General features: G+C 43.7%; 106 protein-coding genes (1 of these 106 running past the window's edge). 33 read left to right on the top strand and 73 right to left on the bottom strand.

Going from position 1 to position 115343, the window contains the following annotated elements; genetic code table 11:
- Positions 1-677, top strand: partial view of a BamA/TamA family outer membrane protein gene (locus AB6E52_RS06250; protein ID WP_017069662.1) — the 3' portion only. It extends 475 nt beyond the left edge of the window; the window shows 677 of its 1152 coding nt (coding positions 476-1152); its start codon lies off the left edge, out of view; its stop codon occupies positions 675-677.
- 83 nt (positions 678-760) lie between these two features.
- On the opposite strand, the gene AB6E52_RS06245 is transcribed toward AB6E52_RS06250, so the two are convergent.
- The 3 genes from AB6E52_RS06245 to AB6E52_RS06235 all read right to left on the bottom strand — a co-directional run bounded on the left by AB6E52_RS06245 (position 761) and on the right by AB6E52_RS06235 (position 5229).
- Positions 761-1318, bottom strand: a complete 558-nt coding sequence (locus AB6E52_RS06245) for a PhnA domain-containing protein (protein ID WP_017060062.1) — start codon at positions 1316-1318, stop codon at positions 761-763.
- 228 nt (positions 1319-1546) lie between these two features.
- The gene (locus AB6E52_RS06240) at positions 1547-3967 is read right to left on the bottom strand and encodes a VolA/Pla-1 family phospholipase (RefSeq protein WP_102320826.1); all 2421 of its coding nucleotides are present in this window, start codon (positions 3965-3967) and stop codon (positions 1547-1549) included.
- Positions 3968-3981: 14 nt separating this feature from the next.
- The gene (locus AB6E52_RS06235; protein ID WP_102320825.1) at positions 3982-5229 is read right to left on the bottom strand and encodes a porin; all 1248 of its coding nucleotides are present in this window, start codon (positions 5227-5229) and stop codon (positions 3982-3984) included.
- 358 nt (positions 5230-5587) lie between these two features.
- Between AB6E52_RS06235 and AB6E52_RS06230 the strand changes: the two genes are divergently transcribed.
- Positions 5588-6670 carry a site-2 protease family protein gene (locus AB6E52_RS06230; RefSeq protein ID WP_017060065.1) on the top strand — a complete coding sequence of 361 codons (1083 nt, stop codon included), beginning with the start codon at positions 5588-5590 and terminating at the stop codon, positions 6668-6670.
- A gap of 136 nt (positions 6671-6806) precedes the next feature.
- Here AB6E52_RS06230 and AB6E52_RS06225 read toward each other — a convergent pair whose 3' ends face one another.
- Positions 6807-7595 (bottom strand): M48 family metallopeptidase, encoded by a 789-nt coding sequence (locus AB6E52_RS06225; protein ID WP_102320824.1) that lies wholly within the window; start codon positions 7593-7595, stop codon positions 6807-6809.
- 140 nt (positions 7596-7735) lie between these two features.
- Here AB6E52_RS06225 and AB6E52_RS06220 point away from each other — a divergent pair, with 140 nt between their 5' ends.
- The 5 genes from AB6E52_RS06220 to AB6E52_RS06200 all read left to right on the top strand — a co-directional run bounded on the left by AB6E52_RS06220 (position 7736) and on the right by AB6E52_RS06200 (position 11563).
- Entirely contained in the window at positions 7736-8161 is a 426-nt protein-coding gene (locus AB6E52_RS06220; protein WP_017060067.1) for a hotdog fold thioesterase, read from the top strand.
- A gap of 95 nt (positions 8162-8256) precedes the next feature.
- Positions 8257-8490, top strand: coding sequence for a DUF3389 domain-containing protein (locus AB6E52_RS06215; RefSeq protein ID WP_017064605.1), 234 nt, complete (start codon positions 8257-8259; stop codon positions 8488-8490).
- A gap of 154 nt (positions 8491-8644) precedes the next feature.
- The gene (locus tag AB6E52_RS06210; RefSeq protein WP_017069657.1) at positions 8645-10336 is read left to right on the top strand and encodes an SgrR family transcriptional regulator; all 1692 of its coding nucleotides are present in this window, start codon (positions 8645-8647) and stop codon (positions 10334-10336) included.
- 48 nt (positions 10337-10384) lie between these two features.
- Positions 10385-11290 (top strand): DMT family transporter, encoded by a 906-nt coding sequence (locus AB6E52_RS06205; RefSeq protein WP_102320823.1) that lies wholly within the window; start codon positions 10385-10387, stop codon positions 11288-11290.
- Between the two features lie 21 nt (positions 11291-11311).
- Complete coding sequence (locus AB6E52_RS06200) at positions 11312-11563, top strand: hypothetical protein (RefSeq protein WP_102320822.1); 252 nt, start codon at positions 11312-11314, stop codon at positions 11561-11563.
- Between the two features lie 82 nt (positions 11564-11645).
- Here AB6E52_RS06200 and AB6E52_RS06195 read toward each other — a convergent pair whose 3' ends face one another.
- The gene (locus AB6E52_RS06195) at positions 11646-12251 is read right to left on the bottom strand and encodes a DUF2238 domain-containing protein (RefSeq protein ID WP_102320821.1); all 606 of its coding nucleotides are present in this window, start codon (positions 12249-12251) and stop codon (positions 11646-11648) included.
- Positions 12252-12452: 201 nt separating this feature from the next.
- Here AB6E52_RS06195 and AB6E52_RS06190 point away from each other — a divergent pair, with 201 nt between their 5' ends.
- A complete protein-coding gene (locus AB6E52_RS06190; protein WP_102320820.1) occupies positions 12453-13292 on the top strand; it encodes an isopenicillin N synthase family oxygenase in 840 nt (279 codons plus the stop codon).
- A 589-nt stretch (positions 13293-13881) separates the two neighbouring features.
- Positions 13882-14502, top strand: a complete 621-nt coding sequence (locus tag AB6E52_RS06185) for a DNA-J related domain-containing protein (RefSeq protein ID WP_029235437.1) — start codon at positions 13882-13884, stop codon at positions 14500-14502.
- Between the two features lie 145 nt (positions 14503-14647).
- Here the strand turns inward: AB6E52_RS06185 and mrdA are convergent, their stop codons facing one another.
- From mrdA to AB6E52_RS06160, 5 genes are all read right to left on the bottom strand, one after another.
- Positions 14648-16546 (bottom strand): penicillin-binding protein 2, encoded by a 1899-nt coding sequence (mrdA, locus tag AB6E52_RS06180; protein WP_017060075.1) that lies wholly within the window; start codon positions 16544-16546, stop codon positions 14648-14650.
- A 376-nt stretch (positions 16547-16922) separates the two neighbouring features.
- A complete protein-coding gene (locus AB6E52_RS06175; RefSeq protein ID WP_102320819.1) occupies positions 16923-18578 on the bottom strand; it encodes an ABC-ATPase domain-containing protein in 1656 nt (551 codons plus the stop codon).
- Between the two features lie 120 nt (positions 18579-18698).
- Positions 18699-20606, bottom strand: coding sequence for a GGDEF and EAL domain-containing protein (locus AB6E52_RS06170; RefSeq protein WP_102320818.1), 1908 nt, complete (start codon positions 20604-20606; stop codon positions 18699-18701).
- 179 nt (positions 20607-20785) lie between these two features.
- Positions 20786-21985 carry an enoyl-ACP reductase FabV gene (gene fabV, locus AB6E52_RS06165; protein WP_102320817.1) on the bottom strand — a complete coding sequence of 400 codons (1200 nt, stop codon included), beginning with the start codon at positions 21983-21985 and terminating at the stop codon, positions 20786-20788.
- Between the two features lie 81 nt (positions 21986-22066).
- The gene (locus AB6E52_RS06160) at positions 22067-22684 is read right to left on the bottom strand and encodes an arylesterase (RefSeq protein ID WP_017060079.1); all 618 of its coding nucleotides are present in this window, start codon (positions 22682-22684) and stop codon (positions 22067-22069) included.
- Between AB6E52_RS06160 and AB6E52_RS06155 the strand changes: the two genes are divergently transcribed.
- The 3 genes from AB6E52_RS06155 to AB6E52_RS06145 all read left to right on the top strand — a co-directional run bounded on the left by AB6E52_RS06155 (position 22683) and on the right by AB6E52_RS06145 (position 27787).
- Positions 22683-23357, top strand: a complete 675-nt coding sequence (locus AB6E52_RS06155; RefSeq protein ID WP_004730959.1) for an ABC transporter ATP-binding protein — start codon at positions 22683-22685, stop codon at positions 23355-23357. The genes AB6E52_RS06160 and AB6E52_RS06155 overlap by 2 nt on opposite strands.
- A gap of 1 nt (position 23358) precedes the next feature.
- Positions 23359-25797: an ABC transporter permease gene (locus tag AB6E52_RS06150; protein WP_102320816.1), complete on the top strand. Its 2439-nt coding sequence runs from the start codon at positions 23359-23361 to the stop codon at positions 25795-25797.
- A 532-nt stretch (positions 25798-26329) separates the two neighbouring features.
- Positions 26330-27787 carry an FAD-dependent oxidoreductase gene (locus AB6E52_RS06145; protein WP_102320815.1) on the top strand — a complete coding sequence of 486 codons (1458 nt, stop codon included), beginning with the start codon at positions 26330-26332 and terminating at the stop codon, positions 27785-27787.
- Between the two features lie 159 nt (positions 27788-27946).
- Here AB6E52_RS06145 and AB6E52_RS06140 read toward each other — a convergent pair whose 3' ends face one another.
- The 3 genes from AB6E52_RS06140 to AB6E52_RS06130 form a co-directional block, all read right to left on the bottom strand.
- Entirely contained in the window at positions 27947-28897 is a 951-nt protein-coding gene (locus AB6E52_RS06140) for a biotin-dependent carboxyltransferase family protein (RefSeq protein ID WP_102320814.1), read from the bottom strand.
- Entirely contained in the window at positions 28890-29642 is a 753-nt protein-coding gene (locus tag AB6E52_RS06135) for an allophanate hydrolase subunit 1 (protein WP_102320813.1), read from the bottom strand. Before AB6E52_RS06135 ends, AB6E52_RS06140 begins: the two co-directional genes overlap by 8 nt.
- A 134-nt stretch (positions 29643-29776) precedes the next feature.
- Positions 29777-30520 carry a 5-oxoprolinase subunit PxpA gene (locus AB6E52_RS06130; protein ID WP_102320812.1) on the bottom strand — a complete coding sequence of 248 codons (744 nt, stop codon included), beginning with the start codon at positions 30518-30520 and terminating at the stop codon, positions 29777-29779.
- A gap of 375 nt (positions 30521-30895) precedes the next feature.
- Here AB6E52_RS06130 and AB6E52_RS06125 point away from each other — a divergent pair, with 375 nt between their 5' ends.
- The 3 genes from AB6E52_RS06125 (at position 30896) to galE (ending at position 34504) form a co-directional block, all read left to right on the top strand.
- On the top strand, positions 30896-31432 hold the full coding sequence (locus AB6E52_RS06125) for a YfiR family protein (RefSeq protein ID WP_102320810.1): 537 nt from the start codon (positions 30896-30898) through the stop codon (positions 31430-31432).
- Positions 31432-33408 carry a diguanylate cyclase domain-containing protein gene (locus tag AB6E52_RS06120; RefSeq protein WP_065584959.1) on the top strand — a complete coding sequence of 659 codons (1977 nt, stop codon included), beginning with the start codon at positions 31432-31434 and terminating at the stop codon, positions 33406-33408. Before AB6E52_RS06125 ends, AB6E52_RS06120 begins: the two co-directional genes overlap by 1 nt.
- A gap of 82 nt (positions 33409-33490) precedes the next feature.
- On the top strand, positions 33491-34504 hold the full coding sequence (gene galE / locus AB6E52_RS06115) for a UDP-glucose 4-epimerase GalE (RefSeq protein WP_017060088.1): 1014 nt from the start codon (positions 33491-33493) through the stop codon (positions 34502-34504).
- 340 nt (positions 34505-34844) lie between these two features.
- Here galE and AB6E52_RS06110 read toward each other — a convergent pair whose 3' ends face one another.
- Positions 34845-36992 carry a TonB-dependent hemoglobin/transferrin/lactoferrin family receptor gene (locus tag AB6E52_RS06110; protein WP_102320809.1) on the bottom strand — a complete coding sequence of 716 codons (2148 nt, stop codon included), beginning with the start codon at positions 36990-36992 and terminating at the stop codon, positions 34845-34847.
- Positions 36993-37217: 225 nt separating this feature from the next.
- Here AB6E52_RS06110 and AB6E52_RS06105 point away from each other — a divergent pair, with 225 nt between their 5' ends.
- The gene (locus AB6E52_RS06105) at positions 37218-38105 is read left to right on the top strand and encodes a LysR family transcriptional regulator (RefSeq protein ID WP_102320808.1); all 888 of its coding nucleotides are present in this window, start codon (positions 37218-37220) and stop codon (positions 38103-38105) included.
- Here the strand turns inward: AB6E52_RS06105 and AB6E52_RS06100 are convergent.
- The gene (locus tag AB6E52_RS06100) at positions 38097-40778 is read right to left on the bottom strand and encodes a bifunctional acetate--CoA ligase family protein/GNAT family N-acetyltransferase (protein WP_102320807.1); all 2682 of its coding nucleotides are present in this window, start codon (positions 40776-40778) and stop codon (positions 38097-38099) included. The two genes, AB6E52_RS06105 and AB6E52_RS06100, sit on opposite strands and share 9 nt — an antisense overlap.
- Before the next feature lie 216 nt (positions 40779-40994).
- Here AB6E52_RS06100 and AB6E52_RS06095 point away from each other — a divergent pair, with 216 nt between their 5' ends.
- Together AB6E52_RS06095 and AB6E52_RS06090 are read left to right on the top strand one after the other, a co-directional pair.
- Positions 40995-41558 (top strand): SPOR domain-containing protein, encoded by a 564-nt coding sequence (locus AB6E52_RS06095; protein WP_017069919.1) that lies wholly within the window; start codon positions 40995-40997, stop codon positions 41556-41558.
- Positions 41559-41737: 179 nt separating this feature from the next.
- Positions 41738-42733 carry a D-alanine--D-alanine ligase gene (locus AB6E52_RS06090; RefSeq protein WP_102320806.1) on the top strand — a complete coding sequence of 332 codons (996 nt, stop codon included), beginning with the start codon at positions 41738-41740 and terminating at the stop codon, positions 42731-42733.
- A 143-nt stretch (positions 42734-42876) separates the two neighbouring features.
- On the opposite strand, the gene AB6E52_RS06085 is transcribed toward AB6E52_RS06090, so the two are convergent.
- A complete protein-coding gene (locus AB6E52_RS06085; protein ID WP_102320805.1) occupies positions 42877-43845 on the bottom strand; it encodes a tyrosine-type recombinase/integrase in 969 nt (322 codons plus the stop codon).
- A 100-nt stretch (positions 43846-43945) separates the two neighbouring features.
- On the opposite strand from AB6E52_RS06085, the gene AB6E52_RS06080 reads away from it, so the two are divergent.
- Both AB6E52_RS06080 and yciH read left to right on the top strand, forming a co-directional pair.
- Positions 43946-44314, top strand: a complete 369-nt coding sequence (locus tag AB6E52_RS06080; protein ID WP_017060095.1) for a DUF3319 domain-containing protein — start codon at positions 43946-43948, stop codon at positions 44312-44314.
- A gap of 3 nt (positions 44315-44317) precedes the next feature.
- Positions 44318-44629, top strand: coding sequence for a stress response translation initiation inhibitor YciH (yciH, locus tag AB6E52_RS06075; protein ID WP_008221404.1), 312 nt, complete (start codon positions 44318-44320; stop codon positions 44627-44629).
- 229 nt (positions 44630-44858) lie between these two features.
- On the opposite strand, the gene AB6E52_RS06070 is transcribed toward yciH, so the two are convergent.
- The 12 genes from AB6E52_RS06070 to AB6E52_RS06015 all read right to left on the bottom strand — a co-directional run bounded on the left by AB6E52_RS06070 (position 44859) and on the right by AB6E52_RS06015 (position 56315).
- Positions 44859-45284 carry a hypothetical protein gene (locus tag AB6E52_RS06070; protein WP_240698184.1) on the bottom strand — a complete coding sequence of 142 codons (426 nt, stop codon included), beginning with the start codon at positions 45282-45284 and terminating at the stop codon, positions 44859-44861.
- Between the two features lie 14 nt (positions 45285-45298).
- On the bottom strand, positions 45299-45574 hold the full coding sequence (locus AB6E52_RS06065; RefSeq protein ID WP_016767415.1) for a G5P family DNA-binding protein: 276 nt from the start codon (positions 45572-45574) through the stop codon (positions 45299-45301).
- Between the two features lie 439 nt (positions 45575-46013).
- Positions 46014-46166: a YoaH family protein gene (locus AB6E52_RS06060; RefSeq protein ID WP_004731009.1), complete on the bottom strand. Its 153-nt coding sequence runs from the start codon at positions 46164-46166 to the stop codon at positions 46014-46016.
- Positions 46167-46207: 41 nt separating this feature from the next.
- Positions 46208-47362, bottom strand: a complete 1155-nt coding sequence (locus tag AB6E52_RS06055) for a conjugal transfer protein TraF (protein ID WP_102320803.1) — start codon at positions 47360-47362, stop codon at positions 46208-46210.
- Positions 47363-47412: 50 nt separating this feature from the next.
- Complete coding sequence (locus AB6E52_RS06050; RefSeq protein ID WP_102320802.1) at positions 47413-48300, bottom strand: DUF2861 family protein; 888 nt, start codon at positions 48298-48300, stop codon at positions 47413-47415.
- Complete coding sequence (vxrB, locus tag AB6E52_RS06045) at positions 48300-48959, bottom strand: response regulator transcription factor VxrB (protein WP_017060099.1); 660 nt, start codon at positions 48957-48959, stop codon at positions 48300-48302. The genes AB6E52_RS06050 and vxrB overlap by 1 nt, the downstream gene beginning before the upstream one ends.
- The gene (gene vxrA / locus AB6E52_RS06040; protein WP_102320830.1) at positions 48934-50406 is read right to left on the bottom strand and encodes a sensor histidine kinase VxrA; all 1473 of its coding nucleotides are present in this window, start codon (positions 50404-50406) and stop codon (positions 48934-48936) included. The genes vxrB and vxrA overlap by 26 nt, the downstream gene beginning before the upstream one ends.
- A gap of 363 nt (positions 50407-50769) precedes the next feature.
- Positions 50770-52167 (bottom strand): hypothetical protein, encoded by a 1398-nt coding sequence (locus tag AB6E52_RS06035; protein ID WP_017060101.1) that lies wholly within the window; start codon positions 52165-52167, stop codon positions 50770-50772.
- Positions 52168-52368: 201 nt separating this feature from the next.
- Positions 52369-53766 carry a Re/Si-specific NAD(P)(+) transhydrogenase subunit beta gene (gene pntB / locus AB6E52_RS06030; RefSeq protein WP_102320801.1) on the bottom strand — a complete coding sequence of 466 codons (1398 nt, stop codon included), beginning with the start codon at positions 53764-53766 and terminating at the stop codon, positions 52369-52371.
- A gap of 10 nt (positions 53767-53776) precedes the next feature.
- On the bottom strand, positions 53777-55324 hold the full coding sequence (gene pntA, locus AB6E52_RS06025; RefSeq protein WP_102320800.1) for a Re/Si-specific NAD(P)(+) transhydrogenase subunit alpha: 1548 nt from the start codon (positions 55322-55324) through the stop codon (positions 53777-53779).
- Positions 55325-55624: 300 nt separating this feature from the next.
- Positions 55625-55906 carry an HlyU family transcriptional regulator gene (locus tag AB6E52_RS06020; protein WP_004731023.1) on the bottom strand — a complete coding sequence of 94 codons (282 nt, stop codon included), beginning with the start codon at positions 55904-55906 and terminating at the stop codon, positions 55625-55627.
- A gap of 40 nt (positions 55907-55946) precedes the next feature.
- Positions 55947-56315 carry a late competence development ComFB family protein gene (locus AB6E52_RS06015; RefSeq protein WP_017060104.1) on the bottom strand — a complete coding sequence of 123 codons (369 nt, stop codon included), beginning with the start codon at positions 56313-56315 and terminating at the stop codon, positions 55947-55949.
- 476 nt (positions 56316-56791) lie between these two features.
- Here AB6E52_RS06015 and AB6E52_RS06010 point away from each other — a divergent pair, with 476 nt between their 5' ends.
- Positions 56792-58033, top strand: coding sequence for a GGDEF domain-containing protein (locus tag AB6E52_RS06010; protein WP_032545705.1), 1242 nt, complete (start codon positions 56792-56794; stop codon positions 58031-58033).
- Between the two features lie 144 nt (positions 58034-58177).
- Here AB6E52_RS06010 and AB6E52_RS06005 read toward each other — a convergent pair whose 3' ends face one another.
- Positions 58178-59188 carry a Solitary outer membrane autotransporter beta-barrel domain gene (locus tag AB6E52_RS06005; protein WP_102320799.1) on the bottom strand — a complete coding sequence of 337 codons (1011 nt, stop codon included), beginning with the start codon at positions 59186-59188 and terminating at the stop codon, positions 58178-58180.
- A 78-nt stretch (positions 59189-59266) separates the two neighbouring features.
- Positions 59267-60238, bottom strand: a complete 972-nt coding sequence (locus AB6E52_RS06000; protein WP_198594325.1) for a diguanylate cyclase — start codon at positions 60236-60238, stop codon at positions 59267-59269.
- A gap of 131 nt (positions 60239-60369) precedes the next feature.
- On the opposite strand from AB6E52_RS06000, the gene AB6E52_RS05995 reads away from it, so the two are divergent.
- Positions 60370-60807, top strand: a complete 438-nt coding sequence (locus tag AB6E52_RS05995) for a DUF3069 domain-containing protein (RefSeq protein ID WP_102320797.1) — start codon at positions 60370-60372, stop codon at positions 60805-60807.
- Between the two features lie 311 nt (positions 60808-61118).
- Here AB6E52_RS05995 and modC read toward each other — a convergent pair whose 3' ends face one another.
- From modC to AB6E52_RS05975, 4 genes are read right to left on the bottom strand one after another with little or no spacing between them, the layout of a single operon-like run.
- Positions 61119-62225 (bottom strand): molybdenum ABC transporter ATP-binding protein ModC, encoded by a 1107-nt coding sequence (gene modC / locus AB6E52_RS05990; protein WP_048613560.1) that lies wholly within the window; start codon positions 62223-62225, stop codon positions 61119-61121.
- Positions 62222-62920 carry a molybdate ABC transporter permease subunit gene (gene modB, locus AB6E52_RS05985; RefSeq protein ID WP_019822703.1) on the bottom strand — a complete coding sequence of 233 codons (699 nt, stop codon included), beginning with the start codon at positions 62918-62920 and terminating at the stop codon, positions 62222-62224. Before modB ends, modC begins: the two co-directional genes overlap by 4 nt.
- Positions 62921-63679, bottom strand: coding sequence for a molybdate ABC transporter substrate-binding protein (gene modA, locus AB6E52_RS05980; RefSeq protein WP_102320796.1), 759 nt, complete (start codon positions 63677-63679; stop codon positions 62921-62923).
- 56 nt (positions 63680-63735) lie between these two features.
- Positions 63736-65202, bottom strand: a complete 1467-nt coding sequence (locus AB6E52_RS05975; protein ID WP_017069093.1) for a cobyric acid synthase — start codon at positions 65200-65202, stop codon at positions 63736-63738.
- A 286-nt stretch (positions 65203-65488) separates the two neighbouring features.
- Between AB6E52_RS05975 and AB6E52_RS05970 the strand changes: the two genes are divergently transcribed.
- On the top strand, positions 65489-65866 hold the full coding sequence (locus AB6E52_RS05970) for a YgiW/YdeI family stress tolerance OB fold protein (RefSeq protein ID WP_048608277.1): 378 nt from the start codon (positions 65489-65491) through the stop codon (positions 65864-65866).
- A 98-nt stretch (positions 65867-65964) separates the two neighbouring features.
- Positions 65965-66489 (top strand): hypothetical protein, encoded by a 525-nt coding sequence (locus AB6E52_RS05965; RefSeq protein WP_017060115.1) that lies wholly within the window; start codon positions 65965-65967, stop codon positions 66487-66489.
- A gap of 137 nt (positions 66490-66626) precedes the next feature.
- Here the strand turns inward: AB6E52_RS05965 and AB6E52_RS05960 are convergent, their stop codons facing one another.
- The 5 genes from AB6E52_RS05960 to nrdD form a co-directional block, all read right to left on the bottom strand.
- Positions 66627-68234 (bottom strand): ABC-F family ATPase, encoded by a 1608-nt coding sequence (locus AB6E52_RS05960; RefSeq protein WP_102320795.1) that lies wholly within the window; start codon positions 68232-68234, stop codon positions 66627-66629.
- A 323-nt stretch (positions 68235-68557) separates the two neighbouring features.
- Positions 68558-69244 (bottom strand): ATP-dependent zinc protease, encoded by a 687-nt coding sequence (locus AB6E52_RS05955; RefSeq protein ID WP_017069095.1) that lies wholly within the window; start codon positions 69242-69244, stop codon positions 68558-68560.
- An 11-nt stretch (positions 69245-69255) separates the two neighbouring features.
- Positions 69256-70440, bottom strand: coding sequence for an amino acid aminotransferase (locus tag AB6E52_RS05950; protein ID WP_017064572.1), 1185 nt, complete (start codon positions 70438-70440; stop codon positions 69256-69258).
- 265 nt (positions 70441-70705) lie between these two features.
- Positions 70706-71173: an anaerobic ribonucleoside-triphosphate reductase-activating protein gene (nrdG, locus tag AB6E52_RS05945; protein ID WP_017064571.1), complete on the bottom strand. Its 468-nt coding sequence runs from the start codon at positions 71171-71173 to the stop codon at positions 70706-70708.
- Positions 71174-71328: 155 nt separating this feature from the next.
- The gene (gene nrdD / locus AB6E52_RS05940; RefSeq protein ID WP_102320794.1) at positions 71329-73449 is read right to left on the bottom strand and encodes an anaerobic ribonucleoside-triphosphate reductase; all 2121 of its coding nucleotides are present in this window, start codon (positions 73447-73449) and stop codon (positions 71329-71331) included.
- 303 nt (positions 73450-73752) lie between these two features.
- Here nrdD and AB6E52_RS05935 point away from each other — a divergent pair, with 303 nt between their 5' ends.
- Positions 73753-74628: an endonuclease/exonuclease/phosphatase family protein gene (locus AB6E52_RS05935; RefSeq protein ID WP_017064569.1), complete on the top strand. Its 876-nt coding sequence runs from the start codon at positions 73753-73755 to the stop codon at positions 74626-74628.
- A 163-nt stretch (positions 74629-74791) separates the two neighbouring features.
- On the opposite strand, the gene AB6E52_RS05930 is transcribed toward AB6E52_RS05935, so the two are convergent.
- The 5 genes from AB6E52_RS05930 to AB6E52_RS05910 form a co-directional block, all read right to left on the bottom strand.
- Complete coding sequence (locus AB6E52_RS05930) at positions 74792-75223, bottom strand: YeeE/YedE family protein (protein ID WP_016787649.1); 432 nt, start codon at positions 75221-75223, stop codon at positions 74792-74794.
- Positions 75223-75684, bottom strand: coding sequence for a YeeE/YedE family protein (locus tag AB6E52_RS05925; RefSeq protein ID WP_010429747.1), 462 nt, complete (start codon positions 75682-75684; stop codon positions 75223-75225). The genes AB6E52_RS05930 and AB6E52_RS05925 overlap by 1 nt, the downstream gene beginning before the upstream one ends.
- Before the next feature lie 202 nt (positions 75685-75886).
- Positions 75887-77119, bottom strand: coding sequence for a glycosyltransferase (locus AB6E52_RS05920; protein ID WP_102320793.1), 1233 nt, complete (start codon positions 77117-77119; stop codon positions 75887-75889).
- Between the two features lie 109 nt (positions 77120-77228).
- Positions 77229-77693: a GNAT family N-acetyltransferase gene (locus tag AB6E52_RS05915; RefSeq protein ID WP_102320829.1), complete on the bottom strand. Its 465-nt coding sequence runs from the start codon at positions 77691-77693 to the stop codon at positions 77229-77231.
- 22 nt (positions 77694-77715) lie between these two features.
- Complete coding sequence (locus tag AB6E52_RS05910; protein ID WP_017060124.1) at positions 77716-78813, bottom strand: ketoacyl-ACP synthase III; 1098 nt, start codon at positions 78811-78813, stop codon at positions 77716-77718.
- Positions 78814-78935: 122 nt separating this feature from the next.
- On the opposite strand from AB6E52_RS05910, the gene trxC reads away from it, so the two are divergent.
- Positions 78936-79370, top strand: a complete 435-nt coding sequence (trxC, locus tag AB6E52_RS05905) for a thioredoxin TrxC (RefSeq protein WP_017060125.1) — start codon at positions 78936-78938, stop codon at positions 79368-79370.
- A gap of 102 nt (positions 79371-79472) precedes the next feature.
- Here trxC and AB6E52_RS05900 read toward each other — a convergent pair whose 3' ends face one another.
- Positions 79473-81152, bottom strand: a complete 1680-nt coding sequence (locus AB6E52_RS05900; RefSeq protein ID WP_102320792.1) for a GMC family oxidoreductase — start codon at positions 81150-81152, stop codon at positions 79473-79475.
- Positions 81145-82749 (bottom strand): long-chain fatty acid--CoA ligase, encoded by a 1605-nt coding sequence (locus AB6E52_RS05895; RefSeq protein ID WP_065584942.1) that lies wholly within the window; start codon positions 82747-82749, stop codon positions 81145-81147. Before AB6E52_RS05895 ends, AB6E52_RS05900 begins: the two co-directional genes overlap by 8 nt.
- Positions 82750-83129: 380 nt before the next feature.
- Between AB6E52_RS05895 and AB6E52_RS05890 the strand changes: the two genes are divergently transcribed.
- Entirely contained in the window at positions 83130-84155 is a 1026-nt protein-coding gene (locus AB6E52_RS05890; protein ID WP_102320791.1) for an AraC family transcriptional regulator, read from the top strand.
- A gap of 57 nt (positions 84156-84212) precedes the next feature.
- On the opposite strand, the gene AB6E52_RS05885 is transcribed toward AB6E52_RS05890, so the two are convergent.
- On the bottom strand, positions 84213-84452 hold the full coding sequence (locus AB6E52_RS05885) for a hypothetical protein (protein ID WP_017060129.1): 240 nt from the start codon (positions 84450-84452) through the stop codon (positions 84213-84215).
- On the opposite strand from AB6E52_RS05885, the gene AB6E52_RS05880 reads away from it, so the two are divergent.
- Positions 84424-85575: an MFS transporter gene (locus tag AB6E52_RS05880; protein WP_102320790.1), complete on the top strand. Its 1152-nt coding sequence runs from the start codon at positions 84424-84426 to the stop codon at positions 85573-85575. The two genes, AB6E52_RS05885 and AB6E52_RS05880, sit on opposite strands and share 29 nt — an antisense overlap.
- Before the next feature lie 134 nt (positions 85576-85709).
- Here AB6E52_RS05880 and AB6E52_RS05875 read toward each other — a convergent pair whose 3' ends face one another.
- Positions 85710-86603 (bottom strand): AraC family transcriptional regulator, encoded by an 894-nt coding sequence (locus AB6E52_RS05875; RefSeq protein WP_017060977.1) that lies wholly within the window; start codon positions 86601-86603, stop codon positions 85710-85712.
- A 50-nt stretch (positions 86604-86653) separates the two neighbouring features.
- Here AB6E52_RS05875 and AB6E52_RS05870 point away from each other — a divergent pair, with 50 nt between their 5' ends.
- Positions 86654-88051 (top strand): MATE family efflux transporter, encoded by a 1398-nt coding sequence (locus AB6E52_RS05870; protein ID WP_102320789.1) that lies wholly within the window; start codon positions 86654-86656, stop codon positions 88049-88051.
- A 108-nt stretch (positions 88052-88159) separates the two neighbouring features.
- Here AB6E52_RS05870 and AB6E52_RS05865 read toward each other — a convergent pair whose 3' ends face one another.
- A complete protein-coding gene (locus tag AB6E52_RS05865) occupies positions 88160-88555 on the bottom strand; it encodes a nitrous oxide-stimulated promoter family protein (protein WP_017060975.1) in 396 nt (131 codons plus the stop codon).
- Between the two features lie 3 nt (positions 88556-88558).
- Entirely contained in the window at positions 88559-89074 is a 516-nt protein-coding gene (locus AB6E52_RS05860; RefSeq protein ID WP_017067858.1) for a GNAT family N-acetyltransferase, read from the bottom strand.
- A 97-nt stretch (positions 89075-89171) separates the two neighbouring features.
- Between AB6E52_RS05860 and AB6E52_RS05855 the strand changes: the two genes are divergently transcribed.
- Complete coding sequence (locus tag AB6E52_RS05855) at positions 89172-89381, top strand: DUF2986 domain-containing protein (RefSeq protein WP_017060973.1); 210 nt, start codon at positions 89172-89174, stop codon at positions 89379-89381.
- A 114-nt stretch (positions 89382-89495) separates the two neighbouring features.
- Here AB6E52_RS05855 and AB6E52_RS05850 read toward each other — a convergent pair whose 3' ends face one another.
- From AB6E52_RS05850 to AB6E52_RS05810, 9 genes are all read right to left on the bottom strand, one after another.
- Positions 89496-90419, bottom strand: coding sequence for an ABC transporter substrate-binding protein (locus AB6E52_RS05850; RefSeq protein WP_065584939.1), 924 nt, complete (start codon positions 90417-90419; stop codon positions 89496-89498).
- 2 nt (positions 90420-90421) lie between these two features.
- On the bottom strand, positions 90422-91297 hold the full coding sequence (locus AB6E52_RS05845; RefSeq protein WP_017070974.1) for a metal ABC transporter permease: 876 nt from the start codon (positions 91295-91297) through the stop codon (positions 90422-90424).
- Positions 91297-92031: a metal ABC transporter ATP-binding protein gene (locus AB6E52_RS05840; protein ID WP_017064556.1), complete on the bottom strand. Its 735-nt coding sequence runs from the start codon at positions 92029-92031 to the stop codon at positions 91297-91299. The genes AB6E52_RS05845 and AB6E52_RS05840 overlap by 1 nt, the downstream gene beginning before the upstream one ends.
- The gene (locus AB6E52_RS05835; RefSeq protein ID WP_017062541.1) at positions 92031-92966 is read right to left on the bottom strand and encodes a metal ABC transporter solute-binding protein, Zn/Mn family; all 936 of its coding nucleotides are present in this window, start codon (positions 92964-92966) and stop codon (positions 92031-92033) included. Before AB6E52_RS05835 ends, AB6E52_RS05840 begins: the two co-directional genes overlap by 1 nt.
- Positions 92967-92982: 16 nt before the next feature.
- Positions 92983-93579 (bottom strand): DUF6162 family protein, encoded by a 597-nt coding sequence (locus tag AB6E52_RS05830; protein ID WP_102320788.1) that lies wholly within the window; start codon positions 93577-93579, stop codon positions 92983-92985.
- Positions 93576-93911, bottom strand: coding sequence for a hypothetical protein (locus tag AB6E52_RS05825; RefSeq protein ID WP_102320787.1), 336 nt, complete (start codon positions 93909-93911; stop codon positions 93576-93578). The genes AB6E52_RS05830 and AB6E52_RS05825 overlap by 4 nt, the downstream gene beginning before the upstream one ends.
- 116 nt (positions 93912-94027) lie before the next feature.
- Positions 94028-94864 (bottom strand): DUF4198 domain-containing protein, encoded by an 837-nt coding sequence (locus tag AB6E52_RS05820; protein WP_017062544.1) that lies wholly within the window; start codon positions 94862-94864, stop codon positions 94028-94030.
- A 158-nt stretch (positions 94865-95022) separates the two neighbouring features.
- A complete protein-coding gene (locus AB6E52_RS05815; protein ID WP_017062545.1) occupies positions 95023-95541 on the bottom strand; it encodes a DUF2271 domain-containing protein in 519 nt (172 codons plus the stop codon).
- A 71-nt stretch (positions 95542-95612) separates the two neighbouring features.
- Positions 95613-96242, bottom strand: coding sequence for a PepSY-associated TM helix domain-containing protein (locus AB6E52_RS05810; RefSeq protein ID WP_017062546.1), 630 nt, complete (start codon positions 96240-96242; stop codon positions 95613-95615).
- Between the two features lie 343 nt (positions 96243-96585).
- Between AB6E52_RS05810 and AB6E52_RS05805 the strand changes: the two genes are divergently transcribed.
- Positions 96586-96906 carry a hypothetical protein gene (locus tag AB6E52_RS05805; RefSeq protein WP_017067850.1) on the top strand — a complete coding sequence of 107 codons (321 nt, stop codon included), beginning with the start codon at positions 96586-96588 and terminating at the stop codon, positions 96904-96906.
- Between the two features lie 129 nt (positions 96907-97035).
- On the opposite strand, the gene AB6E52_RS05800 is transcribed toward AB6E52_RS05805, so the two are convergent.
- From AB6E52_RS05800 to AB6E52_RS05770, 7 genes are all read right to left on the bottom strand, one after another.
- Positions 97036-98214, bottom strand: coding sequence for a lipopolysaccharide assembly protein LapB (locus tag AB6E52_RS05800; RefSeq protein WP_102320786.1), 1179 nt, complete (start codon positions 98212-98214; stop codon positions 97036-97038).
- On the bottom strand, positions 98211-98831 hold the full coding sequence (locus AB6E52_RS05795; protein ID WP_008219721.1) for an energy transducer TonB: 621 nt from the start codon (positions 98829-98831) through the stop codon (positions 98211-98213). Before AB6E52_RS05795 ends, AB6E52_RS05800 begins: the two co-directional genes overlap by 4 nt.
- Positions 98832-98850: 19 nt before the next feature.
- Positions 98851-99255, bottom strand: a complete 405-nt coding sequence (locus AB6E52_RS05790) for a biopolymer transporter ExbD (protein WP_004739212.1) — start codon at positions 99253-99255, stop codon at positions 98851-98853.
- On the bottom strand, positions 99252-99812 hold the full coding sequence (locus AB6E52_RS05785) for a MotA/TolQ/ExbB proton channel family protein (RefSeq protein WP_010429842.1): 561 nt from the start codon (positions 99810-99812) through the stop codon (positions 99252-99254). Before AB6E52_RS05785 ends, AB6E52_RS05790 begins: the two co-directional genes overlap by 4 nt.
- Complete coding sequence (locus tag AB6E52_RS05780; RefSeq protein WP_017062549.1) at positions 99812-101188, bottom strand: MotA/TolQ/ExbB proton channel family protein; 1377 nt, start codon at positions 101186-101188, stop codon at positions 99812-99814. The genes AB6E52_RS05785 and AB6E52_RS05780 overlap by 1 nt, the downstream gene beginning before the upstream one ends.
- Positions 101188-101955: a DUF3450 domain-containing protein gene (locus tag AB6E52_RS05775; RefSeq protein ID WP_017062550.1), complete on the bottom strand. Its 768-nt coding sequence runs from the start codon at positions 101953-101955 to the stop codon at positions 101188-101190. Before AB6E52_RS05775 ends, AB6E52_RS05780 begins: the two co-directional genes overlap by 1 nt.
- A gap of 193 nt (positions 101956-102148) precedes the next feature.
- Positions 102149-104245, bottom strand: coding sequence for a TonB-dependent siderophore receptor (locus tag AB6E52_RS05770; RefSeq protein WP_102320785.1), 2097 nt, complete (start codon positions 104243-104245; stop codon positions 102149-102151).
- Between the two features lie 559 nt (positions 104246-104804).
- Between AB6E52_RS05770 and AB6E52_RS05765 the strand changes: the two genes are divergently transcribed.
- Complete coding sequence (locus AB6E52_RS05765; RefSeq protein ID WP_017062553.1) at positions 104805-106109, top strand: dicarboxylate/amino acid:cation symporter; 1305 nt, start codon at positions 104805-104807, stop codon at positions 106107-106109.
- Between the two features lie 184 nt (positions 106110-106293).
- On the opposite strand, the gene AB6E52_RS05760 is transcribed toward AB6E52_RS05765, so the two are convergent.
- From AB6E52_RS05760 to AB6E52_RS05750, 3 genes are all read right to left on the bottom strand, one after another.
- Positions 106294-107679, bottom strand: coding sequence for a sensor histidine kinase (locus AB6E52_RS05760; RefSeq protein ID WP_017064547.1), 1386 nt, complete (start codon positions 107677-107679; stop codon positions 106294-106296).
- A complete protein-coding gene (locus tag AB6E52_RS05755; RefSeq protein WP_017062555.1) occupies positions 107676-108341 on the bottom strand; it encodes a response regulator transcription factor in 666 nt (221 codons plus the stop codon). The genes AB6E52_RS05760 and AB6E52_RS05755 overlap by 4 nt, the downstream gene beginning before the upstream one ends.
- A gap of 80 nt (positions 108342-108421) precedes the next feature.
- Positions 108422-108895, bottom strand: coding sequence for an NYN domain-containing protein (locus AB6E52_RS05750; protein ID WP_010429860.1), 474 nt, complete (start codon positions 108893-108895; stop codon positions 108422-108424).
- Between the two features lie 323 nt (positions 108896-109218).
- Between AB6E52_RS05750 and AB6E52_RS05745 the strand changes: the two genes are divergently transcribed.
- Positions 109219-109716 carry a DUF4174 domain-containing protein gene (locus tag AB6E52_RS05745; protein WP_050546503.1) on the top strand — a complete coding sequence of 166 codons (498 nt, stop codon included), beginning with the start codon at positions 109219-109221 and terminating at the stop codon, positions 109714-109716.
- Positions 109717-109767: 51 nt separating this feature from the next.
- Here AB6E52_RS05745 and cobA read toward each other — a convergent pair whose 3' ends face one another.
- The 4 genes from cobA to nirB all read right to left on the bottom strand — a co-directional run bounded on the left by cobA (position 109768) and on the right by nirB (position 114672).
- Entirely contained in the window at positions 109768-110544 is a 777-nt protein-coding gene (gene cobA / locus AB6E52_RS05740) for a uroporphyrinogen-III C-methyltransferase (protein ID WP_017071487.1), read from the bottom strand.
- 277 nt (positions 110545-110821) lie between these two features.
- Complete coding sequence (locus AB6E52_RS05735) at positions 110822-111637, bottom strand: formate/nitrite transporter family protein (protein ID WP_017062558.1); 816 nt, start codon at positions 111635-111637, stop codon at positions 110822-110824.
- Positions 111638-111760: 123 nt separating this feature from the next.
- A complete protein-coding gene (gene nirD, locus AB6E52_RS05730; protein WP_102320784.1) occupies positions 111761-112084 on the bottom strand; it encodes a nitrite reductase small subunit NirD in 324 nt (107 codons plus the stop codon).
- A gap of 14 nt (positions 112085-112098) precedes the next feature.
- Positions 112099-114672, bottom strand: a complete 2574-nt coding sequence (gene nirB, locus AB6E52_RS05725; protein ID WP_017062560.1) for a nitrite reductase large subunit NirB — start codon at positions 114670-114672, stop codon at positions 112099-112101.
- Between the last annotated feature and the right edge of the window lie 671 nt (positions 114673-115343).

The raw sequence follows: 115343 nt of genomic DNA, 5'->3' as shown, positions 1-115343 counted from the left end.
CGGTAGCCGTACTTTCACAAAAGGTGCAGTTCCGGATTGGGCATACGCCTTGGATGTTGGGAATAAAGCAGTTATTAGCTAAGTCTGAGATTGAATTTGATAACATGGTTTTAGACCGAATTTTGGGTAACGAATCGGTTACTTCTGGTTTAGGGTTGGAGGCTGAATATGACACAAGAGATAATTTATTTTATCCAACCAAAGGTTACAAATTGTCTGCAGATTACATGGTGTACGACGATGCGATTGGCAGTGATTACAATTACCGAAATTTGAACATAGATGGCGAAGCCTATATCCCAATTGCCAATAAATGGACGTTAGGCTTGGCTGCAAATTATCAAAGCTTCGAACAGCAAGACCTGTTTGTATCACCCACAGCGAAACCGTACGTGTCGTTACGCGGGGTGTCATCTTATCGGTACCAAGGAGATGAGATTGAAACAATTCAAGGCCAATTGACGTATAGCATCACTCATCGTTGGAAGGTGTCTGGGTTTTACGGTTCAGGGGTTGCAAAGCAAGATAACGGCATAAGCCACGACAGTACCGTCAATGCCGGAGGTGTCGGCTTTCGATACCAAATCGCGAGACGTTACGGTTTGCACCTTGGGATGGATTATGCGCAAAGCCATGAAGAACGCGCTATCTACTTTAACGTAGGCAGTGGTTTCTAGAACAACGGAATAGGTTAAATTTTTCCAAGAAAAAAGGCGCTAATTAGCGCCTTTTCGTTTTCTATCACTTTCTTACAGTAAGATTACTTCTTACGGCAGAACTCAGCGATTACGTACATTGATTGACCGCCGTTTGTTTTACCAGAAACAAGCTTAGGATCGTCACCAACGCTGATACCACGAATAACAGTACCTTGCTTAATCACTTGGTTAGTACCTTTGATTGGCAGGTCTTTGATTACTGTTACGTCGTCACCTTTCTTAAGTTCAACGCCATTCACATCAAGAGGCTTGTCATCAGCAGACATGCCGATTTGTGCCCAAACTGATGTTTCTTCTTCAAGGTACATCATGTCTAGCGCGTCCTGAGCCCAGCTTTCTGTGTTCAGACGAGTAAGTTGACGCCATGCCGTTACTTGAACTGGCGCTTCCTGGCTCCACATGCTGTCAGTCAGACAACGCCAGTGGTTGATATCTTTAGGATCGTCAATCTCACCAAGACATTTGTCACATACCATGATGCCGTGATCCACTGTTACGTGGCTGTGTGGCGGCACTGCGTATGCAGTAAGAGAAGAATCAGAACCACATAGTTCACATTTAGATTGGCAGCGTTCTAGCATAGTAGCTTCAGAAGACATAATGGACTCACATTTATTAGGTATTAAATTACGGGGCTATTATCCACTTTATTTACAATAAAGAAAGAGGTCGTACGGTATTCTGTCTTGATTAATTTTAGCTGAGATCAACCATTTGTGTTTTAAAGTTTTATGCAAACGGTCAACTAGGGGACTTGTTCGAACGACAGAGACAAAAATGCCAGCGGTTAGGCTGGCATTTGGTTTAGTGAAAAGCTTAAGTCTTAGTTATTCCAATAAAGCATCCGGTGCTGCTGCATCAAGGCTATCCGACTCTAAGAAATCAGCTACTTGAGCTCTCATTGATAGGGTATGAGTGGCATCAGAAAGGTCTGCTTGCGGTCCGATGATCGTTGAGTGTTTAGCTATTTCGTTATATTGAACAAACACACGATTCCCAGTTGAAGGGCTAGCTTTTGTTGAGTCAGTCAATCCTAACGTCGAATCTAACCCTTCAGAGCCAACAAATGAAGCCGTATATGATAACGGTGCACCATTATCATCATTGCCATTGTTTGGTACCGTTTCATCATTTTGCGACTGGATCAACAACGTTGGATAGCTAGAGCTAATTGATGACTGGTCCTCAGTGTTTGCTATTGAATGTGGATCGACCGTGTCAATAAGGGTTTGAGCGGCGACTTTAAATGCAACTAATTCAGTTTCAATTGCTGCGGCACTAGTTGGATTTTCCTTAGCAAAAGCGGTATAGCAATCGCCATCTTCAATGTCAGCCGCAGTACAAGCTGAAGCCACTGAATCCCGATACGTTGCATTTAACTGTTTAGCTAGATTGTGTTTAATTTCGGGGCCAAAGGTTTCCGATGCGAAGAGTAATTCAGCAATGTGCCCACCTGAATTAGCATATACCGCCGAGCTAAATTTATGTGTACCAGCAATTTCAGATGTAGCTACTGACGTAAATCCAGTAATACCGCCCAATGAGTGGCCCATAAATTTAACGGTTGTGTCTTTTACATCAACTCCGGCTAATGGTGTACCAGTAAAGTCATTCCCCACTTTTTCAAGTGCCATACGAAGACCTATTACATCAAGTGCACTTTGACGGATGTTGTCACGCGCAACGGGCAAAGCGCTTAGATTCAAGTAGTACAGAGCATTATCGTTAGTTGAAATAGCACCTCCGGCAAGTGAACGAGACCCATGAATAGGGTGGTCAATTGCAATGACAGCAAGACCTTCAGCCGTTAAGTTTGCCGCAAACGCATACGCATTCTCTTTTACAGAGGTAATACCGTGTTGGTAGATTACAACCCCGGTTATTGGGTCAGTTACAGGAGTAAACAAAAGCACATCAACAGCTTCAAGTGATTTAATTTGTGGTATTGGTGAATACTGAGTGACAATGCGATCACTATCTAGAGCTGTTCCACTTGCGTCCTTTGTGAGTGTTTTTCCCATTAAAGTCGTGACATCAGCTGCGCTAAGGTTTGTTGGGTCTAATCCTAATTTAACCAACTCTCCACCAACGAAAGAACTTGTAGAGTTATCCGTTAGTGCGCTTTTTATAACCGCTAAACTGTCCAATGCTGATGCAAATGGCGTTGTAGAGAACTTAGTTGGATCGGTTTCCAAGAAATATGGGAGTTGAACAGTACCTTTAGTCACGTTTACCGACGTAGTGCTGATACCAGCGTTAGAGTAAAGGAGATTTATCCCTCCAATCAAAGTGGCATTTTCTGTTGCATCGTCATCGGCAAGATATTTTTTAAAGTCAGCATCTGCAGCGATTGCTGTAGCAAATGGTGTTGTTGATGAGGAATCTAAACTAAGATTGTAAGCGTTTGTCAGATCGATATTATTTGGGTTTGCGCTGCCATTCCAATAAGTCGAAAGTGGGGCCCCAGCATCAATCATTCCGCCAATCAACGATGCTGTAGAGGCAAGAACATCACCAACAGAAGTTGTAGTAAACCAAGCTGAATACACAATCTTTTCCGCATCAATACCAACAGCGGCAGCTATAGCTTCTTGACCTTTAATTAAAGTTTGCGCACTAGCTAAGTCACCGGTTGAATAAGTTTTAGTGGCTGTTTTGAGAGCCGCATAGCTTTGCGATGTACCTACTGGGTTACCATTTACATCTGTAACGTCATCAGTAACAACAAGCAAATATTCAGACTTCTCATCAAAAGGAGTATTAGGTGTAATTGCTAGGTTTGAGCCTACTTTGTAAACTGTGTATTCAGAGCTAGCAACAGGTGTTGGTACTTGAGCCGCTGTGGATGTGTCTGTTAGCTTTTTAGAAAGCTTCAACAATGTCACTCCGGAAGTAACAACTCCAGGAGTATCACCAAAACCGTCGCCTTCAAACTCGATGTAAATTGGCATGCTGGTCGAAAAACCATCGGCATAATTTAATGCTGCTTTTGGGTTAGAAATGCTATCGTCGCCACCTGTTGGGATCGCTAACGTGCCATCTGTAGAGTCAAATAATAGGTTATTGCTTAAAGGAACTGATGCATTACTACCTTGCAAGAGCATTTTTTGAGTTGTCGCTCTTGCCAAAGACGTTTCTAGATAGGCTTCAAGTTGTTGGTTACTTGTTACCGAACTTTCGGTGTTGTCGCCACAACCTGCTAGCAGGATCGCTGAACATAGTAGAGAGATCTTAAAGTTACGTTTCATGATACGATCCTGATTTAGTTAAAAGTGTAGTTAAGCTGAACTGAAGAAAGGTAAGCGGTACCTTCTGCTTCGAAAGTCCTTTCTTGCTGAGCGCCATTTGTCTCAGTGAACTCACCGTCATCACTTACAACAAGTGCGAATCCTGCATCGACAGTCATATTTTCGCTCCAAACATAAGTGAAGCCAGCGCTATACCACATACGATCACTATCAGGAATGCTTAAAGTTGCTTCACCAGCTTGTTCGTCATAAGCGTAACCAGCTCTTAATGTCCACTTAGTGTTTAGTTGGTACGTTGCGCCTAGTGAATATCGATTGTTGTCTTCATATTTTTCAGGTTTGTAGAAGCACTGACCTGCTACACCGTTGTCATTACAATCTGGACTTGTTGCTTTTAACTCCTTAAAAGTACTCCAATCAGTTTGTTGCCAACCGTAGTGAATTGCCCATTTTTCGTTAAGTTGGTGAAATGCTGAAAGCTCCAGAATAGAAGGAAGCTCGATTTGAAGACGACCATCAACCTTGGGAGATGTTGCTCTACCTGAATCGTAGCTGGTAAATTCACCGTCATCGAAATCAAGATCAACAGAAGAGCGGTAAGCGATACTAAAGCGATTGTTTTCGTTCAGCTCATACATCGCGCCAACATTCCAACCATAGGCAAATGTTTCACCGGTCATGCCTATAAGTTTGTCAGATGGATTTCCACCAACAAAGTTAGCGAGCTCGCCTTTATGGCGAGTAAGTTCAGCTTCCGCATACACAAGGTTTAAACCTGCACCAACGCTAAATGATTCATTCACGCGATACGCAATATTTGGATTTAGATTTACAGATAAGAGCGACGTATCACCAGCCATATCACCTGCCGAGATGTCATCAGGGTAATCCGTAGCAACACCATAATTGGTGAACATACCGATACCCCAAGCCCATTTTTCGTTGATTGGGCTGATGTAATATGCGGCTGGCACGACTTGTAATGGAGCAACATCTTTTGAATGCTCGTTAGCGTCAACGTCGTAAACGTTAACCTCTGGATCAACGATAGAAACCGCGCCTGAAAATTGGGCTGTATCAAATAGGGTCATTGCGGCGGGGTTTCTCGCTAGTACACTCGCGTTATCAGCTACTGCACCTTCACCTGAAAAGGCACGACCAAGACCTGAGGCAGAATGCTCAGCAACTTGGAAACCAGCCGCAAGTGAGTTACATGCAAATAGTACTGAAAGTGAAACGAGAGAGCGTTGTATTGTTTTCATCCTTGACCCTCCTAGGGCATCGAATTTCGTTATTATGGTTTGAAAACACACTGAGCATTTTTGGTGTTGAAGCTCTAATGTAAATGGCATGTTAAATTCATGTTTTATATAAAGTCAAAGAAAGAGTTGTTATTTTGTGAGGTTATGTTTTGAAGGGGCGGCACTTTAACATCAATAATATAAGTATAATCAATAATTTATTCGTGGTTGGAGGTGTGACCAGAGTGTTTATGCATCGTTGCGGTATAAATAGTGTTCAATAGCTCAATATGTAACAACTTTGTTTCTGTTTACCACCATTCGCTAAATCGGCATAATATCGACACTCGTTAGAAGTCATTAAATTGGAATTTTAAGTTTGGAATTGCTCGCGATAGAGTTTCTTGGAAAACCGCTTCGTTTAGAAGGATCAATGGCAGGGTGGCAACAGTTGTATTGGGATAACACTTTGGTATCTCAATTAGATGCGACCACAGACCAAGAAGACGCCCGAAAACACGAATTTACACTACGCGCTGGCGAAGAAACGTTGCAGTGTCACGTTGAATCGACCGTTCAGTGGCAACCGTTTGAGATGACGTATAAAGCGTCGGTGAATGGGCAAACCATTACCGAAGGCAATCGAAACACCAAAGATATTGAACAACAAACTCCTGTTGTCGCTCCTAAACCAGAGAAGCGTTTTAGCTTAATTGGGTTGGTGTCGCTTGGTATGAAAGCGCTTAAAAGCGCCAAGCTAATCAAGGTCGTACTTGCTTCTGCGAGTTTAGCGGCCTATTCATGGTTGTTTTCAATTCAGTTCGCTTTGGCCTTAATCGCCTGTTTAATGTTCCATGAGTACGGTCATATTAGAGCGATGAAATACTTCGGCATGAAAACCAAAGGGATCTATTTGATACCATTTCTTGGTGGCTTGGCGTTATCCGATGAAAAGATTAATACGCGTTGGCAAGATGTGGTTATCTCAATCATGGGGCCATTGTTCGGCCTGATATTGTCGTTAGTATTTATGGTGCTGTATTGGGCGACTGGCGAAATGTTCTTTGCCGGCCTTGCAGTATTTAATGCTCTATTAAACCTGTTCAATCTATTGCCGATTTTGCCTCTCGATGGCGGACATGTTCTTAAAAGTATCAGTTTCTCGATGAACAGTGTGCTTGGCATTGTACTTTGTGTCGCGGCTGCCGTTGCTGGTGTGGTATTGAGTTATCAGTTGAATTTAACCCTGTTTGGTTTCTTATTGATCATGGGCAGTGTTGAAATACTGTTTGAATGGAAAGGACGTCATCACAGTCACTTGTTACCGTTAGACAAATACGGGCAAGTCGTGTCGTTCGTTTGGTATGTAGGTTTAGTGAGCAGTTTGATTGGTGTTATCTGGTATTTTGCATCTACTGGTGATCAGCTATTAAGCCTACCATTACAAATTCTTGGTACTTAACGAGTGAGTTTCTGTTGTTGGAATTATCCAGCTGCTTAGTGCACTTGAACTGTTAGCAAGCAAGAAACTGAAAATGCCCTAACCAATATGGATAGGGCATTTTGTATTTACACCAGCTAGGCGATTCTTACTTAGATTACGCTTTGCAATTTGGTCTTGGTGAACCTGATTGAGGAAGCGTTTTTATCGTTGCTTGTAGATCTTTAATACGCGTACTGTGGGAAGGGTGCGTAGAAAGCAACTCTGGCGGTTGATTACCCCCTGATGCTTTCGCCATGTTTTGCCACAAGTTGACACTTTGGTTTGGATCGAAACCTGCTTGAGCCATATACTCTAAACCAACAACATCGGCTTCAGACTCTTGAGTTCGCCCATACGGTAGAATAACGCCATATTGAACGCCTAACCCTAACGCGGCCATCGTCATACCTTGATACTGTTTGTATTCTGATGCACCTAACGCAACGTTAGTAATAGATAAGCCCGTATTAGCGATTTGAGACTGAGAAAGGCGCTCATTACTGTGGTCCGCTAAAACGTGTGCCACTTCGTGACCGATAACCGTCGCGAGTTGGTCTTGGTTTACTGCAACATTGAGTAACCCTGTGTATACACCGATTTTTCCGCCAGGTAGGGCGAATGCGTTCACTTGATCACTATCAAACACAACAACTTCCCATTCACTAAAACCTTGTTTAGGAATATATTGAGTGATGCTGTTCGCTACGCACTGTACATAAGCGTTAGTTTTGGCATCTTTGCTGATGGGTTGTTCTTTTTTCATTTGTTCAAAAGACTGTGCTCCAAGCTGAGACATGTCTTTATCTGAAAAAAGCAGCAATTGGTTTCTGCCTGTCGGAGAAGCGCTACACGCGGTTAGGCCTGCAAGTGTGAGAAGCGAGGCAAACTTCATCCATGACGTCATACAATATCCTCTGTGTATTCGGTTTTTATGCATGTTAACATCAACTTGCGTAATAACTAAGGGCTGTAAGATAACTAACAGCCAGTAATATAGAAAAAAGCTATGCACGCGATAACAAGATCAATAATTAAGGAACCCACATGAGTATTTGGAAAAAGCCCGTTGACCTAGATACCTTCAACGCGACCTCAAAAAATACCTTAATTGAACACCTCAACATTGTTTACACCGAAGTAAATGACAACTCTTTGGTGGCAACCATGCCGGTTTGTCATTTTACGCACCAACCACTGGGTATGCTTCATGGCGGCGCATCGGTTGTGCTAGCAGAAACGCTTGGCTCATTGGCTGCAAACTTCTGCGTACCAGAAGGCTATTATTGCGTTGGGCTCGATATCAATGCGAACCACGTAAGGTCAATGCGTGAAGGACACGTCATCGGTACTGCTGAGCCTATTCACTTGGGCGTCTCTACTCAAGTATGGCAGATCAATATCACTGATGATCGTCAACGCTTAGTTTGTACCAGCCGCTTAACTATTGCCGTGAAGAAACATAAAAGATAACAGACTAGGTAGTCGTACGCTGGTTTTGTCTTTAGAAGAAGTAATCAGTACTTAGAACAAGCAATTCGTATTTAAAGAAGTAACCCGAGAAGCCCATGGTCATAACGTTTAAAAGTGGAAAAGTCATCGCAACCGCACATGAGTTGGTTGTTCGTTTAGATGGTGAGCATAGAGTCACTTTGCAAGCTCAAGTTGACGCAATTCAACTGATTGGAAAAGGGGCAAATGTCATTTCAGCCAACGGTTCTGAGTGTAAATGGTCGATAAAACTAGACGATGAACAGCAGCTCCGTGAAATCGCCAATGAAATTGGCTGCGATGTGATGTAATCCTTTACTGTAAAAGCACTTAACCCTTCAAATTGAATAACACCTTAGGATGTCGTACTCAATAATTCACAATAAAATCGTGTCCGTAATATTGATTTTACGCCATAAAATAGGGAAACTGTTTTCAATGTCCTTTGAATAAGTTTTCCTCTTTATGAGCAGCCCAAGACTTCGCGTTCAATTTGAAACCCTGTTTGAATACTTCGATGGTAAAGATTCTGATGTTCAACTCGACGACATCACGGATGTGCTTTGTTGTACCCGTCGTAATGCCAGAATGGTACTCAACAAGCTTGAAGAAGAAGGGTGGGTAGAATGGTTACCTGCAGCAGGTCGAGGAAAGTTATCTCAACTTATCTTTAAACAGAATCGTTGTGATGTCAGCGAGAACTTAGCAAGACGCTACTTGCAGGAAGGAAAAATTGGACAGGCGCTGTCAGTGCTTGATCACAATGCTGCCAAACTCACGCAAGTTATTCAAAACTACTTGGGCGTACAGTATCAAGAAGGCGAACAAGTTATTCGTTTGCCTTATTACCGGCCGCTTTCAATGCTTAACCCAACCAAATCGATGCGTCGTTCAGAGCAACATATCGCTTGTCAGGTATTCAGTGGGTTGACTCGTCTAGATGAGAATGACCAACTTCAACCCGATCTTGCTCATTCATGGCAAAAAATCAGCGATTACCAATGGCGATTCTTCTTGAGACCCGGTGTTCGTTTCCATAACGGGGAACCTCTGTTAACCAATCATGTTGTGGATACACTGCTTGCACTCGAACCTCTCAACATGTTTTCGCATATCAAAGATGTCTCTTCACCTGCAAATTGTGTAGTAGATGTTTTTCTCACACGTCCAGACAAGTATTTTCCCCTCGCACTAACGGAATCGGTCGCTAAAGTCACATTACCGATCACTTTACGTGGTGAAGACTACGATATTCGACCGATTGGAACGGGACCTTATCGCATTGAAAAGAACGACGAGAAACAACTCGTGTTAACCGCTTTCAATGGGTACTTTGGTTTCAGACCGTTAATTGATCGCGTTGAAGTTTGGGTGGTGGATGAGGCTTATTCTTCAATGGTTTACCCAAGCCTATCTAAGCCTGTTATGGCCGACCGTGGCGATAGCGATGAAGTAGAACTCGATCCTGGTTGCACGTATTTACTGCTCAATAGAAAGAAGGGTATTGCACAAGATCCCGCATGGGCACAGTTTTTATCTAACGCGTTGAATGCGGCGGATCTGTTTGTTCATATTCCAAAAGAGACTGTTATCGATTTGGGCGTGTTACACGCTTATGGGATAAAACCCGGTTGGTATGACATAAAGTTAAAAGTGCCCGTTTGTCCACCAGCAGATTCGAAGCCTACCATAAGATTAGCGTATCAATGCCAACACCCAATGTTCCCAACGCTTGCAAAGGCGATTGTCACGGTGCTGAAGCAATACAACGTCGATGTTGATCTTTACGGTTACGAAACCGATCCTCCGCACGCCGATGATGTTGATGTTTGGATTAACCCTATGGGCATCGCCAATAACAGAGACGACGCCTTGGCTGGCTGGTTAATGGACTACAGTTTTCTTGATGAATCTAGCCCGGCAGAGGACTTCGACCAATGGTGTCACATGATTGACCGTTGGCGTTCTGGTGAATTCGAGCAATTCCCAGCAAGACAGTTAGGTAAACAACTGGTCCAAAGCAATCAATTGATCCCGATGTTCCATTGCTGGTTAGGCGTTAATAAAGATCAATGTGGTACGTTGCAAAACGCGAAATGTAATGCATTAGGTTGGTTCGACTTTAGCCAAGTTTGGGTGAAGCCTGACGTTGATTGAAATCCAAGAAAACTCAGTTAGGACCAAATAACTCATTTAGGAAAAACGATGCAAACTCTGATGGTTACATTTATTACGCTGGTGGCATTTGCTGCGAATTCAGTTTTGTGTCGCTGGGCCTTAATGGATCAAACGATCGATCCTTTGAGCTTTTCGATCGTTCGCATCTTATCTGGTGCGCTTACGCTTTTGATTTTATTAGCTTTATCTTCCCAATCTAAAGCTAAAAGTGAGTTAGCAAGTAACACATCGCTATACACAAAGCTCAAATCACAGTTTCAACTCACATCAATATTGTCACTGCTCGTGTATATGTTTGGTTTTTCGTTTGCTTACTTAGAGCTTGGCGCAGGTCTTGGTGCTCTGGTGTTGTTTGTCGCAGTGCAATTTACGATGATTGCCGCGCACCTGTTTTCTGGAAACAGAATGTCGCTCATTGAGTGGGGCGGGTGTTTGTTATCTGTGGCAGGGCTTGTTTATTTGTTAATGCCAACGGAATCGACTCAAGCACCCGACTTAGTTTCTATTATCTTGATGTCTCTGGCCGGAATTGGGTGGGGCATTTACACATTGGCAGGAAAGAAATCGTCAAACGCACTGCAATCGACCACCGCTAACTTTGGATTCAGCTCGCTAGTTATCCTTGTGGCATTGAGCTTATTAGTTTTAATACCTAATGCATTAACGCAAGTGTCTATCACTGAGCAAGGTTTGATTTACGCGGTTATATCGGGCTCTGTGGCTTCTGGTATCGGTTATAGTTTGTGGTATTACGTAGTGAAAAAACTGAATACCGTGGTTGCGTCTATTGCACAGCTTTCTGTTCCAGTTATCGCGACACTTGGTGGCGTATTACTGTTATCTGAACCTGTCACTATGCAATTTATAGTCTCATCAACCGTTATACTTCTTGGGATAAGCTTGGTTCTTGTCGCCCCTAAACTTAAGAAATAAAGAGTTCAATCATTAACTTCTATGGCTAAACCAAACAAGAAACAACCGACCAAGACGGTTCAGATTTTCTGTGCCAAATGTAAAACGCAGCTTTTTAAGTATCGGAAAGATGGCAAAGGTGCACTCGTGAAATGTTTTAAGGAGCGTATCGTTGAAGATTTAACGACAGAGCCATGTGTGTGCCCTGAATGCGGGATTGAATTTGCGCGTGACACTTTGGTTCGAGGTACGCCAGTCTACAAGTTTGTTGGTGGTAAGGTAACGATGAAATAACCCGCCACGGTGAAACAAAAAATGCCACAGCACAGTTTGTGTTTGGCATTTCAACGTTACTTTTGATACTCAGAATAAAGCTTTAAGCTCTGACACGCCCTTGAAGCTTAAGAAGTAATAGCGAAACAATTGCGCCTGTGGTATCACACAGCATATCTTTCTGTGCATCCCAAATATCACCTTGTGAGCCAAGGAACGCGATACCTTCATCACCACCTGCGATCTCCGCGTACCACCACTCGATAATTTCATAACCTGCAGCAACACTCATAATCGCAAATAGCGCAAAGAAACATGCCAGCACCGGTTGAGCCAGTTTTTTACGAATCAAGTACTCAGCGAGTGGGTAAGCATAAAGGCCAATAGAGAAATGCGCGACACGGTCAAAGTTATTCCGTTCTGAACCTATCATGTTATTGAACCAATCAAATGGCACTTCCGCGAAGGTATATTTTGCGCCTATCGTATGCAAAATCAGCCAGATAAACATCAAAACGTAAGCTGTCTTAGTGAAGGTGAGCTTTGTTGATAACCACCAAATACCCACCAATATCGCGAGCGCTGGGACAATTTCGGCAATCCACACCGCTCTTGAAGAGGGAGCGAACGCTGAAAATAGAAACACAGTCAGATACAGCGTCGTCAATGACAGCAATGGTCGATTTTGAGCAAGTGGCGTGATTGTCATATCAAGATCTCTCGTCGAAGTTTTTAATAGTGTTACACAATAATGAACAGTGTTCAATTGGGTCTTAATCACCAGATTTGTTGAAAAGTGGTGTTATCGCCCAGTATCTAGACAAACGGTTGCTAGAGTTTCACAAAAGTTTGATTTACAACAAAGCGATCCTTAAAATCGCTCTATTACTACATAACAAGAAAGAAAGTCATGAAACTGGAAACTGTCGATTACCTTGCTGACGACGCAGCAGAACAATTTGTTCGCTCTCTACGTGAAACTGGTTTTGGTGTTCTTAAGAACCACCCAATCCCGAAAGAGCTTGTTGAGTCAATTTACGAAAACTGGTACCAATTCTTCATCTCTGAAGAGAAAGAGAACTTCCACTTTAATGTTGAAACACAAGATGGATATTTTCCACCTTCAGTGTCTGAAGTTGCTAAAGGCCACACTGTAAAAGACATCAAAGAGTACTTTCACGTATACCCTTGGGGTCAAATCCCTCAGCAGCTGAAAGAACAGATTCTAGATTACTACCAACGTGCGAATGCTTTTGCTCAAGAGCTGCTAGGTTGGGTTGAAGCTCATGCTCCTAAAGAAGTACAAGATAAATTCTCTATAGCGTTATCAGAAATGATCAACGGCAGTGAACAGACTCTGCTTCGTGTTCTTCACTACCCACCAATGCAAGGTGATGAAGAGCCAGGTGCAATCCGCGCTGCGGCACACGAAGACATCAACTTACTGACGGTTCTTCCTGCTGCAAGCGAGCCGGGCCTTCAAGTTAAAGCTCAAAATGACGAGTGGCTAGATGTTCCATGTGACTTCGGTAACATGATCATCAACATCGGTGACATGCTTCAAGAAGCATCTGGTGGTTACTTCCCATCGACAACTCACCGTGTAATCAACCCATCAGGTGAACGCCAAGAGAAGTCTCGTATCTCTTTGCCTCTATTCCTTCACCCGAAACCAGAAGTAGTGCTATCTGAAAAGTACACAGCAAACGAATACCTAATGGAACGTCTAAGAGAGCTTGGCGTTATCTAGTCAGTTCAATGCTTCGTCCCTAAAATTGGGATAGATGTGAAAGGTCAGCTAAGTCGCTGACCTTTTTTGTATCCGTACCAAAGAATTGCGGCTTTATTACTAGGGCGTGTTGATCTTTCGAGCTGATTTTTGCAGCGAGTTGCTGGGTATTTATACAAGGCAGAGGCTTTGATGTGTAGCTAGCCTACATGAGAAGCCGATAACGTAGTAGAAATGACCAGCAAACGCTGCCCGAAGGGTTCGAGCTGGGCGCCCCCGCAAAAAGCGTTTTACTCTTTGTTGAGGGAGATTTGCTTAGAATGACTAGGCTACTTCTCCCTCGCCGCGATTAAAACGCTTTTATCTCGAACAAAATTTAACCGCGAAAGGTCAACACGCCCTAATGGTTGTATTCAACGAAGTGGTACTCAGTTTTGACGATAAAAGGTGCCTTTAAGCCAAACGTTAGAAAGTTGTTTGTCCTTAAGCTCGACAAATCTTAGAAAATCGCTTTCAATTAAAGAAGATACGCAACGGATGCGAAACAGGTTACTTATAGTATCCACAGTTCTAGAAATCCATTAATTCAGAGAAGCTAACTGAGTCAACTATGTCGAATTATCAAGATGTGAGAGCAAACTTTCATTGCCATATGGAAAACCCATTGCTTTGGCCGATAATGGAAGTGCTTAAGCAAAAGCCAAGCGGATGGAAAGTACACACATTGGCAGCTCATCTGAACGATCTTGGGTTTGTGCCAGTGTTGGATGCTGTGCCTGAGAAAGAGTTGTTTAAAAAGAACTTCCTTATCATGAATGCGCTTTATCAGCTTCAAGAAACCTTACACCCAGATGGTTGGCTCCAAGTCCAAGCGATGGACATCGAATTGATGAATGGTCGTTATCACGGAAGCAGTCACAGCATCGATCATCAAGACCCACTTCGAGAATACTACATTAATTGGGTTAACTATGAAGCGGATGAAGGTGAAGTCAAAAGGCTGTTGAACGAATTTTGGACTCGGTATAGAAAGTATGTGGGTGGTGATGAACTCGATATGGATCGAAGTCGAGCATTGAACCTGTTTGAGTTACCTTTAGACGCGACACACCATGAAATTAGAAAACGTTGGCGACAACTGGCATTGAGATGGCATCCGGACAGAGACGAAGGCAACACCGCAAAATTTCAGACGCTCTGTGAAGCATGGCATGTATTAAGAAGCTCATAATCGACAGGCATTTTTAGCAGTCTAATTGCTTAGAACCCTAAAACAGAAAGCCCCACATTGTGAGTGATACAAGTGGGGCTTTGTCGTCATTACGTTATGTTTTGGATAACTACGTTATGTGCTGTAGCGACTTAAGTTATTGGTGTTAGGAGTGATCTTTGCTCTCGCCACTTTTATGTTCAAAGGCATAGTCGAGTACTTTACGGATATAAGGCGCACCGACTTTTGAACCGCCGTTACCGTGTTCAATGACCACAGTTGCGACATATTCAGGGTGTTCATACGGTGCGAAAGCCGTGTAAAGCGCATGGTCAAGCAAGTGTCTAGCGAGTTTCTTCGAGTTGTAGACCTGGTCTTTCGCAAGATCAAAGACTTGTGCAGTTCCTGATTTACCGCCGCTCGTGTATTCAGTTCCCTTAAATGCACGTCTGCCGCTGCCTCGATTACCGTGGTTTACGAGTCGCATCGCATTGATTGGCACATCCCAAATTCTATCCGGTACTTCGGTGATTGAGGGCATTGGCTCCGGTTCGACAAGTTGTTGTGTACTGAAATCTTCACCATGATCTAAGGTGGCTCTTAAGATATGAGGTGGCATCACCTTACCATGATTAACCAATACTGACGTTGCTTTAGCAAGTTGCATAGGTGTCGATGTCCAATAACCTTGGCCAATACCAATCGGAACTGTGTCACCCTGATACCAAGGGGTGCGATAACGCATCATCTTCCATTCTCGAGTCGGCATGTTGGCGGTACTTTCTTCATAGATATCAATGCCTGTCGGTTCACCAAATCCAAATCGGTTCATCCAACTTGAAATTCGGTCAATACCCAAATCGAAAGCGGTTTGATAGAAGAATGAATCTACCGACTCTTCAATGGCTTGAGTGACATCGACAGGTCCGTGACCCCAACGTTTCCAGTCACGCCACGATTTAGAGTTTCGTTTAGAGCCAGGAATTCTCCAAACGCCATGGTCGTTACGGATGGTATCTTCAGAGATGACATGTTCTTGCAGTCCTGCCACAGCCATAAATGGTTTAACGGTTGAGGCAGGAGGATAAACGCCTAGAGTGGTGCGGTTAACCAACGGGTGAGCCGGATCATTCAATAAACGTTGGTAGTTCTTACTCGAAATGCCGTCGACAAATAGGTTAGGGTCGTAACTCGGGCTTGATGCCATCGCCAACACGCTGTTGTCTTTCGGATCGAGAATAACCGCGCTTCCAGTTCGGTGATCAAGTTGCTCAAAGACGTATTTTTGCAGCTCAAGGTCAATATTTAACACGATATCTTTACCAGCTACTGGCGGCACGTACTCAATGGTTCGGACTATTCGCCCACGGCTGTTTACTTCGACTTCTTGATAACCTTTGGTGCCGTGCAGAATATCTTCGTAATAACGTTCAACGCCCAGTTTTCCTATGATTGTTGTAGCTTGATAATTCGCTTCTATCCCTTGTTCTTCAAGCTTTCTGAGATCGCTATCATTGATGTGCGCCACGTAACCAAGAACATGGGTAAGCACCTCACCATTCGGGTAAAAACGCTTTAAGCTGGTATCGATAGATAAGCCGGGGAACTGGTACTGGTGCACGGAGAACTTGGCGATCTCTTCCTCCGTTAAGTTCTCTAGAATAGTCACAGATTTAAAACGGCGGGTGTTGTGATAGCGTTTTTTGAAACGAGCGATCTGCTCTGCATCACGGGGGACATATTTGTCTAGCTTGGTGAGCATTGCATCGACATCATCGGTTTGCTCAGGAATCATGGTTAGATCAAAGACAAGCTTGTTCTCTGCAAGCAACACGCCGTTACGGTCGTAAATAAGTCCACGAGTAGGGGCGATAGGTAATACTTTGATTCTGTTGCCATCGGCACGAGTTTGATAGCTTTTAAAATTTTCAACTTGAAGTCGGTATAGATTGCCGACTAAGACAAGAGTGAACATCAAGATCCCACAAAACGCGACGATTACGCGGTTTTTGAATAGGTTCACTTCGATTTTATGGTCACGCATCTTAACGCGTTTATGATTCATTGAAGCCTCAAGGGTCTGTTACATTTGGTTACACTTGTCGAATCGGGACTTTATCTGAATATCACTAGGGTTTTGTAAAAGCTGTGTCATGTTTTGAGGGATCGACAGCATTAGATGGTGGTAAACAGTGCCTTTAATTTTCTCATTACAAAAGATGATAAGTAATTGATGTAAAGATTGGTTTTATGAATTTATAAAGTTCAAGAGTTTTGACGACACTAGAGGTTAGGTCAAAAGAGGTTAGATAAATTTACGGCCCTCAGAATGAGAGCCGTAGAAGGTTAATTTGCTTATTTAGTGGCTTAGAAGCTTTAGTAAATTAGAAGATTAAAACTTCAAAAACCTAGAAGCACAATAAATCCGATATTTAACGAAATCAGTTCGAAGGCTTGAACTGAGATTTACGCATACGGTTCAGAGCAGCCATCACATCTAACGTTCTTGGTTTCGCTAGGTCACCGTAGTTAGGCATGTTAGCGTGCCATTCGTTTTCTAAAATAGCGTTAAACTCTTTAGCAGGGTTGTTTGACCAACCTGGAGTTTGTGCGAATTGGAACCAAGCCCAACCGATCGCATTCACTTCAGACGGTGATTCTAATTGCTCAAGCGCAGAAAGGTCTGCAAACTCTTTACCAAAACGCAGTGACTCTTTGCCTTTAGCATTAACACGGAATTTACCGTCAGTCAGAATGTTCATCAGTGAAGTACGGTTCAATGAACGCGGTACAAACGTTTCTAAAGCAGTTTCACATTCGTTAGTACGCTGAGTAGGGTGCTGAGCAATCACGTCTTTTGCTTTTTCAGTCACATCTACCGCTTGGTAGTCGTGCATTTGAATCACAGTGTTCGCGACATCTAGGTAATCACCAGAGCCACCCATTACAACAATGGTAGAGATATCCATCTCTTCACGAAGCTGACCAATGCGGTCGACAAGTGGTGTGATTGGCTCATCGCCTTTTGACACTAGCGCTTGCATACGCTCGTCACGAATCATGAAGTTAGTCGCTGACGTATCTTCATCGATAAGTAGAGTTTGAACGCCGGCTTCAATCGATTCTTGTAACCAAGCCGCTTGAGACGTAGAACCTGACGCATCTTGTGTGCTGAAGTCAGATGTGTCTTTCTGCATTGGTAAATGGTTGATGTAGTTTGACAGGTTCAAGCTGTGCACACATCGACCATCTTCAGCGCGGATCTTCATCGTATCAATCGCAGTTACAATGCCTTCGCGACCGTCACCAGGAATATGGTTGTAGATAGAACGTTCAACGGCGTTCAACAGTGTCGATTTACCATGGAAACCACCACCAACGATCAGCGTAATGCCTTTTGGAATGCCTAGGCCGGTCACGTCACCTTGGTTTGGAGTATTTAACGTAACACTCAATGATTCTGGAGCCGCGAAAGGTACCGCGTCTTTCATTGGAAGGTCGCAGTTACCCGCGATACGAGGTAACACACTGCCGTTTGCAACGAAAGCGGCTAGGTTGTTTTCATCCAATTGAGCACGCAGCGCTTCTTGGTCTTCAATCGTTTCACAATGTTTGATCATTGCATCGATGTTTAACTCACGCTCAAGCGTCGCGCGACGAATAAACTTCGGTAAGTAGAAAGTGATGATGTTGTTCGCTTTCTTAGCAAGAATGCTACGACCATCAGCTGGTAAATTAATACGGAAACGAATTTCGATGCCGTGGTCTGTGAATACAACAGCTGTGTTGTCTAATACGGTTTGACCCGTCAGCGCGATAGAAACGGTCGACTCTTGTTTCGCGAACTCAGAGAAGCTACGTGCGATAAAGTCACGAGCGGCTACTTGGTATTCGTAAGATTTTTCTTTCAGCCAATCTAACCCGGTCAAAGACCACGCGCGCGTTGCACGAAAACGAGAGGCTGACGCGTATGGGTCACCTTGGATGTGGTCGATGTGTAATTCAAAATCAGCAAAGTCGTATTGACCTTTAATTTGTTGATATGCACGGTAGTTTTGTTTTTCGAGCTTTTTAAGCTTTGCAGTCAACTGATCCATAACGAGGAATGCCTATATAAGGGGAAAGATAAAAACAGAAAGGCGGCGATTATAAAAATCACCACCTTTAGAGTAAAGAGAAAGTAGGCCTAAATCCAAAACTAACTGCTCTTTTTCGCTTTAAGCGTAACGAGTTGTCCCCAAATAGTTTTGATTGATTAAGCTGTGTTCGAATTCTTGGCTCGGCATTGGTCTTCCGTAAAGGTAACCTTGGCCCACATCGCAGCCTTCATTAATAATAAATTGCTCCTGAACCTCCGTTTCTATGCCTTCAATCGTCACTTTTAAGTCGAGCTTTTTGGCAATTTGGACAATAGAACGAACAATTTCCGAGTCTTCGTGTGAGTTGAGCATTTGGTCGATAAAGCTCTTATCAATCTTAATGGTGTCGAATGGGAACTTCTTCAGATAACTGAAGGAGGCGTAGCCCGTACCGAAGTCATCTAGTGACAATGTAACGCCAATATCGTGCAAAGATCCCAAGGTATTCTTGGCAACCACTTCATCTGCTATCAGTCCACTCTCCGTAACTTCAAGTTCTAAGAAACGAGGCTCTAAATGATAGGTTTCGAGTAGGTGAACCACTTGTTCCGCAAAGTGTACGTTCTTGAGTTGAATTGCAGACACATTCACAGCCATCTTGAAATCTTCAACGTATTCGGACCACTCTTTGGCTTTTTCAATCGCATTGCGTAAAACAAAGCTGCCCACTTCGAAAATCAAACCGTTTTGTTCAGCCATGTGGATCAGGGTTTCGTTAGAGATATCACCCAAAACAGGATGTCGCCAACGAAGCAAAGCTTCAGCACCGACCCAGCGATGCGTCAACGGGCTAACTTTGGGTTGAAAGTAGAGCATAAGGTCATCATTACGAACGGCTTGAAGCAAATAGCCTTCGATCTTATTAATGTGAGTTTGTTCTTCGGTATGGGATTGAGAGTAGTAAGCGAACTTTTGTCCTGAATCTTTGCAGGCTAACATCGCTTCAGAAGATTTCTGCAGAATGCTTTCCGCGTCATCTTCGTCGTTCGTAATTGCAATCCCAATAAACGCGTGCAAATGCACTTTGTCACTTTCGATGTCGAATTCTGAATGACCAACTTTAACGAGCGTCTGGCAAAGTTCTTCAAGGCGATGGTGTAAATCTTTAACGCTAAACGCCAATACGAGGTCAACCGAAGTAGGGCGTGCAGTTAATACATCGATATCAGAAATACAGTCGATGCGTTTTCGGTATTCAACAAGCACTTGGTCTAACGCGTTATAGCCGTAGCGTGCTTGTATGCGTCTACCGTTGGTAAAACCAATATGAACGACTGCAAATGAGCTGTCTGTCAGCCTTCTCTGTGACAGTAGCTTGTGGTTTAAGCGAGATTTAAATGCGTTTCGGTTTAAAAAGCCGGTGCCGAGGTCGTGATTCTTTTGGAAGTTAATCTTCTGTTCAGCCGCTTTTCGTTTATCAATTTCTTGATTCAACGAGTAATTAAGGCTCGCGAGATCTTTAGTGCGATTGTAAACGCGGTTTTTTAGGTCGCGATTCATTTGGGTAAGCTTGGCGTGTTGGAATAGGGTTTTAAGCTGAGATTCAATCGAAGTCCGAAAGCTCTCTAACAGTTTGATATAAGTAGGGGTGTAGTGATTCTCTTTCGAGTCCAAGATACAAATGGTGCCAAACAGTTCACCGTTAGGCCAAAGTAATGGAATACCACAATAGGAGACTAAGCCGAGTTTGATGTCTGGGTTGTTGTCCCACTTAGGATCGGCAAGCGCGTTAGGCACAAGAAGCTGTCGTTGAGTTTCCATCACTGTTTCGCAGTACAGCCCATTCCGCAGCGTTTCAGAATCACCTTTGTTGTATGGGTTGTTCTCGCTACGACTGGTTGAAAAAACTTCAATGTAATTGGCGTGAACACGCATGATTAGTGCTGCGGGCACTTGAGTAATTTGAGCTAAGAGGTCGACAATATTCTGCCAACCGTGCTCCATATCGTCTGGGATATCTAAATCGAGAGTTTTTATTTTCTTCATATGACTCCGAGTCAATTATGCTAAATGCATCAACACATCCTGTGTTAATTATGATGAACCAAAGAAAACTGTGAATCTTACGTTAACTAAGTATAAGAAATGTTGCACAAAAAAACCTCGGCAATTTTGCAGAGGTTTTCAAATGTGAATACGGGTCTCAGTAATGAGATAAATTTCGATTAGGGCTTTAATTTTATAAAGTCTTCGCTATTCAGTTTCTTACTGTAATCTACTGATGGCTGCGCGAACCCGTTGAGCTGCAAGAACTCGTCTTTGAACCCTTGGTAATCACCTAAAGTTTGGAAGTTGTTTTCATCCATCTTTTCTAGTAGTTCAGTTACGTGCGCTTGGGTTTCTGGATCTAATTCCCAATCATCCATACGGATCAATCGCTCACCATCAAGTGGTACTTTTGATTGACCATAGAGTTTACTGCTAAATAGACGCTGCATTTGTTGGATACAACCTTCGTGGGTCTCTTTCTCTTTCATCACTTTATACAAAGCAAGTAAGTAAGGGCTGAGTCCCGGGATGAAAACGCTCGCTTTAGTGACTAGTGCTTTACAGACAGTCGCGTAAGCGTTGCCATCAAAGTTAGCTAATTCTAGATTAAGAGCGTGGCTGGTTTGGTGAAGGTCGATCTTAGCGCGACCTAAAGTACCGTCTAAGTAGATAGGGTGCGTCACTTCAGGGCCAACATAGGAGAAGGCGATCGTCTTACAACCCGGAGCAATAGACTCAGCGTTGATCAGTTCGTCTATCCAGTTTTCCCAATCTTCACCACCCATCACTTTGAGTGTACTTTCGGCTTCTTCTTCCGTCGCGGCTTCAAGCGTGTTGGTGACCCAGTTGTCGTGTTCCAGAGAAATGGTTGCGCCAGTTACGCTTTCACCAATAGGTTTGATGGCAGAGCGCCAAAACTCATCGGAATCTGGTTTAGGACGAACGCCTGCAGCTAAGCTATAGATAATCAGATCCACTTCACCTTCGAAGTAGGTTTCAATGGCTTCGACAACTTGTGAGCGTGTTTCTTGCGAAAATGCGTCGCCAACGATGTTGATAGCAGTGCGTTGCTCTCGTTCGGCTTCTTTTTTGAAGTAGATGTTGTTGTACCAACCAGCACTACCTAGGGATTTTTCGTTTGGACCGCGCTCGAATGAGACGCCGATAGTGTCAGCTTTTGCGCCGCCAAAGGTAAGGGCAATACGAGCGGCAAGGCCAAAGCCTGAGGAAGCGCCGATAATCAGTACTCGTTTAGGGCCATCTTTGATTTGCGGCGCACTCTTAACAAACTTGATTTGTTGCTTTACGGCTTCTTGACAGCCAAGAGGGTGAGCGCTTTTGGCTACCACACCCTTGATAACAGGTTCGATCAGCATAAATAACCTTACAGTTAACGGTGATATGCACTCAGGCTAACGTAAAGCTGTGTAAAATTTATTGAGCTAGACCATTAAAACTTAAAGATACTGATATAATTCTTCGGCGACGAATTCAGCAATCCAAGGTTGAGCCTCTGGTTTTGGATGCAGTCCATCGTTCATCATCCACTCAGGTTTGAGGATGATATGCTCTAGGAAAAACGGCAAAAGTGGCACGTTTTGTTGATCAGCAAGCGCTGCAAAAACGTATTCAAACTGCTGGTTGTAACGCTTTCCGTAATTTGGTGGGATTTTAATCTGCATCATTATAGGTTTGGCGCCCGCAGCTTTTATCTGCTCAATGATCTGCTCAAGATTTGCAGACATCAGCTTAGGTGGGAAACCACGAAGTCCATCATTCGCACCAAGTTCGATAAGAACGGTGTCTGGAGCATGTTCTTCAAGCAATTGTGGTAGGCGGGCTAAACCATTGCCCGTTGTATCACCAGAAATACTCCCGTTAACCACGGTTACCGTTTTGTCATGCTTTGCTAACGCGTCTGGTAACAGGCTTGGCCAACTCTGTTTGATGTCCATGTTGTAACCAGCACTCAGGCTATCACCAAGGACCAGTAACTTAGAATCTAAGCGGGTATCTTGAGCCAAAGAAGCGGTTGAAAATAAAATAAAGAATAAAAAGGAAATTAGTCGAGTCATGCATACATCCATCATTAAAGCAGAAGCTGTTTCGAAGACAGTGTCTACTAATCAAGAACATTTAACAATCCTAGAGCACGTCGATATCGATATTCGTGAAGGCGAAACTGTCGCGATTGTCGGCACGTCTGGCGCGGGTAAATCGACCTTAATGACGCTGCTTGCTGGTCTTGATGTACCAACGAAAGGCGAAATCAGTTTATTAGGACAGCCACTTTCACAGCTTGATGACGAGGCAAGAGCGAAGATCCGCAGTGAATCGGTAGGGTTTGTATTTCAAAGCTTCTTGTTAATTCCAAGTCTTTCAGCGCTACAAAATGTCACGTTACCTTGTTTGTTAAAGGGAGAAGACGAAGACATCGAACGCGCGACTGCTCTGCTTGAATCAGTAGGCTTGAAAGACAGGCTTGATCACTTACCGTCGCAGCTATCGGGTGGTGAACAACAAAGGGTCGCGTTGGCGCGCGCATTTATGATTAAGCCAAAAATTCTTTTTGCCGATGAACCCACAGGCAACCTAGACCAACAAACGGCAGCCAAAATTGTTGAGTTGTTGTTTGAATTGAACTCATCCCACGGCACAACGTTAGTGTTGGTGACACACGATCCTAAGCTTGCACAACGTTGCCAAAGAACACTCAAGATGCATGTCGGTCAGATAGAGGAAGTCTAAATTGAATTCATCAAACGGACTGAATAAACGCCTGTTTTCATGGAGTATCGAAGAGATTCGACACGGTCAGCTTTGGCCAGTTTCAATCGCTTTAACGCTTATTATTGCTTGTGTATTTGCATTGTCGGCGTTGGCCGAACGTATGGAGCAGGTAATTGTTAAGCAGGGCAAAGATGCGCTTACTGCCGATATCGTGTTTATCTCAGCAAACCCAGTTCCACAATCCTTATTAGACCTCACTCAAGTTGAACAGTTAGAAAGCTCTCAGTTGACTCGTTTTTCAACCATGGCATTCAGTGATAACTCAATGCAGTTAGTGACGGTAAAAGCAGTTGAAAGTAATTACCCATTACGCGGTGAAATGATCTTAGAGGGCGCTGATAAAGCATCAAGTAACCATGTTGAGCCGGGTGAACTTTGGCTAGACGAGCGTATATTTGCACAGTTAGAGGTTGAAATTGGTGACAATGTCACTATTGGTGATGCCGATTTAGCGATAACTGGACGAATCACTCAAGAACCAGGCTTAAGCTTTAACCCATTCCAACAAATGCCAGCTGTGCTGATTCATACAAGTGATATCGATGCCACGGGAGCGATTCAACCGGGCAGTCGCGTTAGCTTTAGATTGTTTTTAAATGGTGATGAATCGAAACTCAAAGCCGCACAAGACAGTATCGAACTGACACCAAGTGACCGCTGGCGTACACAAGACTCAGCCAGTCGTACCAACGACATGTTCGAAAGCACCACTCAATACTTATCACTAACGGTAGCTATCGTAGTGATCATGGCTGCGACCACTTTGGTACTCACTTGCCAACATTATGTTGCGAGTCGTCGTAAAACCATCGCGATGCTTAAGAGTTTGGGTGCAAGCAAGCAGTGGATCGTTAAATGGTTGTCTGTACAGGTATCTTTATTAGTGGTTATCGGTGCAGTACTGGGAATAACTATCGGTATCGGCTTAGAGTTTTTGCTTCGTATACCTCTGGGTGACTTATTACCAACGCCACTTCCTAGCTATGGTATTGAACCTGCAATCTTGGCGATTTTATCAAGCATCTTAATTGGTGTTCCTGCTCTTGGTATCCCGTTAATTGGCTTGGTCAATACCTCGGCAATCAGCGTTATCCAATCAAGTCACCAGTCCAATGAAAGCTACAAGAAATATTTGTTGTTACTGGTACCGATTATTCCAATGATGCTGATGTATGGCGACAATCTATTGGTATGGATAGTTCTAGCGGGTATCGCTTGCCTGTTCTTAGTACTTGCGGTCGTTAGTACGCTTGTTCTGCGTTTGGTTGGCAAGTTACCGACATCTACGTCTATGCGTTTAGCATTGAGCAGAATTAATCGCACACCTTTAGCAACGGGGATTCAATTTGGCTCTTTAGCGCTTTCACTGATGTTGCTGTCTATCATCTGGTTGGTAAGAAGTGATTTACTGTCAGATTGGCAGCAAACCTTACCCGAGAACGCACCAAATGCGTTTGCACTTAACATTGCAAGCTATGAAAAAGACAGTTATCTCGAGACGATTGATGCAAACGAAGTAGAGCGTACTCAAGCGTTTCCAATTATCCGAGGACGACTGACGACGATAAACGGTGTCGAAGCATCGGAATACAGTGATACCTCTGGAGAAACAGACGCACTAAGCCGTGAGATCAACTTCACTTGGGGAGGTAGCTTACCTAAGTACAATGAAGTATTAGAAGGCAGCTGGACACAAGAGCATGGCGTATCTGTAGAATCGGATGTCGCGGAGCAACTGGATCTAAAGATTGGCGATGAGCTGTCATTCACAATCAACAGCCAGAATGTTTCTGCCAAGGTGAATAGCATCCGCAAAGTCGAGTGGCGAGAAATGAAGCCGAACTTCTACTTCATTTTTACTCCAGATGTCTTGAGTTCAATCCCTTCTACTTGGCTAGTGAGCTTCAGATTAGAAGAACAACACAATCAGATGCTCAACGAACTCTCTCGAAATCATCCAACCGTGAGTTTGATGGATATTCGTAAGATGGGTAGCAAGATCCAAGAGTTGCTTAAGCAGATTGTTTGGTCGATTACCGTACTTGCGGCGTTAGGTGTGGTGGCGGGGCTGTTGCTTATCTTCACTCTATTGCGATTGAGCTTATCTCAAAGACAACAAGAGATACGCTTGTATCGAACATTAGGCGCGAGTAAGAAGCGAATTCTCAATACTATTTGGTGTGAGTACGGTTTAATGGCGTTAGTCGCAGGCTCAATTGCAGCCCTTGGTTCTGAGCTCAGCGTGGCAGGAGTGATGAACTTTGGTTTTGAGTTACAACCTTCACTTCACCCGATGTTGTGGATAGCGCTACCGGTGCTAACGTTCATCACATTAGCCGCGGTAGTGAATAGCTTAATCAAACGTTTGTTGGCACCAGTAAACAAGGATTTTGGCTAGTCGTTAGCGAGATCTAGCCAAGCGCTTAAAACGGTCTAAAAGTGAGATTATTTATACTTAGTCATGCACTATTTATAATACGTCGCTTTAGACCGTTTTTTATTTAACCAACCGGTAGCATAAGTAAAAAATATCGCACCTTAGATTCCACTGTTTTTAGCATTTTTTAAAACTAATTACCCAATAATGCCGATTTAATGAACAGCGGTTAGTCCCTGTAAACAAAGGGTTTGCGCAACTTAGCAAGAACGTTATCAACAGTTATCCACAAAAACGGTGGATAACTTTAGGGATAAGTTAACCGCTATGTTTTAAGAGTACTGAGGCAGCCTTTATGTGGCGTCACTTAGGACAAATTTGACTGTTAGAATAACCTTTAAAACCCTATCTGGAGTTATTGAGTCAAGAGATTATTTATGTTTTTTACATAGATATTAAATCCCGCCTATCTAAGACCTTGATAAAAATGTGTTTTAATTCATCGCAGAACAAAAGTAGAATAGAGGCAGTTAATCTTATTCTACAGAACACGATGAACCACAACAAAACGGATACAAATCAACCTTCTATTGCCATTGTTGGTGGTGGTATTGCCGGAACAACGAGCGCGATTCACTTTAGTGAGTTGGGTTTTAAGGTCACTATCTTAGAAAAAGGGCCGAGTTTGGTTAATGGTCCACCAATTTGCCACCTGCACGCTGGCGGCAATTTGTATCGAGATATTTCTGTAGAGCAGTGTCTTCAATTGCTCACACAGTCAATTGATACCGTCCGCTTATTCCCTCATACGATCAATATTCGTCCGACAATCATCGCCGTTCCGCACAGTGATGGTGGAGAGCCGTTGGATCTGCTTCCTCGTCTCAAGATAATCAAAAGCGCTTATGCCGATCTTGTTAAACAAGATAAAAGCAACCAAGTGCTTGGTGACCCGGAAGAGTATTATAAGCTGTACAGCAAAGAAGATTTATTAGCACTTTCTGCAAAAACGCAGCCTCTGAAACCAACATCGCTTGATGATTGGTGTATTCCTTTCGCCAAGCATACGGATTTAGAGACTCTTAAGTATCCTGTTGCGATGGTTCAAGAGTACGGTTGGAGTGTATTCCGCTTATCTGCGACCGCTCAATTGTCTTTAGGGCAACAAGCTAACTGTACTGTGTTCACCAACAGCCGATTACAATCTGTTGAGTCGACAGGCCAAGGCTGGTCTTTGACTTATACCGATGCCGAAAACCAAAGCTGCCAACTAACGACCGATTACTTGATTAATGCGAGTGGGTTTGAAACGGGTATTGTGGACGACTTTGTTGGCTCTAAGCAGCAAAGACTTGTTGAATTTAAAGCTGCGTACGTTACCGAGTGGCCATATTCGCAAGAATGTAAGGAAGAATGGCCAGAGGTTATCTTCCATGGCCCGAGAGGCACACCGCAAGGCATGGCGCAATTGACGCCATATGCTGATGGTGTGTTCCAACTTCACGGTATGACAGAAGGGATTACTCTGTTCGAGGGAGGGCTTGTTTCATCGTCAACAGACTCGTCACAGCCACAGTTGCCTTCGAAGCTGCTTAAGAAAATCGTATCGGGTTGGAGTGAAGAGCAGCTTGAATTAAGAACTCGCGCTGCCATAACGCATATGTCTCAGTTTATCCCAAGTTTCAGCTCTGCATTGGTCGGTGGTAAACCTTTGTTTGGTGCACAACAGATTCCAGGAACCGATCCAAGCTTAAGAGCTTCAGACGTTTCATTCTGTGGTGAACGCTATGCTCGACTTGAAGTAGTGAAAGCTTCTTCAACATTAGAAGCGGCACAAAAGGTTGCTGAGCAATGGTTTGATGTATCAGAGGCGGCATCTATTGAAGATACGCACTCAGTGACAATGTCACTTAATCTAAATGATATTGAAAACAGAGCGATAGATTTGACGCAAGAACGTGGATATCCAGAAGCGCTTGCAAAAGTGTCGGGGCAAGATCACGCTAAATAGCCAATCATCATCGACTGCGCTTAACTTCTTCAATTCGGCTTACTGTAATAGGTAAGCCGAATCTTCATTTCAACATCGGCTTAGATACCGAAACTCATCCAAACGACATCTTCCTAGGTAATTATTCTTAGCTACATAGCAATTAGCACATAGCAAAAACTAGTAGCCGAAAAATTGAGCCCATTGGCACCAAACATCTTGTAAGCCTAAGCGATCCCCCTTGCTGAACGATATCGCATGTCCAGGTTTTGCTTGTGCCAAGCGCGGTAAATCGATTCTTGCGACACATCCAATCTTCGGATAACCACCTATGGTCTGTCTATCATTAAGCAGCACGATAGGCTGTCCATCTTGTGGAATTTGAATCGCACCTAGGGCAATGCCTTCTGACAACAGCGAAATGTCAGGCGAGTCTACGGGCTCGCCACTGAGTCGATAACCCATCCGATTTGAGTTTTGGTCAACGTGATATTCCACGTTATACAAAGTTTCTCTTGCTGACTTGGAGAATAGCTCGCTTTGATAGCCTTCAATCACTCGTAGGTTCACGGGTAGATTGTAATCAGGCGTGTATCGGAAGGTAACACTCAACGCTTTAAACGGGCGCGAGAGTTGATGTTGGGTAAAAGCGATTTGTTGCCCTTGCTGGCATGGATCTCCATCTTGCGTTAATCCACCAATCTTTTCACGAGTCACTGTAGAGCAGCTATCAAGAGTTGATGGAACATCGAAACCGCCCTTAATGGCTAAATACGCCCTTAGACCATTTTTAGGCAAACCAAATGAGAGAACTTGCCCTTTAAAAGCTTGAAAAGTGCGCCAGTTAGCCTGTGGTTTACCATCGAGCTTCGCTTGTAAATCACCCCCGCATAGCGCCATCTCACAATCAAAATCGATTCGTAACGCGCATTGCCCAAGCGTGATTTCCAACGCCGCTTGGTTGACTGGGTTGCCCAATAGATGATTGGCCCAGCTATAAGAGTAATCATCAACCGGTCCACCTTGCGTTAATCCAAGATGAGCAACACCAAATCGCCCAAAGTCTTGAATCAAACTCAACGGACCGGGCTTAATCACTGTCAGTGTTGGTTTAGCTTTTGTCTTAGCCATTTACGATGCCTCCACCCAACTCTACAAACTCTTGTTTTGAAATCGCGTTGAAACGGACTGTGTCACCAACATTAAGCAGAGACAGCGGTCTTTGCGTGATATCGGCGTTCTTCAATTGGCTATGATCGAACAACGGAAGCGGGCAATTGCCAATAATATTCCAGCCGCCCGGTGAATCCGAAGGGTACACAGCTGTTTTAGTATCCGCGATGGCGATACTGCCTTTGGGCACATTTAAGCGGGGTGTGGAGTGCCGGGGTAAGGCAAGCTCATTAACCACATCCGACATAAAGGCAAAGCCAGGCGTAAACCCAATAGCACTGACGCTGTATGTCTGTGAGGTGTGATATTGAATAATCTCGTCCAGAGACAGACCTTTGTCTTGATATCGGTCTAAATCGAGCGCCGTTTCTGGTGAGTAATAGGCAGGAAGCTCAATCGTATCGCGAGTTTTACTAATACTAGAAAAGGTCGATAGAGCGTGATTCAACAAATTATTGAGTTGTTCAATGAGCTGCTGTTCTGATATTCGATAAGGTAGGTAATCGACCAATATAGTTTGGTAAGCCGGCGTCACATTCATCAACACCGGTGCTAAATTTTGGCGAATGGCATCGGAAAAGTGAGCCATGTAATGCGCATATTCGGCGCTAGATTGATTATTTGAAGGCGATAGTGTCAAAGTCACTAAAACGCTGCATTCCGCGACTGGCGCTATATTGAATTCAATCTGATTCGTCGTCATTTCGTTTCCATACGTTTGTTATCTTGCCTTTTTTAGCTTACTTGGCGTGTCTCACTTCCGTGTCCAAGCCAATACAAATCAATTAGATCTCACGAGCGATTAGACCATGCGTCATACCAATCACACGCTTCATACTAATTAAAAGCGTTGAGGTCTTGTCTGATTTTTCTAATTAATGCGATGGATTGAGGGTTATCACCATGAACACAGATAGTATCAGCTTCAATAGGCAGTCTTTCGCCCTCTAAAGTCGTAACCGAGCCATAGTTAATGATTTGCATAACTTGGTTATAGATATCGTCTTGATTGACGTAAACCGAGCCTTTTTGAGTACGTGGCGCTAATTGTCCGTTATTTAAATAAGCACGGTCGGCAAACGCTTCAAACAAGAGAGGCAAGTCATGGTCGTCAGCAATATCCAAATACTGTTGATTGTCTGATGAAGAGAGAATCATCAACGGGATGTTAAACTCAGCGACGGATTGGGCTACCGCATTGAACACATCAATGTTTGCCATCATATCGTTATAAAGAGCGCCATGAGGTTTCACATAGCCAACAGTGGTATGGTGATAGCGGCAAAGGGCTTGTAATGCACCGACTTGATAACAAACCAGCTCACTGATTTCGTCCATGGTGTGCGGAATAGAACGGCGACCAAAACCAACGAGATCTTGATAACCGGGATGAGCACCAATTTGGGTGTGATAGTGCTGCGCCAGTTTTATCGTCTTGGACATAACGTGCGGATCAGACGCGTGGAAGCCACAAGCGATGTTTGCCATATCGACCCATTCCATGACCGACTCGTCATCGCCCATCTTCCAATTGCCGAAACTTTCTCCCATGTCGCAATTAAGCAAAATCTTCGTTGTCACGTGGTGCTAATCCTTTACGTTGAGGTAAGTAATGACGGTCTTATAAATACCATAAATAAACAGTGACCTAACTCAAACTTTCGACACCGTAGATTTACCAGTATGGCATTTCATATATAGTTGAACTATTGATTAAAGGATTAATATCTATCTGTATATTAGGTGAGCACATGATATCCCGCCAGGTTTGCTTAGGACTAGCATTAACGATACCTGTTTTTGTCTCTGCTCAAGTAAACTCTCTAGACCAGCTCATGTCGATGAGCCTTGAAGAGTTGTCTATGTTAGATGTCGAAATGGAAACGGCTTCGAAAGTGACACAAAAACTTACCGAGATTTGTGTCAACCAAGAGTCCGTATATGTGAGGATCTCTCATGAATTCTAAGTGGCTCAAGTACCGTATTAAGCTCGGTTTTACGAAACTCAGCCTTGCCACTATAGCTATGTTTATTGTGCCTTTGAATACATCGGCGGCTAGTTTCAAGCCTTATGAAGTGAAAGCGGTGTACCTTTTTAGAATTGCCAACTTTATTCGTTGGAACGACGAGAGCACCATGAATACGGTTAACTTCTGTGTGATTGGCGATGAGAAGGTAAGCAAAGCACTGACGTCGATTACACAAGGGAAATCTATTCGTTCTCTCGCTATTCAAGTACATCAATTGGTGACTCATAAGTGTGATATCACTTATCTATCTGATCTCGATAATGATGAATTTAGCCGTAAAGCCCACTCACCACATACTGTGACGATTAGCGATATCCCAAACTTTACGGACATGGGAGGAGTCATTGAGCTAACGCACATCGATAATAAGCTAAAGCCTAAGATCAACTTAGTGAATGCAAGGCGCGGTGACTACGTCATTGGCTCGAACCTGTTACGAATCGCTATAGTGGAGGGCCAATAATGTTGTCTTTCATTAATAACATATCGATTAAAAACAAGCTGATATTACCCATTATCATCTTCATCGCAGTCACTTTTGTAACGATCCAATCGGTAAATTACACTGTCACGTTTGAGAGAGAGAAAGAGAGTCTTATTCAGCGTGTTAAAGTGCTAGCACAAGGTGTTGCTTATAACTTGCAAGCCGCGATTTTATTTGAAGACAAGTCATCGGCTCAGGAAATATTGTCAGCTTTCGTCGCAGATAAAGATATTGTTAGAGTGAAGCTCTATGACATCAACGAACAGCTTTTTGCCAGCTATCAGGTGAGCAACACTCTGGTTCCAAGGCCAAACGCAGAAGAATTAGACGATATCGCCGATCATCAATTTGCCATCTCTGAGCATTTCATCTTCTTGCTCGTTCCAGTGACACTGGATGGCGCAGTGATCGCGAACTTGAGAGTAACAATATCGAAAGAGACGTTTAATTCGATCTTAACGAATATTTTCAAGGTTGCGGTCGTCTACCTGTTGTTTCTGGTGATGTTAGGCGGAGTAGTGGTCAAATTGGTGCAACGCTTGATTATCGAACCGATGTTTGACCTCAATGAGGCGATGCAAGCCTTTGTTGAGCGTCGTTCGAAGCAGCCTAAATTAGTCGTAACGAACCGCGATGAAATCGGCGATCTGGTTCGAGCTTTCAATACCATGTTAGAAAGGCTTCAACATCGCGATAACCAAATCAATTTTACGTTAGACAAGTTACAAGAAGAAAAATCATTCGCAAATGAGGTCATTGAAACCGTTCAGCACTCTTTGTTGGTGGTGGATGAAAAAGGGCTCATTCTTCATGCGAACGCAGCTACTCGGGATATTTTTAAATGCTCGGAAGCCTTTCTTGAGAATTTGTTGATCCAAGAGTTGATCGCGACCAAGCAAACGGGTTACTTACAAGATGTTATTGATGCCAATATTGAACTTAATGACGAATTGCTGGAAACCACCGATCTCTTTCAATCAAAACGCTGGCTTCGTGTGAGCAGTCGTTCTTTGACAAAACATGGTCGTATTCTTTATGCAATCCAAGATGTCACCGACATAGAAACGGCCATGAGTCGCCAACGTATTGCTGCGGGTGTTTTCGAAAACAGTAAAGACGGCTTAATCGTGCTCAACTCATCCAATGTGATAACCATGGTTAACCCGGCGATCACACAACTTCTCGGTTATCACTCTGATCTGCTGGTGGGCAAAACACCATTTGAAGTATTTTCGTGGCAGCAATTTTCATCATTGATGCCGACAATTCGCAGTTCGTTAGACAACTATGGTCAATGGCAAGGCGAAGTGTGGGAGAAAAGCGCGTCCGGCACGTTAGTTCCAATGTTTGTCAAAGTGAATCGAATTGCCTCAGACAACGAGAAAGACGAGTTTGATATGGTATTAACGCTGTCTGATTTATCCAACGTTAAAGAGATGGAAAGACTCGAACACTTGGCTCATCACGATGCATTAACCGGGTTAGCGAATAGAGCGCAGCTGTATAAGGTTATGGATGATGTTGTCACGTCGAGCCACTATTCAAATCAGCATTTTGCGGTTATTTACTTGGATTTGGATGGCTTCAAAGAAGTGAATGACAACTATGGTCACGATGCGGGTGACGAAATCCTTAAAGAAGTGTCAAACCGGTTATTATCTCAGGTAAGAGCGGGGGATTTGGTTGCACGTTTGTCGGGTGATGAATTTGTTCTTATTATTAAACAGACAAACAAAGTCTTATTAGCGAAGTTAGCCGAGCGATTGTTGGATCTGATCGGGCAAGAAGTGAATTATAAACAGCGTTCACTTCATGTTGGGGCGAGCTTAGGTATCAATTTAGTTGATGGCTCAGAGCGTGATATTGACGTGATTCTAAAGGTTGCTGATGAGGCTATGTACCAAGCGAAACGCAAAGGAAAAGGTCAGTTTGTGTTCGCTCGTGAGGGTAAATAGGCACCGGTGTTTGTGAGCTCACCCTAAGTTGTTGTATCATAAGTGATAGGTTGAATATTTTTAATTAAAAGGTCTGCTAAGCATGAATGTTTTAGTTACAGGTGGCATGGGTTACATTGGTAGCCATACAAGTATCCAGATGATCAACGCAGGTATGACACCTGTACTTTTTGATAGCTTATACAACAGCAAACCAAGCGTTCTAGAGCGCATCGAAAAAGTCTCGGGCGTTCGTCCCAACTTCATTGAAGGTGACGTTCGTGATAAAGCGCTTTTGACTGAAACTATGAAGCAACACAACATCGAAGCGGTTATCCATTTTGCTGGTCTGAAAGCCGTCGGAGAGTCTGTGGAAAAGCCTCTTGAATACTACGACAACAACGTAAACGGCACTTTAGTTCTTGTTGATGCAATGCGTGATGCGGGTGTAAAAACCTTGGTATTTAGCTCTTCAGCAACGGTATACGGTGATCCTGCAAGTGTGCCAATTACTGAAGACTTCCCAACAAGCGCTACCAACCCATATGGTCGTAGTAAACTAATGGTTGAAGAGTGTTTAACCGATTTCCAAAAAGCCAATCCTGATTGGAGCATTACACTGCTGCGTTACTTTAACCCTGTAGGTTCACATCCAAGTGGTGAGCTAGGTGAAGACCCGCAAGGTATCCCAAATAACCTAATGCCATTTGTCTCTCAAGTAGCAGTGGGCCGCCGTGAATTCCTATCTGTATTTGGTAGCGATTATCCAACAAAAGACGGGACTGGCGTTCGCGATTACATCCACGTAATGGATCTGTCTGATGGCCACATCGCAGCGCTTGAGAAAGTAGGGTGCAAAGACGGTCTTCATATCTACAACCTTGGTACGGGTAACGGTTCAAGTGTGTTAGACATGGTTAAAGCATTCGAACAAGCAAGCGGTAAAGAGATCCCTTACAAGCTAGTTGAACGCCGTCCTGGTGACATCGCAGAGTGTTGGGCAGATCCAGCTAAAGCTCAGAAAGAACTGGGCTGGAATGCAAGCCGCACATTGGCTGAAATGACCGAAGATACATGGCGCTGGCAGTCAACAAACCCGAATGGATTCCCTGGTTAACCTAGTGGTTTCGTGAATGATTCAAAAATTAAAAGATGCTTTCGGGCATCTTTTTTGATCTTAATCGAATAAAAAGTAAATTAGTGGTTAAAAAGTATCATTCTGTATCCGCTGTGTTATTATGCTCGCGAATTATATGTTTAATGTTAATTTTCTTTGGAGTTAATCATGGAACTAGGCCTAATCATCACTTTCATCGTTGCTGCTGCAATAATGGTTAAAAAAGAGATGGCAGAGAAGTAATTTCACTTATTACCTTTTTTATACAATTTTTTAGTGAAATAATAAAAGCCAGCATTTAGCTGGCTTTTTAGTATCTGCAATTCAGGTTTTTAACGAATTAGAATTCGTACTTAGCTGAAATACCGTAGTTTCTTTCTGCTTGAGAGTTCTCTTTGTAAAGCTCATCATCGCCGCGAATATCATTCCAACGGTAGTACTCTTCGTTAGTTAAGTTGAATACTCCACCACGAATAGTAAGATCTTTCATTGGCTTGTAGTAAGCCGTCAAGTCAACAACCGTTGCACTCGGAAGCTCAGCTTGACCAGCGTTACCGCCGCTTTCGTCATCGAAGTTGATGTCTGAACCAGACTTGTTAGCCGTGTAGTTTAACTTAAGGCTAGTACCCCAGTTTTGGTTTGGAGCGTCGTAGTTAAGACCTAATACAGCATTCCAAGGGTTGACACTATTTAGTGCATTACCGTTTCCATCTTCACCTTCTGTGTATGAAGCAACGAAGTGAGTTGAGATACCCTTAGGTGCACCAACCAAAACATCCCATAGTAACGTGTTAGAGAATTCAACACCCTTAATTGTTGCCGAATCTAGGTTAACGTTAGAGTAGTGTGTCGTTCCGCCAACTTTTTTCGTTACCACTGTTTCGATGAAATCATCGTAATCACTGTAGTAAGCCGCTATTTCAGACGATGAAGCCTGTGTATTATGACGGTAACCTAGCTCGTAAGAGATACTGGTTTCTGACTTAAGGTCCGGGTTTGGATCGTTTACGTAACCATGTCCTGGGTTGTCATACGTGTAGTACAGTTCATCGAAAGAAGGGGCTCTAAAGCCTTGGCTAATCTGGCCAAAAATGGTGCCTGTATCAGTAAGTTTGTATGTTGAGCCTAAACGTCCAGTTACCGCAGAATCAGAGAAGTCCGTAAGTGACTCACCCGTATTTTTACCAGGGTCTGTAGAGAAGTAATCGAAACGAACACCTGGAGTAACAACAAGTTTGTCGTTCATTAGGCTAATTTCGTCTTGTACAAACAGACCAAACTTCTGCTCTTTAGCATCAGGAGTGTATACATAAAGCTGATCATCAGTATCAGGATCAGAGTTGTACTCCATGTTTGTATTGCTAATATCACTATGTGTGTATGTTGCACCATAAACTAGGTAATGGTTGTTAATCTGTTTATCTAGCTGAGTTTCGATCTCAAGCTTATCTTCGGTGTATTCATAGTCTTTTGTTTGAAGATTGTCATTGTTAGCAGGAACATAAGGTGGGAAACCGGGACCTGCCGGTTTAAAGCGCTTCGTCACCCCATTTTCTTCTTTAGAGATGTATGACACTTTGCTCGTCACTGTGTCAGCGATAGCGCCATCAGCGAACCAAATGTGTTTAATCGCAAATCGATTTTGCTCTGTATCATCTGCACCCGTGTAGCTATCGTAGCTTGAGTGATAAATATCAGAGTCAGAAGTATCCTTAATTAGCTCAGCTAGAAACTCGATACGGTGGCTTTCGTTCAATTGGTATTGCAATTTTACCAATAGGTTATCTGCAGATGTATCTTGATCTTCTACTGCGTAATTCTCTAAGTTATTAGAGTCGCGGAAGTTTTGAAGCTCTTCACCATCACGGCGAGTGTAGGCAACCAATGTTTCCAAATCACCAAATCGATTAGCTAATGCAACGTGCTCACTGAAAGAGTTATCTTCTGAAGAGTAAGACAGTTTCGCTTGGCCACCGAAGTCTTCGCCATCTTTCAAGAAATCAGAAGGGTCTTTGGTTTCGAATGCAACAACACCACCAATAGCGTCGCTTCCGTGTAAACTTGAAGCTGCACCTTTGATGATTTCAACGCTTTTCAGCATATCTGGGTCGATTGAGATACCGCTAGAGTTAATAAATGCATAAGGGCCACCATCAAATGAACCTGGTTGCGATGAGTCATCTACTAAGATCTTAACGCGCTTACCTTCCATGCCACGAATATTGATAGTTTGTGCACCTTGACGAGAGCTTGAGTTCATCGTTACACCCGGAGTGTATTCGAAGATTTCATTAACATCTTTTGCCATGTTCTCTTCGATTTGCTCGTCAGAGATGACCGTCACAGAAGCTGCTGTATTGATAAGTGTTTGATTAGTACGAGTCGAAGATACAACAACCTCGTCAAATAGGGCATAATCTTCAGCAAAGGCTGATGTTGATGAAAGCGCTAAAACGATTGAAGCAGAGAGTAGGGATTGCTTATACATCTGATAGTTACCTTAATTCCATAGTATTATCTTGATTTGGGAAAGATAATATTGGATCTAAATGATAATTACTATTATTTGCATTTCAATTTATTTGTACTTTTGTCATTAAAAATACGCTTAAACCGTATAACTCATTGTATTAAAAGACCTTTAATGGTTCCATTTATCTGGTGAATGCTTCCATTTTTGTGATTAACCTCTCATTTATAAAGTAGGAAACTGATGCATAGTCCAATAACACTTGAAGCATTACACATATTAGATGCCATCGACCGACGTGGAAGTTTCGCCGCTGCAGCCAATGAAATGGACAGAGCACCTTCATCACTCAGTTATCAAATCCAGAAGCTTGAACAAGATCTGGACATCATGATTTTTGACCGTTCTGGACATCGTGCAAACTTCACAGAAGCGGGCCAGTTGATACTTGAGCAAGGTAGGGTAATTCTTGGAGCAACAGAACGCCTTGTTAATGAGGCAAGCATTCTAGCCAATGGTTGGGAGCTCGATTTGACCATCGCCTTTGATGGCATTATCCCGATTGCTAACTTTTTCCCACTGGTAGATGAACTAGGAAAAATCAGTAAAACACGCGTTCGTTTGCAAGAGGAAATCTTAGCGGGTTGTTGGGAATCTCTCACAGATGGTCGTGCTGACTTATTGATATGCCCTAAGCTCGATACAATTCCAAACGATATGAAAAGTGACGTAATTGGTAAAATGGAGATGGTGTGGGTCGCGGCATCAAGCCACTATGTTCACAATCGTTCTGGTGAATTCGATCAGAAGGCGAGAGAAAGTTACAGGGTTATTGCCATTGCAGACACCGCACGCGATCAGCCAGCACTAAGCATCAATATTCTAGAGAAACAGCCACGTTTAACCGTGACAAGCTTTCCTGCGAAAGTAGAGGCTTTGACATCAGGACTAGGGATTGGCACCTTACCGAATAGTGTCGCTAAACCTTTGATTGAATCTGGCGTACTACAGCAGATCTCCGGTACAGAACCACAACCGATCGATATTGTTATGGCTTGGCGACGCAACAAAATGGGCGACGCCAAGTCTTGGTGTATCCAACATCTTAAAAAGACATGGGCGTTAAAGTAACGGTAACACCATATCTGCAGTACCATCTTCAAAACTGATATCTAGCTTAAAACCGAGCTTTTGAGCTAGTGTCAGCATCCCTCTATTGGTTGGCATCGTCATACCCGACATCTGCTTGGTCTGCTTCGCACGGCAGTAATCGATAACCTTGGTCATAAGAATGCGACCTAGACCAACACCTTTAAGGTCAGAACGAATCAATATTGCGAATTCGGCGTCTGTGTTCTCAGGGTTAATCAGCGCACGGGACACGCCGATGATCGCTGGAACGCCTTGTTCCTCGCGAACGACCACAAAGGCGATTTCTCTATCGAAATCAATCTGAGTGAAATTCGCCAACGCCTCATGATTGAATTCACCGACATCACTAAAGAAACGCTTATAGAGATCTTCCTTAGACACACGGTTAATGAAGTCAGCATGAAGCGGTTCATCTTCGGGAAGAATAGGGCGTAACAACACTTCGGTTCCATCTTTTAGCTGGATACGTTCTTCAAGCTCGACCGGATAAGGGCGAATGGCCAACCTTTCTTGCGGGTCGCCTTCGTACGCTTTCAAGATGATATCGGCATCTAATATCGTGAACTTGTCACCATTGGCCAGTACTGGATGGATATCCAAATCATGTATTTCAGGGCAATCCACTACCATTTGCGATATACGTACCAATAACTCAGACAAACCTTCTATATCGATGGGGTTAGGGAGTTTTTGTAGACGAATCTTGCCGCTTTTTATCGCTCGAATAATCAAGTAACGCGCCAGTGTCATGTTGAGCGGTGGAAAAGCAGCTGCGGCATCAATCGACTCATCCCACTCCGAACCACCTTGTCCAAGTAATATGATTGGGCCGAAGGTTTCGTCTGTTGTAACCTTAATACGCAACTCTTGGCCGCCCGCGAGCTTAGCCATACCTTGAATTAACAAGCCGTGGATGTTTGCTGTAGGGAAGGATAATTGAGAACGATCGAGAATTGCCTGAGCCGCATTGGCAACTTCACTGCTGTTTCGCAAATTGAGCATCACGCCTTGTACGTCTGACTTATGTGCAATATCCGGCGAACGTAATTTTACTGCGACGGGATAACCGATCGTTTCAGCGATGTGTACCGCTTCACTTGGGTCAGAAGCGATCCAAGTTGGTAACACATCGAGGTTGAAGCTCTTGAAAAACTGACTGTTTTGGTGAGTATCAAGGTTAACTGTATCTTTATCCAGTAGTTTTCTTTCTATCCAACCTTTCGCATCTGCTAGATCTTCAATGTGTACTTTTTCTGCAGTGGTCGGCGTTTCCATTAACTGACGTTGGTTACGTCTGTACTCGACTAAGTGCATGAATGCGACCACAGAGCTTTCAGGGGTCCGATAAGTTGGGAAACCCGCTTCGGTAAACAGCTTTCGTGCGGGCCTTGCTGTTAGCTCACCAGACCAATTCGTCAGGATGTTAAAGCGCTTGTGGCGAGGGTGCTTCTTAATCGCTTCAATAATTCGTTCTGCCGTTTTAGCGGAATGTGCGACCGCTGAAGGGCTGTGCATGATAAGAATCGCGTCTGCTTCATCGCCATCGAGTAAGATGTTTATAGTGTCGATATAACGTTGATCACCAGCGTCGCCGACAATATCGATAGGATTGCTATGAGACCAACTCGATGGCAAAACCTTGTTCAACTTATCAAGTGTCTCTTCTGAAAACTCTGCGAGCTTACCACCGCGGTCAAATAGGGTGTCCACAGCCATAATCGCAGGGCCGCCACCATTAGTAACAATAGCCAAGCGCTCGCCTCGCAATGGTACTGAATGAGTCAGTGTTTCTACCGCAGCAAACAGTTCATGTAAGTTCTTAACTCGTAGCATGCCGCTGCGTCGGATTGCGGAATCATAAATAATATCTAATGTGTCGGCACCGCCAGTGTGAGCCATTGCTGCGGCTCTGCCTTTCGCCGTTCGACCGCCTTTCAACACCAAAATTCGTCGGTTACGCGAAGCCGCACGCGCTGCAGAAATAAAGCGCCTCGCATCAGTAATGCTGTCTACATAAAGCAATATCGCTTCGGTGTGAGAGTCGGTACTGAGATAATCCAATAACTCCGAGAATTCGATATCGCTACCATTGCCTATAGAGATAAACGCCGAAAAACCGATCTCTTTGTCATTAGCCCAATCGAGAATAGTGGTACACACAGCTGCCGACTGAGAAACAAAGGCGATCTTACCGGGTAATGCTGTCACTGGAGAGAATGAGGCGTTCAAATTTAACCAAGGAACAATCACCCCCAAACTATTGGAACCCAACACTCGAATGTTGTGCTTTTTGGCAATCGCTAGGCATCGTTCATCATACGTCTCACCATTATCGCTTTCTTGCTGCATGTCTGAAGAAAGCACAATGACAGAGGCTATACCTTTCTCAGCCAGTTCTTCAAAAATAGCGACATTACGGGTCGCATTGGTACACAAGATTGCGAGGTCAGGAACAATCGGTAACGACAAAATGTTCTTGTAAGAAAGCACACCGGCCACTGAATCATATTTCGGCGTAACCGGCATCACCGCACCTTTAAAATCCCCATGCAACAAATTGTTCATAACAATATATCCTGCGCGTGTTTCTCGTTGAGAAGCACCAACAACAGCGATTGAACGGGGTTTAAGTAGGGGATCAAGATGATTCATAGACATATCCTAGCAATGCACGTAAGTTCATCGTAACTTACTTTGCACTCACAGGTTGATGGCAAATTCACCGAATTCAGATGAATAAGCAAACCCTGCATAAAGTTTGTGAAATAGGTCACCCACTAATGGTATATAATCCCAAAGTTAACTTGATTCTAAACCGACGTATCGGCATGATTTATAGTAATTATTATTAAGGATATAGAGCTTTCCATGAAAAAATTTGCAATTGTGACTTTGCCACTGCTCTTGGCTGCATGTGTATCTGACGACTACGTTACCAATGTCACTTCAGATAGTTATCAAGAAGAGTACAAAACGGCAAAAGTTGAAGCTCCAGTTGTATCTCAATCTGAGCAAACAAGCGTTGTTGAAGAAAATGTTGTCAACGTTATCAGAACCGAACCTGTTGAACAGAAAGTCGCTCAAACGACTCAAGCTAAGCCAGTTGCAGTAGTGACAGGCCCAACCAAGAAACAACAAGACATGAACCAACGTTTTGGTTACACAGTTCAAGTTGTTGCTGTTGGCAGCCAAAGTAAAGTCGATTCTTTCGTGAAAATGCTACCTACGACTTCTCAACCAGTTTGGGAAAACTACAAAATGGTTAACGGCACTAAGTGGTTCACGGTACTTTATGGTGACTACGCAACACGCTTAGAAGCTAAAAAGGCAATCTCAACACTGCCGAACACTTTCCAAAACTTGAAGCCGTTCGTTAAGAGCATTGATGACATCAAGAACTCTGAATACCCAACGCTTAACAAGTTGAACTAAGTTTTGATTCATAAAGAAGGGGCAAATGCTCCTTCTTTTGTTTTAAGACTCGCTGTTTTGTTTAATAGTTAATCGCTCGATCTTTCGAACGCAATTTTAACAATCAAAACACTGTACCTATCTCGACTTTTGTTTATCATTGAAGTCAGTACTCCTAGTTTCAAGGACCGAATTTACCCATGAACACCACAAACATCCTTCTACTTTGCGGCGGTGGATCTTCAGAGCATGAAGTATCTTTAGTTTCAGCCAATTACCTTTTTGATCAACTTAATAGCGTTGCAGATTTTAACGTTGTAAGAGTTGAAATTAAGAACGAAGGCTGGTGTCTTGATTCAGGTGAATTGGTTTATCTTGATATTAACGACCAAACCTTACGCGGTGACAATTTAGCATCTAAAGTCGATTTCATTGTGCCTTGCATACACGGTTTCCCAGGTGAAACAGGTGACATTCAATCACTGTTTGAAATGGCTAAAATTCCATACCTAGGTTGTGGTCCAGAAGCAAGCAACAACAGCTTTAACAAAATCACGTCAAAGCTTTGGTACGACGCACTTGGTATTCCAAACACGCCGTACCTGTTCTTATCAGACAACAATGATCAAGCTCACTCACAAGCAACTCAAGCATTTGAAAACTGGGGTAAAGTGTTTGTGAAAGCGGCTCGTCAAGGTTCTTCTGTAGGTTGTTACCAAGTTAACCAAGTAGAAGATTTAAGCGAGGCTATCAACAAGGCGTTCACTTTCTCGGACCAAGTATTGGTTGAGAAATCAGTGGTGCCTAGAGAGCTAGAAATTGCTGCTTATGAAATCGATGGCGAGCTACACATCAGCAAGCCGGGTGAGGTGATTGCACCGAATGGCGCATTTTACTCTTACGAAGAGAAGTACAGTGCAGACAGCCACTCGATCACTGAAGTTGAAGCAAGTAATTTAACTGACGAACAGCGTGAATTGATTGCAGACAGCGCACGAAAAGTCTTCACCCAGATGAAGCTTCGTCACTTGTCTCGTATCGACTTCTTTTTAACGCAAGACAACGAGATCTACCTGAACGAAGTCAACACCTTCCCAGGTATGACGCCAATCTCCATGTTCCCTAAAATGGTTGAGCATGACGGCCACAAATTCAGCCAGTTCTTAGAAAACTGCGTGAGAACAAGCCTTTCTTAGGTTTCTAACTCGTTTTCGTTCACTTAGAGCTGAACCCAAAAGTGCCTTAAGCTTTCGCCAAGGCACTTTTTGTTTTTAAAGCTAGCCGTTTTTTACGAATCTATCATTTAGCCACAACTTATATCCAAGTAATTACGAACCGTTTATTGCCAAGGTATTAGCGCCTTAAACTTCATCTTCTCACTCTCAGCCGTTCCCGTGAAACCCACATATTGGGCTGGCATGGCAGGGCTAAGCCAGCGACCAAAGTCCTGAATCTCTCTAACCTTAAGACCTTGTTTCGACAACTCTTGTGCAGCACCAACACGAATCGAATTTCCAGAGAAATGGTGATTTTCTGGCAGTTGAAGTAAGTCGCTAGCTCTTCTCAATATCCTATAGATGGACGAATCATCTAAAGGCTGCAAACCAATATTCTCATGCTTGTCTATCGCACGAAATACTGGCAAGTCATCTTGTATACCAGTAAACGAAAGCCAACGTTGAAGTGCAACACTGGCTATTTGTGACAACTGATAAGCCGAATCTTTGACTGTTACTTGGTAATGATCTTCAACGTACTCAACATCACTCATCGATAACAACTTAAGCTCTGAGCGCTTTAAAGCACACTCGAACATCACGTTATAAATAGCAATGTCTCTGATCTCTTTCAGGTTTGCTTTCTCATGGGAGAGTAACGTATTCAAATCAGTGAGATGCACAGATGTCATAGCATTGGTTTGTTTAGCGTCACCGGCCATTTGAGATTGTAAGTGGAGTAGGGTAAAGCGAACTTGCCTGTGCTTGATCGGGTTAGCAAAGCTCAACACAGTATGTAACATGCTAAGCGTTGCAGTGTAACGTTTTAGCGATGCGTATTTTCTATCGTTAGACTCCGTTTCAAGAAAACGACGAACAGCGGTTATAGATGCGGGAAGTGTGTTAATACGATGTTTGGTACAGAACGCATGATAGCGATTCCAATCACTGTAAATGCCCAACAGTGAATTGCGAGAGTATTGAAATCCTGTCAACTCATCTATAATTTCTATTGTCGCGTTGCTGTTTAATTTTTCAACAAATGAATTAATTATCACAGAGTCAGTTAAAATAGGGACTTTTTTTCTCAAATTACCATACCTCGACAGGTGTTTTTACCATATTATGCTTGATATCATTATTAGTATACTTATGATTAATGCAGTGAAAACAGAAAGATGATTAATAGATATGGCTAATTCAATTTACCGAAGCGTCCATCTTCAATCGATAGATGCTAACAACACAGTTTGGCGTGCTAAGTTAAAAAACAACGTTATTCAGGGCAACCTAGCTGCCGTGAAAAAGAGTATTGATTGGTGGATTGATACCGCATCTATTATTGATCCAAAAGAATTCATGTCATTAAATAAGTCGAGAGGAACTGGTGGCTCGACTGAAAACTTCAACGGCTACCAAATCAAGAATGACACCGGTGAGCCTAATGCGTGGTATTGCATGTTTAACGGTCGCTTAATCAAAGGCGGCAAGGTTGCAATCCAACGCCATATAGAAGCTTACTTACTCGCAAAACAAAAAGCAGAGCAACAAAAGAAGTAAATTATGAGCCTAGTATATTCAACAGAAACAGGTCGCATTAAGCCTGAAGAAGAGAAAGTCCAACGTCCTAAAGGCGATGGTATCGTTCGAATCCAAAAAGAAACCAAAGGCCGTAAAGGCAAAGGCGTTTCTGTCGTAACTGGCTTAGACCTAGATGACGCACCATTAAAACTAATGGCAGCAGAACTCAAGAAAGTTTGCGGCTGCGGTGGCTCAGTAAAAGATGGAAACATCGAAATTCAAGGTGACGCGCGCGACAAGATCAAAGCGCACCTTGAAAAGAAAGGCTACAAAGTTAAATTTGCTGGCGGTTAATCTCTAACTAATACCAGGGTTAAAATCGAAGATTATTATCACTGGTTATTAGGTATTTTATGGTAAATAGCCAGTTTGGTTAAATACACAGTATAAATTAGAGAATATCGGCACAATACAAAGGCAGGGCATCACACAAAGATACCTGCCTTATAAACATCAAAATCCATTTAACATAACGTACATAATACGCACTTGGACCAGTTTGCTTTTGAGGGGCTTTCTGGGCTCATACAGAGATTCTGAACGTTGTTACTGACAAGGTTTTACGTGCATGCTCCATTGCTTGCTTGTCTGTCTCATATGGTCCATAGATTTTTACGTTGTGGTTTTCATCTCCATCAACGTTTGTAACTGACATGAACCAGTCACCAACCAAGAATATCTCATCAGCAAGTTCATTCACTTCTTGGAAGTTTAAGCCAACAACATTCGACACCATACATTGAACTTTGTTTGTATCATCTCGATAGCCAAGCATCTGTACATGGTTTTTGTTGGACTCACTCATGAGCAGCATTTCTTTTAATAGTTCTAAGCTGTCGAAGACTTTTTTGTACTGACGCTTGGCAACTACATCATTGGCATCATCAACAGCTTTATCTACATCGTTGTGTAACCAGTTAATGACTTCTTGGAGTTCATCAGATTTCATGACTTGATCTTCCATTATTTCATCGACCTCACGAGCTTAATGCCGAAGCGTTTTAATTCCAGTCCACCGAAGTTATTCACGGTAAAGCTTGAGCTATCAAGTTCGTAGTTTCCTGATTTATATGCTGATTGGTCGTCTTGTAATGAGAGCTTCATTTCGACTGGGAACTTACCACCCAGATATGCATATCCTATTTGTTCTCTTATCGTTCTGGCTTGTTTACCATCTTTGCCTGGTAATGTTCTTGTGATTGGTTGTTCGTGTTCTGGGAAGATTTCTACTTTCAACATATCTTTTCCTTAAGCTACGTAAGCTTTAAACGGCAGCACATTTGATTGCGCTACTTTCGGTAGTTGATACCAAGATGGTATCTGTAGGGGCTTCTGAACATTCATGGATTCTCATCCGTTCAAAATACAAGTCACAACGTCACTAGCCGTAAAAACACCATATATTTAGCCACTTAGGTGCGGCGACACAAATACTGACACCTAAAATGGCGATTGTTCCACTTTCAGAACTTGCTGTAATTTAATTACAACCCAAAGCCAAGAAATGCCTGAAAAGTGGATCACTCCGACATAACTTACTGAATAAAAGGAATTTAATGGTTTTGGATAGGTCGGGAATTTAGGGTAGCTAAAGAGTTGGTATGTACGAGATAATATACTAGAGGGTAATATATTTAGTTATAGTGCACTATCGTATTAAAAAAGAAGGGCTGATGCCCTACTCTTCTTTATTACTCATTTCTTCACGGATTTGCTCAGCAACGATTTTGATAGCTTGTGCTGTGCTGATGCCTTGGGTCATCATTTCTTGAATTCGTTCAACAGCTTTCTGTTGTTCTTCGTGAGAAAGGGTTGGTAAGTCGTTTAGCATGCTCTGCTCCTTTATTTAGGAGCAGAACTATATAAGGACTGTTAGTAACTAGCAAGGAAATTGATGGATGCACCCATTGCATTTTCATTCGTGTAGTTAGCACTTAGATCTAGCTGAAACAAGTTCAATGGCGAGATACCAACACCAGCTGTCACTGTTCCTTCTGAATCAGAGTAAGCCAGGTTCTTGTAATACCCTCCCCTTAGCTTAAGCTGACGTAACAGGTCGACTTCAGTACCAACACGAATCATCTGTTCGTTGTCTTCGAACGAAGTAAACTTCTCTGCTTCATTCAAATCATAATCAACACTCAACGTAAAGTAATCAGAAACGATCCCCGCACCAACAGTGTAGACAGGCCCCAGGTTATAAGAATGACTCGATGTTACTGTTCTTGTAGCCCCTGTGCTGCTTGTTAGCTGTTGGCTAACGGATTTAGTTTCAATCTCACGGTCTATAATATTCGTTGCAGAAAAACCCACTCTAAATGGGCCGTAAAACCAAAGCGCACCTGCATCAATATTAAATGTAGTTTCCGCGGTGTCGTTTTCTCGAACATCACTTAGATCGTAGTTTTGTGCCGAGGCAATGTAGTTATACGTATAGATTCTTTGGAGTTTTGGAGAAATACCAAACGACAAATGTTGTCCCATGAACGTTTGATATTTTGCTAATGATATACCAGCTTCCATAATGCCAATAGAAACAGCTTTAACAGCAGTTAACTCAGCATTAACCAAGTCACTATTAGCAGCGTCACTAGATGTATCAGGGGTTACAAATGATTCAGTGTATGCTTTTGCAAATACGTTTGCTGCAATATACTGATTTGGTAGAGCGAATGCTACAACACCACCTAAATCAACATTCAGGTTATCACCATTAAGAGCATCTAGATCAGAAGCAGTCACAGTACCTGACTCAATGCTGTCAACTAAATTATCGATATCATCAACTAAGTTATTAGGGTCATTATAATTACCGCCAAAACTTGGCGTGATCATTCCCATGTCATCATTACGACGATAAATCGCAACAAGTGCTGGGTTATAGAATGGAGCAGTTAGGAAGTTTGCTGAAACAACACCAACACCACCCATCGCATCACCACGCGCTTCAATGGCGTAGTTTGCTGCTGAAAGAGGAAGACTGGCGAATGCAATTGACGCTGCGAGTAGTTTTGTAGTTTTTTTCATGCCGTTTATCTTTGTTAGATCCCTTACATAGTTAACGGCACAATTTTAAATTACTTTAACTCTTCTTCGCTAGAAATATCATAAGTTTTACTGATAGTTTGTGCTTGTTCTATCGCTATGTCGCCTTGCCAGCGTGAATGCACCATTGAAACCGCTAAAACATAGCGATCATTAGGAAGTTCTTCACCAGTAAGGTTCATTGGATAATCAGATTCATAGCTCTTGCCCCACACCTGCTCATAGTGTTCATCGACATAATCGTACAAACCAATTTCGAGTTTAGGAAGAGGACAATAAGGGTTCAGAAGTTCTTTTTTATCGATTCGCCAGGTGTCTTTTGAAGACCAGCGAACTTGCTGACGCATTGCAACTTCACCAAGGATAATCCAAGTACTCCAAGAATTTCCACCATCGCCTTTCACACTTAAACGATACAAACCCGATTCAAGTTGAGAGGCTAAATTGTAACGCTTGCGGTATAGACTCACCGATTCGTTGTTAACCACTTCACTGTCTTTGGTTAACTCACTGTCCGAAGAAACGATCTTATCGACCCACTTCTCGAAGGTAATGTCTTGAATGTTGTTTTCGGATTCAACATTAATCGATACACGAAAGGTATCTCGGCCAGGGCTTTGAATGATGTGTCTTTTAACGACGACTGAACTAATCCAATCTGGGAGTGTTTTTCTGGTGAGAGTTTTACCACAATCTTTGTTCAATGCTTGATCGAACAGTTCATTGAGGTGATCTTCTCGTGATTGAGACGAGTTGATTTGCCAAACTTCCACTAATGAGTCAAACATCTGAGGTAAATCATTATCTAGCAGATGTTTATGAACTTGAGTCAGAGCATCGCTGCTCTTAAACCAATCCGTTGCTTGCGCGGTATTCGCTACGCAAGAAAACATTAATAGTGGAAGTAAGGCTATTCTCATTACGCTTTCATCTTGTAACCAACGCCACGCAGCGTTTCAATTTCTAGACCCGGCAGTTTCTGTCTTAGTTGCAGAACGTGCGTGTCTACCGTACGTGTTGTTGGGAAATGGTTGTAACCCCATACATGGTCAAGCAGTTCATCACGTGTAAACACACGTCCAAGGTTACTTGCCAAGAACAGTAGAAGGTCAAATTCAGTGCGCGTTAACGTTACTTCCTGTTCATTGAAAAACACTTCACGTGTCGCTTTATCGATAACAAGATTCTGAGCGATAACTTTTGATGCATCTTGTTCTTCAGAATCTGGCAGGCGAAGTTGAGCACGAATTCGAGCAAATAGCTCAGCCTCTGCGAATGGCTTTGTTAAGTAGTCGTTTGCACCTGAATCTAGGCCCGCTACTTTGTCTTTTACTGTCACGAGAGCCGTCAGCAAAATAACTGGGATATCTTTCTTTTTCTTCCAACCTGGAAGTGAATCTACTGAGTCGCCATCAGGAAGTTGACGGTCTAGAATCACTAGATCCGCTTGTTCCCAGTAGCCTTCAACTTCAGAGATCAGTTCTGCATGCAAACATTCATATCCAGCTTGCTCAAGGCTAACTAATAAACCGTCAGCTAAATTTTTATCATCTTCAACGAGAAGCAATGTCTGTTTCACAAGGTATCTCCAAAATAAATGTTGTTGGGGGGCCGATAAGCGTCATGTGACCGCCCATTTTTCCAACCATAGATTCCACTATCGTCAGACCTAAACCGAGTCCACTCTTACTTACGAATGGCTTTCTTAGTTGCCCCCAATCTTTGCGAGACAAGTCTCCATTATCTATAACTTTGAATGTCAGCTTCTTGTCAGAAGTATTCAGTTCTAGAATTACTGGAGCCACACCGTATTTCACGGCATTTCTGATTAGGTTATCGATGCACGTTCCCAACCAATATACGTTCACTTTTGCAGCTATATCTTTGTTTACACGGAGTTCAATCCCCGGCGCAAAGTCTTCTTCAACTTTGTATTGGAGCCACTCTTCAACACTTGGCACCCACTCTGTTGCGAGCGGTTGATTATCTGATTGCAGGTAATCTTTACTTGCTTCCGCCAACTGTCTTAAACGGCGTGTATCTTCACACAGCCTACGGAACTCATCATATACCGATTCTGGTAAGTGTTCGAACTCACGCCTGAACCCTTCCACCGTCAATGACAAACTCGCAATCGGCGTTCTTAATTCGTGCGTTAGGATTTGAAGAACCAGCATGCGACTCTTCATCTCTTGTTTCTTGCTGTTCCAGCGGTAAATCGCCCAACCTAAGACAAGCATGATGTTGGCAATAACCAAGATAAACATGGCGACTTGCAGAAGCTCTGAATGATCTTCTATTTCCCAACACACATTACCACGCTGGACAAAACAGCTTTTACCTTCTGAAGACAAGCTAAACGATAACCCAGCAAGCGTGGCATTTTCGTTCCAGACTGATTTTTTATACAGGTAATATCTGTCGCCGCGTTTTACCCACATCTCATCAAGCTCAACAAACATACTGGCACCCGCTAACAGCGCGGTGATTGCTTCGCTATCCATTTGTTGCAAGCGAGACAGTAGTTCATCGTGTTCGGTGTTTGGTCGCTCTTGAATATGCATAAAGCGCTTCAGAGAGTCGAATTTTTCTGGGTACTTCTCAACGTATCGTGCCGCATAAGAACCGCCGCCAGGGTGAATCAAACCACTACGGCTAAACCAACGGTCAGAAAGCTTGGTGCCTTTACACATTGCACGAGTAAAAACTAAAGGCTCAGTAATCAAAGGGCTTAACGGCAGTTTACCACTACAGGTTTTTGATAACTGGTACAAGCGCTGAATGTCTTTTAACGGGTACTCTGCTGTTTGTGGCAGCATAGAAGACGGCATGATCAAACCTGTTGGATAATCAGCCTGTAGCACTCGAATATCGTAAGATTCGATTGCCGTTTCATGATCAAAGAGTTTGGTGAAATTATCGATACGCTCAGGTAAAGAGTCAGCAAATGCGTTTGCAGACACAGACAACGTAGCGATAAGAAGAGTAAATGTTCTTTTGATGATCACAAACCAACGCAAATTCATATAGATCAACCAAATATATACCATTCGCTATCAAAGATAAATTTTTAACCGCATGAGAAACATTGAGAATGGCGAGCTACAGAGATAAAGGCCAATATATTACGGCCACATTGTACATACGTACTAGTAGGCTGATTGGCAAGCCAAACCTCAATTGCGACAAGTTTTGCATCAGGCTTCGTCAACTTCGTATCAACTGAGATCACACATAGAGTCGCTTTCGTAAGATAAAAAAAGGAGCTCAAATGAGCTCCTTATCGAGTTGTTACATATTGTTTAGAGGTGATCTCTATAGGTGTTCTAAGATACTTAGACAACTCTTTTTAGCATCACCAAACGACATTGTTGATTTTTGATTGAAAATTAACCAGCTTCTTTTTCTAAGTAAGAGAAAACCTTCAAAGACATGCGTTCACCGTTAAGCTCGATAACATACTCTTCGTTGGTATCTACATTATAATAAAACTCTTTAAACTCACTTTTTTGAGCACCTTGTGGCCTGTACTCTTGAACAATTTTAAATTCATTGTGTTGAGTAGCGACAACACCCGCTATGCCGAGGCCATCGTCCCAGTGGCCATGATAAAAATCCATGGAGAAGTGTTGTGATGACCCGTCTTTCGCGTCAATGAACACACCTTCTGTTGGTTTGCCATCTAACCAAATATTCAAGCAGATTAGATAATCCTGCGTAGCTACCGACTTTAGGTTATTGTAATAGCCATTCTCCCACCAACCATCGTCTCTAACCAACCGAAATTCATCTTGCTTTGTATCGAATGCTTTACAATTGTAATCCACGTAATAATTACCTCGCGAAATACCTCCATAGAAAGACACTAGGTTAATGTCATTATCTGGATTTAGAACAAGGTCTATTATTTCAACCGCGTCTTCTTGAAATTCAAACTTAAAATAATGGTCGTCAGCAGCATATCGATTGTGAGAAACAATACTGTTGTTCAATATGATGGGATAGTCAGAATCTAAAATCACATCCTCGCTTTGACCATTAGCCCATATATAAGTTAAATAGTTGCTCGTCACTTCCGGAGTTTGCCCCTCATGCACAACAATATTATTGTTTTCGTCTACAGCAAAGGCATAAATTTGCTCCCCTTGAGATACATCATGCACTCTATCGAATACAAACACTCCAGAATCGGCATCTAGGCTGTATCGGCCTATGTAGGTTCTATAGCCTGCCTCATCACCTTCTAATTCTACACCACGGTAATAGATAGCATTATCGTAAGCAACTTGATTAGAGCTGTTAACACTAGCAAACTCATGAGCCAGCCATAGGGTTTGCAACTCTCCATCCCTAAGCATTGGATAAAGCTCACCCGTTAACTTGTCTTGGATAAATGCGTATCGACCAACGTACTTGACATCTTCATAGTCGATAGTCGCATTATCAATCTGAACTAATGAATATTTTTTATTGATATCAAAGACTCGAAGAATATCAGGCTCTACGATATCGCATTCATTGATACCATCCTCATCTACTTTACAAGATGGGTTTACAGGGATGCCAACACCTGTATCTGGGTTTATGTGTTCGTACTGGTTAATATCACCGCTTGAATAAGCGGTTCTTGTGTTGCCTTGAACTCGGTCGAATGTTTGATATCCAACTTTCGGTGGTGTTAGGTACTTTAGTGAATCGTTCTCACCATTCCCGTTACTATTGTCACCATCGCTACCGCCACATGCCACCACAGACAGAGATAGTAAACTAGCTATCATTTTCTTCATTTTCTAAGCATCCATACATCTAGATTGGGTTTACATAGATTGATGCTAATTTTGTTGGATTTCGATAACCTATAAACACATGGTTACAATTTAAAATACTAACTCTTGTTATTGTTGACCACCTCACCAAATGCGCTAACTGTTAGATAGAAAAAAGCCCCGCAATAGCGAGGCTTCACATCAGTAGGTCAGCGTACCCACTTATAAGTGCTCTAAAATCTTAGAGCAACTCGACTTAGCATCGCCAAACAGCATCTGCGTGTTCTCTTTGAAGAACAGTGGGTTTTGCACACCGGCGTAACCTGTGTTCATCGAACGCTTGAATACGATAACATTCTGAGCGTTCCAAACTTCAAGTACTGGCATACCAGCAATTGGGCTGTTTGGATCTTCAAGTGCTGCAGGGTTTACGGTGTCATTCGCACCAATTACTAATACAGTATCTGTCTCATCGAAGTCATCGTTGATTTCGTCCATTTCTAGAACGATATCGTAAGGCACTTTCGCTTCAGCAAGCAGTACGTTCATGTGACCCGGTAACCTACCAGCAACTGGGTGGATACCAAATCGAACATTAATGCCCTGCGCTCGTAGCTTCTCAGTGATTTCATGCACTGGGTATTGTGCTTGAGCTACTGCCATGCCGTATCCAGGAGTGATGATTACTGACTTAGAGTTTTTCAGCATATCAGCCACATCTTCAGCTGATGTTTCGCGGTGTTCACCTTGCTCTTCATCGCCATCAGACACAACCACTTCTTGGCCGAATCCACCAGCAATAACGCTGATGAAAGAGCGGTTCATCGCCTTACACATAATGTAAGACAGAATCGCACCCGACGAACCAACCAATGCACCAGTTACGATAAGCAGATCGTTTGCAAGCATGAAACCTGCCGCTGCTGCTGCCCAACCAGAGTACGAGTTCAGCATAGAGACAACTACTGGCATATCTGCACCGCCAATCGATGCCACTAGGTGGTAACCGAATGCGAATGCGATAAGTGTCATCACCATTAGTGCGAACATGCTGCCGTCTGCTTTTACGAACATGATCATCAGCAGTGTAGAAACTACGATAGCCGCTAGATTCCACTTGTGCTTATGAGGGATGTTCAATGCAGACGAAGAGATAACGCCACGAAGCTTACCAAACGCAACAATAGAACCCGTGAACGTCACCGCACCGATAAACACGCCAAGGAACACTTCCACTAGATGGATAACGTGCTCTGCATGAATATCTGCAGGGTTGATAGAAACAGCAGCAGGTGGATCGATGTAGCTGTTGTAACCTACAAGTACTGCAGCCATACCTACGAAGCTGTGCAGAATTGCAACCAGCTCTGGCATTTCAGTCATTTCTACTTTTCTTGCGTAGTGGATACCAATACCACCACCGATCACCATAGCAATGATGATCCACACAATACCAGCAGAGTGAGGGCCAAAGATCGTTGCGATCAACGCGATTGCCATACCCGTGATACCGTAATAGTTACCTGCACGCGCAGATTCCTGTTTCGATAACCCAGCCAAGCTCATAATAAAAAATACAGCAGCAACAATATAAGCTGCTTGTACTAATCCTTCAGACATCTGTTACTCCTTAGTCTTTACGGAACATTTCAAGCATACGTTTGGTCACGGTAAAGCCACCAAAGATATTGATACTTGCAATTAATACGGCAATAAATGATAAGAACGTGACGACGCCACTTCCTTGCCCGATCTGTAACAGTGCACCTACTACAATGATGCCTGAAATAGCGTTAGTCACGGACATCAAAGGCGTATGCAGAGAATGGCTTACATTCCAAACTACGTAATAACCCACCACACAAGCGAGAACAAAAACGGTAAAGTGAGATAAGAACGCAGCTGGAGCAACCGAAGCTACCCAAGCGAATGCACCAACAGCTACCGCCATACCCGCCGCTTTCTTAATCGGAGAAACAGGTTCTTCAACTTTAGGCTCTGGTTTGACCGCTTTTGGCTTAGTTTGTTGTGGTTGAGCTGAAACTTGAATTGGTGGAGCTGGCCAAGTGACCTCGCCCTCTTTAACGACAGTAACACCACGCAGAACAACATCTTCAAAGTCGATATTGATGTTGCCATCTTTCTCTTTGCAAAGCAGTTTCAAAAGGTTAACTAGGTTCGTTGCATACAGTTGAGATGATTGAGTCGGCAGTCGACCAACCATATCAGTGTAACCAACCACCTTCACGCCATTAGCCGTTGTAATGACTTGATCCGCAACCGTGTATTCACAGTTACCGCCATTGGCCGCCGCAAGGTCTACAATCACACTACCTGCACTCATGCTGTCTACCATCTCTTTGGTAATCAGCTTCGGAGCCGGGCGACCTGGAATCAGCGCCGTAGTAATGATGATATCAACGTCTTTTGCTTGAGCTGCATAAAGCTCTTCCGCTTTCTTATTGAATGCTTCAGACATCTCTTTTGCGTAGCCGTCACCAGCACTGGTGTCTTCCTTGAAATCCACTTCCAAGAATTCAGCGCCCATCGACTCAACTTGTTCTTTAACTTCAGGACGAACATCGAATGAACGAACGATCGCACCTAAGCTACCCGCAGCGCCGATTGCCGCTAGTCCAGCAACACCAGCACCTGCAACCAGTACTTTTGCTGGTGGAACTTTACCCGCAGCCGTAATCTGGCCCGTGAAGAATCGACCAAACTCATGCGCCGCTTCAACAACAGCACGATAACCCGCGATGTTTGCCATAGAACTCAATGCATCTAACGCCTGAGCTCTTGAAATTCGTGGTACAGAATCCATCGCCATCACGTTGATGTTACGACTGGACAATTGTTCCATTAACTCTGGATTTTGAGCAGGCCAAATAAAGCTGACCAATGTTGCGCCATCTTTAAGAAGATCGATTTCATTTTTAGACTCGTCAACGATCGGAGCGTTAACTTTAAAGATAATATCGGATTTCCAAGCTTCATCTGCGGTGACAACTTTTGCTCCAGCTTGTTCATAAGCTGCATCTTCAAAACTTGCTAACGCACCTGCTTGTGATTCAACACAAACTTCAAATCCTAATTTTAGAAGCTGTTCTACCGATTTCGGCGAAGCAGCGACTCGCGTTTCACCTGCGAGCGTTTCTCTTGGTACACCAATTTGCATAGCTATTCCTTGACTATTGGCACGAATGACTTATTCGTTTGTATCTAACGACAACTAATACTTCAAGCGTTTTGTTCAAAGAACAGGAAAAGTTATTACTTATAACGATTTGGACGGAATTTGAGCGCTTCATTCGGATAAATGACGACCGTCTCGAACCAAGAGGTCAAACCACTTGCAAATAATCCTTTTAATAACAACTCACTAGCTGTTCTTTATCCATAAAACTAAAAAGAGCTTTCAGCATATACACTGAAAGCTCTCTAAATTATGACCAACATCAATTCTAACCCTAATTGGTTAGCTAAATATATTGTCGCCCATTTGGTCGATGAACATCTGCGATTTTTTGAGCATCAATTCATCGGCATCTTGTTTGTTTGAAACAACATCTGAACGAATAAAACGGTGAGTTTTGATTTCACCATCGAATTCTTTCTCGATTCGCCCAGCAACACGGTATTGACCAGATTCTGCAATGGCATCTTGATAGATATTGAAACCCTTATATTCGACTGGCTCAATCTCTACTTTTTGTTCGGTTTTTTCTTTGCCACCAAATAATCTAGAAAAGAATCCCACGTTTTTTTACTCCTTAAATGACCGTATTCACCCTAAACTATCATGACTGTTTACGGTTCAACAACGGCTTTTCATACCATTGCAATTCTACGTCATCGTCAAAATTGTGTTGACTAAATATAACAGGCACATTGTCGTCACGTTCACGTCTTCGATCGTCAATAATCATACTTTCTGCATTTTTGACCGCGATCTCACTATTGCGTTTATAGAGCACCAATTTGTCTTCTGGCAATGCTGACAGAAAATCGATATCAAAACGAATATAGATAGGTTTTAGCTGGCCCAAAGCCAAGCACGCGAGATCGGCCAACTGTTCGTTGGTATAACTAGACACATATTCCTCGGTAGCCAATACATGACCGACCAGAGTTTCCATATAGTTATGTACATCAACACTAATTTGCATACCACACCTCCATTTGTAGCGGTTTTTCTAGTCGCAGTCGTTTCTAAAGTCACTTGAAACCATGCAATTCCTAATAGCTTTCTATAACTCAGTTATAGGTTTTACTGTCCATAGTTGAAACTTAGGCATTATTTAATCTTACTCTGACTTCATTACAGATCTTCGTCGCTTAATGAAAAGGTCACTCAATGATAACTGATCATCAAGCCCTTTAAGTGACAGCGCCAACGTAAGAGCAGCAGAGCAGATTTTGTTAAGTATCTATAACGACTAATTAATTTCTCATATATACTGTGTAGTTCGTTCTAAGGTTAATAGCAACTCAAAATACATATAAAAATGATTGCACCAATAGCGACCTATGACTATGTTTTTGCTCTAATTTAGGCAAAAAGCTTGGCAATCGCTTGTTTAACCGTATCCTACGCATAGTATTAAATAATAAGATCATCAATATAGTTAGGCTCACCACATAAATGGCATCATCTTTTGTAACGTCGAGCATGTTTCGATTTTGCTTCCCTTTAGTCCTGTTAACAATTTTGCTCGTTGGTATGGACAACGTCATTCTCGTGACGGACTCAAATTTAGGGTTTGCTAGCAACCTCCCTTACATTTTATTGAGCGTTGCGGTTCTGCTATGCCATACGTTCAGACAAGGTCGAATGGCGATGGTATCGGTGACCATGCTTGTCGCTTATCTGATCATCCAAGTTCGCTTACAAACGCCTCTCAATACTGGCACAACGCTATTAGAGCTCTCGTTACTTGCGGCATTAGTACCTGTCACTTGCTTACTTGTTTATGCCTTCCCTGATAACGGCGTAAACTCAAAGTCGATGCTGCTCTACGCCATCGTTCTTGTTCTGTTTATGGTGTGGGCACAATTGATCGTCTCTCACTTCCATGCCGGCGGTTTTGAATCATGGAGTGATGGTCTTCTGTTTATTGTCAGAGACTTCTCCAAACTGCCTTTTGTTTTAGTGTTATATAGCCTTTGTTTGCTTGGCCTTACTGCCATTCTCGTGTTGGTGTATAACCGCTCTATCGATGTTGTGGTTTATAGCGCTATCCTGCTTTCTTCTTGTACGTTCATCTTCTTCGACGTTCAGTACATCTCCAGCACCATGTTCTCGTTATCAGGCACGTTGATCATCGTCTATGTGATGTCTGCTAGTCATGATATGGCCTTTAACGACCAACTGACTAACATTCCCGGTCGACACGCCTTAGAAGTCGATATGAAGCACTTGGGGCGTAAGTATTCGATGGCGATGGTCGATATCGATCACTTTAAGCAATTTAACGATACCTACGGACATGACATTGGCGACGATGTGTTAAAACTGGTGGCGCGCATTCTGAGGGAAACCACAGGCGGCGCTAAAGCTTATCGCTATGGTGGAGAAGAGTTCACGATTATCTTCAAAGGCAAACATTCGGAACAAGTTAAAGAGCACCTTCAAGCTCTGATTTCCGAAGTTCAAAACTACGACATGACGATTCGGAATAGCCATGAGCGCCCCGACGATCATGAAGTGGGTATGAAAAAGCGTGGCAAGAACGGTAAACCATCGGAAGTGGTGAATGTGACGGTGAGTATTGGACTTTCCGATAGCACAACCACCAGACATCCTGAAGAGGTGTTGAAGCTTGCTGACCAAGCGCTGTATAAAGCGAAAGAAACCGGTCGAAACAAACTATGTATTGACCGTTAACAATGGTTGATAGCGAAAGATATTGAGTGCTAGAGATCTAAATAGCTTAAGACGTTAATAGCACTCTGCTCCAATAAATATCTCTTTCAAGTACAACAAGCCTCATTGATTTGAGGCCGTATAGCTCAACTGGAAAAAGAGAGCTTAATCTTGGTTGAAGAAGATAACCAAGCTGCCACCTTTTAAACTACTTCCGTAGTTAATCGTAAAACCTATTCCCACATTATCGACCCACTCATTAAACAGGTTTGGGTTAAGCAACCAGCCAACACTGCCCTCGTAGTAAGATGTGGTGCCCATAGAGGCCACAGTGTCACCACCAATATCAATTCGTCTTATACTCGAGTACATCGATGTGATGTTCTTATCCCAACGTACGAGATCATAGAAAACCTTGGCTTCATTGGCAATATACCACCCTTCTGGGTGGCCGACATTGCCATTGTTCGCCTCGCCCCAGCCGATGCCATTAAAGTAATGCCAACTGGTGCTCAATTTGTACTTTCCCCAGTCATTCTTATCTTCGTACATCAGCTTGATTTTAGGCTCGATGATGTAAGCCCAAGCATCAGTATTGAGATATACGCCATCCAGTTGGTCTTGAATAGGCTTTAGCAACGAAGCGCGATATTCATAATCATTGCGGTAGTAAGAGATGTGGTTACCGATTGCAGAGCTGAAGCTCCAATATTCGTCTAACTGGGACACATTCGCGAATTCGACGTAGCCAGACACTACCGACTCTTTTTGAAAATCATTTTTGTTTGCTGCCGCGTACTCGACATCGTTCTCGATTCGCAATGCAGACAAGCGTAGCGTCACCTCTTGGTGGTTGTCTTCGATGTAACTTGGTAATTCAAATGTGTAAGGCAAACTCAGGGAGGTGATGTTTTGGCGACGACTTACCGAATCATTCGAACCGATGTCTTCATTGTCCAAACTAAATACTTTATTGGGATCAAAGTTGTTGATGCCAAAAGTGAAAACATCGGTGTCGTTGAGCAATACACTGGTGGCAAAGCTCTGCTCTAGATCCTTTCGGAAAAGATCAGATAGCGAATTGGCATTAACAGTGGTCGCCAAAGCGGTAAAAAATAGAGGAACCGCAAGCGTCCAAGATGTGTTAGTCATAGAAAATGACTTCGAATATGGCATTTCTTTTATCACTTAAAGCACTTCCTAGCTCAAACGCTATTAGAAGTATAAATTCAAATATCTAAAAGAGCTCGCCAACTAACGAGCAAGCTCCAAAATGTTGCGTTGTACAAATGTATTTCTACCACTTTGCTTCGCTTGATAAAGCGCTTGATCGACCTTTTCGTAAATAGACGCAATAGATTCGCCACCTTCTGGCACAAATGACAACACACCTTGTGACGCTGTCACTCTATCCGATACCGTTGAGTGTTCATGAGCGTAGTTCATCTCATGCAATGCCTCTTTAACTCGAGTCGCGTGTACCTTAGCGCCTTCACTGTCTGTATCGCTAAGAATCAGAACAAACTCTTCACCGCCATAACGACCGACAAATTCTCCCGCACGCACAAACAGCTGTTTCAAGGTATTAGCAAGCCCTTGTAAGCACTTATCCCCTTGAATATGACCATAATTATCGTTGTAAGGCTTAAAGAAGTCTACATCTAGAAGTATGACTGTCATGGATATATTACGTCTTCCGTGCCACGCTATGCTCTCTTCAAGCTTAGTATCCATATATCGACGGTTATACAATTTGGTCAGGCCATCTTCGTTGGCTTGTTGCTGCAGAAGGATGTTCAGTTCTTCGAGTTTGGCTGTGCTTTGTTTTAGCTCTCGTCTCATGTGTGCGATACGTTGCATCGCAATCAACTTAGAATTTAAAACGACCTTGTTTACCGGTTTGATCAGGTAATCGTCGCCACCAGCGTCAATCGCTTTTGCGATCATCTCAGGCTCTTCGTGACCACTAAGAAAGATGATGGGAACCCATTCTGGGAATCGGCTTCGAACCTCATTAGCCACTTCGAAACCATCCATCTCAGGCATGCTGATATCAAGTAACACGAGTTCAGGATCAAAATCAGAATAAACACTCAGGGCTTCTTTTCCGCTACCGACAGCTTCTACAATATGACCCAGTTGCTTGAGTCGGATAGCAAGTTGCATCCTATCTAGTTGAACGTCATCAACCAGCAATATGCGCATCGAAGATCCCTTTTCTATCATCACATCACCTTTATCTAGTGTTGAATATTCAAAGTAGCTCAAATTTAGGCTTAAATCATGCCCTAATCTCTATATTATATTGACTTTTTTACAGATCTTTTTAGCATTGTTTCTTTTTAAAGAGAAATACTATGTCAGACGCTACAAACAACGAACAACAAGAAGTCGATTTAACCACCATCTCACCAGAACTTCGTCAAGTTATTGAATTTGATGGCGTGCCAAAAGAGATGCACTTTATGGTTACTTCTATTCACGAAGTGTCTGAAGAAGCAGTACGCGAAGCTTGGGACAGCCTTCCAGCAAGCGCACAAAATGTTTTAGACAACTTCGAGCAGTTCCACGCTCTAATCTCAGTTAGCCAAGCTTTCGCTGGTGTTAACGTGATGGAAGAGTTCCCTACTCTTAAACTTCCAGAAGACATGTCTGACGAAGAAAAAGAAGAGTACCGTGCTCAACTGCTAGACCAAGTTCTACACAACTGTGTAAAAGACATGGTTAAACAAATCAAGAAAGCTCGTCGTGATGCAATCTTGAAGCGTGATTTCAAAGAAGTTTTTACTAAGTAAGTCGCTAGTCGCCTAAACTAGGCTAAGCGCTAACAGTACTACTTAGAATTAAGCCGCATGTTTCTTTAAACACGCGGCTTTTTTATATCCGCTATTTTCTGTTCGTCGATCGTTACGTCTGTATGTTCTTGTTGCTAATGTTCATATGATTCGACAAATCATATGCTTTAACACTCATATAGTGTGGCGCAAAACTGGCAGTTATACCGTATAAAAATGACGCATGTATCCATTCATGGAATCAAGACCGAATTTTCAGAACCTATAACAGGCAGTATCGCGGCAATATCGAAAAACTGACCTTGTCAGGTTTAATGCGTTACCGCGATATCTCTTTGAGCAACACTCACACCTTTAATTTGAGCGTAAACACGCTGCCCGATTTCTAGATTCAACTCATCCAGCGCCCACAATGTAATGGTTGCCCATAGGTAGCATCCAGACTCTAACTCTAGCTCGACAGCGACACTCTGCTTATTTGTGCCCTGTTGGTGCGTCTCTACGCTTTTAATGGTGACAGGAAGGATGTTACGTATCGAAGTTCCTTTCGGCTGTTCTAGCGTGATAGAGACGTCATTTGCCCTAACTTGTAGCCTCACTGTCGTACCCAGCTCACTCGACACTTTCTGAACCCACAATGACGTCGACTTTCCTAACATCAAGCGAGACAACGCATAATCGTCATTGTGTTCCGCTAATGTCGCTTCAAACAACGAGCTTTGCTCTGAGAAAGATTGCCAAGGTTGCATAGCTCTCGATGCCCAAACTTCTTCCGTCACGCCCGATGAAATCACTTTACCTTGGTCAATAATCACAAGGTGATTTGCCAAGCGTAAAATTTCATTGAGGCTATGAGTGACATAAATGATCGGTATCTGGACGGTTTCGGATAAGTTTTCCAGAAATGGCATCACTTCGCGCTTACGAGGCAAGTCGAGAGACGCTAAAGGCTCATCCATCAACAGAATGCTCGGCTTTGACAACAATGCACGGCCAATCGCCACACGCTGCTTCTCACCGCCAGACAAACGAGCTGGATAGCGATCAAGCAATGAACCCAAGGACAACAATGAGACAATTTGCTCAAAGTGTGCTTTATCGACGCTTTTCATTCCGTATTTAAGGTTCGCTGCCACCTTCATGTGTGGAAACAATCGCGACTCTTGGAACACATAACCGACGTTGCGTTTGTGAGTCGGCAAATTAATGCCATTTTCACTATCGAACAGTGTCGTGCCAGATACGCTGATCAAACCTTTATCGGGCTGTTTAAGGCCACTGATCGCATTGATAAGTGAGGTTTTACCCGCGCCAGAACGACCAAAAATTGCCGTAATGCCACTACTTGGTAATTCCAAGTCGATATCAAAGAAGGTTTCGCCAAGTTGTTGCTGATATTGGAGGATCAAAGCACTCATGCATTGCCTCCTAAGCGTTGCGCCGACTTTTTGTTGAGCCACTCGGATAGCATCAATGAACCCAGCGCTATCACAATAGAAATAACACACAAACGCGCCGCTTCCATTTCCGCACCAGGGGTTTCAATAAAGGTATACATAGCCAAAGGAATGGTTTGTGTTTCACCGGGAATATTTGAAACGAAGCTGATGGTCGCGCCAAACTCCCCTAGGCTTCTTGCGAATGAAAGCATGGTGCCGGTAATGATCCCTGGGATCATCAAGGGTAAAGTGATCGTGAAAAACACACGAAGAGGTGAAGCGCCTAATGTGGCAGCCGCCTCTTCAAGCTTACTGTCTACGGTTTCTAGGCTCAATCTAATAGAGCGAACCATCAGCGGCAACGCCACAACCACACAAGCGAGTGCCGCGCCCTTCCAACTAAAGCTGAATACAATACCAAACACGTCATTGAGCCACGAACCTATGATGCCTTGCCTGCCCATCATCACTAGCAGTAAATAGCCAATAACCACAGGTGGAAGTACCAAAGGTAAATGGACAATGCTCTCTACAATGCTTTTGCCTACAAATTGTTTCTTAGCAAGTAACCATGCTAAACCAATGCCGATTGGGATAAGCCACAAGATGGCAAACCCAGCGACTTTTAAGCTCAGCATTAAGGCTTGGTATTCGTATTCCGATAAATACATCATTTAACGCACTTCAAATCCAAAACTGTTCAAGGTGTCTTTCGCTTTTTCGCTCTTTAGGAAAGTATAGAACTCTTCTGCAACGATTTTATCGCTCAACTTCGCTACAGGGTAACGTATTGGTGTGTGCAGATCTGATGGGAAGGTCGACACTAGGTTTACTTCTTTAGAAAGCAACGCATCCGTTTTGTAGACAATGCCAAGCTTAGCTTCACTGCGCTCGACTAAGGCTAAGGCCATACGAACATTGTTACTTGGTGCCAATCGAGTTTTCACATCGTCCCATACACCTAACGTTTCTAACGCTTCTTTTGCATAGATACCAGCAGGAACCGACATGGTGTTACCCACTGCAAGCCTTTCATTAGTAAGCAGTTTAGCCCATTGTTCACCTTTTGATAGGTCTAACGTTACCGATGTCTCTTTAGGAGCAATCAGCACCAGTTCGTTTTCACATAGGTTTGTGACATTGTCACTATAAACCAATCTACGATCGACTAAATGCGTCATCCATTTCTCATTTGCCGAGATAAAAATGTCTGCTGGTGCTCCTCTTTCGATTTGTCGCACCAAAGACGACGTACTCGCGTACACAGGAATCACATCGACAGAATGGTCTTTCTCAAACTCTTCAACCAACAGATTAACCGCATTGGTCATCGACGATGCAGCGTAAACTCGTAGCTTTTCCGCAGCAAAAAGATGACTAGAACTCAATGCCGAAGTTAAAGCCATGGTTAAAAGGAAGACTCGCTTTTTCATTGTTATCACTTATCTATTGTTCGTTTAAGTTCTTTAGCTAACTTCTAAATGGCGGCTTAAGCTGTTAACTCTGGCCAAAGCAGATCAAGATTTAAGTACTCTTCGATGGCATCAGCGATTCGATTAATACCCAGCTCTTTAAGCTGTTCGTGGTCAATCGCGGTCACATCGTTGGCTCCTGCCCATTCGCAAATAAGCGACAACGCATCACTGTTGTCGAATACGCCATGCAAGTAAGTACCAAAAATCGAGTTATCTTGATTCACAGCGCCATCTAGGCTGCCAGATTCTAACTGAACCGGTAAGGCTGTTTCTTTGACATCAGTCCTACCTACGTGGATTTCATACCCTTTTACTTGTGCTGTTTTGCCATCCAGCGTCATGGTGCCGCGTACGTTGGTTAAGGTTTTCTGCTGTGTAAGGGTCGTTTCAGTATCCAGATACCCTAACCCTTCGCTGCTGCCGGGTTCCCCTTCAACGCCATCAGGATCGTGGATGATGTTACCTAACATTTGGTAGCCACCGCAGATACCCATCACTTTGCCGCCTAAGCGCAGGTGGCGTTGAATATCTTTATCCCAGCCTTGTTCTTTTAGGTAATCCAAATCTGCTCTTACCGACTTTGTACCCGGCAAGATAATTAAATCAGCATTGTTTACACGTTCGCCTTTACCGACATAACGTAAATCAATCGAAGGATTCAATCTTAACGCGTCAAAGTCTGTATGGTTGCTGATTCGGGTTAGCACTGGCACCGCCACCTTAAGCTTAGCTTCTCCGTAAGACTCTTGAGCAGAGGTAATGGCATCTTCCGCTTCTAAGTTAAAACCATGCAGATATGGCAACACACCAATCACAGGCTTGCCGGTTTTTTCCTCTAGCCAATCTAGGCCAGATTGAAGCAGTGCGATATCGCCTCTAAAACGATTTATCACAAAGCCTTTTACACGAGCTTGTTCAGATTCAGACAATAGAGCTAATGTCCCGTAGAGATGCGCAAAAACGCCACCACGGTCAATATCAGCAACGATGATCACAGGGATGTCCGCTTTCTCAGCAAATCCCATGTTAGCGATATCATTTTCACGAAGATTGATTTCGGCTGGGCTCCCCGCACCTTCAATCATCACGCTTTCATATTCTTCAGAAAGTCGGTCAAACGAGTCGATAACTGTATCCATCGCCACTTTCTTGTAATCATGATAACCCGTCGCTTCCATGTTGCTCAGCGCTCGGCCTTGCAGAATCACTTGCGCGCCGGTATCTGAATTAGGCTTTAACAATACAGGGTTCATGTGAACGGTTGGCTCTATATTGCAAGCTTGCGCCTGAACCGCTTGAGCGCGACCAATTTCGCCACCATCTTTTGTCACAGCACTGTTCAACGCCATGTTTTGTGGCTTAAAAGGTGCCACTTTGATTCCTTTCCTTGCCAAAACACGGCATAAACCTGCCACCAAAACACTTTTTCCGGCATCTGACGTTGTCCCTTGAACCATAAGGGCACTTAATGGTGCTCGCATTTGTACTTAAATCCTTAATTTCTTAATTTCTTAATTTTCAATTTATAGCTGTGGGCAATATTTCTCTGCGACCATCTTAACGTCATTGCCGAGTAGATGCTCAATAAAATGAATGGAAAATGAATGTGTTACTCACTCTGGATTCAACCCCAGTGTTGTTTAATAGCTCCATCGAAACGAAGCTTGTGAACGATAACAGGCGCTTCAACAAAAAACGTACTAACGAAAAGAAACGTTTCAAATTCAGAAAAACGTTTCTACTAAAAACAACATTAAGGGATTCACCATGAAAAAAACTGTATTAGCTATCGCATCTACTATTATCCTTGCTCCTACTTTCGCAATGGCTAGTGACCACAACAGCAACAAGCACGAAAGCGCTATTGCTTATACTGGCCCAATTGAAACCGTTTCTGTTGCGACACTACTTGCCGACACAAGCATGTTCGCAGAGCAAGAAGCAATTGTGGATGGCAAGATCGTTCGTCAACTTAAGAATGACACGTTTGTCTTCTCTGATGGCCAGAGTGAAATTCAAATCGAACTTGATGATGATATCCGCCTAGCACAACCACTGACCGCTGATACAAAAGTTCGTATCTTCGGTGAATATGAAGGTGGTAAGACACCTGAAATCGAAGTGGACCACATCCAGGTTCTATAAGCGATTAATATAAAAATACCGACTTCAAATAATTGGCCTGCATATTGCAGGCTTTTTTGTATTATACTGCCGCAAAATACAATTTATATGGAGTCACCATGCTAGGTTGCACGAATAAGACTGTCCTTTTAGGACTCGCTGCACTGTGTTCATTCTCTGCGTCTGCAAACAACTTTAACTACAACACATTCGAGCTGCGCATGGGTACTAGCCCAAGTACTTTCGGTGGTGAAGTCACAACAATGTTCACTCAGAACTCTCATTTTGTTGCTCGTATCGATTCAGAATTTGAAAGTGATTGGGATGCAGCGGTAGGTATGGGATTCAACGGCCCAATCAGTCAATTTGCTGACGTTACTGGCCAAATGTTACTGCACAACATTGAACGGAATGACGATAACCACATCAAAACAGAAATTAACCTTGGCTTGAGAGCTTGGTTAATGGCAAACGTTGAAGTTAACGCACGCCTTGGTCAACTGATCGACAACGATGACACTCGTTCAATTTTGGGTATCGGTGCTCGTTTCCATTCAACTGATCAACTGTCTGTTGGTCTTGATATGCGCAATAACGGCACATATGGCCACCAAATCTTAATGTCGGCTCGATTCGGATTCTAATCTAGATTTCAATTACTGAGTAATAAATAGCTAAACGTATTACATAGAAAAGCCCCGAACATATTAATGTTCGGGGCTTTTTTGTTTGTTAGTTTCGCTGGCTTTTAGTCGTTCTCGACCTGAGCCAGCGACTTGCTTTATAAGCTAACCATCAGCATCTTTTTCTGGTGACCTAAGTACTCTTCATAAGTACCTTGGAAGCTCACTAGCTGTTGATCTTTTACATCGATGATGTGTGTTGCTAATGAAGAAACGAACTCTCGGTCATGGCTTACGAAGATAAGCGTGCCAGTGTAAACCTTCAACGCGTCGTTCAGGGCTTGGATTGCTTCCATGTCCATGTGGTTGGTTGGTTCGTCCATTACAAGCACGTTGATGTCTTGCATCATTAGCTTGCCGAATAACAGACGGTTCTTCTCACCACCAGAACAGTTACGCGCTTTTTTGTTCGCATCGTCAGCAGTAAACAATAGGCGACCTAGAATGCCACGTACCATAAGGTCATCGTGCTTCACTGTGCGCCATTGTGAGATCCAATCGAAGATGCTCAGGTCGTTATCAAAGTCAGACGTACTATCTTGTGGGCAGTAGCCTACAGATGCGTTTTCAGACCATTTTACGATACCTTCGTTTTGCTCTAGCTCTTGAACTAGGCAACGTAGCAGCGTGGTTTTACCTACACCGTTCTCACCGATAACCGCAAGACGAGTACCCGCTTCAAGCAGCAAGTTACCACCGGCAAACAATGTTTCGCCATCGAAGCCGTGACCAAGGTCTTGAAGTTCAAGCGCTTGACGGTGTAGTTTCTTACCTTCGCCAAAATCAATAGATGGGCTCATACGGCTCGATGATTTCACTTCATCAAGCGTGATCTTATCCATTTTCTTGGCACGAGAGCTTGCTTGTTTTGCTTTAGATGCGTTAGCACCAAAACGGTTTACGAAATCTTGAAGCTCGCTGATTTCAGCCGCTTTCTTAGCGTTGCTTGCTAAAAGCTGTTCACGAATCAAGCCAGATGCTTCTAGGAAGTACTCGTAGTTACCAGGGTAGACACGTAGCTCACCGTAGTCGATGTCTGCCATGTGTGTACACACAGAGTTCAGGAAGTGTCTATCGTGCGAAATGATGATCATTGTACATTTACGCTGGTTTAGCTCTTCAGCAAGCCAGTTGATCGTGTGAATGTCCAAGTTGTTGGTTGGTTCATCAAGAAGCAGGATATCTGGGTTTGCAAACAGAGCTTGTGCCAATAGCACACGCAGTTTCCAACCTGGAGCTACTTGCTGCATCAAGCCGAAATGGAACTCTTCTTCAATACCTGCTTGAATTAGGATGTCGCCAGCACGGCTTTCTGCTGTGTAGCCATCCATTTCCGCGAATTCACTTTCAAGTTCTGCGACTTTCATGCCGTCGTCTTCGCTCATTTCTGGCAAAGAGTAAATGCGGTCACGTTCTTGTTTTACTTCCCAAAGTTTTCTGTCGCCCATGATCACAACGTCGATAACGCTGTACTGTTCGAAAGCGAACTGATCTTGGCTTAGCACACCCAGTTTTTCTCCTGGAGTGATAGAAACGTTGCCCGAGCTTGGCGTTAATGCGCCACTTAGGATTTTCATGAACGTTGATTTGCCGCAACCATTAGCGCCGATCAAACCATAACGGTTGCCGTTACCAAATTTAGCAGAGATGTTTTCAAACAGCGGCTCTGCGCCAAATTGCATTGTGATGTTCGCGGTAGATATCAAAGAACTAATTCCTAAGCGTGTACTGACAGATAATTATTAGGCTATTTCAAGAACCTAAATAAGAAGTACGAAAGTATGGATTAAACAAAAATCGAAGCGCGGATTATATAGAGATCTCGATCACGTTGTCGAGGCTAAACAGTAAACGAATAGTAAACATAGACCATTTAGATGCTTTTCATACGTTATGGGGTGTAAATAAAAAAATCCCCACCAGCAGAACTGGTAGGGATTTCATTTATCAACACTAAAAGTCTTTTAAGCTCGTCACCTTTGAAACTATAGCTCTTCAAACGAAAAGCTTTGATGACGAGCAGAACTTGTTATTTAGTAATTTTCTTCTGAACGTATTTTTTGCTCACGTCGACAACCGCAACATCTCTAAAGAAGCTTCTACCCAACAGAAGTGGGAAAGAAAGATGCGTTCGGTCGGCTAGCGTAAATTCAGTTTTGTCTTTTAGATCGCCAATTTGAATCGAAGCTACAACCACAGCGCGTCGTTGTGTGCCTTCTGCGCTTGATTGCTTGATCTTAACCCAGCGTTCTACTGGTAAGCTGATCTCTTCAGTTGTAATTCCGTCGTGTTCAATCTTGAACTTAACCCAGTCTTTGCCGTCACGTTCAAAATCAACAATATCAACTGCACTGATTGAAGAGGTTGTTGCACCGGTATCGACACGTGCTTTAAACGCTTCTTTTAAACCAGGAACAAACACCCACTCTTCTTCACCAAGAATCAGTTTGCCGTCACTTGTTTTTCTAACCTTCTCTACTGGTTTTTCAACAGGTGCAGGTTTTACTTCCGGCTCAGTTGGTTTTACTTCTTCAGGCTTCTCAGTAGGTTCCGTTACTTTCTCGCCTTCTGTTGCGTCAGTTTTTGAAGAGTCATCCACAACAGGTTGTTCGATTTGAGGCTTTTGCTCTGGCTCAACAGGAGCTTGAGTTGTAGCCGAACAAGCAAACAGGCCACCACTTAGCATTAAAACTACAATCGCTTTCCAATTATACATTCAGTCACCTTCTATTTTGAAACGTTTGCTATCGCTTTTGCTACATAAGGAATATGAGATTCGGAAAGGCCTGCGATATTGATGCGTCCATCACCAACACCATAGACTCCATATTCTTCACGTAATTGATTCATTTGAGTTTCTTTAAAGCCTAGTACACTAAACATGCCTTTATGGCTTTCAATGAAGTCAAATTGTGACGTGTTATAAGTATTTCGCAATTCATCACATAAACTTTGGCGCAGATTTAACAAACGTTGCTGCATTTCACTCAATTCTTGCTTCCAAATCGAGGTTAGCTCTTGATTCTGAAGAATTGTTTTAACCAAAGCTGCACCATGATCTGGCGGCATTGTGTAAGTTGAACGAGCAAGCGTTAGAAGCTTACCTTTAGCATTGCCAACGTGTTCGCTGTTTTTGCCAATCACGATAGCGGCACCCGTTCTTTCACGGTATAAACCGAAGTTCTTCGAGCAAGATGTCGTAATCAACATCTCTTCGACGTTGTTAGCCATGTGTTGAAGACCTTTTGCGTCTTCTTCTAAGCCATCACCAAAGCCTTGGTAAGCAATATCAACGAACGGCAAGAAGCCATTTTTCTGCGATAGTTTGGTAATTTCCTGCCACGCCTCAAAGTCGATATCCGCACCCGTTGGGTTATGACAGCAACCGTGCAGTAGTACCACATCTGATGGACCCGCTTTTGAAAGGTCATCCAACATTCTTGCAGTATCAACTTGCTTCGTTTCAGGACTGAAGTAATTGTAATATCGAACTTTTAAGCCTGCCGCTTCCATCACCGGTTTGTGGTTAACGTAGCTTGGGTTTGAAATCCAAACCGTGGTGTCTGGTTGAGAAACTTTCATTAAGTCACCCAACATGCGAAGTGCACCACTTGCACCCGGTGTTTGAATCGCAGCAACGCGATCCATTGCAGAAGTCCCTTTAAGCAGCAGATCAACCATGCTCTGGTTGAACTCTTCACAGCCTGCTAGGCCAACGTAAGCTTTGGTTTTCTGAGTCTCAACAACGATATCTTGAGCCTTAGAAACGGCTTTCATGATCGGAGTTTCGCCTTGGTCGTTTTTGTAAACGCCAATGCCTAAATCGACTTTATCAGTACGAGTATCGCCGCGGTAAGCAACAGAAAGAGATAGAATTGGATCTAAAGTTGGTTTTGGTAGATGTGAAAACATGAAAGTCACAACCCTTTGAAATTCAAGTAATGGCCTCCAAGTTATCATTTTATTTACAATTTAAGAAACAGAAATTCATCAAAGTTTTGATTTTTAGGAGATAACTCTAGTTGAGACTGGTGCAATCTAGTATTCCCTATTCCATATAGTTCAATATTCAATCAATTTACAAATTTAGAACGTCATAAAATAAAAAAGCCTCAACAGAGAAGCTGAGGCTACTAATTTGCACTAATGTAGGTTGACGTTAACTAACGAAAGTCTACTAGAGTCGGAACCGATGAATAATTTGGTTTGAACTACCACGCCAATCCAACATTGGATCCGCTTTATCTTGCTCAAAACGACCATCAATCAAAGTATCAACATATTCAAGTACTTGCCTCTGCTTTTCGTCGAGTTCGTCGAGCTCGTAGCCCGTCCACATCCAGATGTCTTTGCCTTCACATTCTGCTTTTACACGCTGAACAAGCTTAAGCACTTCAGATACATTTGCAGGATGAAGAGGATCGCCACCTGAAAGCGACAAGCCACGACGCTTGATTCGTGGATCATTGAGATCAGCGATAATGTGGTCTTGCAGCTCTTGAGTAAACAAATGCCCGGAGTCCAACCTTTGCGTTGATTGGTTATAACACCCGCGACACTGGTGTACACAACCCGACACAAACAAAGTGCAGCGTGTTCCAGGGCCATTTACAACGTCGATTGGGTGATATTGGTGATAATTCATAAGGCAGTATTGAAAACTCGTGATGGCTTAATGGTTTAACTCGAAAAGTAGCGAGAGTTGAAACAAATGAATTGGTATCGACATAGCGCCGATACCAAACATATTTCTTGAAACGTAGCTCTTCTAAGTAAGCTAGCTAATAATCTTAGAGCTTACTAAAGATGCTTCACGCGGCGTTTAACTTCTTCTTGCTTACCGAAGTTAAATGGTCGTGCATCTGGGCTACCAAGGTAACCACAAACACGGCGCGTCACCGATACTTTGGTTGAGTCATGGTTGCCACATTTAGGACACGTAAAGCCCTTACTTGTACAGTCGAACTCACCGTTGTAACCACATTCGTAACACTCATCAATCGGTGTGTTAGTGCCGTAGTAAGGAACACGTGTGTAGCTGTAATCCCATACGTTTTCTAGTGCTTCGATGTTCTTCTGCATGTTCGGGAATTCGCCGTAACAGATAAAACCACCGCTAGAAATTTCAGGATAAGGCATCTCGAAATCGATCTTGTCGTATGGGTTCACTGTCTTCTGCACATCTAAGTGGAAGCTGTTGGTGTAGTAACCACGGTCTGTCACACCATCAATCACACCAAATTCTTTGGTGTCGATGCTGCAGAAACGGCTACATAGGTTTTCACTTGGTGTGCCGTATAGGCTGAATGCGTAACCTGTCTCTTTCGTCCAAGATTCCACTTCACGCTTCATGTACTCCACCAACTCAAGCGCTTTAGCACGCATTTCGCCATCGTCGTACAGGTGAACGTCAGTACCGTAAAGTGCTGTCATCGCTTCGTGGATACCAATGTAACCAAGAGAAACAGACGCGCGGCCGTTCTTGAAGATATCGGCAATAGAGTCGTCTGCTTTCAAGCGAACGCCACATGCACCTTCCATGTATAGGATTGGAGCAACACGTGCTTTCACGTTTTCTAGACGAGAAATACGAGTTTCTAATGCACGACGAGCCAGCTTGAGTTTATCATCAAGCAGTTCGTAGAACTTAGCCATATCTTGTTTTGCGTTAATCGCAATACGTGGCAAGTTCAAGCTAACAACACCTAAGTTGTTACGGCCTTCGTGAATCAACTCACCATTTTCTTCATAAGTATTCAAGAAGCTACGACAACCCATAGGAGTTTTAAATGACCCTGTCACTTCTACTACTTTGTCGTAGTTAAGAATGTCTGGGTACATACGCTTAGACGCACACTCAAGCGCCAATTGCTTAATGTCGTAGTTTGGATCTTGCTTCTGGTGGTTCAAACCATCTTTGATTGCAAACACCAGTTTAGGGAATACCGCTGTTTTGCGGTTCTTACCCAAACCTGCGATGCGGTTTTTCAAGATAGATTGCTGGATAAGTTTCGAGCCCCAGCTTTCGCCTAGACCAAAACCAAACGTAACGAATGGAGTTTGGCCGTTAGCCGTGTGTAGCGTATTTACTTCGTATTCCAAAGATTGGAACGCGTCGTAACACTCTTTCTCTGTGCGAGAGATAGCAAAAGCTTCTGGGCTATGAATGTCCCACTCTTTCGCTAGCGATAAGTGCTTCTCGTAGCTCGCCATAACGTAAGGTTCAAGAACCTCATCGATGCGGTTAATCGTTGTGCCGCCGTAGATGTGACTCGCCACTTGCGCGATGATCTGCGCGGTTACCGCTGTCGCCGTAGAAATAGACTTAGGTGTGTCGATTTCCGCGTTACCCATCTTGAAGCCATGCGTTAACATACCTTTCAGATCGATAAGCATACAGTTAAACATTGGGAAGAACGGTGCGTAGTCTAGATCGTGGTAATGAATGTCACCACACTCGTGAGCTTGTACGATGTCACGCGGCAAAATGTGAGTTTTTGCATAGTGTTTAGCCACGATACCCGCCAGCAAATCACGCTGAGTTGGGATAACTTTACCGTCTTTGTTGGCATTCTCATTGATCAGATCAACATTGCTTTCTTCGATCAAACCTTCGATCTCACGAGTTAAAGCGCTTTGCTTCTCACGGGCGATGTCGCGGTCATGACGATATTCAATGTAGGCACGAGCCAGAGACTTGTATGGTCCCTGCATTAGCTCGTTCTCGACCATGGTTTGAATTTCAGAGATATGAACTTCATCGTAGTCTTCGAGCTTCAACTCAACTGCTAATGCCACATTCAGTGCATAAATAGCAATTTCCTTATCGGCTTTGTCTGATGCTGCTTCCACTGCAGCTTGGATGCGATCTCTACTGAATGGAGCTCTTGAGCCATCACGCTTGATTACGATTGATTTCACCACTTCTCCTTACTCTTGAGGTATTCACAGACTTATCCACAAACACACTATATAGAGCGATTTATCGTTTAACTAACACTAGATATTGTGGCGTATTTAACGAGAACCACCAACTTTGAGTATTGATTTGGATCAATAAAAAGAGAACGCTGACTAAGATCAATTCAATATTATTACGCTAGTTCTCAAGTCGAAAAGAAACAATGTAACAATAAAAAAACTCCTAAAAAGAGTTGAATTTTTGGTAAGTGTTGTAGGATAACGGCTCATCAATATTGGCAGACAAAATTAGGGATATTTGGCATGAAACGACTTCAAAACTGGATAATGTTAGGCTGCTTACTCAGTAGCCAGACATTTGCTGAACCTTTGACCATATCCAGTTGGAATATCGAATGGTTATCAACCAACGAGGCTGTGAATAAGTTTTCTGACAAACGTGATCAAGCTGATTTCGACAAACTCGCAACTTATTTTCAATCCTTAGACGCAGACGTGGTTGCGTTTCAAGAAGTCGATAACGTAAATGCCATTCAGCGTGTGGCTGGTGATCAATACAAGATATTGATGTCTGACCGGGCGCTATCTAAGAACAGCAACCGCCAATTTAAAGAAGTGAACCAATACACGGGATTTGCAGTTCGTAAAGGAGTAGCCCTCACCGACTACGCTGACTTTCCGCTTGAAACCACATCCAACAGTAAACTTAGGTTTGCCAGCTATATCGTTGTAGAAACAAACTTTAAACCCATTCACATGTTGTCTGTGCATTTAAAGGCAGGTTGTAGCGGAGCGTATAAGTCCAACCGCGATTGCTCTCGTTTAAAAGAGCAAGCTCAGCAACTGAACAAGTGGATAAAGCAAAGAGAGCGCAATAACGAAGACTACGCCATTCTTGGCGACTTTAACCATAACCTCGCTTACTCACGAGATTGGATGTGGAAAGAGTTATCACAATATACTGATGCGCAGTTAGCGACACGAAAGACCCGTGCAGATTGTAAGGTACGCTCTAACCGCAACAATTATCGCACACATCAGTTCCGCTCTGTTATTGATCATATTGTGGTGAGTGAGTCGCTAAATGCTTCTCCTGCAAAGCAGAAGGTATTTGAAACACAAGATGTTCTGGACTACAAACTCAGTGACCACTGCCCAGTTTCAACGACTATTAAATAGTAGATTTTAGATAACAGCAGATTGTAGATAACTGAAAATAATAGAAACAGTAAATATAGAAAGAGGCTGACTGACTTTCGTGCTGAAAGCGAGTCAACCTCTATGCTTGGTCAGCTCAGAACGGATAACGTCAAAGCCAATGTAATCAGCTATAAGCTTGCTACTAACACGTTTTGTTCATACGATCCGCCAGCCACATTCCCACCAGCATGCTTATCATAAACACCCACACCGTCGGGTTGCCGCCACTTAGGCTGGTTACCGCAGGGCCTGGGCAAAAGCCTGCAATCCCCCAGCCTAAGCCAAACGCTGTAGATCCAAGAATCAGCTTTCTGTCTATCAACGGATTGTTACGGCTATCTAACGGCTCGCCATTGATGGCTTTAGCGCGCTTTTTAATGACCAGATGATAAAACGGTGCAAAGACCAATAGCGCGCCACCCATGACGAATGCCAAACTAATGTCCCAGTTACCGGTAATGTCTAAGAAGCCGAGTACCTTCTCAGGATCAACCATCCCTGAGATGATCATGCCAGAGCCAAAAAGAATACCTGCGACCAAACCGATAACGATAGTAAATGAAGCGTTTTTCATTATGCCCCCAAGCCAGTCAGATTCTTGATAAACACGGTTACGATTGCCACACCCATAAATACACAGGTCGCAACAATAGAACGTTTAGATAAACGCGCCATTCCGACAATGCCATGCCCGCTAGTACAACCGTTCGCTGTTTTAGTACCAAAGCCCACCAGAAGACCAGCAATAATCACTAAAGCGAGATTCATCTCTTCTAACTGCGGAAGTTGGTAGCCCGTCGGAATTAATAGCCAACCACTTGCGACCATTCCCACAACAAAGGCGATACGCCAGTGTTTTTCGGTGTTTGCTGTATCCGCATCTTTACGTTCTTTGTTGCTGGTGCCAGTTGGCAATAATCGGCTGACAATGCCACTAATGCCAGCAACTCGACCAATCCCCAACATTAAAACAATGGCCGACACGCCTAACAACATGCCGCCGAAAAAAGCATCCCAAGGAATCAAACTAAGCACAAACCTCTCCTATCCACAAACATCATAAACTCATAACAACCTATAAATTAGAGTTTACTAATAAATATAAATTAGTCAATGCTAATGTACTGCGAGTATGTGTCGTTTTGTAAGTCTGGAATTAACAAGCGCCCTGCATGAAAAAAGCCCCTAGGTGTTAACCTAAGGGCTTAAGATTTATTCTGTCTTTGGTAAAGAACAGCTATTTGACCTTGTTCTTCTCAGCAATCCATTGCGACATGTACTTAGTGCTCGCCATACTATGGTGCTTAAGCATTGAACCAAAGAAATTATCCAGTCGATGCGCATCAAGCTCAGAACCTAGCGCAGTCAGTCGCTCGATCAATTTGTCGCCCAGTTGATTCTGTTCATAGTGCGCTTCAAGAATTGAATGACATTGGCTTTGAGCTTTAAGCCATTTCTTTTCATCTTTATAAAGAGCGACAGCTTGTTCAACAAACTCATCAATATCATCTGACACTGCGCCCGGCCATTGCAGTTCACCTTGCGGTAGCATGCCTTCACTGCCGATCTCGCTGGTTACATTCGGAGTCTGTAGCTTCATCGCATCAAGTAACTTGCCTTTAATGCCTGCGCCAAATCGTAAAGGTGCAACACACACACGAGCCTGCTCCATCACTTCTTGAGCGTCTTTCGCCCAACCTTTGATATGGAAGCCAGTTTTAGGGTTATGCAAAGCGGTTGCTTTCGGCGGCGGATAAGATCCGTAAATATGAAGTTCACTATCAGGCAACTGCTTACGAATCTTCGGCCAAATCTTCTGTAACTGAAGCACTGCATCCCAGTTAGGCGCATGTCTAAAATTACCTATCGTCATGAAATGCTTACGTTCTTCAAAGCTTTTCGTACTTTCAGGCAACGTGTTGAGATCAACCATGAACGGCAGGTGATGTAATAGTTTTGGATCGATATTGAACTCAGATTGGAGCAATTCCATCTCGTAATTTGAGATGATCAACGAAAGATCACAGCGCAGGATTGCAGCGATTTCACGTTTCGCCAAGTCACTGTACAGGTGCTCTTTCGTTAACTCTGTCTCTTTCTTAACAGCTTCATGTCGAGCATTGCGTAGGAATTGTAAATCTTCAGTATCCAGTAGCTTAAAGGCATTGGGACATACCTTCTCGACGCGCCAGCCGAATTGCTCTTCCATCATAAACCGGTCAAACATGACAACATCAGGTTGCAGCTCTTCGATGTACTGGTCAAAGCTATCGCAATTTAGCTGAATAGATTGGCTTGTAATGCCCTCTTCAGAAAGATCAATCATATGCTCGGTTTCTTGAGCTGGCGTTGCGAACTCAACGGGCCAACCTTGTCTCTTGAACAGTCGTAAAAGTGACATCATATGGCTGCCAGCCGCCGATGAATTCGGTTCTGGCCAAACGTAGCCAATTGCTAAAACTTTCTTCAAAACACTTCCTAAGAAATAACAAAAGGGACTAACTTAGCCCCTAATAAAACGTTTATCGATCGTGGTCGACTTATATTGCTGATTATAATGAGTTCTAATCACTCAGCGATCAGATTCGCTCACCTACATTGCGAGCTATCATAAGCACTTCATCGGCTGAGTGAAGGTTTGAAATCGTGGTTTCGACTTCTGCGCCCAATGTCGACTGATAGAGCTTTTGTGCAAAGTTATCTGCTCTGGTGGTCACTAATACATGTTTTAGTGTCGAGCCCTGCTCTGATAGCTTCTGCTTCACTTGAGGCAAAGAGTCTAGAATCAGCTTTTTGCCCAATCCTTGCCCCTGAGCACTCGGTAACACAGCAAGTTGTTCTAGCTCCAAAACAGCTTCAGGCCTAAACCCACTCTTTTGAACCCAAATAATGTAGCCGACAATCTCGCCATCGCTTTCAGCAACAAAGTTAAGAAAGCGTGGCGCAGCATTTAAGTTACATTGTAACCAATTTTTTGAGTTTTGCTGTCGAACAAAAGTAGCTTGGTGAACTAAAGCCGCTCCATCGAGGTCGGCTTCTGTCATAAAACGAACTTGCGCCATGCTGCTACTCATTCTCAGAATTAGGACGCGTTTTACAGTGTAAAATGGCTCTCTCTAGAAGTTCTAATGCCGAGCTATCTGCTTCTGGAAGCTTAGCGTCCGATTGACCTAACGGATCAACACGGCTACCCCACTTAATATGGCCTGCCCCCCAAGTTAAACCGGCACCGAATGCCGCCACAAGGATGTTTGAGTTCGGTTTAACAAAGCCTTGCTCTAACGATTCACACAATGCAATTGGCACAGTCGCAGCCGACGTGTTGCCATAGTTTTGAATGTTCACAAACGCTTTCTCACGTTCAATGCCCGCCATATCACACAGAGTTTGAATAATTCGGATGTTCGCTTGGTGCGGAATCACAACATCGATGTTTTCAGTTGAGATGCCAGTGCGACTCAATACTGTATGTGCTGCAGCGCCCATTCCTTTCACTGCACGCTTGAAGATCTCTTTACCAACGAAATCAAAATCCCAGTAACCGTTATCAGCAGCAAAGCGGTCCATAGACGTACCGAATTTTGGTACTGCTAGAATGTCACGGCCCTCTGCGTCACAACCGATTTGAGCTTCTTGTAAACCCACTTGTTCTTCAGTACGCGATAAAACCACAGCGCCAGCGCCATCACCGAATAGAACCGCAGTATCACGCTTGGTCCAGTCGATGAAGAATGAAAGACGCTCTGCACCCACAACGATCGCATTGCGGTAGTTGCCCGCTTGAATCAATCGAGTTGCTGTTTCAACACCGTAGATAAAGCCTGTACACGCTGCATTAAGGTCAAAAGCTGCTGCGCTCTTGATGCCTAAGTTCTGTTGAACTTTAGACGCGGTATTTGGAATAAGAGAGTCTGGACTGCACGTCGCTACGATCACAAGATCGATATCTTCGGCTGTTAAACCAGCACACGCCATTGCATGTTGAGCAGCAACGGTCGCTAGCTCAGAGGTATTTACATGACTGATACGACGATTTTCGATACCAGTTCGAGTACGAATCCACTCGTCAGACGTATCAATGAAAGTGCTTAAATCATCATTGGATAGCACGGCTGGTGGCAGACACTTTCCCCAGCCCGTAATTTCAGCGTAAAATTTTGTCATCATTTACCTGTTTATTGTTTGTTTTTATTTGAGTATCTTATTCTTGTTTTAAACAGTATAAGCGTTCCGTACATGATTCGTAAATCGCGTTAGGCACGGAGACGCAATAAAAAGAGAAAGTTATGTCTACATTCAACACACGTTGCCCTTCTTGCGGTGGCGTAAACCGAGTTCCTTCAGAAAGAATTTCAGAAAGCCCTACTTGTGGTAAGTGCAAAAACGCACTTCTAGACGGTGCACCAATCGAAGGTACGTCACTGAATTTCCAATCAATTTTGAACAGTTCACAGCCTGTCGTTGTCGATTTTTGGGCGACATGGTGCAACCCATGTGTAGGTTTCGCACCTGTATTTAGCGATGTCGCTAAAGAGCGCGCTGGCGATGTTCGATTTGTTAAAATTGATACCGAAGCTCAACAGCAACTGGCGGCTATGTATCAAATCAGAAGCATCCCAACGGTGATGGTGTTCAAGAACGGTCAACGTGTTGATACGATTAACGGTGCACTGCCAAAAGGTCAATTTGATCAGTGGCTTAATCAAGCACTAACTAAGTAATACTATTGGTTAAGCTATTGATTTAGCATTACTTAATTCTAAGTAAGCACACAAAAATAGGTTAGAGAGTCTTACCAAATCAAGACTATCTAACCTACTGTTTTATTTATGGTTATCACCTAACTTCTTGAATAAAACTACAGCTTCGCCTTTCGCTTGAATATTAGATTCTTGCTTGCCAAACCCGTATTGCTGTTTGATTTGATCTGCGACTTTCTCAGCAATCATAATGGTTGGTGCATTGGTGTTTGCCCCAATCAGTGTCGGCATCACAGAAGCATCAATGACTCTCAAATTATCCAATCCATAAACTTTGAGATCTTTATCTACCACAGCTAAAGAATCGCTACTAGGTCCCATTTTACAGGTCCCGATCGGGTGATACTGAGTGTCTGCACGATTGCGAATATCTTGCTCGATAGCCTTGTCATCACTGGCGTCCACAGGGTAGAAAGCATTGCCTCGGATATCATCAAACGCGGAACTCTCTAACATTTGATACTGCTTCTTCCAGCCCTTAATCATGATCTCCATGTCTTCAGGATGACTGAAAAACGCAGGATCGATCTTAGGCGGATCATAGGGATCATTACTATTGAGCGTTACGGTGCCGTAGCTCTTCGGTCGCAATAAGGTGACATGAGAGGTAAAGCCATGACTGGTATGAATTTTTCTAGCATGGTCATCTACAACAGCGACCACAAATACAAACTCTAAATCCGGTACAGCGATATGATCTTCGGAACAGAGAAAGCCTATTCCCTCTGCAAAATTACTGCTCATTTTACCGCGGCGTTCTTTGCGCCATAGTGGTAAGGCTTTGGTCATTTCAGAGGCCATTTGCAGCGAGATACCAAAAGTTTCACGCTTTTCACTGCATTTATACGAATGTACTAAGTCGATATGATCTTGAAGGTTCTTGCCCACTCCAGGTAATTCATGAACCTGTTCGATTCCATGTGTCTCTAGTTCAGTTTGAGCACCGACACCAGACAGTAACAGCAATTGGGGAGAACCAAACGCGCCAGCGGAAAGAATCACTTCTTTGTTGCATCGTATCTGATAACGCTTTCCGCTAGAACCATATTCAACCCCAATCGCCTTCTTGCCTTCAAACAAAACCTTATGTGTGGTGGCTTTAGTCACGACCGTGAGATTCGATCGTGAAAGGTTTGGCGTTAAGTAAGCCTTGGCAGCACTGCATCGTTCACCATTCAGCTGTGTTACCTGCGTCGGCATCGCCCCAAACTGAGCAGCGCCGTTAATATCCTCATTGCGAGGGACACCTATCGATTCACACGCCGTTAAATAACGTTCCAACATAGGGCTTGGCGATCTAAGATTGGCCACATTAAGAGGACCACCTTGGCCATGGAACTCATCTTGGTGGACTTCGTTGTTTTCTGCTTTCTTAAAGTAAGGCAAACAGGATTCATAGTTCCAGCCAGCATTGCCCAAGCTTTCCCATCTATCGTAGTCATAGCGATGTCCACGAGCGTACATCATGGCATTGATAGAGCTAGAACCGCCAAGTGTCTTACCTCTAGGCTGATAGCCTTTACGACCGTTCAAACCCGGCTGTTCAACCGTTTCGAATGCCCAATTATTGAGTTTGGTTGGCATCATCGCCACCACGCCAACGGGTGTGTGAATGAATGGGCTGGTGTCTTTACCACCCGCTTCTAACAAGCAAACCGTCACATCAGGATCTTCCGACAGCCGAGAAGCCATCACACACCCAGCTGAACCACCGCCAACAATAATAAAATCATAACTATCCATTTGCCATCTCCGCTATTTCTAGTGGGTGTAACTCACGCTTCAAGATTTTTCCGGTTGCTGTCATGGGTAAGGCTTTACGAATGAATACCTTACGCGGGTATTTGTAGTCGGCGAGTTGCTCACGACACCATGCTATCAAGGCGGCACTATCACATTGCGTATGTTCGTGAAGAACCACATGCGCGTGGATCTCCTCGCCTAAATGTTCATGATGCTCGCCTACCACCGCGACCATTTCGACATCGGGGTGACACATCAACACTTCTTCGACTTCACGTGGATAAACGTTGTACCCACCACGAATAATCATGTCTTTAACACGGTCAACAATGAACAAATTGCCATGCTCATCGACGCGACCGATATCTCCCGTTAAGAACCAACCATCACGAATAGATTCAGCTGTCGCCTCTGGCCTTTGATAATAGCCTTTCATCACACTTGGGCTTTTAATGCAGACTTCGCCGAGTTCACCCATAGCGACAGAGTTGCCTTGTATATCAGTAATCTTGATGAGGTGGCCACATAAAGGCTGACCGACACTACCCGATAAACGATCGCCATCAATATGATTAAAGGTCGCAACCGGCGCCGTTTCCGAGAGCCCATAACCTTCTAAGACTGGTAATTCAAAACGAGATTCAAACTGTCGTATAACCTCAAGCGGCATAGAAGCACCGCCAGAAACACCTAACCTCAAGCTGTGTTTAACCTGTTCAGAGCGTTTGCTTGTGTTTTCTAAACTATCAGAAGACTCTTCTCCCGCCTTTAATAGCGCGATATACATAGTAGGAACACCCGCAAACACGCTGACTTTATGGCTAATGATCTGTTCAATAACCAATGACGGTTCAAAACGAGGAATCAACACCATGGTGGACCCTGTTAGCACACTCGCGTTCATCATCACCGTCTGACCGAAGCTATGAAATAAAGGCAGTGTAGCCATTGTGGTGTCGCTGTACTCCAATCTCATTAGATACTGTGACGACATCGCATTGGTTTGCATGTTGGTGTGGGAAAGCTCAGCCCCTTTTGGTTGACCCGTCGTGCCAGAGGTATAAAGGATCACAGCGGTATCATCGCCATGACAAGCCACAGACTCAAAAGGAGTAAAAGGTTGTGCCAACCAATCAGCGATTGATTCATGCTCCCCATTACTTTCTAAAGTAGTGTCTGTGTTTGTTGGGATAGGCATCTCGACAAAGTGTTCACAGTGGTTTGCCTGCTCAAAACCTTGTAAACCATAGCGACCAATTGGAAGCTCTTCACTGCCGTCAAAACATAAATAGGCCTTCGCGTTAGAGTCATTAAGGTGATAAGCGATCTCTCTGGCCTTGAATAGCACGTTCAAAGGCACGACTACACAACCCGCTTTTAGAATCCCGTAATAGGCTATCGGAAAGTAAGTCACGTTCGGGCATGACAACGCTACCTTATCTCCGTTCTGCAACCCAAGTCTTTTCAAGTTAGCAGCCACGTTTCCAGAAAGTTGTTCTAACTGAGAAAAACTGATTTCATCCGATCCCATACGCAGAGCGGCTTTAGTTGGAAAAAGCGAAGCGCTACGCTCCAAATTAACAGCAAGATTGTGCATCCATGATCTCCTTGTGCGGCTTAGACCTGTTTGTGACGGTCACCGTAGACGTTCTAATCGTTGTAATAAGTCTCTTTCTTGTCATCACGAGCCTGCACATTGGTGTGTCATGTAGATAAGAGTCGTTATTGAGCAAAATGTTTGAGACGCTCCAATGTGCAGCCCAATAAATTACAACATTTCGATAACATTTCGATAACATTTCGAACAGGTTTCAAAAAGACAAAAACCGGTGATATTCGGACACGACCTGTGTAAGCCCAATAAAACCTTGCACACATAAACCAAAATTTGGAACAAGCTTGCGAAAGTGAGAACAAGCAACAGGCGTAAATGTTAAAAGTTCGGTTAAGATATCGATATTCAAGAAGAGGCAGCTTATGGAATACACCGCAGTTTACGAACCCGACATGCAAGCATTCGGCATTCTGGATCTTCAGTTGCTGCATCGTTACCTGTCGCCTGTTCTCAGTATCGAAGAGTTGCTCGAAGGCAGTAACATCGATGCTCTCCAACTCAACACACCCGATACACACATCACTTTGGCGCAAAAGCTTGCTGTGTTCAGTAATGCGTTAGCGAATTCCAACGAAGACGGATTGGGGCTTAAAGTTGGCCAACAAGCGAGGTTCAGCGATTTCGGCGTGCTCGGTTATGCGGTGTTTAGCAGCGAAACACTACTCGATGCCTTTTTAATCGGGTTTAAGTATCTGCAACTTGCTGGCCCTGTCCTCAGGAAAACCATGTCTGTAGAAGACAACATTGGTTACTTTCGCGCAGAGCAACTTATCGAACTCGATTCTTTACTGCCCTTTTGTTGTGAATACTGGTTCGCGGCGATACACAGTTTGTGCGAAGAGGTCTTACAGCAGCCCTTTCCTTCTCAAGTGATCCGCTTCCCCTATCCAAAACCTGAATACGGCGATCTATACACAGAGATTTTCCGCTGCCCGGTTGAATTCAATAGTGACCGGCTTGAATGGGAGTTCGACGCAACCACCTTGTATTCATCTCTTCCTACCGCCAACCCCATCACTTTACAGATGTGCTTAAAATCGTGTGATGACATGTTGGCAAAAGTCAGTGCACCCAGTAGCCTCAAAGAGAAAGTCTCTCAGATGCTGATTGAAAGGCCAGGATGTTACCCTTCTATAGAATCCATTTCTTCAGAACTGGGCATGTCTTCTCGAACTCTGCGTCGTCACCTGAAAGCAGCGGATACGAGCTATCAGAAGATACTGGACCATGTTCGCTTTCACCTTTCCCGGCACTACCTTTCTTCAACTCGAATGAGTATTGAAGAGATATCTGAACGAGTTGGCTTTTCTGATAGCGCTAACTTTCGTCATGCCTTTCGTAAGTGGAGTGGAAGCTCGCCACGTCAATACCGTAAAGAAACGGTCTAACACTTAAAATCCCACTCAATCCAAATCATAAAAAGACAATCACGCTGCAATCTTTTTCTAAATTAAACCACCAATGAACAACGGCTTAACGACTTTTTGCCCGCATAAAATCTCGCCAAACCACCAAATATCGCAACCGTATTTTAGTTTAGTTGGTCGATAAATTTCTTTTATCTTAACGACCATTTTTATTTGTTTTACCCAATTCAGTTTCTCCCCCATAGTCGCGGAAAATTCATCGTTTCTTTTACTATCAGAGGCTCCTGCATTGGACAACATCCAACCAACAACTCGCATAACTGTTCCTGTTATTGCATTGTCTTTTTACGCGATCGCTTCAGGCTACTTAATGAGTTCATTACCATTAATGCTGTCTGAGTATGGCTTAGACAAAGATCTATCGAGTTGGTTGGCGAGTGCATTCTATGCAGGTCTACTGGCTGGTACATTATTGATTGAACGTGCCATTGCGCGTGTTGGCCACAAAGACGCGTTCGTCATCGCATTGAGTGTGTTCATCGCAACGATCCTTGTATTGCCATTGATCCCACACCAAGCAGTATGGCTACTAGCTCGCTTTGTGGCTGGTGTGGCGGTTGCAGGTATCTTCGTGATTGTAGAGTCTTGGCTAATGAGCGGCGACGAGTCACAACGCGCAAAACGTCTCGCTATCTACATGTGTTCACTGTACGGCGGTTCTGCAGTTGGTCAGCTTGGTATCGGTTACCTAGGTATTACTGGTGGCGTACCTTTCATCGCAATGTTCACCCTTCTGTTTGGTGCGATCATTGTGCTGATGTACGGACAAGCAACTCCACCACAGATCCACGATGCGCAATCTTTGTCTTTAAAGCAGATCAGCAAATTAAGCCACAGCGCGCTAATTGGCTGCATTGTTTCCGGATTAACGCTAGGTGCGATTTACGGCTTGATGCCAGTTGAACTTGCTCAACGTAACATTGCACACGAAGACATTGGTGGTTTGATGGCTTTGGTTATCATGGGTGGTATGGCTGTACAGCCGATGGTGACTTGGTTATCTCACCACGTAGGACAAGTGTTATTAATGGCTTTGTTCTGCCTGCTAGGGGTTGCAAGCATTGGTGTGCTGACTATCAATCACGATTTCTACGTACTAGGCATGAGCTTGTTCGTATTAGGCATGGCCACATTTGCGCTATACCCAATCGCGATTAACTTAGGTTGCCGTAACCTTGACCCAAGCTACTTGGTGTCAGTGACTCAAATCATGCTACTTTGCTACAGCATCGGTTCTGTTGCGGGACCAATCATTGCAGACAGCTTTATGGATTCACAAGCAGGATTGTTCACTTACCTGTTCGCGTCTCTACTTGCTACAACGATCTACATGTTGATTGCTAGCCTAAAGCGCTCTCACCTACAGATTGCAGGCGAGTAAGCTTAAATAGACAGACACTAGATGCGTGTCATTAGGGCTCCGAGTTCAGACTTTATGTCTAAGCGAAGGGCCCTTTTCAACTCATGCCTATATGTAACCTTCTTCTCCCACACTTCTCATTTCATCGTGCAAGGCTAACCAAGAAGTCGATGGCTCTTTCGATATTGACTGGGTGATAAACCGAAATGCTTTTTGAAACGATGCGAAAAGTTATAAGGATCTTTGTAGCCTAAGCGATTAGCAATCATAGAAACTGACCAATCTTGATATTTCAGTAGACTGGTGGCTTTGTCCATGCGTAATTGAATCAATTTACTGCGTGGTGAGAGGTTGAATAGCGTCTTGGTGACTCTATTGAGTTGCTCTTCACTGATAAACACTCTTTCAGCCATCCCTGCCACTGTCCATGGCTGATGCAGACTACTTTCAATTTCGTTATAGAGCGCTTGAACACGTGCAGTGGTGCTGGTCGACTTAGGCTCAAACCCCGTCAATGTTCGGATAATTTCACTCAAGAGTAACTTACGGTAACTGGCTCTACCGCCTATCTCAAAGTAAACCAAGTTCATTAATGACCAGATCTGCTCACACTCTCCAAAAGGCACAATCCCCTGTCCTAAACTTGCTATGTGCTGCCATTGCTTGGTGTCAGGCGTCAGCATCCACGCCATTTTCCAATAATTATATTGAGGATCGAGTTCAAAACGAAATGGGGTTTCAGCAGGAAGCACCACGAGTGTATAAGGTGTAATCGCTTGGACCGATGTTGCGGTTGTTAGAATGCCGCCACCTTCCATAGTGAAAATCAACGTATGAACATTAACGGATTCGCGCTCAACCCAGTAGCCATCATATAGCTTCGCCATGCCGCCCATATAGACACCAAAGCTTTTCATCTCTGGAATATCTTCAACGGTCAAAAAACGTTCTTTGCACTGTTCAGCGAGAAAAACATCATCATGCCAAGTTGATTTTGGTCTCATTGAATCAATGACGGATTCGCACAGGTTTTGTTGTTTTTTAAACATGTTGTTACTTCGCTCAAATCACTATAGTTCTGCCATAAATCGGAGAGCTTATGACAACTAACATCAACCCTAACTCATCTATGAATAACAAGCCAGAGAGCATCTTACCTCGTATCGTTAAACTGGGTTTACCTGTTGCTTTACAAAGTGCGCTTGTCGCTATTCTTGCCCTTGCTGACGTATTAATGGTCAGTGATTATGGTATGGAAGCAGCTGCGGCTGTGGGAATTGCATCAAAATGGCACTTCGTTGCTATTATGATTATGGCAGGGTTGGCCTCAGCAAACGGAACATTAGTCGCTCAATACTGGGGAAAGAACGACCGAAAAAGCGCGCGAACGGTATCATCTATCGCAATGGTGTTTGGCTTAAAAGTTCTGCTGCCTGTTACTGCAATCATCACTCTTGGTTCTCAGTTTTTAATGATGTTGCAGACCAGCGATCAAACCGTGATTGAACTTGGCGCGACTTACCTGTGGTATGGATTCCCTGTCCTTCTTCTGACTCACATTGTGGTCGTGGTAGAAGCAAGCATGCGCTCATCAGGTGACACCGTAACACCACTATTGCTTGGTGCGGTCACGATTGCCCTCAACATCGCACTTAACTTCGTACTCATTAAAGGTGCCTTCGGTATTCCAGCGATGGGCGTTGCAGGTGCGGCATTGGCAACCACTTTAGCGCGCTTGATTCAAGTGGGTTTGATGTATGGCTATATGCGCATGCGTAAACACTGGTTGTTAACCACGCCTAGCTCACCACATCGTCCGTCATTATGGTTGTCTTACCGTCGTATTGCTTTGCCACTAACGATGAATGCCGTGTTATGGGCAATGGGTACTATGGCATACCAAATGATCTTCGGTCACATGGGCACAACGGAACTTGCTGTGTTCTCTATGCTCGCGCCTTTTGAGTCGCTGTGTTACTCGATATTCTTTGGTATTTCTGTAGCGTGTTCCGTGTTGCTTGGTCACTCACTCGGTCGTGATGAGTTTGATGACGCTATGAGTATGGGTCTGACGTTCATCAAAGCCGTGGTTGGTTTTGGTGCGGTTGTAGGCTTGCTATTGTTTATGGGTAAAGAGCACGTTCTGTCATGGCTAAACCTGACCAAAGACGCTTTATACCCGCTTGCTTCACCTGCGATGATGATCATGTGCTTTGCGGTCGTGATTCGCATGCTCAACATGGTGATCATTAACGGTATTATTCGTGCTGGTGGTGATAATGCGTTCTGCCTTCGCATGGATTTCATCGCGATGTGGATGGTGGGCATTCCAGTATGTGTTTACGGCGCGTTTGTCGCTGAATGGGACTTTAAATACATCTATGGTCTAATGTTGGTAGAAGAAGTCGTGAAATTGACCATCTGTTCACACCGTTATTTGAGCCGACGCTGGATCAACAACCTAACGGTGACCTACGAAGAGCCTCAAGCGGCGTAAGTTTCAGTTACCTGGCTATATTCAAACTTAGATAAAACGTATCTACATAAAAAAGGTCTGAGAAATCAGACCTTTTGCATTTCTTTAGAAATTACTTTAAAGCGCCACTTACTTCTTGTTCATTCGGATATGGCGGTTCGACACATTCGGCAACGGCTTTTCAGGCACTTTCCGTTTCTCATGAATCAGATGTCGAATCGCTAATATCGGATGCTTAAGTAGCATTCTTGGCCCGGCATAGCGCATCACCAATCGCATTTGCTCTTTCGGGTCTGGTTTATAGCAATGAATCGGACACTTATTACAGGTCGGTTTTGCTTCGCCATAAGGACATCTATCCAGTCGTGTTTCGGCGTAACGCAACAGTTGCTCACACTCCTCACATAACGCGTTATTCTGACGAACTTCACCGTGGTGATCTTTGCAATAGATGTGCACCATCGCAATAACGGTTTTGTACTCCGTTGCGAGCTCACCTTGTAGAATATTGTTATGTTGGAACATGTTTTAATTACCTAATGAGAAACCATACAGGTTGAGATTAACGCTTTCGCTTATCACATCTTCAACTCGCTCGAACACAAAGCCTAACTTAGTCAGTAGTGTGATACTTCGAATGTTATCAGAGGTAGTGATGGCAACTAAATGATCGATATCAGCATTCTGCTTAGCTTGTTCAATTATCGCCTCCGCGGCTTCTTGGGCAAAGCCTTGACCATAAAACTCAGGAGCAAACCCGTAGCCAATATCATGCGACGCTAAGGTGTCTCTTTTTATTAATCCGCAGATACCAATTGGCGTTGAAGTTTCTTTGATTTCAACCATCAACAAACAGACACCCTTCTCTTCATGCATCTTAAGAATGTTGTTTTCAATGTACTCGACAGCCTTTTCAGTGTCGTTGATTTCCTTATCACCAATGTAACGCAGGAAATCTTCTGAGCTGTATAGTCGTTGAATAAACGCCGCATCTTGAGGTGTGATCATTCTTAATCTTAAACGTTCGGTCTCGACTGACTGCATAGTGATATTTTCCTTGCTGAATACCATGTAAATATTGAGTTCTAGAGCTAAAATGATTATCCTCCACCGCCTAAACTAAATACAAGGCTATGCAGCAATGAACCGTAAGAAAAAAATCAATCAAATTCTAAAAAAGAAGCAGAAACAGGCGAATTCTAAACTGCATAGTAGCAACAAGCCTCGCTACATCTCTAAAGCTGACCGTGCAAAAATGGAAGCTGAAGAACAAGCGAAAGCAGCTCAAGAGCAAGCTGAAGGTTCAGTAGAAGCAACTGTTGAAGCTGAAGAGACAAAAGCTGCAGAGTAAGTTTATACTCGCAGTCCTCTTGTCTGACACTCTTTTCAGAGCCAACAGACAAGAACAAAAAAGCAGCCTCAAATTGGGCTGCTTTTTTGATCCTACCATTTTTAATCGCGCTGGTTAGCCTTTGAATGGCTGCACTTCCCAACGGGCAAACGGTGCTTTTGCGTTGATTCCCGCTCTGCCCCAACGATCAACAGAATCCACTACCAAGATACGCTCATTCGGTACCAATGATTTAATCAAGTTGCTTGGCTTTTTCGCTGTAACTAACCATAGAGCATCATCTTCCGAAAACATCTCTTTAAGCTTGGCTTTGTCCTGCTCTGTCCATTCCAGTTCAGCTTTGAACATGCGTTCTTCAACAAACAGTTGGCTGCCAGAGGCGAAATCTTCCAAGCTTTCTGAAAGCAACAATACTGAATCTACGTCATTGTCGAGCAATACTGCTTGCTGCTTGTTGATCAGTTCACGAACATCCAACATCACACGTTGTAAGTTGCTATCAATCGTTTCAGCTTGCGCAGGCCACAACAACTTAAAGTCATCAGCCACAATTGCCGCCATACGCGTTAGATTGGTTGGGTTTAACCACGCGTATTTAGACACTTCACCATTTGATAACGTCAGCGCAGCTACACCTTGCGCGCGCGGTGTAATCGCTTGAGCCGCATCCACTTCAACCAAACGGATATTGCCCTGTCTTGCGTATACAAATGTAGGATCAGCTTGCCAAATAGATGACAGCGTTAATGCTACGGTCGCCTTTTCGCCGGATTGAAGGACTTTGCTTGCGCCTTTAGTACCAAACCAGTTTGGCAGACGATCAATGCCGTAGCGCTTTGGTGGCAGATATTCGGTGGTAATGTCTGTGCCTTTGGTTAGCTCTGTCGCCAAAGCATAAGTCACAGGCGTACTGGTAAGGATATCCTCGGCATTAGCACTGATAGACACCATTGAGCCGGCCAACCATAGGCTGCTAACGGCACCAACTTTAGTAATAGCCTTCACTGTTCTTGAGATACGATTAATTAAAGAGGTCATGATTATGCCTTTCTTATAATCCGGTATAGCGTTGCCGCTAGGAAAAATGTCGCTGAAACGATGATGATCGAAGCGCCCGAAGGTACTGGTAGTTTCAATTCCATAGGTAAGACGGTTCCAACTAAACACGCGACTGTTGCCAGTAATGCCGACAGCAATACAAAGCTGCCCATGCGTTTAGTTAACAAGCGAGCTGTCGCACCTGGGATCAGCAATAATGCACCAACCAGAACAGCACCTACGATCTTCACCGCTGCAATCGTCACTAAGGTGATCATCATGACAAACAAGTAGTCGTAGAAACTGGTGTTATAACCACGAACCTTGGCAATATCAGGGCTGATACAGGTTAGAAGAATACGGTTGAACGTCGGTATCAAGAGCAAAATAATGATCGCGCAGCTGCCTGCGAGAATCGCTAAGTCTTGGTCTGTTACCGTCAAAATCGAACCAAATAGTACGTTCTCAAGCATGTGGATGTTGATCTTACGCGCCACGTACATCAGCAATGCCGCACCCACTGCCAGTGCTAAAGCAAGGAAAACGCCAACTAAAGTATCGTATGGCACATTGGTTCTGTTTCTTACAAAGTGAAGAAGCAGCGCGAAGATCATACAGAAGCTAAACAGACCAATAATTGGGTTTTCTGGTGGCTCGCCAAGCAACACACCTATAGCGATACCGGTTAATGCCGCGTGGCCTACCGCTTCAGAGAAGAAAGCCAAACGCTTAGCAATCACCAAAGTACCCAGACCACCTAACAGAGGACCAAGTAGTAACGCTGCAACCAAAGCATTGACCATGAAGGCATACATGAAACTGTCTGATAACCAGCCCGCTTCCACGCCACTAATGGCTAGTTGTCGTAACCAATCCATTACGCAACCTCCTTCGATTTGGTCATCGCAGAGCCACTGCTGTAGTGCTGGAACAGGCTCTCGATTTTACTTGGGTGTAAGACTTGTTCGTGTGGGCCACTATCAACCAAGAATCGATTCACAACATGTACGTTCGCTTCGAGTCGACGCACTGCCGTGACATCGTGGTGTACCGCAAGGATCGTACGACCTTCACTAACACATTCACGAATTAACGATTCAAGATAACGAACGCCCTGCTCGTCCATACCCGTGGTTGGTTCATCCAACACCAGTAGACTTGGGTTATCTAATAGCGCTTGGGCAAACAGCACGCGTTGCTGCTCACCACCCGATAACTGTCCCATGCGGCGGTCGCTACGAGTAACCATACCAACGCGATCTAATTGTGCGAGTGCAAGATCCAATTGCTTAGATTTACGACGCCAAAACAATGGGATTCGTGTTTGGTTAAGCAGTACGAAGTCCATTACAGTCAAAGGCAAGCTAGACTCGAAGGTCGCTTTTTGAGGTACGTAACCAATACTCTGCTTTTCTGGCCAGTGGATATTGATTTGGCCAGAGAAAGGCGTAAGGCCAAGCACAGAGCGCAGTAATGAAGTTTTACCGCCACCGTTTGGCCCCATGATCACATGACACTCGCCCGCTTTAAGTTCGAGCGAGATATCATCAAGAATTACGTTGTTATCGTATTGCAGACCGAGTTTATTAATTGAGATTGATGGACCTAACATTATGCGTTCCCGCTTTTAGCTTGGTTCGCCGCCGCAAATTTCATGGCTTCGATTAACGTCTCTAGGTTCTTCTTCATCTCAACTTCGACTTTATCGTCTTCATATTCACCGTGCGTCATGTGAGAAAAACGATAAAGCTGAACGCCTGTTTCCGCTTCAATTGTGTCAACAAAACGGTTTGGCATGTTTAACTCGTAAAACAGAACATCAATGCCTGATGCGCGGATCTTCTCGATCGTCTCTTGCAGTTGACTAGCACTTGGTTCAACACCGTGTGCAGGCTCGATTACTGCCGCAACATCCACACCAAACTCTTGAAGGATGTAGCCATAAGCATTATGTGTAGTCGCGACCTTCATACCTGAAGTATCTAACTCACCTAATGACAACATCGCATCGCGCTTCATAAAGCGAAATTGCTTTGCGTATTTACGTGCATTCTTACGATAAAAAGCCGCGTTGTCAGGGTCGAGCTTAGAGACCTCACTCGCGATGGTGTAAACCTTTTGAATTGTTGTCGAAAGCCCAACAAAGGTATGTGGGTTAACGGCACCTTGACCAACAGACTGACCAAGAGCAGGAAGTAGAGGCACTTCTTTGTTTGCTTCGATCACGACTAGGTCATCACGTTGCGCGGCTGAAATCACTTTAAGCGCGAAGTCATCGTGACCAATACCGTTTACCACGATGGCGTCCATCTGGCTCAATCTCTTCAAGTCGTTCGGTTGTGGCAAGTAGTTATGCGGATTAAAGCCGGCATCAACCAAAGGAAGGATGTTCACTTTGTCGCCTACTACTGCTTTTACGTAGCTGTAGTAAGGTTGAAGCGTGATACCAATCGTCAGCTTGTTGCTGTCGATCTTATATTCTTTTGCCAATGCATTGGGTGCCATGAACACCGCTAATAACGACATGAACAGAGTCATAATTCGCATAGTAATTCTCTTATTATTAGTGAGCATCGCTTTCATGATGCTTTTCAATTTCTGATTCGTTCACGACCATTTTCCAACCCGTAGACTCTAGCGTGTGTTGGTCAAAAGTAGCGGGCTGTTTCGCTACACCGCCCAAGAAGATCCAGATTTCAGGAGAAACGCTGTTCGCATTTAAAATAAAGGAATCCGCAAAACCATGATCGGTAGGCGTAGCTTGTTCACTTGGTGTCGCAGATTCACTTAGAGCAGAGAAATAGTAACCACGCTCGTCCAGTACCCAAGCATGAGAACCTTTGCGCTTCCAACTCTGATCTTCTACAAACGGGGCAACCCATTCATCTTTAAGTGATGCAACACTCGGCCATTCACCATCTGAGTCCATGCGCAGGTCACGGATTTCTTCATGCGCTAAACGCAGCTCTGATAGCATCGCCAAGTTTTCTTGTTCAACATCAGTCACTAGAATTTGATGATCAAGCACTGCTTTAACGTGGGATTCAGCCTGATGAAATGGGATAGCGACAGTTGCAAAGCAAAGGATGAACACAATGATCAGTCCTACCCATTTGCCCTCTCTGCCGCCCGTATCAGCACGTACGCTTTGAATCATCATTCTTCACTGATCTCTACAACATCAACTTCAACTGGAAACTCATGACCTGAATCGAACACAAGGTAGAACTCAGTGTCAGGATGTGGGAATTCAACGATAGAACGTTTATCTGTCATCTCTTTTGCAATCAAGTTGTCTTCGTAATCGTACATCTCAACTGCGTAATCAATCGCTTTGCTGCCATCCGAATAACCCGCTTCACAAGCAACAGTCTTACCTTCAAACCAGCAGCTCATCAGTGGAAAGTGTGCTTGCGCAGGTAATGCAGCGAAACCAAGTCCCAATGCTAAGCAAGGAGTCATTAAAGCGTTAAGTTTTGTTTTTATTGTCATGGTTCGTACCCTAGCCACAGTGCAAATTCTCAGAAGTAAACTGAGCGATAAAGGGCTCAAATGAGCCCTTAAGTTTTTTTGATTCTTAATCAGGGATCTAGCCCCGATATCACAGACTATTGAAGCAGCGCTTCGAACGTTAGGTGAACGTTCGCGCTTGCTTTGTCTGCCAGTGGGTTGTCAATCAACTCACCTTTGTAGTTCGCTTTCATTACGTAACGACCTGCTACGTCTGGAGTAAACGTGATTTCACCGTTCTCATCACTCACCACATCAATCTGCTCTTGGTGGTTGCGGTAAAGCGTACCTTCACGAGTAATCTCCGCTTTCACGTCTTTCTGGATTTCACCGTTGTAGAAGAACTGGAATGTCACAGGTTCGCCTTCAACGATATCTGAAGGGTGTGTCACAGGCTTCATTTCTAGAAGCTTGCCTTCAATTTTGAACACTGAATCCGTTGGCTTACCTACCGTGATGTAGCTTTCTGCACGAGTGAAGCTGATCTGCGTTACCACGTCACGTGATTTTTCAGGCAGAACTGAGTCACGCTCAGCTTTGTTTGCTTTAATCCACTTCACCGTGTCACGGCGACCCGCTTTGTATTGCGTGTAGTAAGACGGCTGGTTGTTGATCGCCACTTTGTGTGTACCTTCTTCTTCAAAATAGAAGTCGAAGATTGAACGACGCTTGCCACGAATAACGAAGTTAGGACGCTCGCTGCGGCCATCTGGCATGATGACATGAGCATTTTCGCTGCCAGCAGGCTTATCAAAAACAAACGTACCGTGAGACGCAGTAACATCGAACGTTAGCCAATCACCACCTTCTTTAGATACAGTAAAGTGAGATGGCAAAATCCAACGTGGGTGAGCTTGTGCCGTTGTCGTTGCTGCTAGGCCGAATGCCATCACACCCGCTAGAGCAAGTGCTTTGATTTTTGTCTGTTTCATCATGTTCAATTCCATTATTTATAATTGTTAGCCGTGTCGCTCTATCTGAGCCTACGATGACCACTGTCTATTCTGTTCAGCTTGGTTTTAGTTCGTACTTACTAGTTACTGTTCGCACTTACTAGTTACTGTTCGCACTTACTAGTTACTGTTCGCACTTACTATTTAGCGATGTAGTTCAGGGTGATTTCACCCGTCTCTTCCGTTGCTTTTAATTCGTAAGATATGTTTGAATCTGCGAGTGATACTTTTTGGCGAAGGTAATTACGGCCACCGTGTTCACGAACCACTTCGATATGAACCGTGTACTCGCCTTGTTCTAACGTTTCACCGCTGTCGCTCTTACCATCCCACACGAAACGGTACTGGCCAGCAGGACGTGTTGCAGACGTCACAGCATCAACCAGTTCACGATCGTAACGGCCAACCTTTCTCCACCAGCTGCGCAGATCCTTAAGCCATTCGTCTTTACCGACCCAAAGCTCGATGGTTTTCACTGACTTTCGTTCGCTATTCTCTACCCACACCGCCACATAAGGACGTGCATACATAGAGGTATCAATCTTTGGAAGCTCAAAGCTGACATCCAGTTTTGCCGTATCAGGAATCGCTTGTGCCATACCTAGGCTTGGCAAAAGAGATAAAGCAAGAAGCGCCTTGCTCCAGTTCATTTTTTTCATTTTTAACAACCTTTTAAATCCGTTTAACCTTAAGTTCGCTCTTCAATCCGATTCATCAATCGAATCAAGCGTTAAGGCACGGCGACAAAATAGATAACCAATGAGATTGCAGACCCAAACACCGTCCATTTGATGGAAGTATTAAGCGTCTTTTTCTTAGGTAACAGTAAGCACACGCCAGTAAGCACAAAGAAGATCATCAATAGCGCAGTGATATCGATAAACCATTTCCATACTTCACCGCTGTTACGACCTTTATGCAGATCGTTCAACAATGCGATAACGCCGTAATTAGTGGTTTCGACTTCTACAAACTCAGACGTAACGTCAACAAAAACGGAAGCGTTGTAGCCGGGTCCTTTGAAGTCCATAGATACCTCACCGATGAGCAACTCACCATCTTCAATCTCTGCATAGATGTCCAAACCAGAAGGAACGCCGGAGAGGTTGGCTTCTTCGAACAGAAACGTTTCAAAGGCTGTCTCGTCAGCTTTTAAACGTCCGTCTTGAACCGTAAATAAACTTGTAGGAAGCGTTAGCGTAGAGCGTTGGATATTGGGTTGGCTTGATTCAAATAACTCAGGTCGGTTCAGGGTGATACCGGTTACTGAGAAAAAAAGAACCACGAACAGAAGCGCCATAGAAATATAAACATGAAGTCGACGAGCCCATGACTGAACCGCCCTACTTTTTAACGACATACAAACCAATACCTATAAATTTTATGACGACAATTTAGTTGATAATCATTCGTATTGGCATTCAATTTACATTGTTTACGTTTGCCGAGTGGCGTAAGGAAATTTACATAACATTACATGGGAAGTAATCGAACTGTATGCATATTCTTGCTAACGTGTACTAAAGGGATTTGATTCGTTTTATTAGAGGTTATTGATAACAGGGTCAAAGCTCAAAAAAGCTCAATCTCAACATGCTTGATTGAGATGGGTTTAAGGTAACAGTCGTAGCTTTAAGGATAGAAAGTTGGGACTATTTGATCACTGGTTTGATGATAGCTAATGAAGCTTAAAAGGATTTGAAATGCGTATTTTTGTTTTGGCTTTTGCTGCGCTAGTGACGGCGTGCACCAGCCAAATAATCAGCACGGAAGAACATATTCAAGAATACATCGGTTCAGACATAACCGATGTACAAGAACGTTATCTCACCGAACGGTCACGCCCTATCAGTTTTTGGGCGTCTCGAAACTATGCTTGGATTGAAACCAAGAAACCGTTAGACAATGGTTATACAGTACACGCATTCAAAAACCCTTATCGTGACTGCACCATTAATTGGGTTGCTGATACCAGCGGCGTGATTCAAAGTGCTACGTCCAGCGGCACGATGTGCGAGCCTTAACTGCCGCATTGGAACGATAAAGTTCAAAAAGCTTTAACCGCCAAAATTAAAAAGGGTGTCATTTGAACCATCAAATGACACCCTTTTCTCTATATTACTTTCTCTTGTCTTCTGTTGTGCTATTCGCAGTTAGACGTTGCCGTTATCACTCACTGTTCTTAGCTGAGTCAGATATTTAATCCAACCTTTTGCCTCAGAAGAAGGCTCAATGTTGTTCGCACGTTTCGCTTGAGCAAGAGCATTATCAAGATTCTTTAGCTTGTACCATGAACGTACTTTCGCTAAAGCAACATCAGCTTGCTTGTTCTTGTCTTTCACTTTATCCAAAACAACCAGAGCACGATCGTAGTAACCTTGTTGAACCAGTAACTGAGCCACATTCCAATGATATTGCGTGTCTTTTCTAGACGCTAACGTCCACACTTCAATAGCACTGTCCCACTCTTTCGCTAACTGCCAGTAGGTTGCTTGCTCAGCCAGAAGTTGAACATCGCTGTTCGCATCATCTAACTTACTAATTTCTTGTGCTGCGCGCTCTGGAATGCCACGTTTCGCGTAAAGCTGCGCTAACAAGCGGCGATCTGAGTTCTTCAGCTCAACACCTTGTAGATCAGCCAGTGCTAACGTGTTCAATGCATCACGATTACGATCTAACCTAAGTTGAATACCAACCAGTTGACGCCACCAGTTATCTTTCTCGGGTTGAAGTTCAATCAAGCTTTCCAGTGTAGGAATCGACTGTTTCCACTGCTTTAACTGAAGCTGTGCGCCCAGTTTTAGCGATAGAGGTGATAACTCTGGTTTTGAATTGAACTTGTCGTGATTACCGATGGCCACTAGGACTTTCGACCAGTTTTCGATTTGGTATTCCGCTTGTGCAATTCGCATCCAAAGCACGTCTTTCTTTTCTGCCTCTGGCGCTGTTTTTACTAACTCGTAGTAATGTGGAAGCGCGTTTTTGAACTGTTGATCGTTTAATAACAGATCCGCAAGCATACGCTTCGTTATCCAAGCTTGTTCATCCACCAGCAAATTGGTATCGACGGCGTATGTAAGCTGCTTAATCGCCTTATCGGTTTTGCCATCTTGCCAGTAAAAAACACCTAGCATACGAGCTACGTACGCTTTGTCGTAGCCCTTAGAAAGCTCTAAACCTGCTAGTACGTCAATGGCCTGTTTAACCTGTTCATCTTGAGCAAGCTTATGCGCCTTTTGAACACGAATAGCAGTATATTGGGTTAGCTCTTGTGCCTGTGTTGTAAGGGGCATTAACAACAAGCCCACTAATATCCATATATGTTTCATCATTTTGCCAACTTAAACTCTAGTTTCACGGTTTGACCAACCTGAGCTATCGCTTTTCCATCGACGACTTTCGGTTGATATTTCCATTTTTTAAGTGCTCTCATCGCTTCACGTTCAAACATACGACGTGGGTTTGCGTCAGTGACTTGAATGTCAATTGGACGTCCCGTTTCATCGATAGTAAAAGACATAATCACATGGCCTTCAGCTCCACGCTTAAGCGCTTTCGCAGGGTAACGAGGTTCTACTCGATACAAAGGCATAGCCTGTTGGTTTGACCCAAAATCAGAGAATGTCGGTGCGTTAATCGCTAGGCCATCAATGGATGTATTCAAATCCAATGAAGGCAGAGAAGACATCGAATTCAGAGGCGTAACTTCAGCTTGTGACTGAGATGTTTGCGCTTCCGGTGGCGGCTCTGGCATTTCTGGTTTTTCCGGAACTGCACGTTGTCTTCTTTGAACTTCTTGTTCTTGTTCCACCATCACCATGTTGAAACTTAACGTCTCGCTATCGTCTGGTGAACGTTGGTGGCCATTATCGACCATCCAAGCCATGAAAGAAAACAGCGCTAAGCCCAACGCACCCGCTAGCGGTAAAGCAAGAAATAGGCGAATCATTTATGAAGATCCTCCAAGATCATCGCTTATCAGCAGCAAGCGCAATGTTTTTAACACCAGCACCTTTCGCGGCATCCATCACTTTAACAACAGTGCCGTTGTAAGCGTGTTCATCCGCTTGAATAACCAAAGAAGCATCAGGTTGTTCTAGCAACAAGTGCTCTAACGTCGCTTGGACACGTTCAACATCTACGACACGCTTGTCGATGAAAATGTCGTTTGCAGAAGTAATCGCAACAAAGATGCCTGCATCCTTTTGGCTTACTACGTTAGAAGCTTGTGGGCGATTGACTTCCACCCCTGATTCACGAACAAATGAACTGGTCACAATAAAGAAAATAAGCATGATAAAGACAATATCAAGCATCGAAGTAAGGTCTATTTGAGCCTCTTCGTTTTTAGAATGACGTCGACCGAGTCTCATCGTTGACTCCTTAAAGATTTTTCTAATTTCAATTCTAAGCGGTTACATACTTTCGCTAAGCGAGCGTGAACGAACATGCCCGCTAACGCTGCAACCATGCCTGCCATGGTTGGCAGTGTTGCTAACGAGATACCTGAAGCCATCAATTTAGGGTCACTGCTGCCTTGTGTCGCCATAACATCAAAAACAGAGATCATACCGGTTACAGTGCCTAGCAAGCCCAACATCGGGCAAATAGCGACTAACAGCTTAATAAAATTCAAGTTTTGGTTAAGCAAGATACTCGCTTGCCCTAACCAACCTTCACGAATGGCTTTGGCATGCCAAGAAGAGTGATCTTCTCTTTCATGCCATTTCGCTATCCAAGCTTGGCGTTGCTTAGGAAAGTAGAACGCAAGATAAAGCACACGTTCTACCACAAGCACCCAATACACTAGGACGACAGCCGCTAGCCACCACAGGACGAAACCGCCCTGCTCCATAAAGCTTGATAAAGACAGCAGCCAGTCACTCGTTAACCAACTCGCTGGTAATAGAGAACCCGACAAAATATCCATTACGCAGCAGTCCCAACTGGTGAAACAACAGCGTTTGATTCAACGGTCTTTTCAGCCTGCTCAGCAACAAGACCAATACCTTGCTTCTCAAGAATATTGCGAATGTTTTCTGCTTGAGTGCTAAGAATGTTGTGTGCCAGTAGAAGAGGCATTGCCGCAACCAGACCAAGTACCGTAGTTACAAGCGCCATCGAGATACCACCCGCCATAACTTTAGGGTCGCCATTACCAAACTGAGTGATCACTTGGAATGTTTCGATCATGCCGGTTACTGTACCTAAAAGGCCCAACATTGGTGCTAGTGCCGCCAATAGCTTAAGCATCGATAGACCTTTCTCTAGGTGAGTCTGCTCATCAACTACCGCTTCTAAAAGTCGCAACTCTAACGCTTCAACCGTTTGGTTTTGTTCCTTGTTGTACATCGCAAGAACACGACCTAGTGGGTTATCACCCGCTTGCTCAGGGTTCTTAAGTTGCGCGCGAATTTTCTGGCGTGCGATAGCAAGAGAGACACCACGAACTAATGCGATGATTAGACCAATAGCTAGTAGGCCAAGAATCACTTTACCAACCACACCACCCGCTTGTAGACGGTCAGTTAAACTTGGCGTAAGTGCTAATTGCTCTAGCATAAACCCGCGAGAAGGATCGACAACCACGTTAGATACTTCACCATTCGCTAACGAAGAAAGTGACGCTAACGTTGGACCATTTTGTGGTTGCTTAAGGTAAGCGATCGCATCTTCACGCTGAGTGTTCCAGCTAACATAGCCTTGCTCTGTCACAAGACCAATCGAACCTAGTCGGTAAGCGTCAACCTTGTTTGTATTGCCTTCACCATTAATGAATGCAATTTGAGATTTGCTAAGCTCAGAACTCGCTTGGATCTGTTCAACCATGCTCATCCACAAACCGGTCAGCTGTGGCATTGAAGGCAGTGATTTAGCATCAATGATTTGATCAACAGTTGCAGTGTGTTCAGCACGATCAACACTATTCACGGTTGAGCTAAGCTCTGCGCCGAGTTCTTTTGCGTTTTGACGAACGACACCGAACAGCTCGCCTAAGCTACCGGTTTCTAAACGCAGCTTCTCTTCTAAGCGAGCAAGCTTGTTTTCGTTATCACTGAACGTTTGAGTCAGAACATCTGTCGCACCTTGGATAGACGTACGCTTCGCTTCAAGCTGAGCTTTGATCGCTTTCAGTTCTTGTTCTGTCTTTTTGAAATCAGCTTCACGCACTACGTTGTGAGAAGCTTGAGTTCGACTCTCTGATTTTGCTTTATTAACTAGCTGAGCCGTCGTATCTGATGCAGAGAAAGCTGAAAATGAAAGTGATGTAATGCAAAGCAATGCTGCTAATGGCTTTAAGTTCATTACTTAACCTCCGCAACAGTTAAAGAAACAGGTAAAGTAATTAGGCTTGGCGCCGCTTGTTGGCTTGCAATGTCGTAAGCTTTATCTAGCTCAGATTTCATTGAAGAATCTAGCTCTTGCCACTGATTTTGTGTTTGATTCCAAGACCAATATTGGCTGCCATTTAGGTTACGAGCCACCAAAGAGATACGACCTAGGTGCAACACGTCAGCTTCAATCGTTCTGTCGTTGCTCAATGCAACGCGGCCTTGGTAAGCACCGAGCTTGATGCCGTAGTCCATCTCGATTTGGTAAGCTTCCAGGATACGACGATACTTCTCAGCATCACTCACATCAGCACGAGTCATCATTGCTTGTAGCTTTTCTACTCTTTCTAGACGCTGTTCTTTCTTAATCGGCACGTCTTTCTCTACCAACTGTTCAAGACCATCGATCATTTGATACATCAATGGCACAACACCTTGGCGTGTGTATTTGATTTCTTCGATCTGCTCTTCAATGCTTTGAGCTTCTTGGTTTTGGCTCTCAACTAATGCAGCAAGGTGATCGTGATAGATTTCTAGGTTTTTAACTTCTTCTTGCAGACGCTCAATCTCAGCTTGCAGCATTAAAGTCGCTTGTGAGCTTTTATCAATAACCTTTTGGCTCGAAGCCGACGCGTTATTGGTCTTGTTTTGAATTGATTGAGCTTGATCCAAGCTGTTTGCCATAGAAGACGTTGCAACCAAACTGATGGCAAGCGCTAGGCTAGTTTTTAAAAGATTCATAATTGTAGTCATTTACTATAGAAGAAGGTCAAATACATTTTATTGATAAATACTATTATTGATAAGCACTCTCATTATCATTAAAAGTCACTCGCATTACTAGGGATATTTTACTGAATAGCAGAATCACGAAAGGAGAAAGCCGAAACTTTCCCCTTAGTATTTAGGCTAACAATAGTACCCTACTAACAAATTAGTATTTTACCTGTAAAGTCGCCATGTAGTTACGGCCTTCGCCGATTACTACGTCTTCAGCAAATTGGTGGTTTGAAGATGTTGAACCGCCACCCGCTAGGTATTCTTTATCAAATACGTTCTCGACTGTTAGACGCGCTACGAAATCAAGAGAATCGTCGTACTTAAGCGTGTATGCAGCACCCATATCTACACGTGCGTAGCCGTCTTTCTTGAATGTGTTCGCGCTATCGCCGTAACGAGAACCTTCGTAGATAAGACCCAGGTTCACATCAACTTCGTTTGTTGCTGCATAGGTAGACCAAACGCTTGCTGCAAACTCAGGTACGTCTACTGGACGGTTACCTTCATATGTTTCATGGTTCGTGATTTCAGCATCTAAGTACATTGCAGAACCAGACATTGAGAAGCGCTCTGAAATAAAGCCTTGTGCGGCTAGCTCAGCACCACGGTGAACTTGTTCGCCACCTTGTGTCTTCGTCCAATCGCCTGATGAAGTGTCTTCTACATCCATTGAAATGTTTTCTTGGGTAATATCGAATACCGCACCAGAAACGAATAGACGTTCGTCCATCAGTTCCCACTTAGTACCGACTTCGTAAGACACGCCCGTTGCTGCGTCAAGAAGTTCGCCATCGTTGGTGTAGTTGCGGCTTCCGCTAGACACAACACCTTGTGGTTCGAAACTTTCAGAGTAAGAAGCGTAGATACTACCGTTTGATACTGGGTGGTAAATCAGGCCAAGCTTAGGTGCTACGTTTTCTTCTGCAACGCCATCACTTACTTTACGGTCGAAACGAGCACCCGCAAGAACTTGCCATTCATCATTAATAGTAATCAAATCTTGGATGTAGAAGCCCCAAGTATCGTAAGTACTCATCTTACCTAGCGATGTTGGACCCACTGACGGCGCTGGTACTGTTGCATCTGGTGCGTATTCAGCGCTGCTGAAGCGATCCATACCACGGTAATAGCTGTAGCCTAACCAGTTAGCACCGAATAATAGTTGGTGCTCTGTGCCCGCAAGATCAGCGGTTGTTGTTAGATCGACATAAGCTGTTCTGAAACGCCATTTGTCATGACGGTAGTTGCCACCTTGAGTCACGGTTCCTGTACCATCAGGATTCATGTTTGAAAAGCTTGGGTAGCTTTCCATATCAATACGTTCGAAATCTTGGTAGTTGAAACCTGTTTTTAATGACCATGTATCAGTCAGGTTAGCAGCAATATCAAAACCAACGTTCTCAACATCGTTTTCAATCTGTGACCACTGCGCATCCCAGATATGCTTGTCGCTACCCACTCGGTTGCCGTCTAGTGTGTATAGTGCACCAGAATCTACGCTGCCTTCGTCGTTGGTCTTATCGTAGTGAACAGAAACCATTACGTCTTCAGTTACATCGTAATCAACGAATACACCACCAACAAAACGTTCTGTTTGTGGTTCAGTTCCGTCACCGTAAGTTCTCCAAGAGCCGTAGCTTTCTTTAGATAGAATCGCGCGACCACGTAGAGTTTCAGCGTCGTTCAAAGCGCCACTTACGTCTACCGTTGTACGAGAATGGTCATTAGAACCAATATCTTGACTTACACTTACTTGAGTTTCATAAGTTGGTTTTTTAGCTACCATGTTAATCAAACCACCAGGAGCTGACTGACCATAAAGTAGACCTGAAGGACCTTTTACTACTTCAACTCGCTCAAGTAATTCAATAGGTTGACGGTAGTGAGACCAATGTTGCTGGCCATTTTTAAGGAAGCCCGAAGAGCTTTCTACCGAGAAACCACGTAGAGAGAAACGTTCACGGTTACGGCTTGTACCGCCAGCACTTACACTCGCGTCATTCTTAAGCACGTCACCAAGCGTTGTTGCACGCTGTTCATCGATGATTTGCTCATCGATTACTAAAACTTGTCCCGGAGTCTCTAATTGAGTCGCCTCCATGCGCATTGCTGTTGTGTTCGTGTCGGCTTTATAACCGTAGTCACGACCTTCAACAACCATATGCTCGTCTGTTTTTACTGTTTCTGCCAATACTGCTGGTGAAGCTAATACTGCGCCGATCACTAAAGCCAATGGGCTCTTTGAAAACATGTCCTTTACTCCGCTTTTATTCTTTTAGACGAACACTTTGTTATTTATTCGATGTGTTCGCTGAACCGTTGCCGGTACCACTGAATTATTTCGGGAGTGAATATAAGTGATAACTATTACCATTTGCATTAAATTTACATTCTTTGCATTCGTAAAGTTTTGTAAAGGCCTGTCGGTGAGTCATATTTGAGGAGTTCAACAAAACCATTCAATACAAATAGTTAAGGCTCATGGACGTAAATCGACTGGTTATCTTCACCGAATTTTTTGAAACAACGGTATTTGTTCAGTCAATTGAAGACGTGAAGATTGATAAGAAAATCATCTCTTCTTATTTACTACCTTTGAAACGACAAATTTATGTATAAAACCCTCGATAGATGTAAATTAATAGTGAATTATTTTGTTTTTATTTGTTTAGTTTACATAATTATCAGTGATTTTGATCACATCTATAATTCCAAACTCATTTTTTGTTTTTCGAATTGATTATCCGACTGCTAATCTCCTGCTCACTTTGAAAAGGTATCAAAGTTATAAATAATAAGGAGTGTTCTAAATGAATACCAAGAAACCTATGTCTCTGACTGGTCGAGTAATCCTCGGTATGGTCGTAGGTATATTAACGGGATTCGCCATTCAATCCCTTTTTGCAGACAACGGATTTGTTAACAACTACATCGTTAACGGACTCTTTGAAGTGGGCGGACAAATCTTTGTCGCCAGTTTAAAAATGCTTGTTGTGCCTCTAGTCTTCGTTTCACTAGTGTGCGGTACAAGTTCTCTTAAAGACTTATCAACTCTTGGCCGTATGGGTGGCAAAACGCTTGCACTTTATATCGGTACTACTGCCGTTGCCATCACTCTAGCATTAACTATCGGTAACCTGTTCCAACCTGGAGCTGGTGCGGATCTTACTGCTGCGAGCTCTTTCAAATCAGCGGATGCCCCTTCTCTGGGCCAAGTAATCATCGACATGTTCCCAACCAACCCTATTCAGGCGATGGCTGAGGGCAAAACGTTACAAGTTATCGTATTTGCAGTGTTGTTTGGTATCGCAATCAGTGCAGCGGGCAAACCCGGTGAACGTATCGCTGCAGTTTTCTCTGATCTAAACGAAGTGATCATGAAGCTAGTTGCGCTACTAATGAACCTTGCTCCTTACGGCGTATTCTTCTTGATGGCGAAACTGTTCTCTGGCCTTGGCTTAGGTGCAATTTGGAACCTAGCAGAATACTTCTTAGTGCTTGCTGGTACCCTGCTGTTGCATGGCTTGGTGACTTACAGTGCGATGCTTAAAGGATTCACAGGTCTTAGTCCGATTACGTTCCTACGTAAGATGGAAGATGCAATCATGTTTGCATTCTCAACAGCATCTTCGAACGCAACAATTCCAGTAACTATGGAAACGGCTAAGAACCGTATGGGCGTAGACAACAAAGTCGCTTCTTTCACAGTACCACTAGGTGCAACTGTGAACATGGACGGCACTGCAATCATGCAAGGTGTTGCGACGGCGTTTATCGCGCAAGCGTACAACATCGACCTTTCAATGGGTGATTACCTAATGGTTATCCTAACGGCGACACTGGCGTCTGTTGGTACTGCAGGTGTCCCTGGTGTTGGTCTTGTTATGCTAGCGATGGTATTGAACCAAGTTGGCCTGCCGCTTGAAGGTATTGCTCTAATCATGGGTGTTGACCGCCTTCTTGATATGATTCGTACCGCTGTAAACATCACAGGTGATAGTGCCGTATCTATCATCGTTGCTAAGTCTGAAGGCGCTCTAGACGAGTCTCGCTTCAACGACCCAGCAGCAGGTGAGAAAGAAGAAGAAGTTAAGCTAGCTCGCCAACAGGCATAGTCTCGCTTATCTTATGCTCTTGTCTTCAAGCTCAGGCGTAATTAATGGCTACGCCTAGCCCATACCAAAGCGCATAAAGAAAAACGCCACTGCAGATGCAGTGGCGTTTTTATTGGGTATCGCTTAAGTCAGTACTACTGAGTTGGGACAGTTATCAATTTAAGGTAATTATCAATAGGGAAAGCTAATCACCGATTGGGAACATCAAGTTCACTCTCAGCCCCCCACCTTCTCTATTCTCAGCAGTTACATGTCCATTCATCACACCCATCGCTTCTTTAACAATCGCAAGGCCCAGACCGTAGCCACCAGACCGTTTGTCTCTTGCTGATTCAATACGAGTAAACGGGTCGAATATACCTGCAATCTTGTTATCGGGAATACCGTCACCGTCATCTTCTACAGATATTACACTGTAACGTCTATCCATTACCTGTTCGTATGTCGTCACGACCACATGAGCGTTCTCACCCGCGTATTTAATGGCATTCCCGACCAAGTTACCAATGACTCGAAGCAGTAGCCTCTCATCAACGTTCACCATTGATATCGGCGTCTCTAGGGAACCAATCAAAGTTTGATTCGGTTTTAAATCGTTTTGCATCTGCGCGATCAACATTGAACAATAGTGCTCAAGGTGCATTAAACTTAACTTGGAGTCATAGCGAGAGGTTTCTAAGCGGCTAAATTCAAGTATCTCACCCACCAGCTTATTCATCTCTTCTGTTTCATTTTCCATTCGTTCTAGCAAACCAATGCTTTTATCATCAACCTTGCTGCGCAGCAGGTGTAGTGCGAGGTTTTGCCTTGCTAATGGTGTTCTTAACTCGTGTGAGACATCACGAATCAAACAACGTTGCTTTTCAGCCAGAGATTTAATCTCAAAGGTCATATAATCAAAATCGTGTGCAAGCTCGTTGAATTCACGCGTGGTGGAGTTCAACTCCGACACCACACTGACCGTGAAGTCACCTTGAGCCAGTCTGCGGCTCGCTTCTCTCAATCTATCCAACGGTTGCTGAAGGCTTTTGGCCATGATAATCGAGAACAGAGACAATACGACCAATGCAATCAATGCTTTAAGCATATAGGAATATGGCGCAAAAGATTTTGCGGGATGAAACTGGTGCGGTAGTTGGATAACCAGTGTTTTACCGTTATCCAGTGGTAGGCCGAAGATCGGCTTACTCACACGATCACTAAGTTGGTGATCTAACGTTCTTAAGTATTTGAGCTTAAATTCAAAATGTGGGTGCATGTGACGATGTGTGATCGGACGATTGTCTTTATCAATTACGAACAGATAATACTGCTGAGCATTACCCCAGTCCGCGAGTTCATCCATGTCCCCTTCTTCGATCAACACATTCGCTTGGTAAGCAAGGTCGAGCATTTCCGCTTTTACCGATTCTGGGACTTTAAGCAGCGCTTTCATCAAGGCTCTTTCAGCGACACCTTGCAGGATCAAAATACTCACCAAAATGACGGTCAGGTAACTGAACAGTTGGAAAGTGAGTCCGTCTTTACGCTTAGCAATAAAATCAGGGCAACGCAGCAGTTTTTTACTCATGCTCCGACCGACTCTAGGTAACTGTAACCTTTACCACGAACGGTTTTTATATGTTGTTTAGACAAACCTGCCTGAACGAGCTTTCTACGTATATTGCTGATATGCATATCTAAATTACGATCGAAGGGACACAATTCTTTCTTGAGTACATGGATTTGCAGATCAGATTTTGAGACGACAATACCGTCATTTTTGACCAAATAATCAAGCAAGTCTTTTTCAGTGCCAGTTAATGGCAAACGAGAGAGTTGTTCACACAAGCCGTGATTAGAGGAAGCTAAAGATTGTCTCTGACGCTCAAAGCCCACTCGGCGTAAAATCACCTTTATACGAGTCAGGAGCTCAGGAACATTGAAAGGTTTAGCGATGTACTGGTCGGCGCCTGCTTGGTAGCCATCGAGCATTGAGGCATCGTCGTTAAGCGCGGTTAGCATAAGAATGGGAGTAGCAAAACGCTGACAAATACGTCTTGCTACTTGAATGCCGCTTAGGTTCGGAAGCATTACATCGAGTAGAACCAAATCGACAGGGTGAGATTGAATAAACTCAAGCGCGGATTCACCGCAATGAACAGTATCAACGTGATACCCCTCATTTTCTAACACTTCACCCAGTAATTCACACAACTGAATATCATCATCAACAACTAAAACGCGAGACATTACACATACCGATAAATAAGAACTGTTTGCATTCTAATTATCGTTATTATTGATTTCAATTATAAAGTGCCCGATTTCCTCTATAGAAGAAAATCTTTTTCAATCGGTACAAATTTTGATGCAGAATCGATAAGATTTTGAGCAGTTAACCCGGGAACACCATACACTTCAACAGGCTTGCCAAAGCGCTCTTTGATTCGCTCTACAAGGATTTCGAAATCACCGTCTCCTGATACCAAAACAATCGTATCAACCGTCTCAGCAAGTTCTATCGCGTCTAACGCAATACCCACATCCCAATCGCCTTTTGCACTGCCATCTCGACGCTGAATAAACGGCTTTAACTTCACATTAAAGCCCACACCACGAAGGATATGATGAAATTGACGCTGCTTTGGATCTTGGCTTGAGATTGCGTAAGCATTAGCTGCAATAACGTTACGCCCTTCCGTGGCAACATACCAAAACTGGTTATAGTCGAAGTTAGAACGGTATTTGTCGCGCGTCGTGTAGTAAACGTTCTGAACGTCGACCAAAATTGCTATGTTTTCCATAAATTCATACCTTTAGATTTTCCGTATACCCTATTCTATTCAATTGTAAAATGCGAGTCGCTTTACTCAATAAAAATGAACCTGCCAGCTATCGTTAACGTAAATCTAATATCTTTAGCGTAAAGCTAAGTGTCTTTACGTAATCCTAACTATGCTTATTGTAAGTGGATTTGTTTTGAGCGTTTCTTAGGTGGTTCTGATCTTCACCTTCTTCTTTACGTAGCGTTCAAATCGTACTCAGGCTTAGAGTTTTTAAAGGGAGGTTGGCAATGCTGCACCGACAAACACACAATTCGATCGTAAGCATCGACACAACCAAAGCGATGCAAACTTTAAATCAACCATCAAACTCTGGTAGCTGGTTTAGTTTGCTTAAACTACTGACCATCAGCACGGTAATAATCATGAGCTTAACCATCAATTCAGTACTCGCCTACCCCGCTTATTCTCACTCAAAGCCTTTGCCACACCGCAGTGTGATTTATTTCGCTCCAAAGGAAGATTCAATCGTTAAAGAGTTTCTGAATGAAGTGTTGCTCAATAACTGTCAATTGGACGAACGAGATGTCGTCATTATGGTTATTGCTGAGAGTGGTTACACAGTCCCAACTTGGTTAGAAGAAGAGTTTAACTTAGAAGCAGTCACCAGTATTTACGAGATCCCGAAAGGATCACATACCGCTGTTTTGATTGGTAAAGACGGGAAAGAGAAGCACCGATGGAGTGGCAAAACAGATTGGAAACAGATCACCAATATCATTGACGAAATGCCGATGCGCCAACAAGAAATGCAGCGACAAGGCAGCCGCTGCAGTATTTGATTCTTGATGGACTCAGTAGTGGCTTAGAGATCCAATTAGAAGGTCAAACGATCAAGCTTGTTTGTTAAACCAAGCAAGTTTTTCATGGAGCTGAGCCACGCTGCCTACAACAATCAGCGCTGGGCTCTTTGCGACGCTCGCAAGGTCAGCTAAATCACGTAACCCACCTCTAAACACCTTTTGTTCTTGGCGTGTACCGTTTTCGATGATCGCAACTGGCATGTCAGCTCGCATACCATTATCGAGTAGATTCTTCTGAATGTTCGGACTCTCTTTCAAGCCCATGTAAAACACGATGGTATGGTTGTGCTGAGCAAGAGATTGCCAGTCAATATCTTCGCCATCTTTCTTCAAGTGACCTGTAATAAACTGCACGCTTTGTGCATGATCACGGTGCGTCAACGGAATGCCCGCATAAGCCGTTGCTCCGGCAGCAGCTGTGATGCCCGGAATCACTTCAAATCTCACGTCATTCTCAGCTAACGTTTCACACTCTTCACCACCACGACCAAAGATAAACGAGTCACCACCTTTTAGACGCACTACGTGTTTGTTCTCTTGAGCTTTGGTCACTAATAGTTGGTTGATCTGATCTTGCGGTACGCAGTGATGATCGAGCTTTTTGCCCACATACAACATTTCTGCTTCTGGATTAGCCATCGCCAAAATATCTTTTGATACCAAGCGGTCATAAACCAACACGTCTGCTTGTTGAATCACTCGTGCGGCTTTTAGCGTAAGTAAGTCTGGGTCGCCCGGACCTGCACCTACCAATGAAACAAATCCTTTGTTTACTTCTTTAACATTCGATGACGATACTTCTGACATGCTGCGCTCCGAAGGTTTGCTTGTTTTATCTCAAGCTTAAATCTATGTGATAAGTCACTGTATTGATGATGACTTATCCAAATCCTTAACCCTTAGACTATCAGGTGTTGATATAAATATTCAGTCTAAATACTAACGAAGATAGAAGTAATTATAACAAAACAGTCTATTGCGAGTAATTTGCGCAATGATATAAGGGCTTTCGAACTAAAAAAGCCCCAAACATGTTGTTGGGGCTCTTAATCTCATACTAAATTACGTTTCACCCTACTGAGGATTACTTAGCACCTAGAGAAGGCGCAGTTTTAGCGTGAGTTAGGTATAGAGGAACACACGTCATTAATAGACCACCAACGATGTTACCTAGGATTGTTGGGATAAGGTTGAAGTTCAACCATGTCGCAATACCGAAGTCAGCGCCAAGAATCATACCCAGTGGGAATAGGAACATGTTTACTACTGTGTGCTCAAATACGAGTGCGAAGAAGATGAAGATTGGGAACCACATCATTGCTACACGGCCAGATACTGTGCGTGCAGTCATGTTGCCAATCACACCTAGACATACCATAAGGTTACAGAAGATACCGCGTACGAAACACGTGATCCATCCGTCCATACCCATGTTTTCAAAACCTAGGCTACGACCTGTAGAAACAGCAATGAACTTTTGAGCAACAGCGTTTGGTTCTAAAGAGAAGTTACCCGTTAGTGATACTGCAACAAGGAAAGCAACAATCAAAGAACCGATAAGGTTACCAAGACCAACAATACCCCAACAACGTAGGATACGACCCCAAGTAATACCTGGGCGGTTGTCGAATTTCGCTAAAGGTGCAAGGCCGAATACGCCAGTTACTAGGTCATAACCCATTACACTTAGAATGACGAAGCCAACTGGGAACACAAGTGCGCCAACAAGGCCAATACCGGTTTGAACCATTGCTGTAATAGCAACAACAACCGCTAGAGAAAGGATGATACCAGCCATAGTGCTTCGAATCAGAAGATCGCGAGTACTTGTTTTCGTTTTCGCTTCACCCACATCAATCATCGTTTGAACGAATTCAGCTGGTTTGTAATCAGGAGACATAAGGTTGTCCTTAAAAAGTTTAAATTAAAAGTTAAAATTGGATAGGAAAAGGCTCTAGTTGCCGAGTTAAGGCAATATCGAGAACTAGAACCCTTGAACTATCAAATCTTACTCATCCGAAGATTAAGCAGAGATTTCTACAGCGCCTTTGGCAACACGAGCTTTGTACGCTTTCACGTTGAAGTTCTCGTCTTCCATGCACACACCTGTTGCTAGGTTAAAGCGTTGCTTCTTAAGTGGGCTTGCTACCCAAAGCTCTTCTTTGTGCTCAACAATCAAGCCACGTGATAACACGTTTGACTGGAAGTAAGGGTCTGTGTTGCTAATCGCGAATACTTCTTCAGCTTTCGTTGGGCGGAATACAGCTACTTGCTCACCACTAACCAACGCACAAACACCTGTACCTGGGATAATGTCTTCGATCTTACAAACTTTGGTAAATGCCATGATGTCGTCTCCCCTTAAACAGATTCTACGTGAATGATGTCGCCCTGATGCTTTGAAGTAATGGCTTCAGGGTGTTTCTCAGTGAATGTCGCAGGACGGTGTTGTTCACGACCATCTTCAACAAACACAACGTTATCATCGCGGTCATCAGCATTGATGAAGTGTGCAAAGCGCTTAAGTTGAGCTTCGTCGTTGATTGTATCTGTCCATTCACAAGCGAAGTTATCAACTAGGCCAGCAATGTCAGTTTCAAGTTGGTCATTGATACCAAGCTTGTTGTCTACAATCACTTCACGTAGGTAATCAACACCACCTTCTAGGTTGTCCATCCATACCGAAGTACGTTGTAGTGGCGCAGCCGTGCGGATGTAGAACATCATGAAACGGTCGATGTACTTGATTAGCGTTTCTTGGTCTAGGTCGCTTGCCAGTAAGTCTGCGTGACGGGGTTTCATACCACCGTTACCACATACATACATGTTCCAACCTGCGTCAGTCGCAATAATACCTAAATCTTTACCTTGAGCTTCAGCACACTCACGAGTACAGCCAGACACACCAAACTTCATCTTATGAGGAGTACGGATGCCTTTGTAACGGTTCTCGATCATCACGCCTAGGCCAACTGAATCTTGAACGCCGTAACGACACCAAGTAGAACCTACACATGTTTTCGCCATACGAAGTGCTTTTGCGTAAGCTTGACCCGTTTCGTAACCTGCAGCGATTAACTTCTTCCAGATTGCTGGTAAGTCATCTTTCTGAGCACCAAATAGGCCGATACGTTGTGCACCTGTGATCTTGGTGTACAAGTTGTATTCAGCAGCAACATCAGCAAGAACGCTTAGTGCTTGAGGTGTTACTTCACCACCCGCCATACGAGGGATTACAGAGTAAGTACCGTCTTTTTGCATGTTACCTAGGAAGTTGTCGTTGGTATCGTGCAGCTTCACTAATTCAGGCTTAAGGATGTGTTCACCCCAGCAAGAAGCAAGGATAGAACCTGCTAGAGGCTTACATACTTCACAGCCGTAGCCTTTACCATATTTCTCTAATAGCTCATCGAACGTTTTGATTTCTTCGATGCGAATTAGGTGGAAAAGCTCTTGGCGAGAGTATGCAAAGTGCTCACACACGTCGTTCTTCACTTCAACACCAGCTTTAGCAAGTTCAGCGTTTAGTACTGAAGTCACTAGTGGAATACAACCACCACAACCAGTACCTGCGCCTGTTACTGCTTTGATATCACCGATTGTGTGGTGACCTTCAGCAACCGCTTGAGCGATCTTGCCTTTAGTCACATCGAAACAAGAACAGATAACAGCAGACTCAGGAAGAGAATCCGCGCCAAGTGTTGGCTTTTCAGCACCAGCATGAGCAGGAAGAATCAATGCATCTGGGTGTTCTGGTAGGTCGATTTCGTTCAGCATAAGCTGTAGAAGATCACCGTAGTCAGAGGTGTCACCAACCATTACTGCACCAAGCAGCTTCTTGTTGTCTTCAGAAACGATTAGACGCTTGTAAACTTCTTGTTCTTCGTTTTGGTAAACGTAGCTCTTACAGCCAGGAGTACGACCGTTCGCATCGCCGATAGAGCCTACTTTCACGCCCAAAAGCTTAAGCTTCGCAGACATGTCAGCACCTTCAAATGTGCTTTCGTTACCAACAACGTGGTCAACCGCTACCGTTGCCATTTTGTAACCTGGAGCCACTAGGCCGTAGAACGTTTGGTTCCAAGACGCACACTCACCGATTGCGTAGATGTCTTTGTCTGTCGTTTGACAGTGATCATTAATCTCGATACCGCCACGTGGTGCAATACCCAGCCCCATTTGACGAGCAAGTTTGTCTTGTGGGCGAATACCAGCAGAGAATACGATGAAATCAGTTTCTAGCTCTGTACCGTCTGCAAAGCGCATTACGTTACGAGCTTCAGTGCCTTCAGGAGCAATCTCAAGCGTGTTCTTACTTGTATGTACGTTAACGCCCATACGTTCGATTTTTTGACGAAGTTGGTTACCACCCGCTTGGTCAAGCTGCTCAGCCATTAGCTTTGGAGCAAACTCAACAACGTGCGTGGTTACACCAAGAGCTTTTAGTGCGCCTGCAGCTTCAAGACCAAGCAAACCACCACCAACAACCACACCAGATTTAGAATTCTTAGCGGTTGCTTCGATAGCTTTCAAGTCTTCGATTGTGCGGTAAACGAAACAGTCTTTACCTTCGTTACCTTTGATTGGCGGAACGAATGGGTATGAACCTGTAGCAAGGATTAGCTTGTCGTATTGAATTTCACGACCAGTACTTGAGTAAACTGTTTTCTTTTCACGGTTAACGTTAATAGCACGCTCACCGATCAGCATGTTGATGCCGTGTTTCTCGTAGAAGCCTTCTTTAACTAAAGAAAGTTCGTCCGCAGTATGGTGTGAAAAGTAAGAAGAAAGGTGTACACGATCATAGGCTACGCGAGGCTCTTCACAGAAGACTGTGATGTCCATGTTAGCAACGTCTGTCTTCTCGACTAAATCTTCGATATAGCGATGGCCGACCATCCCGTTACCGATTACGACTAGCTTCATCTTGCTCATAAGAATTCCTGAAGGTTATATATTTCTTAACTGAGCGAATAATGAATTATGAAAGAAAATGAAAATATGATGTAAATCAATTACGAAATCGAACTACCCTAAAGGGGTAGGACAAAAGAGGTAGATCTGCTGATTTATCATACGAAGCAAACTAATAACCGTAGGTTTAATAAGGTTTAGCGGGGTTTTATATACACTTTCGTGCAGTAGATAAGATGTTGTAAAGTTTCACAATAGGTTAGCAGTAACACAAGTAAATGACAATCATTTTCATTTGTGGTCATAATAAGTGTAATAACTCATGAAAGCGTTACAGGATCATGAGCAACTATGTATAAATATGAAGAATTTAATGACGCAAAAGACAGTCGCCCTTTTCCATTCCCCACTCATTCCACTCACAAACGGCGCAATTGGTTAACAGATGCTGTTGGTTGTTTAGCAAATGATAGGTTTACATAAGGAAAAGACCGGCACAAAAGTGATCTGATATAGCTTGTTCCTAGTGGTGCTACTGATTAGAGAGCATACGTGGAAGTTTGAACATAGCATGAGGGTTTAGAATTTCAGATAGCAAAAAGGCCAGCATTTCTGCTGGCCTTTCAACTTTGAATAGTGGAGGCGCCTCCCGGAGTCGAACCGAGGTCCACGGATTTGCAATCCGCTGCATA

It is taken from the genome of Vibrio sp. 10N.247.311.13 (genome assembly GCF_041467595.1).
GTDB classification, from domain to species: domain Bacteria; phylum Pseudomonadota; class Gammaproteobacteria; order Enterobacterales; family Vibrionaceae; genus Vibrio; species Vibrio crassostreae_C.
This window is presented reverse-complemented; position numbering and strand designations above follow the sequence as displayed.

Bases quoted from the DNA above. Each gene is read 5' to 3' on its own strand.
- nirB (WP_017062560.1), bottom strand. From the start codon at position 114,672: ATGAGCAAGATGAAGCTAGTCGTAATCGGTAACGGGATGGTCGGCCAT.
- AB6E52_RS05870 (WP_102320789.1), top strand. From the start codon at position 86,654: ATGACAACTAACATCAACCCTAACTCATCTATGAATAACAAGCCAGAG.
- pntB (WP_102320801.1), bottom strand. From the start codon at position 53,766: ATGTCTGAAGGATTAGTACAAGCAGCTTATATTGTTGCTGCTGTATTT.
- AB6E52_RS05795 (WP_008219721.1), bottom strand. From the start codon at position 98,831: ATGATTCGCCTATTTCTTGCTTTACCGCTAGCGGGTGCGTTGGGCTTA.
- AB6E52_RS05840 (WP_017064556.1), bottom strand. From the start codon at position 92,031: ATGTTAGGTCCATCAATCTCAATTAATAAACTCGGTCTGCAATACGAT.
- AB6E52_RS06245 (WP_017060062.1), bottom strand. From the start codon at position 1,318: ATGTCTTCTGAAGCTACTATGCTAGAACGCTGCCAATCTAAATGTGAA.
- yciH (WP_008221404.1), top strand. From the start codon at position 44,318: ATGAGCCTAGTATATTCAACAGAAACAGGTCGCATTAAGCCTGAAGAA.
- nrdG (WP_017064571.1), bottom strand. From the start codon at position 71,173: ATGAATTATCACCAATATCACCCAATCGACGTTGTAAATGGCCCTGGA.
- AB6E52_RS06210 (WP_017069657.1), top strand. From the start codon at position 8,645: ATGAGCAGCCCAAGACTTCGCGTTCAATTTGAAACCCTGTTTGAATAC.
- AB6E52_RS05790 (WP_004739212.1), bottom strand. From the start codon at position 99,255: ATGAGACTCGGTCGACGTCATTCTAAAAACGAAGAGGCTCAAATAGAC.
- AB6E52_RS05755 (WP_017062555.1), bottom strand. From the start codon at position 108,341: ATGTCTCGCGTTTTAGTTGTTGATGATGATATTCAGTTGTGTGAATTA.
- AB6E52_RS05800 (WP_102320786.1), bottom strand. From the start codon at position 98,214: ATGATGAAACATATATGGATATTAGTGGGCTTGTTGTTAATGCCCCTT.
- vxrA (WP_102320830.1), bottom strand. From the start codon at position 50,406: ATGAATTTGCGTTGGTTTGTGATCATCAAAAGAACATTTACTCTTCTT.
- AB6E52_RS06235 (WP_102320825.1), bottom strand. From the start codon at position 5,229: ATGAAAACAATACAACGCTCTCTCGTTTCACTTTCAGTACTATTTGCA.
- AB6E52_RS06140 (WP_102320814.1), bottom strand. From the start codon at position 28,897: ATGGCTAAGACAAAAGCTAAACCAACACTGACAGTGATTAAGCCCGGT.
- AB6E52_RS06225 (WP_102320824.1), bottom strand. From the start codon at position 7,595: ATGACGTCATGGATGAAGTTTGCCTCGCTTCTCACACTTGCAGGCCTA.
- AB6E52_RS05910 (WP_017060124.1), bottom strand. From the start codon at position 78,813: ATGACAAAATTTTACGCTGAAATTACGGGCTGGGGAAAGTGTCTGCCA.
- cobA (WP_017071487.1), bottom strand. From the start codon at position 110,544: ATGTCAGAAGTATCGTCATCGAATGTTAAAGAAGTAAACAAAGGATTT.
- AB6E52_RS06200 (WP_102320822.1), top strand. From the start codon at position 11,312: ATGGCTAAACCAAACAAGAAACAACCGACCAAGACGGTTCAGATTTTC.
- AB6E52_RS05885 (WP_017060129.1), bottom strand. From the start codon at position 84,452: ATGCGAGTTGTTGGTTGGATGTTGTCCAATGCAGGAGCCTCTGATAGT.
- fabV (WP_102320817.1), bottom strand. From the start codon at position 21,985: ATGCTGATCGAACCTGTTATCAAGGGTGTGGTAGCCAAAAGCGCTCAC.
- AB6E52_RS06035 (WP_017060101.1), bottom strand. From the start codon at position 52,167: ATGAAGAAAATGATAGCTAGTTTACTATCTCTGTCTGTGGTGGCATGT.
- AB6E52_RS06090 (WP_102320806.1), top strand. From the start codon at position 41,738: ATGAACACCACAAACATCCTTCTACTTTGCGGCGGTGGATCTTCAGAG.
- AB6E52_RS06000 (WP_198594325.1), bottom strand. From the start codon at position 60,238: ATGATAGAAAAGGGATCTTCGATGCGCATATTGCTGGTTGATGACGTT.
- AB6E52_RS05845 (WP_017070974.1), bottom strand. From the start codon at position 91,297: ATGGATTGGTTACGACAACTAGCCATTAGTGGCGTGGAAGCGGGCTGG.
- AB6E52_RS06065 (WP_016767415.1), bottom strand. From the start codon at position 45,574: ATGTTGAAAGTAGAAATCTTCCCAGAACACGAACAACCAATCACAAGA.
- AB6E52_RS05890 (WP_102320791.1), top strand. From the start codon at position 83,130: ATGGAATACACCGCAGTTTACGAACCCGACATGCAAGCATTCGGCATT.
- AB6E52_RS05975 (WP_017069093.1), bottom strand. From the start codon at position 65,202: ATGCGAGCACCATTAAGTGCCCTTATGGTTCAAGGGACAACGTCAGAT.
- AB6E52_RS05935 (WP_017064569.1), top strand. From the start codon at position 73,753: ATGAAACGACTTCAAAACTGGATAATGTTAGGCTGCTTACTCAGTAGC.
- AB6E52_RS05850 (WP_065584939.1), bottom strand. From the start codon at position 90,419: ATGACCTCTTTAATTAATCGTATCTCAAGAACAGTGAAGGCTATTACT.
- AB6E52_RS06060 (WP_004731009.1), bottom strand. From the start codon at position 46,166: ATGCTAAACGACTTACCAACCCTTTCTCACGAAGAACAACAGAAAGCT.
- AB6E52_RS05770 (WP_102320785.1), bottom strand. From the start codon at position 104,245: ATGTTTTCAAAGAGCCCATTGGCTTTAGTGATCGGCGCAGTATTAGCT.
- AB6E52_RS06145 (WP_102320815.1), top strand. From the start codon at position 26,330: ATGAACCACAACAAAACGGATACAAATCAACCTTCTATTGCCATTGTT.
- modB (WP_019822703.1), bottom strand. From the start codon at position 62,920: ATGATGTATTTATCGGAATACGAATACCAAGCCTTAATGCTGAGCTTA.
- AB6E52_RS05785 (WP_010429842.1), bottom strand. From the start codon at position 99,812: ATGGATATTTTGTCGGGTTCTCTATTACCAGCGAGTTGGTTAACGAGT.
- AB6E52_RS06175 (WP_102320819.1), bottom strand. From the start codon at position 18,578: ATGGATCAGTTGACTGCAAAGCTTAAAAAGCTCGAAAAACAAAACTAC.
- AB6E52_RS06155 (WP_004730959.1), top strand. From the start codon at position 22,683: ATGCATACATCCATCATTAAAGCAGAAGCTGTTTCGAAGACAGTGTCT.
- AB6E52_RS05780 (WP_017062549.1), bottom strand. From the start codon at position 101,188: ATGAACTTAAAGCCATTAGCAGCATTGCTTTGCATTACATCACTTTCA.
- AB6E52_RS05775 (WP_017062550.1), bottom strand. From the start codon at position 101,955: ATGAATCTTTTAAAAACTAGCCTAGCGCTTGCCATCAGTTTGGTTGCA.
- galE (WP_017060088.1), top strand. From the start codon at position 33,491: ATGAATGTTTTAGTTACAGGTGGCATGGGTTACATTGGTAGCCATACA.
- AB6E52_RS06080 (WP_017060095.1), top strand. From the start codon at position 43,946: ATGGCTAATTCAATTTACCGAAGCGTCCATCTTCAATCGATAGATGCT.
- AB6E52_RS06215 (WP_017064605.1), top strand. From the start codon at position 8,257: ATGGTCATAACGTTTAAAAGTGGAAAAGTCATCGCAACCGCACATGAG.
- AB6E52_RS06205 (WP_102320823.1), top strand. From the start codon at position 10,385: ATGCAAACTCTGATGGTTACATTTATTACGCTGGTGGCATTTGCTGCG.
- AB6E52_RS06125 (WP_102320810.1), top strand. From the start codon at position 30,896: ATGAATTCTAAGTGGCTCAAGTACCGTATTAAGCTCGGTTTTACGAAA.
- AB6E52_RS05820 (WP_017062544.1), bottom strand. From the start codon at position 94,864: ATGATGAAACAGACAAAAATCAAAGCACTTGCTCTAGCGGGTGTGATG.
- AB6E52_RS06120 (WP_065584959.1), top strand. From the start codon at position 31,432: ATGTTGTCTTTCATTAATAACATATCGATTAAAAACAAGCTGATATTA.
- AB6E52_RS06005 (WP_102320799.1), bottom strand. From the start codon at position 59,188: ATGCCATATTCGAAGTCATTTTCTATGACTAACACATCTTGGACGCTT.
- AB6E52_RS06050 (WP_102320802.1), bottom strand. From the start codon at position 48,300: ATGAGAATAGCCTTACTTCCACTATTAATGTTTTCTTGCGTAGCGAAT.
- AB6E52_RS05860 (WP_017067858.1), bottom strand. From the start codon at position 89,074: ATGCAGTCAGTCGAGACCGAACGTTTAAGATTAAGAATGATCACACCT.
- AB6E52_RS05900 (WP_102320792.1), bottom strand. From the start codon at position 81,152: ATGGATAGTTATGATTTTATTATTGTTGGCGGTGGTTCAGCTGGGTGT.
- AB6E52_RS05950 (WP_017064572.1), bottom strand. From the start codon at position 70,440: ATGTTTTCACATCTACCAAAACCAACTTTAGATCCAATTCTATCTCTT.
- trxC (WP_017060125.1), top strand. From the start codon at position 78,936: ATGTCTACATTCAACACACGTTGCCCTTCTTGCGGTGGCGTAAACCGA.
- AB6E52_RS06100 (WP_102320807.1), bottom strand. From the start codon at position 40,778: ATGAATCATCTTGATCCCCTACTTAAACCCCGTTCAATCGCTGTTGTT.
- AB6E52_RS06095 (WP_017069919.1), top strand. From the start codon at position 40,995: ATGAAAAAATTTGCAATTGTGACTTTGCCACTGCTCTTGGCTGCATGT.
- AB6E52_RS06195 (WP_102320821.1), bottom strand. From the start codon at position 12,251: ATGACAATCACGCCACTTGCTCAAAATCGACCATTGCTGTCATTGACG.
- AB6E52_RS06110 (WP_102320809.1), bottom strand. From the start codon at position 36,992: ATGTATAAGCAATCCCTACTCTCTGCTTCAATCGTTTTAGCGCTTTCA.
- AB6E52_RS06185 (WP_029235437.1), top strand. From the start codon at position 13,882: ATGTCGAATTATCAAGATGTGAGAGCAAACTTTCATTGCCATATGGAA.
- AB6E52_RS05930 (WP_016787649.1), bottom strand. From the start codon at position 75,223: ATGAAAAACGCTTCATTTACTATCGTTATCGGTTTGGTCGCAGGTATT.
- AB6E52_RS06220 (WP_017060067.1), top strand. From the start codon at position 7,736: ATGAGTATTTGGAAAAAGCCCGTTGACCTAGATACCTTCAACGCGACC.
- AB6E52_RS05855 (WP_017060973.1), top strand. From the start codon at position 89,172: ATGAACCGTAAGAAAAAAATCAATCAAATTCTAAAAAAGAAGCAGAAA.
- AB6E52_RS05825 (WP_102320787.1), bottom strand. From the start codon at position 93,911: ATGACAATAAAAACAAAACTTAACGCTTTAATGACTCCTTGCTTAGCA.
- AB6E52_RS05955 (WP_017069095.1), bottom strand. From the start codon at position 69,244: ATGTATAATTGGAAAGCGATTGTAGTTTTAATGCTAAGTGGTGGCCTG.
- AB6E52_RS05995 (WP_102320797.1), top strand. From the start codon at position 60,370: ATGTCAGACGCTACAAACAACGAACAACAAGAAGTCGATTTAACCACC.
- AB6E52_RS06015 (WP_017060104.1), bottom strand. From the start codon at position 56,315: ATGCAAATTAGTGTTGATGTACATAACTATATGGAAACTCTGGTCGGT.
- AB6E52_RS05760 (WP_017064547.1), bottom strand. From the start codon at position 107,679: ATGAGTAAAAAACTGCTGCGTTGCCCTGATTTTATTGCTAAGCGTAAA.
- modA (WP_102320796.1), bottom strand. From the start codon at position 63,679: ATGAAAAAGCGAGTCTTCCTTTTAACCATGGCTTTAACTTCGGCATTG.
- AB6E52_RS05835 (WP_017062541.1), bottom strand. From the start codon at position 92,966: ATGCGAATTATGACTCTGTTCATGTCGTTATTAGCGGTGTTCATGGCA.
- modC (WP_048613560.1), bottom strand. From the start codon at position 62,225: ATGAGTGCTTTGATCCTCCAATATCAGCAACAACTTGGCGAAACCTTC.
- pntA (WP_102320800.1), bottom strand. From the start codon at position 55,324: ATGCAAATTGGTGTACCAAGAGAAACGCTCGCAGGTGAAACGCGAGTC.
- AB6E52_RS06105 (WP_102320808.1), top strand. From the start codon at position 37,218: ATGCATAGTCCAATAACACTTGAAGCATTACACATATTAGATGCCATC.
- nirD (WP_102320784.1), bottom strand. From the start codon at position 112,084: ATGGCATTTACCAAAGTTTGTAAGATCGAAGACATTATCCCAGGTACA.
- AB6E52_RS05865 (WP_017060975.1), bottom strand. From the start codon at position 88,555: ATGTTCCAACATAACAATATTCTACAAGGTGAGCTCGCAACGGAGTAC.
- AB6E52_RS06010 (WP_032545705.1), top strand. From the start codon at position 56,792: ATGGCATCATCTTTTGTAACGTCGAGCATGTTTCGATTTTGCTTCCCT.
- AB6E52_RS06190 (WP_102320820.1), top strand. From the start codon at position 12,453: ATGAAACTGGAAACTGTCGATTACCTTGCTGACGACGCAGCAGAACAA.
- AB6E52_RS05915 (WP_102320829.1), bottom strand. From the start codon at position 77,693: ATGACAGAAGCCGACCTCGATGGAGCGGCTTTAGTTCACCAAGCTACT.
- AB6E52_RS05895 (WP_065584942.1), bottom strand. From the start codon at position 82,749: ATGCACAATCTTGCTGTTAATTTGGAGCGTAGCGCTTCGCTTTTTCCA.
- mrdA (WP_017060075.1), bottom strand. From the start codon at position 16,546: ATGAATCATAAACGCGTTAAGATGCGTGACCATAAAATCGAAGTGAAC.
- AB6E52_RS06135 (WP_102320813.1), bottom strand. From the start codon at position 29,642: ATGACGACGAATCAGATTGAATTCAATATAGCGCCAGTCGCGGAATGC.
- AB6E52_RS05745 (WP_050546503.1), top strand. From the start codon at position 109,219: ATGCAAACTTTAAATCAACCATCAAACTCTGGTAGCTGGTTTAGTTTG.
- AB6E52_RS05765 (WP_017062553.1), top strand. From the start codon at position 104,805: ATGAATACCAAGAAACCTATGTCTCTGACTGGTCGAGTAATCCTCGGT.
- AB6E52_RS06160 (WP_017060079.1), bottom strand. From the start codon at position 22,684: ATGACTCGACTAATTTCCTTTTTATTCTTTATTTTATTTTCAACCGCT.
- AB6E52_RS05970 (WP_048608277.1), top strand. From the start codon at position 65,489: ATGAAAAAAACTGTATTAGCTATCGCATCTACTATTATCCTTGCTCCT.
- AB6E52_RS05750 (WP_010429860.1), bottom strand. From the start codon at position 108,895: ATGGAAAACATAGCAATTTTGGTCGACGTTCAGAACGTTTACTACACG.
- AB6E52_RS05830 (WP_102320788.1), bottom strand. From the start codon at position 93,579: ATGATGATTCAAAGCGTACGTGCTGATACGGGCGGCAGAGAGGGCAAA.
- AB6E52_RS06240 (WP_102320826.1), bottom strand. From the start codon at position 3,967: ATGAAACGTAACTTTAAGATCTCTCTACTATGTTCAGCGATCCTGCTA.
- AB6E52_RS05735 (WP_017062558.1), bottom strand. From the start codon at position 111,637: ATGTCTCCTGATTACAAACCAGCTGAATTCGTTCAAACGATGATTGAT.
- AB6E52_RS05965 (WP_017060115.1), top strand. From the start codon at position 65,965: ATGCTAGGTTGCACGAATAAGACTGTCCTTTTAGGACTCGCTGCACTG.
- AB6E52_RS05875 (WP_017060977.1), bottom strand. From the start codon at position 86,603: ATGTTTAAAAAACAACAAAACCTGTGCGAATCCGTCATTGATTCAATG.
- AB6E52_RS05815 (WP_017062545.1), bottom strand. From the start codon at position 95,541: ATGAAAAAAATGAACTGGAGCAAGGCGCTTCTTGCTTTATCTCTTTTG.
- AB6E52_RS06055 (WP_102320803.1), bottom strand. From the start codon at position 47,362: ATGAAAAAAACTACAAAACTACTCGCAGCGTCAATTGCATTCGCCAGT.
- AB6E52_RS05805 (WP_017067850.1), top strand. From the start codon at position 96,586: ATGCGTATTTTTGTTTTGGCTTTTGCTGCGCTAGTGACGGCGTGCACC.
- AB6E52_RS05810 (WP_017062546.1), bottom strand. From the start codon at position 96,242: ATGTCGTTAAAAAGTAGGGCGGTTCAGTCATGGGCTCGTCGACTTCAT.
- AB6E52_RS06170 (WP_102320818.1), bottom strand. From the start codon at position 20,606: ATGAAGAAAATAAAAACTCTCGATTTAGATATCCCAGACGATATGGAG.
- AB6E52_RS06070 (WP_240698184.1), bottom strand. From the start codon at position 45,284: ATGAAATCTGATGAACTCCAAGAAGTCATTAACTGGTTACACAACGAT.